Source organism: uncultured Altibacter sp. (assembly GCF_963972995.1).
Classification (GTDB): Bacteria; Bacteroidota; Bacteroidia; order Flavobacteriales; family Flavobacteriaceae; genus Altibacter.
Window position 1 is genome coordinate 1 of the sequence record NZ_CAXAXI010000009.1, and the last position, 111308, is coordinate 111308.

Here is a 111308-nt window from a genome sequence, read left to right on the forward strand (position 1 = left end):
TTTTGAATCCAGCGCGTCTACCAATTCCGCCACTTGAGCATAATTACTCACTAGATTTTGAATCCAGCGCGCCTGCCTGCGAGAGGCACTACAGGCAAGTCTACCATTCCGATAGCTATCGGATCCGCCACTCGAGCATTTGACCACAACACAGTCACCGAAAGAAACGGATGGCAAAAATAAACAATAAATTGTAATTTGTTAGTAATTCTTTCTATCATTTTTTTTGAAAGCTTTGCTATTCATTTACCTTTGCTGTTCACCAACCGCTATCTCATTCAACGCTATGCCAACGCAAACTCCGGAACCCAAGATCTTCGCCTGTAAACAAAGTCAAGTCCTCGCCCAGGCCATTGCCAATGCTTTTGGAACACCTTTGGGAAATGTAATCACTTCACATTACAGCGATGGAGAATTTCAGCCCTCCTTCGAGGAATCGGTTCGAGGAAGCCGGGTTTTTATTATTGGTTCTACACATCCTAATAGCGACCACCTCATGGAAATGTTGCTAATGCTCGATGCTGCCAAGCGTTCCTCAGCAAGACACATTACCGCCGTTCTGCCTTATTTTGGCTGGGCACGTCAGGACAGAAAGGACAAACCTAGGGTGCCTATCGCCGCCAAGTTGGTTGCGAAAATGCTGGAAGCGGCCGGTGCAACCCGAATCATTACTATGGATCTTCATGCCGATCAGATTCAGGGATTTTTTGAAAAACCGGTGGACCATTTGTTTGCCTCTACCATTTTCCTACCCTATCTTAAAAAATTGAATTTAGAAAATCTTACCATTGCTTCCCCCGATATGGGTGGATCGAAGCGAGCGTATGCCTATTCCAAGGCTTTGGAAAGTGATGTAGTGATCTGTTATAAACAACGTGAGAAGGCCAATGTGATCTCGCACATGGAGCTTATTGGTGATGTGGAAGGCAAGAACGTAGTCTTGGTAGATGATATGGTAGATACTGCCGGGACGCTCACCAAAGCGGCAGATTTGATGATGGAGCGCGGCGCATTAAGTGTTCGTGCGATCTGTACGCATCCTATTCTTTCAGGAAGTGCATACGATCGTTTAGAAAAATCGAAACTGGAAGAGCTTATTGTAACCGATTCCATTCCGCTGCGTCAGGAAAGTAAAAAGATTCGGGTACTAAGCTGTGCCAACCTTTTCGCCGATGTCATGCTGAGCGTTCACACCAATCAGTCCATCAGTTCTAAGTTCTTGATGTAACTCCTTTACAAAATAACGGTCTCCAAGCTGTAAGAATACGGCATATAGCTTTGTTAGGGTAGCTTTTATTATTTTGCGAAAACAGAGAAAAAAGGAAAATATGATCTCTTCTTTTTTTTCTCTCTTGTTTTTTCTTTCCTCTTATTTCAGAAATACCTACATTTGCACCCCTTTAAAATGGGAAAACGTATTTATAACTAATATTTTACAATGAAATCAATTACAATTAACGGATCTCAAAGAGAAAGCGTGGGCAAGGTATCGACCAAGGCCTTACGTAATGCTGGAAAGGTTCCTTGCGTAGTGTACGGAGGGGATAAGCCTATTCACTTTTCAGCAGATGAACTGGCATTTAGACACTTGGTGTACACTCCGGATGTACATACAGTTGTAATTGCCTTAGAAGATGGTATTAAAGTGAACGCCATTCTTCAAGACATTCAATTCCACCCGGTAAATGACCGAATCCTTCACATGGACTTCTATCAAATCTACGACGATAAAGAGGTGATGATGGAGATTCCTGTGCGTATCGTGGGTAATTCACGTGGTGTGCGTAACGGGGGTGTATTACGTGTGGTAACTCGTAAATTACGTATCAAAGCGTTGCCTGAAAACTTACCGGACTTTATCGAAGCCGATATTACAGAAATGAAGATTGGTGCAAAAATGTACGTTACTGCCGTACAAACAGACGATTATAAGATCTTACACCCCGACAACACGGTTATCTGTCAGATTAGAACTTCTAGAACTGCTATTGCAGATCTTGAAGAGGAAGAAGAAACCGATGAAGAAGGAGAAGAAGGAGAAACTGAAGCAGGAGATGTTCCGGCAACTGAAACAGACGATGTAGCAGCTGTTAAGGAATAACTTTCTTGTCTTGAATATAAATGAAAAGCATCTCGTGGATTCGGGATGCTTTTTTTATTTTTACTGAAGTTAAACAATTGCTATGTTTGCTTTTTTAAAGAAACTTTTTGCAACCAAAGAAGAGCATCCTTACACCGAAGGCGACCCTATGAAGAAATTTCTTATTGCAGGATTGGGAAACATTGGTCCTAAATACGAAAATACACGTCATAATATTGGTTTCAAGATGTTGGATCACCTTGCCCAACGTGAATCCCTTACATGGGAAACAGCACGTCTTGGCGATGTTACCACACACAAAAAGAAAGGTCGTACCTTTCTACTGTTAAAGCCAAATACCTATATGAACCTAAGCGGGAAAGCAGTGGCCTATTGGTTGGAAAAAGAGAAGATCCCCTTAGAAAATCTGTTGGTCATTACAGATGATCTCAACCTGCCTTTTGGCACGATTCGCATCAAAACTAAAGGAAGTGACGGAGGACATAACGGATTAAAAGACATCCAAAATACGCTACAGACAACACAATACAATCGCTTCCGTTTTGGAATTAGCGATGAGTTCTCAAAAGGAAGACAAGTAGATTATGTCTTGGGACACTGGGACGAACAAGAACTGCAGCAACTACCCGAGCGCCTGGAAAAAGGTTGCGAGGTGATAGAATCCTTTGGATTGGCGGGTATTTCAATTACTATGAACACATTTAACGGAAAATAATTTGAAAGAGTATTCTTCAGCAGCGGCATTTACCAGCGGTCGGCAAACCGTCGTGACCATTGGAACATTCGATGGTGTTCATATTGGCCATAAGGCGATCTTGCATCGGTTGGTCGCTACCGCCAAGAAAGAAGATCTGGATTCGGTGTTACTTACCTTTTTCCCGCATCCCCGAATGGTTCTGCAAACAGATACCAGCCTTCAGCTTATCAATACTATTTCAGAAAAAAAAGAATTACTTCAGCAAACGGGTCTCGACCACTTGGTGATTCATCCTTTTACACACGCATTTTCACGGCTTACCGCAGTAGAGTATGTTCGGGATATTCTCGTAAACAAATTAAGGGCCAAGAAGATCATCATTGGCTACGACCACCGTTTTGGACGTAACCGAACCGCAACCATAGAAGATCTGCGTGACTTTGGAAAAACCTATCATTTTGAAGTGGAAGAGATCAGTGCTCAAGAACTGGATGAAGTAGCGGTAAGTTCCACCAAGATCCGAAGGGCACTACTCGCCGGAGATATTACCACGGCCAATAACTTTCTTGGCTACCCCTTCATGCTTACAGGAACGGTCATAAAAGGCAAACGAATAGGAAGGACGTTAGCGTACCCTACGGCAAATCTTCATATTGCTGAAAATTATAAGCTTATCCCTAAAAATGGCGTGTATGTGGTTCGCTCGAATATCGATGGGAATACGGCGTACGGTATTACCAGCATAGGGACAAATCCTACGGTGGGCGGCACCGAAACGACCATTGAAACCTATTTTCTTGATCTTGATATGGATCTTTACAACAGATCTCTGCGAATTGAATTTTTGACGCATATTCGCGATGAAGCACATTTTAAGGATGTTGATCTGCTGAAACAGGCTATAGAAAAGGACGAGCAATTTGCACGCAGTTATTTGGACACACATGAATAAATGGTTATTCAAACATATTGACAATACGGGTCTTGTTCTCTTTCGCGTAATTTTTGGTTTTTTGATCACTGTAGAAGCCTTTGGAGCCATTGCTACCGGCTGGGTGCGGCGCACGCTTGTAGAACCTGAGTTCACATTCAATTTCATTGGGTTCGAATTTCTCCAACCCCTGCCCGGTACCGGGATGTATTACTACTTTGCCCTAATGGGGGTTTTCGGGGTATTGGTAACCCTAGGCTACAAATATCGATACAGCATGGCCGCCTATGCGCTTATGTGGACCTGCGTCTATCTTATGCAAAAAACCTCCTATAACAATCATTATTACCTCATGATGTTATTGTGCTGGATCATGGTATTCCTTCCGGCACACCGTTGGTTGTCGCTGGATGCTAAACTAAATTCCGATATAAAATCTCCGTCCATGCCCAGATGGGTATTATGGTTCCTCATTCTTCAAGTCTGGATCGTTTATACCTATGCATCGGTCGCAAAATGGTATCCGGATTGGCTGGATGCTTCGGTACCCGCTCTTTTTATGAAAGGCAAAAGTGATTATTGGCTTATAGGCGGTCTGTTACAGGAAAACTGGGTACATTGGTCGATCGCCTATGTAGGGATTTTGTTCGATCTTCTTATAGTGCCACTCATGTTATGGAAGCGTACCCGAGTGCTGGGTTTTGTCATTTCGATCTTTTTTCACCTTTTTAATTCCTTCGTTTTTCAAATAGGCATCTTCCCTTATATGTCGATTGCCTTTGCGCTTTTCTTCTTTTCTCCTGAAATCCTTCAGAAGCGATTCTTACCTAATAAAACACGGTATACGGAAGGGGAAATCATAGTTCCGAAGCATAAGCAACTCCTTGTAGGTGTTCTTTCAGTATATTTTATTGTACAGATCGCCCTGCCGTTGCGTCACTGGTTTTTTAAAGATGATGTGCTTTGGACCGAAGAAGGACACCGTCTAAGTTGGCGTATGATGTTGCGCAGTAAAAGCGGAAGTCTTTCGGTATGGGTTGTAGACAAGAATACCGGAAAACGAGTTCGCTATCCACATCACACGCTCGTGTCTAAAAAACAATTGCGAGCCGTTCAGTCCAAACCCGATCTACTTTGGCAGTTGGCGCAGCGTATTGAAGCTAAAGAAGCAGCCGCTGGCAGGGATGTTGAGGTCTATATGGATGCGCGGGTACGAGTTAACGGCGGCGCCTATTTTGCACTCATTGAGCCCACCGTTGATCTCGCTGCCGAAAAGTGGTCCCATTTTAAACATCACGACTGGATCCTCCCTTCTCCTAAAAATTATATGGAACGGGAATATAATAAAAAGTCTAGCGATAAATAAGCCTATTTCCGTAAATTTGCTGCCCTAAAAGCACCACACATGTTACAGGTACAAGAGATTCGGGAACATAAAGAAATATATATTGCAGCGCTTGCCAAACGAGGCGTTGCCGCCGAAGCCCTTTTTGAGGATGTTTTGAAAGCCGATGAAGAACGACGCAGCACACAGCTTCAATTGGATGAAACCCTTGCGCAGTCCAACACCTTCTCAAAGGAGATCGGGAAACTCTATCAAAGTGGAGAGACTCAAAAAGCAAACCTGTTAAAAGAAAAAACAACACAGCTTAAGGAAACGTCCAAAGAGCTCACCGACAAACTTACTGCGGTTTCCGACCGCCTCCAGCAGCTATTGTATACCATACCAAATATTCCTAACGAACTCGTCCCTGCAGGAACCGATGAGAACGACAATGAGGAGGTATTTCGGGAGGGTGACATTCCGTCTCTGGACAGCGAAGCGCTGCCCCACTGGGAACTGGCAAAAAAATACGACCTTATCGATTTTGAATTAGGTGTAAAGATAACGGGGGCGGGATTTCCTGTTTATAAAGGGAAGGGTGCGCGTCTGCAACGTGCTTTGATCGCCTATTTCTTAGATAAGAATACTGCTGCCGGCTATACCGAATATCAAGTGCCTCACTTAGTCAATGAAGCTTCCGGTTTTGGAACCGGACAGTTACCCGATAAAGAAGGCCAAATGTATCATGTGGGACTTGACGACCTCTATCTCATTCCTACGGCAGAAGTTCCGGTAACCAATTTGTTTCGAGGCGACCTTTTAGCACACAATGTCTTACCCATTACTTGTACGGGATATACGCCTTGTTTTCGCCGTGAGGCCGGGAGTTACGGCGCCCACGTTCGCGGCTTGAACAGGTTACATCAATTCGACAAAGTCGAGATTGTTCGTATTGAACACCCTGACGCTAGTTATGCCGCCTTGGACGGCATGGTAGAACATGTTAAGGAGATCCTGCGTGAATTGGAACTCCCCTACCGCATCCTTCGTCTATGTGGTGGTGACTTAGGGTTCACGTCTGCGCTTACGTATGATTTTGAAGTGTTTTCCACAGCACAGGATCGATGGCTGGAGATTTCCTCGGTGTCTAACTTTGAAACGTATCAAGCCAATCGTCTAAAACTAAGGTTTAAAGACACCGATGGTCAAAATAAGTTGGTTCACACACTTAACGGAAGTGCTTTGGCATTGCCACGTGTTCTGGCCGGTATTCTGGAAAATTACCAAACCCCTTCAGGAATAAAGATCCCGAAGGTACTAATTCCGTATTGTGGGTTCGATACGATCGATTAGTCTTTCTTTACGACGGGTATTGTAGGTATTCTTGCATTTTGGAAGACTACGGCTTTATTTTTGCTATACATTTCAGAAAGCAAATCGTTATATTTACCGAATGCGATATCTCATTACATGTTTTCTCTTATTCACGCTTACGGCAAGTTTTGCTCAAAATGAGCTGCTTGCCAAGAATTACTTTGAGCAAGGGGAATACGAAAAGGCTTTGTCCTTATATCAAAAACTATACGAGCAAAATCCGGGTCGTATGGACTACTTTATGGCATTGGTACAGTCGAACCAGCAATTGGAGCGTTTTTCTGAAGCGGCACAGCTCATCAATGGCCGTTTGAACCAGCGCAACGTAAACCCTGTGTTCTTTGTTGAACTTGGGTACAATTTTTCTTTACAGACTAATGAAGCACAGGCAGAGGAAAGCTATGCAAAGGCCATCCAGTATGCCAAAGAGAACTCAAATTATTCCTATACTGTTGGTGATGCTTTCTCACGTCACAGTCTTCTGGACAAGGCCGTGATTGTCTACGAAAATGCCATGGCCCAGGACCCTAACAAAGATTTCAATGCACAATTGGCGCGTATCTATGGGGAGCAGGGAAATTTAGAGCAAATGTTCTCCAAATACCTCGACCTTATGATCAGCAATCCGGCGTATAGAGCCGTTGCTCAGCGTAATTTTAGTTTGTACATCACCGAGGACCCCCTTAATGAAGCCAATGAGATACTGCGCAAGACATTGCTTCAGAAATCACAACAGCAGCCGGAAATTCTATACAATCAATTGTTGAGTTGGTTATTCATTCAGCAAAAAGAATTCAAAAAAGCCTTTACGCAGGAAAAAGCCATTTACAAACGACAGGGCGAAGAAAGTTTAAACGGTATTATTGACGTTGCGCTCATAGCAATTTCTGAAGAAGATTATGAAAATGCAAGGGCCATGGTGGATTTTGTGATAGAAAATGCAGCCACTGCCGAATCAAAATTACAAGGCCATCAATTTCTAATGAAAATCGAGCTTGCCACAGCCACCCCCAAGGACTACGATAGTGTTTCAGCCAAGTTCGAACAGTTGTTAGACACCTATGGTCGAGGATCGCAAACGTATTTGCTTCAGATAGAGTACAATCATTTTTTGGCCTTTAAGGTTGGGAAAAAAGAAGCCGCCGTTACCCATTTAAAAGAATTATTGGCGCAACGATTAACCGCCTACCAAGAGGCTCGAGTAAAAATGGAACTTGCCGATATCCTGGTTTTTGATGAAAAATTCAATGAGGCGCTTATTTACTATTCACAAATTCAGAAAAAGATAAACAGCGATGTATTGGCTCAAGAGGCCCGCTTTAAGGTAGCCCGCACCAGTTATTTTAAAGGAGATTTCGAATGGGCACAAGTCCAGTTAGATGTGTTGAAGAAATCGGCTTCACAGCTTATTGCCAATGATGCCATGCAATTAAGTTTGATGATCCGGGACAATACGCTGGAAGACTCTACCCAAACTGCCTTAAAGAAATATGCCCGCGCAGATCTATTAGCGCTTCAAAATAAGGATTTGGACGCCATCGCCGTATTGGATGACATACTTGTAAATCACAAGGGCGAGAAGATCGAGGACGAAGCCCTATTGAAGCAGGGAGAACTTTACGAACGAACCAATCAATTCTCTAAAGCTGAAACGAATTACTTAAAACTTATCGAGTTTTATAAGGATGATATTTTAGCAGACGATGCGCATTTTAAGCTTGCTAAACTATATGAAACAAAGTTGCAACTCCCGGAGAAGGCGAAAGAATTCTACGAGCAGATCATCTTCCATTTTGCCGACAGCATCTTTTTTGTGGAAGCACGTAAAAAATACCGAACATTGCGAGGGGATGCTATAAATTAAATGTACGATGCGGGGAACCAGAAAAATTGATTGGCTGAATCATTTGCTCGAATTTATCGTTGTGATTGTTGGAATATTGATTGCCTTTCAACTCAATACCTGCTCCGAAGAAAAGAAAGAACAACGCCTCATCGACCGACACGTAGAAAATGTTTTACAGGAGGCACGTTTCAACAGGCAAAATATTGAACAAACCATCAAAGCTTCGGAGCGGTTAAGCGAAAATATCGATTCTCTAATCGCTATGATCGGTTCTAAAGGCGATGTGAGGTCTATCAATGGCTTAGGACTACGCGTTTTAAGCTACAACAATTCCTATTATAAGAAAACCGCCTATAATACTATGGTCACCTCAGGCGATATTCGTTTTTTTGAAAATCTTGAGCTGCGGGACGCCATTATTAGTCTATATGAGTATTATTCTTGGGCTGAAGGAATCGACAAAGCATCGTTAGACAATTATTCTAACTATTACTATCCTTATGTTGCCGAACATTTCGATCTTATCGGAGGCACACCACAGGATCTTTCGGTGTACGAAAATAAATCGTACTTAAATATTCTGGCAACCTATAATTATATGATGAAAAATCGCATCCGCAAACAAAAAGAGATCCTTGAGAAGACCAACGTTTTTATAGAAACCTATGCGCCAAGCACCCCCGTTAAGTAAGGCACGCAAATTTTTTAAATACTTATGTATATCTATAATGTCACTGTAAATATTGATGAAAGCGTTCATAAGAAATGGCTCCATTGGATGCAAACCGAACACATTCCTGCGATGCTGAAGACGGGAAAATTCAGCAAGGCACTCATGTCGCGTGTTCAAGTAGAAGAAGAAATGGGCGGGATGACCTATTCGGTGCAATATACAACAGACAGTAAAGCAACGTTGGAAAAGTACTATGCCGAAGATGCCGAAACCCTTAGGGCGCAAAGCAAACCTTTTGAAGGTACCTTTGTAGCCTTTAGAACCGAACTGGAAATCATTAGCGAACACTAATGGAAAAAAACGTAAAGGCCAAAAAATATTTAGGACAACATTTCTTGAAAGATGAATCCATCGCCAAAAAGATAGGAAACACTCTTCATTTAAAGGGTTACACCAATGTCTTGGAAATTGGACCCGGCATGGGAGTGCTCACCAAATATCTTATTGATAGAGATATCGAAGTGATCGCCATGGACCTTGACAGTGAGTCCATAACCTATTTGGAAACACATTTTAAAGATCCCAACATCACGATCTTGGAAGCCGACTTTCTAAAAGCGGATCTTTCGTCCCTTTTTAACGGCGCACCGTTTGGGATTACGGGAAACTTTCCCTACAATATCTCAACTCAGATTGTATTCAAAACCTTGGAACACCGCCATCGAATCCCTGAATTTTCAGGAATGTTCCAAAAGGAAGTCGCCCAACGTATTTGTGCCAAAGAAGGCAATAAGGTCTACGGAATACTATCGGTTCTTACCCAAGCTTTCTACGATGCCGAATATCTTTTTACGGTTCCGCCGGGTGTCTTTCAGCCACCGCCTAAGGTTGATAGCGGGGTACTCCGCTTGGTCCGAAAGGAAAACTACACTTTAGATTGTAATGAGCAACTGTTCTTTACCGTAGTTAAAACCGCTTTTCAGCAACGAAGGAAAACCCTTCGTAATAGTTTAAAATCCTTCCAACTCTCTAATAAATTGAAAGAAGATGCTATCTTTGGACAACGCCCCGAACAACTCACGGTAGCACAATTTATTGAACTCACCCAAAAACTGGAAAAGGATGCAATTTCAAATAACAGCTGACTTTATTGCGAACATTGAGCAACTCATTGCGCAAAAGGACGGCAATGCCCTACGTGAGCTGTTACAGGAATTTCACTTTGCCGATGTTGCCGAACTATTGGAAGAATTGGGAAGTGATGATGCTACCTACATTATAAAGTTACTCGAAAGCGAGCTTACTTCCGAAGCATTGATGGAACTGGACGATGATGTTCGGGAGAAGATCTTGGATCGACTCTCCCCTTCAGAAATTGCCCAAGAACTTGAAGAGCTGGACACCGATGACGCTGCCGATATTATCGCCGAACTTGACGAAGATATCCAAAAGGAGGTCATTGGCAAGATTGAAGATGAGGAACATGCCGCCGATATTGTTGAGCTTCTTAATTACGATGAAGACACTGCCGGAGCTTTGATGGCAAAAGAGCTCGTTCAGGTGAAAGAAACATGGACAGTTGCCGGCTGTGTTCGTGAAATGCGGCGACAGGCCGAGAATGTCACCCGTGTCCATTCCATCTATGTGACCAACAAAGAAGGAAAACTTACAGGCAGGTTGTCATTAAAGGACCTGCTCACTGCCGGCGAAAAGACCAAGATCAGTGAAGTGTTCATCCCAAAGGTTGACTATGTCACGGTACATACCGATAACGAAGAAGTGGCGCGGATCATGCAAAAATACGACCTGGAAGCTATTCCTGTAGTTGATGAAGATGGCATTCTGGTGGGTAGAATTACGATTGACGATATCGTAGATTTTATCAAGGATGAAGCCGAGAAGGATTACCAGTTGGCTGCAGGTATTTCTCAGGATGTAGAAGCAGACGACAGCGTGTGGGAACTAACCCGTGCACGCCTTCCTTGGTTAGTGTTAGGCCTTTTTGGAGGCTTGGGAAGTGTCTATATCATGCAGGGTTTTGAAGAAGCATTGGAGCGCTTTCCCATCCTGTTCTTTTTTACGCCGCTCATTGCAGCGATGGCAGGGAATGTAGGCGTGCAGTCCAGTGCGATCATTGTTCAAGGATTGGCCAATGACAATGTGAAGGGAAGTCTGTTCAACAGACTTGTAAAAGAAGTGGGACTAGCACTCATTAACGGCACGGCACTAGGGCTTTTGGTCATAGGGTTTGGCTTCGTGGTTGGGCAAGATCAATTAGTAAGCATAACCATAGCTGTTTCCATGCTATCGGTGATTATAGTTGCCGCGCTTATAGGAACTTTTGTCCCCATCATCTTAGACCGAAGGGGGATCGACCCTGCCATTGCAACGGGTCCTTTTATTACAACCAGTAATGATATCTTCGGAATTTTTCTGTTCTTCTATATTTCTAAAGTAGTGCTCGGGTTTTGAAATCGGAAGTGTTTTCACATCAATTAACGGTTCCTGCTTCGGCCATCGATACTATGGAGCATGTAAACAATGTGATTTATTTACAGTGGTGTCTCGAGGCTGCCGAAGCACATTGGACCTCAAAAACTTCCGAAGCATTGCGTAAAAAATATGTATGGGTAGTCCTACATCACTTTATAGAATATAAGGCTCCTTCATTTAAAGGGGAGGAATTGGAGGTCCGAACTTGGGTCGAGAACTATGACGGTGTAAAGAGTGAACGACAGTATAAGATCGTTCGCCGAAGCGATCAACAAACGATCGTTACAGCTAAAACCCTTTGGTGTTTGCTCGATGGAAAAACACACCGCCCGACAAAAATAACCGAAGAAATTAGTACCTTGTTTGCGTAAATCTCTGCCATGAACGCCATTAATATACAGGAAAAATTTACCCGCTTCAGCGAGCATTGGCATCCCCATCAAATTGCGGTTGTTGATGATATGCAGGTATTATTAGCTAAGCTGAAGGACGATTTTGTTTGGCATAAGCACGAAGAAGAAGATGAACTCTTCTTTGTGCAAAAAGGAACGTTGGAAATGCAGTTCAGGGACCGCACCGAGATCGTTCGGAAGGGAGAGCTTATTGTAGTTCCCAAAGGAGTTGAGCACTGCCCCAAGACACAGAACGGAGAAGAAGTTCATGTTTTGCTCTTCGAAAAAAATACGACCAAACACACAGGGAATGTTACAAGTGAAAAGACCAAGACCCTGTACCCTAAACTTTAGCTTTTTGAAAATTCTCCATCTCGATACAAACCACCCCTTGCTTCTTGAAACCCTGAATTCTGAAGGCTTTGAAAATGTGGAGGATTATAGTTCTTCAGAAGAAGCAATTAAAAAGATCATTCACAACTACCAAGGTATTGTGATCCGGAGTCGGTTTAAGATCGACGCATCATTCTTAGATGCTGCCATCAATCTCAAGTTCATTGCGCGTGTAGGTGCCGGACTGGAAAATATTGATACCCCGTATGCCGAATCTAAAGGCATTCAACTTATATCGGCGCCGGAAGGAAATCGCAATGCAGTAGGTGAGCATGCCTTGGGAATGTTATTATCCCTGTTCAATAAGTTGAACAAGGCCGATAAGGAGGTAAAGGCCGGTCAATGGAACCGCGAAGCTAATCGTGGTGTTGAACTCAATGGCAAAACAGTGGGTATTATTGGGTATGGAAATATGGGAAAATCATTTGCTAAAAAATTAAAAGGGTTCGATTGTGAGGTGCTATGTAATGACATCAAACCTAACATGGGAGATGAAAATGCAAGACAGGTGCCTTTGGCGGAACTTCAAAAAAAGGCAGATGTTATAAGTTTACATACCCCTTGGACGCCGAGTACCGATAAAATGATAGACCGCACGTTCATTACGGCAGTCGAAAAACCGTTCTGGCTTTTAAATACGGCCCGAGGGAAAAGTGTAGTCACCTCCCACGTCGTTTCTGCCTTGGAAACTGGCAAGATCTTGGGAGCCGGCCTCGATGTGTTGGAATTTGAAAAGACATCTTTTGAATCGCTCTTCGATTCAGAAGCACTGCCCCAAGCTCTAAAACAGTTGCTCACCATGGATAATGTTCTTTTGAGTCCGCATGTTGCCGGATGGACCATAGAAAGTAAAGAGCAATTAGCAAAAGTGATCGCCCACAAGATCATAGTAAGTTTTAAATCATTTAATCAAAAATAATATGGAAAAAAGAGTAACAGGCTTGGGAGGATTCTTCTTTAAAACAAACGACCCAGATAGTATAAAGAACTGGTACCGTGACCATTTAGGTTTGAACACCGATGCCTATGGTTGTACCTTTTGGTGGAAGGACGAAAACGGCGAGAAATGCTCTACCCAATGGAGCCCCTTTAAAAAAGATACAACCTATTTTGCGCCTAGTACAAAAGAATTCATGATGAATTTTCGGGTTGCAGATCTCGAAGGGTTATTAGAGATTCTAAAAAAAGAAGGTGTTACTGTAGTTGGCACAATGGAGGAATATGAATATGGAAAGTTTGGATGGATCCTAGACCCGGAAGGAAACAAGATAGAACTATGGGAGCCGATAGACAGCGCTTTTTTATAAGCCGCATATCATCGTTCAAAATATAGGTTTTCAAGGATAGACAGCTTAATATTTTTTTATACATTTAACAATCAACTAAATACCAAAAACATCATGGAAGAAAACAATACCAACGAAGGTTTCGACAGTACCCAAAAACGCATGGAAGATGCCACAAACAATGCAGAGAACGAAGCAAAATCGACCACCAACGAGTTCAAGGAAGGTTGGAATCAAGCTACCAATAGTGGTGAGAACAAAAAGCTATTAGCCGGTCTTCTCGGTATTTTTGTAGGTGGATTGGGAGTTCATAAGTTTATCCTTGGATATAACAAAGAGGGTATCATTCTGTTAAGCATTTTTGTGATCTCCTTTCCATTAATGTGCATTATTGTGGGCGCCTTTACGATCTATATTCCAATTATCATCGGACTCATAGAAGGGATCATTTACTTGACTAAAAGTGACGAAGAGTTCTACCAAACATATCAGGTGGGTAAAAAACCGTGGTTCTAGAAAATTGGAAAAGCCTTTGAAAAATATCCTCAAAGGTTTTTTTATTATCATTATTCATCGTAATATTGCAATATTACTTCAATTGATATGGGTGTTACAAAAATGTCACTTCACACAACCGAACAAATAGAAATTGCTGAAATAGCAAAAGTCTTGGCGCATCCCGCCCGCGTTGCAATCTTACAATACATTAGTAAACAAGAAGGTTGTATTTGCAACGACATAGTGGATGAAGTAGGCCTCGCCCAACCCACTATTTCGCAACACCTGCAAGTCATTAGAAAAGCCGGCCTTTTAAAGGGAACATTTGAAGGTCGCAACCTATGCTATTGCTTAGACGTGGATCGTTTTAAGGAATTGCAGAAAACATTCACCTCTTTTTTTAATACAACGTCAGCTTCATGCTGTTAAACCACAGACCGATGAAAACACAAGAATTATTAGACCTCCTAACGACGCACAGTGAAAAAGCATTGCTGTTTGAATATGCACCAAAACTATGGGTAGCCGCAAATTACCATATCACCGAAGTAAAGCATATTTCCATAGACTCCGTAGATTGCGGCGCGGGAACCGATGCTTGGAACGAAACGATCATTCAGCTATGGGAAAGCCCTTCGGAAGTTGAAAAAACAAATTTTATGAGTGCGTATAAAGCACTGGGAATTTTAAAGAAAGTGGGGAGAATGAGACCATACGACCTTTCCGCTGAAGTGAAGTTCGAATACGGAAATAACTCTTTTCATACGGCTCAATTGCAGATACGCGGGTATTCCATTCAAAAAGATGAGATACATCTGCATCTATCTGTCGAACGAACCGATTGCAAGGCTAAAGAGGTGTGTGGTGTTCCCGAGCAGACCGTAACCGTGTCGCAAGAGGCGTGCTGCACTCCCGAAAGTGGTTGTTGTTAATCATGAACCACCCGTTACTTTTAAATACTTCAATAGAGCGATTGTTGAAAAGCGCATTGCATAGCACGATAGCAATAGCTTCGTACGATCCTAGGAGAAATACAAACAAAAAATTAGTACTATGAAAAATGTTTTAATACTCTGTACCGGAAACAGCTGTCGAAGTCAGATGGCTCAAGGCTATATCGAACATTATGCCGGAACTAAGGCGCGGATCTACAGCGCAGGCATAGAGACGCACGGACTTAATAAGAACGCTGTAAAATTCATGGCAGAAGACGGAATTGATATCTCCAACCACACCTCCAATCACGTAGATGAATATGAAGGAATTGCTTGGGATTACATAATCACGGTATGTGATCATGCAAACGAAAACTGTCCCTTCATCCCGGCTCCTAACGCTAAAAGGTTACACAAAAATTTTACTGATCCATCAAAAGTAGAGGGAACAGAAGCCGAAATTGCAGCCGCTTTCAGAAGCACCCGAGAAGACATAAAACAGTACAGCAAAGACTTTGTGGCTTCCTACCTCGCATAACTCGGCTATTAGGTTATGTGCCGATTAAAGATCTATTAGGTTGTTTTTATCGTAATTTTATCATGTAGGGTATTAGAGGTAACTTTACCGGGAATCAAACACACACTATGGAATCCCTTATCCAACGTATTAAAGTACTTCAAGAAACTTCGGCGTCTCTGGAACCTTCCGAACAACAACGAAATACCTACACAAATCAACTAAGCACCTTCGCCAATCGTTTTATAAACAGGCTTCCGACTACTCCTGCCTATTCTTCAGAAAAAGAAACTGAAGGTGCGTTGGCCATCTCTTCTGAACCAAGATCTTTTGAAGCACTCCTTACCTTGTACGAACAGGAGGTAGCTTCGAAGGGTATTAATGCTGCTTCAGGAGGACATCTAGGATACATTCCAGGCGGAGGTATCTTTACAGCGGCACTTGCCGATTATATGGCGGATGTGACCAACGAATACTCCGGAATGTATTATGCGTCTCCGGGTGCGGTATCCATGGAAAATGAACTTATCGATTGGATGAAATCTATTTTCGGGTTTCCCAAGGAGGCCGTAGGAAACTTAACGTCAGGCGGTTCTATTGCAAATCTAATCGCCTTGACCGCTGCCAGGGATCATCATAGAGTATGTTTAGAGCGTATCCCAACGAGTGTGATCTATGTAAGCGAACAGGTGCATCATTGTATTCAAAAAGCGCTGAGAATTATTGGTCTGGACTCCGTTATTATTCGCTATGTCCCATTGAGTACACAGCACAGAATGGAAACTGAAGCGCTTTCAGAAATGATTCGGACAGACCTTGAAACTAAACTGCATCCGTTCTTGATCATCGCCTCTGCCGGAACGACTGACACCGGAGCGATCGATCCATTGGAAGCCATCGGAAAAATTGCGCGAGAACATGATCTTTGGTATCATATAGACGGAGCGTATGGCGGCTTTTTTATCCTTACTGATTCCAAAAAGGCTATGCTAAAAGGCATTGAAATGGCCGATTCGTTGGTGATCGACCCTCATAAGAGCCTATTTCTTCCGTACGGGCTGGGCGCAGTACTCGTTAAGAATAAAGAAGCCGTCTTTCATTCACATCATTATACCGCCAATTATATGCAGGATGCAATTCAAGAACATACCCCTGTCAATCCTGCCGATGTTTCTCCGGAACTTACCAAACACTTTCGCGGACTCAGACTTTGGCTACCCCTACAATTGCACGGCATAGCACCTTTTGTTGCATGTTTGGAAGAGAAATTATTGCTCACGCAGTATTTTAGAGAACAGTTGGTAAAGCGTGGTTTTGCCGTTGGACCGGAACCGGACCTTTCGGTAAGTTATTTTTGGTTTCCGAAGGAAGCAGACCAAGAAAATCAATTTAATCAAGCGCTTCTGAAAGAACTCCATGCGAACGGACATGTTTTTTTAAGTTCTACAAGAATTGGCGAAAAATTCGTGATCCGAATGGCATTACTTTCATTCCGAACCAAACTTGCAACTGTAGACTGCGCACTTGAAATGATTGATAATGTCCTAAAAAAAGTATCTTAAAATGCTCATTAATAATTGGAAACATGACACAACACCCTACAGATTTCAGCAAACTCAAAGCCCTGTACATCAATTGTACTCTCAAAAAGTCTCCACGCTTGAGCCACACCAAAGGTTTGATGGACGTTAGTATAAACATCATGAAAAAAGAAGGTGTTTCGGTCGATTACCTTCGATTCGTGGATCATGACGTCGCTCCCGGTGTCTATTTTGATATGACAGAACACGGGGCTTCCGAGGATGCTTGGCCAGAAATCTGGAGAAAAGTGGATGCCGCAGACATTCTTATTATAGGAACTCCTATTTGGCTGGGTGAAAAATCTTCAGAAGCGACAAAATTGATAGAACGGTTGTATTCTATGAGCAGCAAACAAAATGACAAGGGCCAATATTATTTCTACGGAAAAGTAGGGGGTTGTATCATAACAGGCAACGAGGATGGTATTAAGCATTGTGCCATGGGAATTTTATATGCCTTACAGCATGTGGGGTATAGCATTCCACCGCAAGCAGATTCCGGCTGGATTGGAGAAGCCGGTCCGGGACCCAGTTATATGGACGAAGAAAGCAATGCCCAAAAAAATGACTTCACCAACAGGAATACGACCTTTATGACCTATAATCTTCTTCATTTGGCAAAAATGCTTAAAGCGTCGGGTGGTTATCCCGCCTACGGGAACTCTCGCAGTCAATGGGACGATGGAACTCGCTGGAATTTTGAAAATCCCGAGTATCGATAGCATTGTATGTTACAATGGGAGGAATGTATCTTCTTTAAAAATTAATCCGCCATAGATTCTTTACAGCTCATCTTTTTTAGTAGCTTCGTAAAAATCTCCAAGAAAAAGAAATGAGTTCCTTTATTCGAAATATCGTTATACGCTTAACCAACTTCCGATTGAGGAAAAGAAAAGGGATCTTATCGGCTGTACTCCTTGAAAAAGAACTCTCGGTAACCAAAGTGGAACTCTCCCATTTCTTCAAGGATAGTGCCATGATCCTTTTGGGGGTGATCTGTGCAAGTTTCGGTCTTAAAGGATTTTTATTACCCAATCAGTTTATTGACGGCGGCGTAACGGGGATCTCCCTTATCCTTACTGAGATTACCGGATATTCCATCTCGGTCTTTTTAATTATCGTCAATGCTCCATTCATAGTGCTGGGGTTTTCCACCATTGGGAAACAATTCGCACTGCGAAGTCTCCTTGCGATCGCTGTGCTGGCCATTTCGGTACATTTTATTGAAGCACCCACGGTTACCGATGACAAACTGTTGATCGCAGTATTTGGCGGATTCTTCCTAGGTGCCGGAATCGGTCTGGCGATACGAGGCGGCGCTGTAATAGACGGAACTGAAGTATTGGCGATTTTCATTAGCAAGAAGACCGCCCTCACTATTGGAGATGTCATCCTTCTTTTTAATGTGATTATCTTTAGTGTAGGTGCCTATATTTTTTCGGTAGAGACTGCGCTATATGCCATGCTCACCTATCTTTCGGCTTCAAAAACAGTGGATTTTGTGGTTTCGGGGATCGAAGAATATGTGGGCGTTACAATCATATCCGACTTTAGTGAAGAAATAAGACTGGCCGTAATCGAAAAAATGGGTAGAGGCTGTACTATCTATTCCGGGAAAAGAGGGTACGGAAAACGAGGAGATCGTTTACAAGAAACGGATATTATTTACACATTGATCACCCGTTTAGAGCTGGCCAAACTACAAACTGAAGTCGATAAGATAGATAAGAATGCCTTTATGGTGATGCACAGTATTAAAGACGCTAAAGGTGGCATGATCAAAAAACGTCCCATGAAATAAGGGACTGCAATACCCTTCTCACAGTAGTTTTATGATTTCTTTCTGACTCCAACACTTGATATTTTTATATCTTACTCAAGGAACCGACCAAAAAAACATGTCTAGTAAAAAACGAAACTTCGCACGCTTCGGTGTTGCCACCAAAGGGGTGGTGTACCTTCTCATAGGAAGTCTTACGGCACTTGCAGCTTTTAATCTGGGAGGTCAAAAGGCAAATAGCGGCAATGTCTTGGATTTTATTTCAAAACAAGCCTTTGGACAAATCCTTCTAGTTGCGATTGCAGCAGGTCTTGTAGGGTATGTATTTTGGCGATGGTATCAAGCTTTTACCTCCTTCGAGAAAGAAACAAGTACGTCTAAGAGTGTTGTAAAAAGGATCGCTTATTTTGGAAGTGGATTGTTTTATGGACTTTTGGCCTTTAGTGCCATAAAGCGTGTGATGGGCGCTGGTAGCGATGGCAAATCTATGGTATCTTCATTGCTTAACTCTACCTATGCTACAACCATTTTAATTGTTATTGGGGTTATTATACTCATAAAATCACTGTATGAGTTCTATCAAGCCTATTCGGGGAAATTTAGAGAACAGGTGGACGAAAGTGATCTTAAGGAAAAGGCAAAAAAATTGGTGATAAACGTAGGTAAAATAGGGCATACTGCTCGGGGTGTCGTATCGGGGATCATGGCCTATCTGTTTTTTAAAGCCGCTTACCAAGGCAGCAGGTCTGATGTAGGAAAAGTAGATGTATTCAATTTTCTTCAAGACACCTTCGGACAAACGATCATGGGTATTATTGCGGTGGGGTTAATTATCTACGGAATCTTTATGTTGATCACCTCAAAATACAGCAGTTTGAACATAAACTAATGAGTTTCTTCATCTTTTTGTCCACTAGCGAATCGTTGTTCCAACTCGGCCTGAAATTCTTCCATCACAGGCTTTACCGTACTTTCGGGCAGGTCTGCGATACGAATGTACATTAATCCGTCTACGGCATTATTAAAGAGCGGGTCTACATTAAAGGCAACTACTTTGGCGTTTTGTTTGATGTATTTTTTTATAAGCACCGGCAAACGCAAACTACCCGGTTCTACCTCGTCGATGATCTTATCGAACTTATTGAGATCGGCTTCACTTTCGTCAAAAATAAAATCCTTATCCGCATCCTTCAGCTTTACTTTAAACTCTTTCTTCGGATTGATATATTGGGCGACATACGGATCGTAATAGTTGGATTTCATAAACTCGATCATTAACGATTTTGAAAATTCAGAAAACTTATTACTTATACTCACCCCTCCAATGAGATAGCGATGTTCCGGATACCGTAACGTAGTATGCACAATGCCTTTCCAAAGCAGGAACAAAGGCATGGGGCGTTGTTGATAGTCTTTTATGATGAAGGCCCTTCCCATCTCAATGGATTTACTCATCATTGGGTACAATTCGGGTTCAAAACGAAACAGATCCTGCAAATAAAACCCGTCGATTCCAAACCGTGGAAAGATCTGCGATCCCAATCCCATACGGTAGGCACCGGCTAGCTTTCGAGCATCGTTGTCCCATAAGAACATATGGTGATAGTAGCTGTCGAACTTATCCAAATCGGTAGCGTTGTTTGTACCTTCGCCTACCTCTCTAAATGTGATCTCACGCAATCGGCCTATTTCTTGAATGATACTGGGGATACGATCGGCCTGCGCCAAAAATACCTCGTAGTTCTTACTAACCAATAATCGCTTATCATCGGTACGCAGGGCAGCGATCTCGCTTTCCATTTTCTCTACCGAGATCGCACCGGCAATCTTTTTGGGAGGTTTCGGGAATTTTAGGTTCTTCGGAAGGGTATCCAATAATTTTTTCTTCTGAAAAGGATTCGCAAGGACGTAGGTCTTTTTCCGAAGAAACTCAGTAAAAGCCTCCAACGATTCGTGCTCCTGTTGATCTTCTAACCCAATGGGGTTACCAATACGCACCTTGATGACACGTTCTTTCTGCGTGAGCAGTTCCGATGGTAATTTAGCGGTGCGCAACGTGTCGCTAAGCTTAGCCAATCTATAAAAGAATTTACTGTTCTTTGCGTGAAAGTAAATAGGTACGATTGGTACTTCTGCCTTTTTAACCAGTTTCATGGCAGCCACTTCCCAAGGACGGTCTACCACCAGTTTACCGTCACGATACGTAGAGACTTCCCCGGCAGGAAAAATTCCCAAAGGATGCCCTTCTCGAAGGTGTGTCAAGGAAGCCTTAAAACCCATCACGCTACTTTTGGCATCCTTGCGCTCTTCAAAAGGGTTTACAGGCATGACATACGGCTTTAAAGGCTCGATTCGGTGTAGTAAAAAATTAGCGATGATCTTGAAGTCCGGACGGTGTTCCAATAACAATTTTAGCAACAGAATGCCGTCGATCCCTCCCAACGGATGATTGGATATGGTAATAAAAGGCCCGGTCTTAGGCAAGCGCTTCAGGTCTTCTTCCGGGATCTCAAAATTGATCTCGAATTCATCCAACAGGGCATTGATAAATTCAAGGTCGCTCAAATGCTTATTCCTATCATAGATCTTGTTCATGGTAGAAATATTGAGAAGCTTCATCAATACCCAACCCATGGAAGTACCTAAAAAGCCGAATTTATCAACATTGATAGCTTTCGCTACTTCTTTGGCGTTCACTAATCCCATGGAGGTTGTTTTGGTTGTTACGAATCACAAATATAGCGAAACAATCTATACTATTCTTTTACGACCAACTGTACCGTTTCGCGGCTTTCTTGTTTTAAAAGGACCGTTTTATTTTCAACAAGGGATTTGATTTCTGCAGGTTGTGAGTGTCGCACCGTATACAAAGTAACTCCTTCGTTCCATTTTACTTTAAAATTCGACCGAAGCTTCGCCAGAAGCGGCTCGAGCGTATCGAATTTATTATCAACACAAACCGAAAAGCTAATGGCTGAGTTTTGAATAAGCTCTACCTTCATTTTGTATTCATGCAACCATTTAAAAACGTCTCCTATATGATTTTCCATCATAAAACTAAAGTCCAAGGACGATAGCGAAATGAGGACTTGATTCTTTTTTAATATAAAACAGGAGGTTTGAGGGTCTAAAGCAACACCTTTCCCCACACAGGTGCCCGGATCCATCGGACTTACAAATGATTTTACAAAAAGTGGTATCTCCTTGCGCTGTAAGGGTTGCAGCGTTTTTGGATGAATCACCGAGGCTCCGTAAAAGGCCAATTCGATCGCCTCTCGATAAGATATGTGGTGCAGGAGGGTCGTATTTGTAAAGAATCTTGGATCTGCATTTAAAACACCGGCCACATCCTTCCAAATGGTAACCGAAACCGCATTGAGACAGTAGGCAAAGATCGCTGCGGTATAATCACTCCCCTCTCTCCCCAGCGTGGTTGTGAAATTATTTGTGTTTTCCGCGCCAAGAAATCCTTGCGTGATGGTAATTCCTTTTTTTGCCACCTTACTGCCAATGTGTTCTTGGGTCGCTTCCCAATTCACATTCGCATCCCGATAATTGGCATCGGTCACAATACAACTTCGTACATCGAGAAGCGTGTTTTTGATCCCTGCTTCGGAAAGATACGCCGAAACGATAGCGGTAGAAATCAACTCCCCATACGAAACTACTTGATCGTAGACAAAAGCATGGTTCTTAGACTTGGTACGCTTCAGAAAACCTTTCAATTCCTTGAAAAGATCTTTTACTTCTGCAAATACTTCCGAAGCAGTCGTAGGAAATAATTCCTGTAAGATTTTAAAGTGATATTCATATACGCTTGTCACCGCAGCTTCAATCTCTGAAGGATTCGAAAAATAATGAGAAACCACTGTTTCAAGAGCGTTTGTGGTCTTCCCCATGGCCGATACCACGACAAGAAGATCCTGCTCCCCCGTAACGTTGATCACATTCACTAGATTTTTAACCCCTTCGGCATCTTTCACCGATGCCCCTCCAAATTTGAATACTTTCATCTATAATAGTTCCAGTCGCTACTGTTTATTGTGTCTTTAAAAAATGTGTAAGCCCTTGTTCATCCATGTGAACTACATGCCAGTCGCGAAGCACACTTGCACCGCTACGTTCATAGAATTTAATGGCTCCTTCGTTCCATCCCAAGACTTCCCATTGCACTCTTTTACATCCTAAGGAATGTCCATACTCGAGCACGGCCGCATAGAGCCGTTCACCAATCCCTTTTCCGCGCATGGCGTTGGTCACGATAAGGTCTTCAAGATGCAAGACCCGTCCCTTCCATGTAGAAAACCGAAAATAGACCAATGCCATTCCCACGATCTTTGTGTCAACTTCTGCCACGAAACAACGAAACATAGGTTTGGCTCCAAAACCTGCCGCTTCAAGATCACCTACTGAAACTTCTACCGCATGGGGTTCCTTTTCAAAAACGGCAAGTTCTTCAATGAGTTCAAGTACCTTTGGCATATCCTCTTTCTCGGCATTTCGAATAGTTATCTGCATATGGCTTGTTTTGAGGCACAAATATCGGTTCAATTTCTTAAAAAACCCGATATTTGCAGCAAATTCACATTCCATTAACCTTCATCATGGCAAAACAAAATCAGACCCTAGGCGAATTCATCATTGAGAACCAAAGTGAGTTTCGGTACTCTTCGGGCGAACTTTCGCGCCTCATCAATTCCATTCGGCTGGCTGCTAAAGTTGTAAACCATGAAGTGAACAAAGCCGGCTTAGTAGATATTCTTGGGGCGGCAGGAGATACTAATATTCAAGGGGAAGATCAACAAAAATTAGATGTGTACGCCAACGAGATCTTCATTAAGACCCTCACCAATCGAGAGATCGTTTGTGGGATCGCCAGCGAAGAAGAAGACGATTTTATCACCATTCAGGGGCGTAATAAAAAGAACGATAATAAATACGTAGTGCTGATAGATCCGTTGGACGGATCGTCAAATATCGACGTCAATGTTTCTGTAGGTACGATATTTTCTATTTATAGAAGGATCACCCCGGAAGGCACTCCCGTAACCTTGGAAGATTTCCTGCAAACCGGAAACAGACAGGTAGCGGCAGGTTATATTGTCTATGGTACCTCAACGATGATCGTATATACCACCGGGCACGGCGTAAACGGCTTTACGTTGAATCCCGCTATTGGAACCTACTACTTGTCTCACCCCAATATGAAATTTCCGGAAACGGGTTCTATCTACTCGGTCAATGAAGGAAATTATATCCATTTTCCACAGGGAGTGAAGGACTATATCAAGTACTGCCAAAAAGAGGAAGAAGACCGTCCGTATACCTCTCGCTATATTGGCTCTTTGGTTTCAGACTTTCACAGAAACATGATCAAAGGTGGCATTTATATCTATCCGAACACCTCCAAAAATCCTGATGGAAAATTACGCTTACTGTATGAGTGCAACCCCATGGCATATATTGCCGAGCAAGCGGGCGGCAAGGCTAGTAACGGGTATGAACGCATCTTGGATATTCAGCCTACAACCTTACACCAGCGTGTACCGTTCTTCTGCGGAAGCAAAAAAATGGTCGAAAAAGCAGAAGAATTTATGCGGCAAAGCAGCACATAGGCTTCGAAACTAAAATGTACTGGGAGGCGCTCTTATTTATTGAGCAGGTACCGGTAATCTTCAAAATCCAAACCTCCTTGATAGATCTCAATGGAACGTTTAATTAGCTTTTGTGCCAACTCGGTAGAATAGCCAAGTCCAATCGCATACCGTTCTATCAAGAAACGTTCGTGATCGTCGATCTCATGGTCTGCAAAGATCATTTGAAAAAGATCATGCATACGCTCCAATCGTTTATCGGCAGAGTTTGGAGGATTGATAGGATATTTCTGAGGGTTCTTCAATACTTCAAGATACTCAGATTCACGAATGTCCAATTTTCTGGCAAATCGCTTTAGCAATCTTTCTTCCTCAGGATTTATAGCGCCGTCAATAGCCGCAATATTTGCGATAGAAGCAAAATGACCCAAGTTTCTCGCGTGTTCTCCGCTTTCAAATAGATCTGTAAATGACATAGTAGAATTTTATAGTACAAATATAGAACTTTTGCCAGCCTAGCGAATGATTCCTGTCATATTTTGTTCATTTTTTTAAGGCAGTTTGTTACGCTAAACTTTTCTTAATTCTGAAATAAATACACCACAAAATGGTAATTTTAAGGTGCTACTGAAAGGAATCCATGACCACACCACTACTCGTTTTTAATACCAACGGAATCTATTGCCAACAAGCCGATGTTTATATCGATGCATGGCGGCCTGTAAAGAAATGTATCGTCACGCACGGGCACGCAGATCACAGCCGTTGGGGACACCAACAGTATATTACACACACCAACAACGTTCCAATTATTAAACACCGCTTGGGAGATATCACGGTCACGGGTAAGCAATGGAATGAGCGCTTTGTGATCAATGGTGTTACGTTTTCACTGCATCCTGCAGGGCACATTGTAGCATCCTCGCAAGTTCGGGTGGAATATAAGGGCGAGGTATGGGTCTTTACAGGAGATTTCAAGACTGAAGACGATGGTTTAGCGGAAGCGTTCGAACCTGTAAAATGCAACACCTTTATTACTGAATGCACTTTCGGTCTACCTGCTTTTAGCTGGGAGCCTCAAGCGCAAGTCTTCGAAGATATCAATACATGGTGGGCAGAAAATAAAGCCGAAGGAAAGACTTCTGTCTTGTTTGGCTATAGTTTGGGAAAGGCTCAGCGACTCCTCAAGCACTTGGATCCTTCCATTGGTGAGATCTATACCCATGGTGCTGTGGAAAATATGACCAACGTGCTACGGCCGCATTATGCCTTTCCTAAGACCACAAAAGTGAGCAGGGAAACAACAAAGGAAGCGCTTCGAGGGAATATCGTGATCGCACCTCCCAGCGCACATGGAAGTACATGGATTAGAAAAATGGTCCCCTACGAAACGGCTTCGGCAAGTGGTTGGATGACGTTTAGAGGAGCCCGCCGAAGACGCGCAGTAGATCGTGGTTTTGTGTTAAGTGATCATGCCGACTGGGAAGGACTACTGGAAACGATCAAGGCAACGGGCTGCGAAAAGGTGATTGCTACGCACGGTTATACCGATATTTTCGCTCGCTATCTTCGCGAAGAAATGGGGTTGGACGCCCGTACCGAAAAAACACAATATGAAGAAGAGGGTGCCGAAGTTGGAACTAAACAAGAAGCGGAGGTGGACGCGTGAAAGCATTTGCAGAGCTCATCAAAACACTGGACAGTACAAATAAGACGACCCGAAAAGTTGCGGCTTTGACCGATTACTTTCTGAAAGCGGATGATGCCGACAAGCTTTGGACTATTGCCATCCTGTCACATCGACGTCCCAAACGTCCTGTAAACACCACACTACTGCGTCAATGGGCTTCCGAAATAAGTAACATACCACTTTGGCTGTTTGAAGAGAGCTATCACATCGTCGGGGATCTTGCCGAAACGATAGCGCTGGTTGTACCTTCATCTGAAGGGCGAACTCATAAATCCTTGTCACAGTATATTTCAGAAATAAGTGCACTTAAGGATCTCCCCGAAGCGGATAAGAAAGCCTACCTTCAGGAAAACTGGCTGCAACAAACCTATTTTGAACGTTTTGTTTTCAATAAGATCATTACCGGAAGTTTTCGCATAGGTGTAAGTCAAAAACTCATGACACGCGCGTTGTCCAAAGCTACGGAGATCGATGAAGATATTTTGGCATACAAGCTCATGGGCGATTGGACCCCGCAGACCACAACCTACAAAAAATTGATCTTGGAAGAGAACGAAGACGATTACTTGTCGAAGCCTTATCCTTTCTATCTTGCCTATGCGGTTGAAGATGCGTTTCAGAAAGAATTAGAACCTGTCGAACAATGGAGTTTTGAACACAAATGGGACGGCATACGGGCGCAAGTCATCTTGCGCAATGATGAAGTGTTCGTCTGGTCCCGAGGAGAAGAACTGGTAACCGATAAATACCCCGAGTTTCAACGATTTTTAAAGGTAATTCCCAACGGAACAGTTCTGGATGGGGAGATCCTTCCTTTTTCAGAAGGCTCCATAGGCGATTTTAATGCGCTGCAAACCCGTATTGGACGCAAAAACATTTCCAAAGCACTCCTTGAAAAAACCCCGGTCATCTTAGTTGCATACGATCTGTTGGAATGGCAGGGTGAAGATATTCGTCAAAAACCGTTTTCAGAACGAAGAGCACTGCTGGACAAACTTATTGAAGACTGTGATTGTGATGCCATCGGGCTCTACCTTAGTTCCACTATGGAATTTTCTTCTTGGGAAGCTGCCGCAGAAGAAAGAGACCGTTCCCGTGAAAAGCGCAGCGAAGGTCTTATGCTGAAACGAAAAGAGAGTCCGTATCTGGTAGGACGAAAAAAGGGCGACTGGTGGAAGTGGAAGATAGATCCCTTTACCATCGATGCGGTGCTCACCTATGCCATGCGCGGACACGGAAGACGGGCCAATCTCTATACGGACTATACCTTCGCCCTTTGGGACAAAGGAGAGCTCGTTACGTTCGCGAAAGCCTATTCCGGTCTTACCGATGCCGAATTCCGGCAGGTGGATGCTTGGATCAAAAAAAACACAGTAGAGCGATTCGGGCCGGTTCGAAGCGTTACCCCGCATCATGTTTTTGAGATTGCTTTTGAAGGAATTGCAGAAAGCACGAGACATAAGAGCGGTATTGCCACACGTTTCCCGAGAATTTTACGTTGGCGGAAAGACAAACCTATTGCCGAAGCAAATACGTTGGACGATCTAAAAGCCCTCATTCCGAAGTGAACGAATTGATCCATATTGCCGAAACTTGGTTTCAACAGCAAGGTTGGAAACCGTTCCCTTTTCAGAAAAAAACGTGGAAGGCATTCTTAAAAGGCAAACACGGACTGCTAAATGCGCCTACAGGAAGCGGAAAAACGTATTCGTTGTGGATCCCTATTGTGCTGCAGTACATAAAGGACAATCCGAATTATAGAACAAAGAAAAGTCCGGGGATCAAAGCTATCTGGATCACACCACTTCGCGCACTTTCGGTTGAAATACAACAAGCGGCACAACGATTTGCAGACGAACTCGATACCGGACTTACCGTTGGAATACGCACAGGAGATACCCCTCAAAGCGAACGTGCGAAGCAAAAAAAGAACATGCCCGATCTACTAATCACAACGCCCGAAAGTCTTATGCTGCTGTTGGCAAGTAAAGGGTATGCAAAGACCTTTGCAACACTTAAAGCCATTGTGGTGGACGAATGGCATGAGTTATTGGGAAGCAAGAGAGGAGTACAAATGGAATTGGCGCTTTCCCGTTTTAAGACGGTATGTCCCCAACTTCGAATTTGGGGCATTTCAGCAACCATAGGAAATTTAGAAGAAGCACAAGATGTACTGCTGGGAATGGATCATTCTTTCAGGGAGAATGCGGTTCTTATAAAGTCGAAGAATAAACGGAAGACCATTGTCAAATCGATCATACCAAAAAAAATGGAGACGTTCCCCTGGCGGGGTCATCTGGGACTTCACTTGCTGGATGAAATCGTGCCGATACTAAAAAAAAGCAAGACCACCCTTATTTTCACCAACACACGCGGACAATGTGAAATCTGGTTTCAGAAACTCCTTGCACGTTATCCGGAATTGGCGGGAGAGATCGCTATGCACCACGGTAGTATTTCGAAAGACACACGCCTGTGGGTTGAACAAGCTATTCGAAACGAATCGTTAACGGCAGTGGTCGCAACCTCCAGCTTAGACCTGGGAGTGGATTTTGCTCCCGTGGAAACCATCATCCAAATTGGGGGACCAAAGGGCATAGCTAAATTCTTACAACGTGCCGGCAGAAGCAATCATCGACCTGGAGAAGCCAGCGTTATTTACTTTTTACCCACCCATGCGCTTGAACTTGTGGAAGCTTCGGCATTAAAACGGGCGGTTCAAGAAGATGTAGTAGAAGACCGTATTCCCTATCTCTTAAGCTTCGACGTGCTGATACAATACCTTATTACCTTGGCGGTAAGTGATGGCTTTTTTCCGAAGGAAATCTACAAAGAAATTAAAACAACATTCTGCTTTCAAGGGATTACAGACGAGCAGTGGCAATGGTGTCTTAACTTTATTACCATGGGGAGCCAAAGTCTTCAGGCCTATGACGAATACCGAAAAGTGACAGTATCGACTCATGGGCTGTATAAAGTGGAAAGCCGGCAGATCGCAATGATGCACCGTTTGTCTATTGGGACCATAGTTAGTGATGCAATGCTCCTTGTTAAATATGTTTCCGGGGGTTTCATAGGCACAATCGAAGAGTGGTTCATTGGAAAGATGAAACCCGGCGATACTTTTGTATTTGCAGGAAGAACTTTAGAATTGGTTCGGTTACGAAACATGCAGGCACAAGTACGAGGAGCAAAAAAGACCAGTACGAATGTGGTAAGTTTTATGGGGGGAAGATTGCCGCTGTCTTCCCAGATGAGCAAGATCCTGCGGGAAGAATTGAACAGCGTTTCGATAACTACCGAGAACAAAGGAGAGGATTGGTCCTTTAAAAGCCAAGAACTAAAGGCGTTACAACCAATATTTGAAAGACAACGCCGCGAATCGGTTGTTCCTGCAGCCGATCAATTTTTGATCGAAAGTTTTAAAACGCGAGAAGGGTACCATTGTATTTTTTATCCTTTTGAAGGCCGATTTGTCCATGAAGCCATGAGTGGTCTACTCGCATATCGTATTAGCTTACTGTCACCCATCACATTTTCACTGGCTTATAATGACTACGGTTTTGAATTACTGAGCGATCGACCTTTAGATATACAACAAATGATCGACAACAACCTGTTCGCTACAGACTATCTCTTTGAGGACCTTCAAAAGAGCTTGAATGCCACAGAACTGGCGCGACGGAAATTTCGGGATATTGCGGTGATTAGCGGCATGGTATTTCAAGGATATCCTAACAAAGCCATTAAGACCAAACACCTTCAAAGTAATGCTCAATTATTATTTGATGTCTTTCGAGATTACGAGCCTCACAATCTACTTTATTTACAAGCGTTTCGGGAAACGTTTGAGCATCAACTGGAAGAAGGACGCCTTCGACAGGCGCTGGAACGCATCAATGCACAAACCATCGTATGGAAACCATGCCAAAAACCAACTCCTTTTAGCTTTCCTATCATTACCGATCGATTGCGGGAAAAGTTATCTTCCGAAAAATTAGCAGACCGAATCAAACGAATGACCCTTCAATTGGAAAAATGACCGCATCGCTCTTCATACACGATCAGGAATTCAAACTACATGCCAGTGGTGCAGCCTATTGGGTCCAGCAAAGTATGCTCTTGATCGCCGATGTTCACTTCGGAAAGGTGACCCATTTCAGAAAATATGGCGCCGCCGTCCCGCTGAAAGCTTCCGAAGAAAATTTCCAAAAACTTCGAGATATTACCGAAGCTTTTAACCCGGCAACCATTTGTTTTTTAGGTGACCTGTTCCATAGTAAAAAAAATAATGAATGGAAAAACTTTGAAGCGTGGGCGCGTGACACCTCAACAACTGTCATATTGGTTAGCGGCAATCACGATGTCATTCCGCCATACCTTTACGAAGCATTGGGTCTTACAGTAGTAGACGCGTTGCACATAGACTCCTTTCTCCTTACACACCATCCTACGGAGCACGAGACACTGTTCAATATTTGCGGTCATATCCATCCGGGTATTCGCCTGCAGGGCGGAGGAAGGCAATCGGTTCGATTAGCATGTTTCTACAAGCGGGAAGGACAATTTATATTGCCTGCTTTTGGTACCTTTACAGGAAAGCATATTATGAATCCGCAACAAGAGGATATCATTTTTGCGATCGCAGAAGGACAGGTCGTATGTGTTTCAAATAACCCTTAAATTGAAAAAGATGAAAAGAGCTTTACAAATTGGAAATATCATTGCCTTTGTCGCAACCGTCTTGGTCAACTATGCCTCCAATACCGGTGCGATCAACAACACCACCATCGGGCAAGTAAGTGACTCGCTCACCTCCTTATTTACGCCGGCCGGGTACGCCTTTGCCATTTGGGGAGTGATCTATCTTCTACTTTTAGGTTTTGTTGTTTATCAAAGCAGGAGTCTCTTTACAACTGTTAGGGACGATGCCTTTGTTTTAAAAACAGGTTGGTGGTTTGTACTTTCTTGTATAGCCAATTGCCTTTGGGTGATCTTTTGGCTGTATGGCTATATCAATTTTTCCGTACTCTGCATCTTTGTCTTGTTGTATTCCTTGACTCGAATTGTTATTAACAACGACATGGAATTGTGGGATGCTCCTATTACGACGATCCTCTTTTTGTGGTGGCCTTTTGTGATCTATAGCGGCTGGGTAACTGTGGCGAGTATTGCCAATGTTTCGGCCTATCTCGTAAAAATAGGGTGGGACGGATTCGGATTTGCCGAAAGCAGTTGGGCTATTGTGATGATCTGCACTGCAGGAGTCATCAATCTATGGGTCACATGGAGCCGGAACATGCGAGAATTTGCATTGGTAGGTGTATGGGCATTGGCAGCAATCGCTGTTGCAAATTGGGATATACAGCAAAGTGTAGCGTACACCGCTATTCTCGTGGCTGTCATTCTTTTTGTAAGTAGTAGTATCCACGGTTTTAAAAATAGGGATACCAGCCCCATCATTAAATATTCTCAATACAGAAAACGCTCATGATACAACAAAAAGATCACTTTGATCTGGATCCTCATCACATTTACCTCAACGGCGCTTACATGTCGCCGCAATTGAAATCGGTCGCACGCATTGGCATAGAAAATTTGAACAGGAAGAACCGTCCTTACGAGATCTCTGAATCGGATTTCTTTTCTGAAAAGACAGTGTTGAAAAAACGGTTCGCACAACTCATCAACGCTCCCGATCCCGAAGCCATTGCCATCATTCCATCGGTTTCTTACGGTATTGCCAACGTAATTCGTAATATTACTTTTGAAAAAGGAGATGAGATCGTCCTGCTGCAAGAGCAATTTCCCAGCAACTATTACGCCTGGAAGCAACTAGAAACTTCTCATAACGTTACCGTTAGAATAGTAACTGCTCCGGCAGTGGAAACTGGCAGGGCGGAACGATGGAACGAAGCTCTTTTACAGGCCGTTACTGAAAACACCAAAGTCGTTGCAGTTCCTCATGTGCATTGGGCCGACGGGACCTTATTTGATCTTGCACTGCTTCGGAAGCGTACCAATGAAGTAAACGCTTACCTAATTGTAGACGGCACGCAAAGTGTGGGCGCCTTACCCTTTTCGGTAGAGGATATCGCCCCAGATGCACTCATTTGCGGCGGGTATAAGTGGTTATTAGGAGCATACGGTTTGGGCGTTGCTTATTTCGGGGAACGATTCTATCAAGGAACTCCCATCGAGAACAACTGGATGAATCATGAAGGAAGCGAGAACTTTGCTAATCTTGTGAACTACAACGAGCGGTTCAAGGCGAAAGCCACCCGTTTTGACGTAGGTGAATCGAGCCAATTTATTTTGGTGCCCATGCTTTCGGAAGGTATTCGTCAACTGTTGCAATGGACACCGGAAGCCATCCAAGAATATTGCAGGAATATCACAAAAGATGTTTTGAAAACACTTCCGAAGAAACACTTTTACATAGAAGATCCTAAATACAGAGCACAGCATCTCTTCGGAATTTATCCTAAAAATGATTTTTCTATCCCTAAACTGAAAGAACATATGGCAGCTCAAAACATTTCGGTTTCGTATCGCGGACAATCGATTCGCGTCTCTCCGAATGTCTACAACACCGAAGATGATATCAAGCGTCTTACAACGTGTTTGCTGGATGCGATCTCTTAAAACGTCACACCATACCTTTAATATCATTCCCCCAAGTGGGATACGCAAAAATCATAGCTTTTAAATGCTCAGGTTTCAGTTTGCCACAGAGCGCCAATACGAATAAATTGATCATTTCACCGGCATGGGGAGCGATGATATGGGCTCCCAAAATGAGGTCACGCTTAGTATCCACTATCGTCTTATAGGCATATACATTGGCATTGATCCGTTTGGCATTGTACCAATGCGGAACGCTCTTATACTCCACACGAATTTCGTACCCCTTTTCTTTGGCTTCTGCTTCGGTGAGGCCAATACTTGCCACTTGCGGAATTGTAAAAACCACCGACGGCACCGGTGGAAAATCCATTTTAGTAATGTTGCCGTTTCTTATATTCAGACTCACAACACGTGCTTCTTGGGAAGATGTCGGTGTCAGGGGTAAGGAACCGCTGGCCGAAACATCACCACAGGCATAGACGTTCGGGTTGGTTGTATTTTGTAGAAACGCATTTACAGAAATGCCCCCCTTTTCAAATGCAACATTTCCCTTTTCGAGCGCTAAAGCTGCAATCGATGGTACTCTCCCTGCCGTATTGAAGACCATTCGGGTTGTGACAGCCGCTTTCTTTCCGTTTTTCTGAAAGTGAACTCGGTAATTCTTCCGTAACTTTTCTACTGAAATTACTTCGGCATTAAAAATGAAATCGATCCCCAATGCTTCCGAAGCTTTTGTAAGATGCGCTACAATGTCACTTTCAAACGGAGTTAACGGACGTTCCTGAAATTCGATAACGGTGACCTTCACGCCACAACGTGCTGCGATGTGGGCAAATTCCATCCCAATGTAACCGGCACCCACGAATACCATACTTTCGGGGAGTTCAGGCAATTCCAGAAAGTCATCACTAAGCTGCAGGTGTTCCCTTCCGGGAATTTTTAGTTCTAAAGGCTGTTGCCCTGTAGCAATTACGATCTTTTTTGCCTTTACAGTTTTTCCCTCTACTGAAAGGGTTTGCTCGCCTATAAAGTGTGGAGATTGATGGTAAAGGGTGATTCCTGCTTTCTTCAATTTCTTTTCAGTACTGGCAGGAACCGCATCGGTGAACGTTGCTTTAAAGGCTTGTACATCTGCCCATCGAATTTCGGGTTCTTTGGTAATCCCTTTACCTTTTAAGTGCTTTGCCAGATGTAACACTTCGGTTAGTCCTACTAATACTTTCTTCGGGTCACAACCGCGAATCGCGCAGGTACCGCCAAATTCACGGTTGTCGGCTATTCCAACAGACATTCCTTCTGCCGCACAGTCGTACGCAACACTTTTCCCGGCCGTGCCTGTGCCTATAACAAATACGTCAAATTCCTGTATCCCCATTCCTTAAAAGTAAGGAATGCCTCATGAGAATAGTGTTAGTAAAATGATAAATCTGCATTTGGACTTGTAAATAAAAAACGGAACGCCCTATCTTTGCCCACCATGAGTAAAACACTCGTCTCTGCCTTATTTTCTCAGTCTTCGGCTACCCGAAAACTGGAGGATACTATTGCTCGATCTCAAGCGAGAACAGAAATTTCCGGACTCGTAGGCTCTGCTACCTCCCTTGTCATCGCCAATACTTTCAAATTGACAGAAGTCCCTTTTTTATGTATCCTGAACGATAAGGAAGAAGCTGCCTATTATCTTAACGATCTCGAGAATCTTCTTGGGGATGAAAATGTACTATTCTACCCCGGAAGTTATCGTAGGCCCTACCAAATTGAAGAAACAGACAACGCCAATGTGTTGCTTCGTTCGGAAGTGCTTAACCGCATCAATTCTCGAAAGAAACCCGCGCTTATTGTCACCTACCCCGAAGCGTTGTTCGAAAAGGTGGTTACCAGAAAGGAACTGGAAAAGAACACCCTGAAGATCGCTTTGAACGATACTTTGTCCATCGATTTTGTGAATGAAGTGCTTTTTGCCTATCATTTTAAGCGTGTCGATTTTGTTACGGAACCCGGGGAATTCTCTGTACGTGGGGGAATCTTGGATGTTTTTTCCTTTAGCAATGACGAGCCGTATCGCATTGAGTTTTTTGGCGATGAGGTGGACAGCATCCGAACGTTCGATGTCGAGACGCAACTTTCACTCGAACGTGTAAAAAAAATCTCCATCATTCCCAATGTCGAGAATAAGAGATTGGAGGACAGCGCAACTGCGTTGAGCGTTCGGGAAAGCTTTTTAGAATACATCGCCTCAAAAACCGTAGTCTTTCTAAAGAATGAGGAACTTTTAAGTAACAGTATCGACGCTCTTTTTAAGAAAGCGACCAAAGCCTATCAGGAAACAAAAGGAGAAGTAAAGCAAAGTGAGCCCCGGGAGTTATTTTGTTCATCGGCTTTACTGAATGAACAGTTAAAGGAGTTTACCAAAGTAGTCTTGACCTCCGGGAAAAATACTTCCGCAGCGGCTCCCATTGTTTTTCACACGCGACCGCAACCATCGTTTAACAAACAGTTCAACCTACTTATTGAAGATCTGAATTCCAAAGCTTCGGAAGGGTACACCAATTATATATTCTGCAGCAGTGAGCAACAAGCTCGACGCTTCCACGATATCTTTGAGGATGCCCAACAAAAAGTTGTACAGTTTGAGACCGTTGTTTTTCCATTGTACCAAGGATTTATTGACGACGATGCTAAAACAGTTTGTTACACCGACCATCAGATCTTTGAACGCTATCATAAATTTCAGCTTAAGAACGGTTATGCCAAGAAACAGGCGATCACCCTCAAGGAACTCACCAATCTTGAAGTAGGGGATTATGTCACCCATATCGACCATGGGATCGGGAAATTTGGCGGACTTCAGAAGATTGATGTAGAAGGAAAACAACAGGAAGCGATCAAACTTATCTATGGGGAACGCGATATACTCTACCTCAGCATCCATTCGCTTCATAAGATCTCGAAATACAACGGAAAGGACGGCACTGCCCCAAAAATCTATAAACTTGGTAGTGCAGCGTGGAAAAAATTGAAGCAAAAGACCAAGACACGTGTCAAGGAAATTGCTTTCAATTTGATCGAACTATACGCAAAGCGACGATTACAGAAAGGCTTTGCCTTTGACCCCGATTCCTATTTGCAACTGGAGCTGGAATCTTCCTTCCTGTATGAAGACACCCCGGATCAGGTAACCGCTACCGAAGACGTAAAGCGGGATATGGAAAACGAACGTCCCATGGACCGTTTGGTCTGCGGGGATGTTGGCTTCGGAAAGACCGAGGTTGCTATACGCGCGGCTTTTAAAGCGGTGGATAACGGAAAACAGGTAGCTGTTTTGGTGCCTACTACTATTTTAGCATTCCAGCATCATAAAACTTTTTCAGAACGTTTGTCTGAAATGCCTGTCCGGGTGGACTATCTCAATCGTTTTCGTACAGCTAAAGAACGTAGAACCGTGCTGGAAGACCTTAAAAATGGCACACTGGATATTGTAATAGGGACGCATCAACTGGTAAATAAGTCGGTTGCATTTAAAGACCTTGGACTGCTCATCATTGATGAGGAACAAAAATTTGGGGTTGCCGTTAAAGACAAACTGAAGACCATAAAAGAGAATGTAGATACCTTGACACTCACGGCAACACCTATTCCAAGAACGCTTCAGTTTAGTTTGATGGCCGCGCGGGATCTTTCGGTCATTACCACACCCCCTCCCAACCGCTATCCCGTTGAGACCCACGTGATACGCTTTTCCGAAGAAACTATTAGAGATGCTATTCGTTACGAGATCTCCCGTGGCGGACAAGTTTTCTTTGTGCACAACCGCATAGAGAATATTAAAGAAGTAGCCGGAATGATCCAACGTTTGGTCCCCGATGCAAAACTGGGTATAGGTCACGGACAAATGGAAGGTAAGAAACTTGAAAATCTCATGCTCGCCTTTATGAACAACGAATTCGATGTGTTGGTCTCGACGACCATTATTGAAAGTGGCTTAGACGTTCCAAATGCGAATACGATCTTTATTAACAACGCCAATAACTTTGGTCTTTCGGACCTCCACCAAATGCGCGGACGCGTAGGACGAAGCAACAAGAAGGCTTTTTGCTATTTTATAACGCCACCGTATTCGGCCATGACCGATGATGCCCGAAAACGAATCACCGCTCTGGAGCAATTTAGTGAATTGGGCAGCGGACTCAACATCGCCATGAAAGATCTTGAGATTCGTGGCGCCGGTGATCTTTTGGGGGGTGAGCAAAGCGGTTTTATTAATGAGATTGGTTTTGAGACCTACCAAAAAATCCTTTCCGAAGCGATCGACGAATTGAAAGAAAAAGAATTTAAAGACCTGTATGCCGGCACCGAGCATGAGAAGAAAGATTTTGTGAAAGAAGTGGTGATCGATACCGATTTCGAATTACTCTTCCCGGATGATTATGTAAATAATATTACCGAGCGCTTGAACCTTTACACCAAACTCAACGAATTAAAGACCGAAACCGAGTTGCAAAAATTCGAAGAAGAACTTGTTGACCGATTTGGACCATTGCCGGAAGAAGCTCAGGACTTGCTTGACAGTGTGCGTATAAAATGGTTTGCTATCTCCATGGGCTTAGAACGTGTGGTGATGAAAAAAGGGAAGTTGGTAGGATACTTTGTGAGCGACCAACAAAGTGCTTTTTACCAAAGTGCAAACTTTGGAAAAGTGCTACAATATGTGCAAAGTCATTCGCAAACCGTCAAGATGAAAGAAAAGGAAACCCGAAACGGATTACGGTTATTGTTGACTTTTGAACGAATCTCTTCCGTAGAAAAGGCGTTAAAGATATTTGAGTCTTTTTCAATATAAATTCCATCATATAAGGAAATGTCGGGTGAATGTCGGGTGAAATTCCCTCGAAAATATTGCAGTATATTTACTGCTATCGTACTATTGCTTCCTAATTTCTTTTACAGATGAAACAACCTGAACTTGGTCAAAAAATTTTGGAGCTTCGCAGGCAAAAAGGGCTTACCCAAGAAGAATTGGTTGAGCTATGCAACATCAATGTGCGAACCATTCAACGTATTGAAGCCGGGGAAGTAACCCCAAGAAGTTTTACTTTAAAAACCATTTTGAATGCCCTTGGTGAAAATTTGGAACATCTACAGGAGCACACTTCAAATGAAGAACTTGCTTTTACCAAAGATGCGGGTGCTTCTGGTTTTTATGTAAAATTAGCTTGGATTTGCGGCCTCATCTATTTTCTTTCAGGATTCGTGGAATTTGCCGTGGATTATGCCCGCTTCTATGAAAATGAACTTATTATTTCCAACGCAGGATATATAAGCATCAAATTTGTAGTCCTGATTACCTACATATATTTTATGTGGGGATTTGTTTCCAGCGGGAACATTTTTAATAATTATTTACTGAAAATAGGTGCCTACTTCTTAATAGGAAAAACCATATTATTCTATGGGTACGACATGGCCTCCCTGTATTTCGAACCGTTCTATATGGAATACGTGTTGGTAACACAATCTATTTTCTGCGGCATTGGAAGCGTTATCTTTGGTTTCGCACTTATCCGGCTTCCTAAGCCTCTGGGAATAGTACCACAAGTAGCCGGTGGATTGGAAATGGCAAGTGGTGTATTTTTAATACTGATTTTTACGGCCATTCTCGGACTCCTGTTTTTGATTCCTGCCGTGCTACTGCAGATCGTTCTACTCTATAAGATTGATTCGTTTATGAGAAATAGAACTTCAGGACAGTTGATGAGCTAAGCAAAAAGTGATTGTATCGTAGCGCACTCATCCATCCTACTAATTCTAAAAGTGGTAAAAGGCATTTTTAAAATGTTCAATATTTTCGATCTTTTCATTTTTTAAGACCGCAATGATATCAAAACGAACTTCCTCATCTAACTTATTGGAGATCATATATTCATTTGCGGCCTTTACCAATAGCTTTATTTTATTTTTTGTGACAAATTCCTGGGGATCTCCGAAAAAATCACTGTTTCGCGTCTTTACTTCCACCATCACAATGGTGCCTGTTTCTTTTTTGGCAATAATATCTATTTCGGCTTTGTCATAAACAAAATTTCGTTCCAAGATAGCATAGTCGTTGCGCAATAAATAGTCTACTGCCAATTGTTCTCCAATCTTCCCTAGTTCGTTATGGTATGCCATAGTGTTTCAATTTCTGCCGCCCGGCAACGATTCTTTACAAGATACAACTTATAAGAACTGCAATAAAACCTGCTTTGGGCTAACTTCGAAGGTCACCTCCCTTCCTAGAATAAGCGCTCTGTTATCCGTAATATGTCCCGCCGGAAAATTAAAACATACCGGATAATCGTATTCGGAAACCGCTTCCCGAATGATTTCCTCGGCTGTCTTTCCAAACGGCACCGAATTATCATTCATCTTGCTCATGCCTCCAACGATCAATCCGACCAGATGCTCCAGCATTCCATTTCTTTTTAAATTCTGAAGCATCCTGTCAATGTGATACAGGTATTCGTCCAGATCTTCCAGAAAAAGGATCTTTCCGCGGGTCTCCAATGCGGAAGAGCTTCCGCAGAGCGAATACAGGATCGACAAATTTCCTCCAACCAAATGCCCTTTTGATTTGCCGGGACGGGATAACGATGCTTCCGAAGCATAGCTAATACGATAGGCATCTCCAAAAAGGACCTGTCTGATGCTGTTTCGGGCCGCTTCAGATTTCGCGTCAATATCCAATGGCATTTGAGCGTGCAGTGTTTCGATTTCCAATTTGTGAATATGCGAATGCAATACGGTTACATCGCTGTACCCAATGATCCACTTTGGGTGTTTTCTAAATGCTGAAAAATCCAACCGATCCAAGATGCGTACCGTTCCGTATCCACCCCGTGCACACCAGATCGCTTTTATCGATGGATCATCCAACGCTTTTTGAAAGTCGGATGCGCGTAATTCATCACTTCCCGCAAACTGATGGTCTTCGGCCCCTATAGTATTCCCCAACACAGCTTTCAGACCCCAGCTTTTAAGAAATTCCAAGGCGGGTTTTAATTCGGTTTCGGTTATTTTTCGGGCGGTCGACACAATGGCAACGCGATCTCCGGAAGACAAATAGTGCGGTGTTTGCATGTGTTAAAATTAGGTTTCCGGGCAATGAATCGACAAACTTTTTAGTTAAAATTATGTACGGCAGGTCTTAAAAAGCTACAATTCAGTATTTTTAAAAGCCTCAAACCTGCAAAACCTATTGCCTATGGAAACAATTGCTACCTTCTCCTGCAATGTGTCAACCCTTGTTCCGTACGTCCCTAACGGTTCAAATCCGTGGAATACGAGTAAAGTAAAACATGTATTTAAACGTCTGGGTTTTGGTGCCTCACAGCTGGAGGTCGATGCTGCTTTGGCCATGAGCCCCGGAGATTTTATAGATTCTCTGGTGGATACGGCAGCCGGTCTGCCTGTAACCCCGGCGCCCGCTTGGGGGTATTATGCAGTAAGTGATTTCAGCGATTATGAAGCGCAGAACAATCAATACATTCAGGATTGGCGTGTACAAACCGGCAACGATTTTATTTCAGAAAAACTGCGCGGCCGACTCACTTTCTTCTGGGCAAATCACTTCGTTACAGAATTGGAAACCTACTTTTACGCACCCTACTTATTTCAGTATTACAACAACCTACAAACGCATTGCCTTGGAAATTTTAAGGATTTTGTACAGTCCATAGGGATCAACTCCACCATGCTCGTCTACCTCAACGGATTTGAAAATACCAATAACAATCCCAACGAGAATTACGCTCGTGAACTTTTTGAGCTATTCACCTTGGGAGAGGGCAACGGCTACACCGAAACCGATATCACAGAAACATCCCGAGCGCTAACAGGATATAATCACTGGGCCGAACCTGGGGCTGCCATCTATTTTGATGCGATCACACATGATGCGGGTAGTAAGACCATCTTTGGACAAACCGGACCTTGGGGGTATGAAGATGTGATCAACATTCTCTTTCAAGAGCGCGGGATGGAGATCGCTGAATATATTTGCCGTAAACTCTATAAATTCTTGGTAAGTCCCGATGTGGACGCTATTGTAGAACAAAATGTGATCGCTCCGCTCGCACAAACCTTTGTCGCAAATAATTTTGAATTGGTTCCTGTTTTAAAACAGTTGTGTAAAAGCGAACATTTTTTTGATGAACGTGCGCTGGGTGTCGTGATAAAAAGTCCGTTTGACGTGATGTTCACCTTCGCGAACGAGACAGGGTTTTTCTACGACGATTCCATTATGGATGCGTTTATCTATTATGCGGGTCTTATGGGTCAGGAACTCTACGATCCGCCGGATGTTTCGGGCTGGCAACGCGATGAGACCTGGATCAATACCTCCACGCTCACGGGCCGTTGGCAGCTCATGGAAGTGTATCTGGATTATCTTTTCTCTAATGGCTACGACTTTACCTTTACCGATCTTGCTAGGGATCTCACGAATGACAGCAATGATCCCGAGTTCATCACGCAGGTACTGGTGGATCATTTTATGGCAAAACCGTTACATACTGTTGGTGATTATGCCATTGCGACCACGATCTTTAAATGGGAGATCCCCCAAAATTACTATGACGATGGCATTTGGAACCTTAGCTGGTCTGAGGCGCCGTATCAGGTATTTATATTGCTGAAGCATATTGCCCGCATGCCCGAATTTCAACTTAAATAACTACTACTATGTGTGATCACGACCACCTCCCAAAAAGTCCTTCAGCTTCAAAGAAGGATAAAAAGGTTCACGAACAAGAGCATGCTACCTGGAACCGACGTTCCTTTATTCAGGCATTGGGACTCGCCGGAGCCGGAGGCATGGTGCTCGCCAATAGTGCTGTCTCGGCGTCCAAGCCCTCTCCGCTATCCGTTGCATTATCACAAAGTGAGAACGAGAACATCTTAGTTATCATACGTCTCAAAGGAGGGAATGACGGACTCAATACCATTGTCCCGGTGTACGATTATGGGACATACGCCAATCTGAGGCCTACCATAAAACACAACACGGCCGATCTGTTTAATCTCAATACCAATTTCGCCCTTCCCAACTATATGAACAGCTTGCAGTCAGTATGGGGCGACGGGAATATGAAAGTGATCCACGGTGTGGGCTATCCGCAACAGAACCTGTCTCATTTTCGTTCTTCGGAAATATGGGCCTCTACGGACGACATTAACTTTGAACCTACGGGATGGTGGGGACGCTATTTTGAAGACCTGTATCCCGATTACCTTATCAATCCACCCGAAATACCGCCCGCAGTACAAATTGGCAGCTTGGGAAACCTCATTTTTGACGGCGTTAACAGCAATTATGCCTTTTCAGTAGCGAATCCGGCACAATTGGCCAATGTCGCTCAGAACGGAAGTCTGCACGATGTCACCGACATCCCGGATTGTGTCTATGGTGACAAACTGCTTTTTATGCGCGCTACTGCCAACACTACTTTTACCTATGCAGGCGTGATAAATGACGCCTATATGGCTTCGAACAATGATGTCCCCTATGCTGACGAGCAATTAGCCAATCAATTGGCGATCGTTGCCCGGATGATCAAAGGAGGGTTAGGGACCAAAGTCTATATGGTAACATTAGGCAGTTTCGACACCCATGCCAATCAGGTGAACGACCACAGAACCCTTTTAGAGGATCTTGCCGATTCCATAAAGGATTTCTTCGATGACCTTTCCGCTACAGGAATGCAGAACAATGTATTGGCTATGACTATTTCCGAATTTGGCCGACGCCCGTACGAGAACGGCTCCAACGGGACCGATCATGGTGCTGCCTCACCGGTGATGCTATTTGGCCCCGGCTTGAACGGCAGCGGATTTGTAGGGGAACATCCGGACTTGAATGTGTGGGACAGTAACGACAACCTGCTCCCCTCCACCGATTTCCGCGATGTATATTCCACGGTTTTAACCGATTGGTTCTGTTTGGATCCTTCGGTAGTAAGTACCATTTTGCTCAATCAAACATACGAGCATCTCGATCTGGGACTGTCTTGTGAAAGTCTTTCGGTCACAGATTTTAGTGACACGACAAAACTTTCTCATGTAGCGATCTATCAAAATGACCGTACCTACATCGAACTGCAAATGCCCGTAACAGGCAATGTAGATATAAAGTTGTACGATATCACCGGAAGAGAGATTGCCACGCTGAAGAATGAGATCCTCTTCCCCGGCAGGCATCGCATTGATGTGAAAGCGGCTGTTAAAGGCAGGTTGAGTTACGGACAGTATCTGTATCGTATCGCATTGGGAGGTCAGTTTTACAGTGCGCCCCTTCTTATTAAATAGTAGTATGATGGCTTCGGAAAGACTTTCGGAACAGAAGACTTTTCTCTTTTCAGATAACCGCTTCCGAAGATAAAATCCTTATTTTTGTGCTGCCCGAATAAAACTGGGCATTCAGAAAGATTTTATGAAGCAACCGAAGCGATACACGATCACTGCAGCTCTTCCTTATACCAACGGCCCGGTACATATTGGCCATTTAGCCGGCGTCTATGTTCCCGCCGATATCTATGCGCGTTTTCAACGAATGCAAGGCAATGACGTTGCTTTTGTGTGCGGAAGTGACGAGCACGGTGTTCCTATTACTATTAAAGCGAAAAAAGAAGGTATCACCCCCCAACAGGTCGTGGATAAATACCATGCGATTATCAAAAAATCGTTCAACGACTTCGGTATCTCTTTCGATAATTATTCGCGAACTTCAGCAAAGATCCACCACGAGACTGCTTCGGCCTTCTTTAAAAAATTGTACGAAGAAGGCAAATTCATTGAAGAGATCACCGAACAACTCTACGACGAGGAAGCCGGTCAATTTTTAGCAGATCGTTTTGTCGTAGGTACCTGCCCCAAGTGTGGTTTTGAAGAAAGTTACGGCGACCAGTGTGAGAACTGCGGTACGTCGCATAATGCTACAGACCTCATTAATCCTAAGAGTATGATAAGCGGGAACAAGCCCGTTCGCAAGGAGACCAAGCATTGGTTCTTACCCCTGGATCAATACGAATCCTGGCTTAAGGAATGGATCTTGAAGGGCCATCAAAAAGACTGGAAGACCAATGTTTACGGCCAGTGCAAATCATGGATTGATGACGGCTTGCGACCCCGTGCCGTGACCCGCGACTTGGATTGGGGAATACCCGTGCCGGTGAAAGGAGCCGAAGGAAAGGTACTTTACGTTTGGTTTGATGCGCCCATAGGCTATATTTCCGCAACCAAAGAATGGGCTGCCAAAGAAGGAAAAGAGTGGGAGCCCTACTGGAAGGACAGCGAAACCAAATTGTTACATTTTATAGGGAAGGACAATATCGTGTTTCACTGTATCATCTTTCCGGCCATGCTAAAAGCCGAAGGAAGTTATATTCTTCCTGACAATGTCCCTGCCAACGAATTCTTGAACCTAGAAGGGAACAAAATCTCTACCAGCAAGAATTGGGCTGTGTGGCTGCATGAATATCTGGAAGAATTTCCGGGCCAGCAGGATGTATTACGCTACACCTTAACCGCCAATGCGCCCGAAACCAAGGATAATGACTTTACCTGGAGTGACTTTCAAGCGCGCAACAACAATGAGTTGGTGGCGATCTTCGGAAATTTTATCAATCGCGTCATGGTGCTTACCGATAAATATTATGAAGGAAACGTACCGCAACCTGCTGCCTTTTCCGAAGCAGACAACCAAACTCTGAAAGAGCTTCAAGCGTACCCGGCCGTGATTGCTAGTTCTATAGAACGCTACCGTTTTCGGGAAGCGCAGCAAGAATTGATGAATGTCGCCCGATTGGGAAACAAGTATTTGGCCGATGAAGAGCCTTGGAAGACCGTTAAAACAGACGAGGCCCGCACGCGAACCGTGATGTACGTTGCTTTACAGGTAGCTTCTGCCTTAGCGATCCTTAGCGAGCCCTTTTTGCCTTTTACTTCTGAAAAACTGAAAACCACCCTTCGCCTTTCGACAACCAATGGTACAAGCGCTTGGGATTCCGTTTCAAATAGTGATGCACTGCTCACTCCCGGGCATACCATAGGAAAAGGAGGGTTGCTTTTCAGCAAAATTGAGGACGAACAAATTCAGAAACAATTAGAAAAACTACAAGCCAGTAAAAAAATGAACGAAGCTGCCAAAAATGCTGTTATCCCTCAAAAAGAGACCATTCAGTTTGACGATTTTACTAAACTCGACATTCGGGTGGGAACCATTGTGGAAGCCGAAAAAATGCCTAAAGCGAAGAAATTATTAGTCTTAAAGGTGGATACGGGAATAGATGTGCGAACCATTGTATCGGGTATTGCCGAAAGTTTTACACCGGAAGAGATTGTAGGACGGAAAGTAACTGTTTTGGTAAATCTTGCCCCCAGAGCCCTGCGCGGGGTGGACAGTGAAGGCATGATCCTCATGACCGAAACGCCGGAAGGCAAGCTCGTGTTTTTGAATCCCGATACGGACGGAGTAGAAAATGGAGCAACGATCAATTAATGCTTAAAATAGCGTATCATCCTATTTTTAGACATAACCTTCCTCTAGGGCATCGTTTCCCGATGTCTAAATACGAATTGCTACACGACCAATTGCTTCACGAAGGCACCTGTGTGGAGGCTAATTTTTTTTCACCTTCGCAAAGTGCAGATGAAGCCGTTTTGGCCGTGCATTCAGAAAGCTACGTGAATGACCTTCGGAATCTTACCTTGGACAAACGAGCCGCCAGAAAGATTGGTTTCCCGCTTTCCGAAGCCCTTGTTACGCGTGAGTATGTCATCACACAAGGCACGATTGAAGGCTGTGACCACGCCTTGACGCATGGCATTGCCATGAACATTGCCGGCGGGACACACCATGCGTATCCGGATCATGGAGAAGCATTTTGTCTTTTTAACGATCAGGCCATAGCTGCACGTTATTTATTGCAGAATCAAAAAGCAAAAAAAATACTGCTTGTCGACTTAGATGTTCATCAAGGAAATGGTACTGCGGTGATTTTTCAGGATGATCTGTTAGTCTTTACCTTTTCCATGCATGGTGAAGGAAATTACCCCTTCCGAAAAGAAAAAAGTGATTTGGATATTCCACTGCCCGATGGCACTACAGACGAGGTCTATCTTTCTGCGCTTCAAGAAACACTTCCAAAACTCATCGAAGACCAGCAACCCGATTTTATCTTCTATTTAAGCGGGGTCGACATTTTGGAAAGCGATAAATTGGGTCGGTTGAATTGCACATTGGAAGGTTGTAAAGCACGTGATCGCTACGTACTTCAAACGTGCAAAACCTATAATATCCCGCTTCAAATAAGTATGGGCGGCGGTTATTCCCCCGACATCAAGACGATCATTGACGCCCATGCCAATACCTTTCGTTTGGCACAGGAGCTGTTCTTTTAAATAAAAAACCCCGCTGCATAGTACAGCGAGGTTTTAATGTATGTAGGTAACTTCTATTTACCTCCCAACAGCAATAACTCGTTACAGACCACTTCGGTGGTATAGCGTTTGTTACCGTCCTTATCATCCCAAGAGCGGGTGGTTAGTTTGCCTTCTACGGCTACTTCCTTGCCTTTGGTGACGTAGCTTTCTACGATCTCGGCCGTTTTTCCCCACGCTACTACATTGTGCCATTGGGTGTCGGTGACCCGCTCGCCTTTCTGATTTTTGTAGCTCTCATTGGTCGCAATACTGAATTTCGCCAATTTCTTCCCGGATTCCAATGTAAGGACTTCGGGGTCGTTTCCTAAGTTTCCAATCAACTGTACTTTGTTTCTAAGTGTGCTCATAATTTCTAAATTTTATAGATTAAACAGTTAAGATAATGCCCGGGTGTCTCCCGGATCCTTTTAGCCTGAATCATCACCAGTTGTATTACCTGTACACAATAATGTCACTCCAACGATTCAACAGTGCAAATATGAGACAGCTTCCAAAAACAAGTCGGTTGGTACGTATTTACTATCGTTTATAGTTATTTGTAAACGTTTGTAAACTTTTTAATTATTGCTTATCAGTGTTTTATGAAATTTCTTTTCAGAAAAAAATCTTTTTTAAAAAACAGTATCTTAGAGGGAATTTAAGTTTCTGAAGCTTTATGAGTAACTACCATATTAAGAATCTAGAAGAATATTTTCAAGTCTATCGCAAATCGGTACGCGATCCGGAAACCTTTTGGGAAGAAATTGCGGAAGAGAATTTCCTCTGGCGTAAACCTTGGGACCGGGTTTTGGAACACGATCTCACTCAGCCCGCCGTTCGATGGTTCCAAGGCGCCCAACTTAACATCACCGAGAACTGTATCGATCGGCACCTGTATGCACGGGGATCAAAAACGGCCCTTCTCTTTGAACCCAACGATCCTTCGGAGGAACCGCAACACATCACCTATAAACAATTGCACGAGCGGGTATGTAAATTTGCGAATGTATTAAAGGAGCAAGGGGTTAAAAAAGGAGATCGGGTATGTATCTACCTCCCCATGATCCCGGAATTGGCGATCGCCCTTCTTGCCTGCGCACGCATTGGCGCCATCCATTCGGTGGTGTTTGCGGGATTTTCTTCTACCGCTCTTGCCACACGTATTAATGACTGCGACTGTTCCATAGTTGTGACAAGCGATGGTGGGTATAGAGGTGCCAAGACCATCGATCTTAAAGGGATTGTAGACGAAGCATTGGAACATTGTAAAGGCGTAACGACCGTGTTGGTGGTTAAGCGAATCCATTCAGAAATAAACATGCACAAAGGTCGGGACATTTGGCTACAACCGCTGTTGGACGAAGCCTCCTCGGTATGTCCAGCGGAACTCATGGAAGCGGAAGATCCGTTGTTTATCCTCTATACCTCCGGCTCCACCGGAAAACCAAAAGGCATGGTGCACACCACCGCAGGCTACATGGTCTATACCGCTTATACTTTCAAGAACGTCTTTCAATACCGCGAAGACGATGTGTATTGGTGCACTGCCGATATCGGATGGATCACGGGACACAGCTATATTGTCTACGGACCTTTAGCGAACGGTGCAACAACAGTCCTCTTTGAAGGTGTTCCCTCTTACCCGGACTGGAGTCGGTTCTGGGCCGTGGTGGAAAAGCACAAAGTAAACCAATTTTACACAGCACCCACGGCTATTCGAGCCTTAGCCAAAGAGCGACTGGACTTTTCCGAAAATCATGACCTTTCCTCTCTTAAGATTCTAGGAACTGTGGGAGAGCCTATCAACGAAGAGGCCTGGCACTGGTACAATGATAATATTGGTAAAAAACAGTGCCCCATCGTAGATACATGGTGGCAAACAGAGACCGGCGGTATCATGATCTCACCTATCCCCTACGCTACACCAACAATCCCTACATTTGCCACCTTGCCTTTACCCGGGATTCAGCCTGCGCTTATGGACGAAGAGGGTAATACGCTGCACGGAAATTCGGTGAGCGGACGTTTGTGTATCGGTTTTCCCTGGCCCGCCATGGCTCGTACCATTTGGGGGGATCATCAACGGTATAAAGACACTTATTTTTCCACATTTAAAGGCTATTATTTTACCGGAGACGGCGCTTTACGAGATACTACGGGCTATTATCGTATTACAGGTCGCGTGGACGATGTGATCATTGTTTCGGGTCATAATTTGGGAACGGCCCCCATTGAAGACGCTATCAATGAACATCCGGCCGTTGCCGAAAGTGCCATTGTTGGATTTCCGCATGAGATCAAAGGGAATGCTTTGTATGGCTTTGTAATTCTGAAGGAAACCGGAGAACAGCGGGATCCCGCCAATCTTCGGAAGGAGATCAACCAGATCATCACCGAACATATCGGGCCCATTGCTAAATTGGATAAGATTCAATTCACCGAAGGTTTGCCAAAGACGCGGTCCGGAAAGATCATGCGCCGCATCCTTCGGAAGATCGCTTGTGGTGAAACAGACCAATTAGGCGACACCTCCACCTTACTCAACCCGGAAGTGGTCGATGCGATTATAAAGGATGTACTGTAAGAGTATTGGGATGACAGAAAGAATCCTTTCAGAAAAAACGTCACCTTGGAAACTCATTTCTTTTGATACACGCCAAACACAAAGTCGCTGTCATACGTCTCAAGATAGTTGTCTTCAAACTCAAACAGCTTCTGAAGCATCGCTTCCTGTTCCGGTGTTGGCGTCACAAAGTGGTGAGAAATATCCTTTAAAACGCTCATCAATATGTTGCCGCCGTATCCCTTTTCCTCGAGGGTATGGAAATGAGCGTGCAGGGCGGGCAGTATAGCTGCCGAGTCCACACATTCGCTGGGATCTGCCATGATCATTCGCCATATGCCACTGCCAAAGTAACGATTCTTTGGAAAGTTGGTCTTGAAACGTTTGCGGAAAGCAGGATTTATACGTTGTAACGCTTTGTTAATTGCCTTTATTTGATGGGTAGGATATTGCAATCGGTTAGGCCCCACATATTCGTTAATCACTACATGACCGTGAGGCTTCAGAGTCTTGCTTACCTGTGTTGTAAGCAATTTCTCTACGGCTTCAAAATGGTGGAGTGATGCATTGAACAACACGACATCAAAATAGCTTTCAGGAAAATCATAGGCATTCAAGTCGCTGGTTATAAATTTCATATTTGTAAGCTGTTGCGAAGTGGCGATCGCCTTGGCTTGTGCCAATCGATTTTCAGCAAGGTCCACACATACGATCTCCGAGAAATTGGGGTAGTGCGCTAATTCCAGCTCATGACTGCAGGTCCCCGCACCCAAGGACAGAATACGTAGGTTACTACGTCCCTTACAATACTTCGTAACAAAATGTTCTTTGTAGTTGACGTTGCTATTTCCGGTGATGAGTTTATTCCACCGTTCGCGTACCTTAGGGATAATCCACCAGTTGGAGGATTGTACAAAAGTATCGTCGAAGGCACTTTTGGTCCTCGACTTTTTGTTCAGTGTAAATTTACTCAAGAAAAAATCCCCCCCACGTTGCACTACCTTGGAATACATATCAATAAAATCGTCAAGCGTGATCCATCTCATATCAAACAAAAAGCGTTTCAGGCGGTAAAGATAGGGTTATTTCTCTTTTAAGGGTTTCTTAGAACGCATAGGTAGCCGCTACGATCAAGTTGCGCCCCGGCGCAGTGATCCCGGAACTATATGGCTGGTACCGCTGATCGGTGATATTCTCCAACGCAGCATTTAACTGAAGCGCTTCCGTAATGGCATACTGGGCTGCAAAGTTCAACGTATACCAACGAGGGGAATACGGATTGCCAAATGCGTCCTTGGCATAAAGGAAATCGTTCGCCGCCTGACTGGGCGCCAGATCCTGAAAATCGAATTGTCCGTTGTATTCAGCCGAAGCATTGAACTTCCATTTGTTCTTAGCAAAGGTGAGTCGTGTATTACCAAATTGTGGTGCTGCATGGCGAATAGGGTTTCGGCTGCCATCGTCATCCTCTTCAAACCCGTCGGTAATATTGTATTGAGAAGACAGTTTCCAATGCGGTGTGAAATTCACTTCGATTCCGGCCTCAAATCCGTAGATTTCAGCCTTCGCCGCATTTTGAATGGCCTGAACGTCACTTAGTTCTCCTTGATACTCGATTTGGGTCTGACCGTTCAAGCTAAAGTCCCGCCGCACCAGTGCGTCTTTTAGTTCGGTCATATATGTTGCCAATTCGATGATCACTATATTGTCGAAAGACAAGGTGGCTGCCAGTTCCCCGTTATATGCATATTCGGGTTTAAGATCGGGGTTGGGCACCACCACACTTCCCGGTTCACTGTCGAAGATCTTTCCAACATCGTCCACATTCGGAGCTCTAAATGCCGTAGAAAAGTTTGCCTTCCATCGCAAGATCTCGCTTGCCTGCCAAGATAATCCTGCGCTGCCGGTCAAGGCCCCGGTACTCAGGTTGGCATCGGCGAACGGGAAATCATAGAACCTTTCATCGAACATGGCATCAAGTAAAATATGGTTATAGCGCAGGCCTCCTTGAAACGAAAGTGTTTCTGCTAATTGATACTGAAGGCTGCTATATGCAGCGATACTTTGCCACGTAGCACCATCCGGGTAACGCGAAGCATCGGGCTGCGAAATTCCGGTAGTAATATCGGTTTGGCTCCCGTTGCTGTTCACTTTGTTGAATACATATTCCAGCCCGTAATGGAACTTCCCTTTCGCAAAGTCCTTTTCAAAATCCCAAGCTGCACTGTAGGCATGAACGGTCTCATCGGTTTCAAAAAGGGTCGGTTTGCCAAAATCGCGATCGTTTCGGCTTTCTTTGAATCGTTGATACGACAGCGTGATGATACTCTCGTCATAGATTCCGCCTTCATAGGCAGTATTGCGTGCCTCCAGATTTCCGGCCAGCCACTCTTGTGGGCCATAGTACCATTCCGCAGAGCGCAACATTCCGTTTCTTCTTCGTATCAATCGGTCATAACGTGAATAATCGCTGGTAGTTGTATAAAATAGGTTCAACCCGAAGTCCCATTTTTCCGAAGGCATAAAACGCACTTTTTGCATGGCATTGATCTGGTCGTATCCCGTAGGTACCTGTACCCGTGGGTCCGGGTTTGGGATCACTACATCCTCGCCATTAACCGTTTCCACATATTCGGGCCGTAGGTAGTCGTCGGGACCGTGCTCTCCCATTCTCATATCGCCGAAATCACTGTAGGTAACGCTTGTTAAAAAAGCCCATTCTTTAAGCCCTATGTTAACATCGACATGTCCTGTTTTTTCTTCGTTAGCAGTGGCATATCGTGCGGTAGTACTTCCGCTAAAGGACATGCCCTCTTCAAAAGAAAATTTGGGACGCTTGGTGTAAAAATTCATGACTCCGCCCAGCGCATCACTTCCGTAGACAACAGATCCCGGGCCTAAGACCACTTCGGTACGTTCTACGGCAAAAGGATCTATGGAGATCACGTTTTGAACGTTTCCCCCTCTAAAAATAGCGGTATTGAATCGAATCCCATCCACGGTGATCAACAACCTGTTGGTAGAGAAGCCACGTATCATGGGGCTTCCACCGCCCAGCTGACTCTTTTGCACGTAGACCTGTCCGCTATTCTCCAAAAGATCGGCAGCGGTTTGCGGATTCTGAAACTGGATATCTTCGGAAGTAACCGTTACTATTTGTTGTGGTAGTTCCTTCTTCTTTAAGCCGAATTTTGATACCGACAGTACTACTTCATCAAGACTGCTGGCATCGGTGGTCATGTACACCTTATTATTGGAAGCTATTATTTTGCTTTTAGCAAGCGAGGTTTTAAGGTGTGAAATGTGTTGAAATACAATGATCTCATCTTCTGAAAATGCTGAAATATCGACCATGCCGTCGAAGTCGGTCACCCCACTTTTGGATTTACCGGAATTATACACCGCGACCCCGGGGATAGGTTCTTGGGTTTCAATTTCCAGCACTTGGATAGTTTGTGCGCTGGCAGCGCAAAAGGAGCATAGAAAAACGGTTAAGAGTAAGATTCGATTCATAAATTCAATAGAGTTGGTTGAGGACCAAAAGCGACCGCGGTTGTTTGTAGCCTTGTATGTGAAGTTGGTAATACCGTAATACCAAATCCAGTGTATCAGCCCGTTCTTTTTTGGTTAATTTAATTTGCGGAAGTGCATCAAAATCTATGCCGAAGAAGGCTTTAAAAGTGTGTATTTGCGGGCCTTTTTCTGAATTCGGATCGAGCGGATTTTCTTGAAAAATACCTTCAGCCAGATTAAAATAGTGATATTCAATTGCTGAAGCATCCGGGTAGAACCCGAGATAGGCACTTAACTTTATTAAAAATAAAATATGGAAGTTGGCAATACTGTCATGGTGGTCCAACCAATGCAGTGATTGTTCCAGATACTGAAAAAGTTCTTTATTGGGTTCCTCTTCTTGGATACTGTTGCGCAGAATTTCAGAAAGAAACATGACCAACCCACTCTTTACCACATGGGTATGTAACGTTCGATAAGGCTGTGAAACTTTGGCTTCTTGAATACGCTCGAGGGATCCTTTGTTTCTGTGACTAACTACCAGTTCAAGCTGTGTTAAAGGTAAAAAATGGGATGCTTTAAGTTTGCCTTTCTTCGATTTTAGCACCCCCCGAAGCAAGTAACTTTTTAGGCCGCTTTGCTCGGTAAAACAACTTACGATTAAGTCGGCTTCAGAATATTTTAAAGAAGAAAGTACAATGGCGCGTGTAGTGAGAACCATTAGCGAATGATCATAATTTTCGACACTTTCGTTTCCAAGGCGTCGTCGGTTGTGATCAATACCAGGTAGACCCCCGAAGCGACCTTATATTTACCAAAAGCGGTGGTATCCCATTGAATGCTTCCTCCTTCACTGGTATCTTCATATACCAAGTTACCTTCAATATCGGTGATCTTCACATTGGCGCGTGCAGTGAGTCCGTCGATGGTAACATTGCCATTAAAGCCGGGCCGCACAGGATTTGGAAATACGTATACCTCTTCCAGAGTATCACGAGGAGCCGTAGACGTACCTTTATAGGCAACCAACCCATTGGTTGTCGCGAAATATACTGTCCCGTCCACAGGATCGATAGCGATGTCTTGTACCCCGTTGGAAGGAAGGGGAGAGTTATCTTTAGTGAAGCGCAGCAAGGTTTCTTGGCCATTCGCCGATAGATAGAATACACCGGTAGTACTGGTGGCGATCCATTTATTATTTGAGCCATCCACTTCGATATCTGTAATGGATTGCTGAAATAAAAGTTCCTGCGGAACGCCATCCTCCAAAAAGATAATGGGTTGTGCATCATTGTTTGCCTCGTCATTGAAAAAGTTCCCAACACTGAACAGAACACGAAGCCCCCGTGTGGAACCTATCCACAGTCGATTCTGATTATCGAATGCAAGGCTACGAATATCGGTGCTCACTAAGTTTCCGTTTCCTACATCATCACTAATGCTATTGAACTGTCCGTTCGCCGGATTATAGCCTATCAATCCGGTTTTTGATGCACCGAAAAACACATAGCCTTCTCTGCTTATTTTAAGGTCGCTAAAGCCTACCTCACTGTCGCCGTCGACAATGGTTGAGACATCTATAATTTGAAACTGTCCTCCCGGGGAGACTTTTATTAATGCGTCATCTGTGAAAGACTGTAGCGTCCACAGATTTCCGCTTCGGTCAAAATCGGAACCATAGATGCGTATTCCGGCGTTATCATTGTTTGGAGGGACAAACACTTCCGCTAAGGGGCTGTTATTCTGATTGTAAAGCAAAAAATCGTCGAGTCCTGTTATTTTCAACAGTCCTCTCTCGAACGATGATATCCAAGCTTCATCGGTATTAGTAGGGTTGATGGTCACTTCAACCAAGTCATTGATCTCTCCATTCACCGCAGCAGACAAGTCCTCATAGGGAATATTGGTCCATTCTTCTTCCCGTAGGTTGCTAATACCCCGTCGAGTTCTGGGAAAAGGATTGTAGCTTACATCAATATCTCCATAAACGACCCATACTTGGCCGGGTGTGACGTCCAATGCAAAAGGCCGATTTAAGAGAGGGCCATTGGGCAATATTTGTTCTGCACTATTCGTCCCAAAGGGCACTTGGAGCATCCCAATTTCCGTTGTTCCCATATAAAAGTTGTTGTCAACTGCAATTCCTGACTGTAGTTCATATTCGAATCCAGAGACAGTATTGACAAACGCCTGTTGCACAAAACCAGGTGCGTAGGTTTGAATCGTATTGGCGGTAGTGATCGTCAAAAGATTCTCTACGGTGTAGAAACCGACCACGGTTTCATTGAAGCTCCCCACATTTACAAAACCACCACCGGGAAAAAGTTCCAGTATAGCATTATCATTCCGAAGCGTATATACCTTGTCACCTAATCCTTGTACCCCGCGATGGAAACCACTAATAGCTGTTGACCATTCTTCATAATCGATAAGATCCGGATTGTCAACCAGAGCTCGTAACACGCCTCCCTGCGATGAAGAAGCATAGATAAAATCATCCACCACCGTAGTTTGATTGATATCTATCTGGGTTCCCAGCGGCCCAATGAAGTAGCTGTCTCCAAATTCCAAGGCGCTCAGGTCGAAAACCGATATGCCAAAATCGGCTGCAATGTAGAGGTTCCCTTCGTGTTCATTAAAATGATTGATCCGCTTCTTGTTAGGCGGAATGGTTTGCTTGTCGAGAATATCTACCACCGAAAGTACATTCTCTTCTCCGTCGATCACAATTTCGATAAGACCTGTTTCATACCCAACTACCAGAACGCCAAAACTCTCGCTGTAATAGATCGTTGAGATCGCTTCGGCAGAAAGTCCGTTGACGCTAGAAATGGTTTGCAGCTCCTGAGAGCCTAGATCATAGAGGAATACAGAATTTTCTGCTGCGGCATAGATCTTACCGTTTCCTTGTGAAATTCCAATCACAGAAGCATACGAAAAATATCCTTCCCACTGATCTTCAAAATTTTGCGCTGTGCATACTGCGGAAAATAGAATGAGAAAGAGAAAAGCAAAAAACTTCATAGATGGCAATGTTTTTTCAGATAGTATAACATGCTAAAATACTATTTATTGCAGGATTGGAATGAAAAAGGCTGTCTAAAAAGACAGCCTTTTTTGAGTATGTTGAAAGAGAATTAATTCTTTTTAAAAATTTTGCTGTCCCTTAAACAACGCCTTGCGCAAGCATTGCGTCGGCAACTTTCACAAACCCGGCGACGTTAGCTCCTTTTACATAGTCTACATACCCATCACCATCTTTTCCGTATTTTACACAAGCAGCGTGAATATCGTTCATGATAGCGTGTAAACGTTCGTCTACTTCTTTGGCGGTCCAATTTAATCGCAAAGAGTTCTGTGACATTTCCAATCCACTAGTGGAAACACCTCCCGCGTTTGATGCTTTTCCGGGAGAGAACAAGATTTTCGCATCCTGAAACACTGCAATAGCTTCCGGTGTACAAGGCATGTTTGCCCCTTCGCCCACACAAATACAACCATTCTTGACCAGCGTCTTCGCTTCAGCTTCGTTCAATTCGTTTTGAGTGGCACACGGCAATGCGATGTCACAAGTTACATCCCAAGGGCGTTTGCCTTCGTGGTATTTTGCTGAAGGATACTTATCTACGTATTCACTAATACGACCACGCTTCACATTCTTCAGTTCCATGACAAAGGCCAATTTTTCGGTATTGATTCCTTCTTCATCATAAATATATCCTGCAGAATCTGAAAATGTCACCACCTTTCCTCCAAATTGCATGGCTTTTTCGGCAGCATATTGTGCTACGTTTCCGGAACCGGAGATCACGACAGTCTTCCCTTTAAAGCTTTCGCCTCGTGTTTCTAGCATATTCTTAGCAAAATATACATTCCCGTATCCTGTTGCTTCAGGACGGATCAAAGAACCCCCGTATGACATCCCTTTTCCGGTAAGTACTCCGGTAAATTCATTTCGAAGGCGCTTGTATTGTCCAAACATGTACCCGATCTCTCTTGCTCCTACGCCAATATCTCCTGCAGGAACATCGGTATTCGGACCAATATGACGGGCCAATTCGGTCATAAAGCTTTGGCAAAAACGCATTACTTCATTGTCGCTTTTCCCTTTTGGATTAAAGTCCGATCCCCCTTTTCCACCACCCATGGGAAGTGTGGTAAGGCTGTTCTTGAAGGTTTGCTCGAAGCCAAGGAATTTTAGTATACTTAGATTCACCGACGGGTGAAAGCGCAACCCTCCTTTGTACGGTCCAATAGCCGAGTTGAACTCGACACGATACCCGCGGTTTACTTGAATATCACCGTTGTCATCGGTCCATGGTACGCGGAAGATAATAGTACGCTCCGGCTCTACCATGCGTTCCAGCAACATCTTATTTTGGTATTGTTCGTTCTCTTCAATGAACGGAATAACAGTTTCGGCTACTTCGGTAACGGCCTGCATAAATTCAGGCTCGTTGGGATTGGACTTTTCTACGTAGGAAATGAAGTCTTTAATGCTTTGTTTCATCTGCTTGTATTTGTTACTATTTATAAAATATCGTTTAAAATAAGGAGCCTCGTTATTCCTTGAATATCACGTTCTTTCCACTCAATATACTTAATCTTCGAGATTTCCGTTATTTAGGGAACAAATATAATGTATATAGCAAAAAAGCGAACGCTTTTTTTGCGAATACACTAAAAAACAATAGAATATTTCTCTGTTACAGATGTTTTTATATATTTGTTACGTCTCAATCTAAACCGAAAACATAATGAATACCAGAATATTGCTGTTGGTATTTTTCTTCTTGATGCTTTGTAAGCAGGAAGTTTACAGCCAATTTGGCTTCTCCCACGAGGTTGGGATCATTACAGGCCCCGTGGCCTTCTACTCCGACTTTGGAGAACGTAACGACTTCGAAACCAATTCTGGGAATATAGGTTTTGGTGTTGGTTTGATACACTACCTAAACTTTTCATACCGGGCAGATTGTAATTGTTATACCCGAGACACCTATTTCAATGACCATTTTAAGTTACGAAATGAAATTGATTATCACAAAACCAATCTTGAACACCTGGGAAAATGGGTAGATCCGGACAAAACAAGTATCACTGCCGATCAGCTTCGGGCTATGAAAGGTTCTACCACTGTTTTTGATATTGGGTCTCAATTAGAGTACTTCCCATTGAGTATTCGTGATTTTGCGGCCGGAGGTTATAAGATTGCACCCTTTGCCAGTTTTGGAGTGCATTGGGTAAACTACGACCCCGAAGTGTACAGTGAACTGGGGCCCCTTAATACACCCATTACTACTCCAAGAAAATATTTTAACTCTTTTCAGCAAGAAAGTGACTCAACGTGGTCTGTAGTTATGAGCGTGGGGATTCGATATAAATTAACCCCTTTGAGCGATCTAATGCTCGACAGCCGTTGGCAATACTATTTTTCCAACTGGGTAGATGGCTTGAACCCTTCTTTCGAGAATAACCAAGTGGTAGAGGTTCCGGAAAACAAAGCGAACGATTGGATCTACTGGCTCAATATTGGCTATATCTATTACTTAGATTAATAAAAAAATAATTAAAAAGCCCCGAAGTTTCGGGGCTTTTTTAAATAAGGGTGTTTCTTGACCTTATCCTATAGCTTGTTTTAAATCATCAATAAGATCATCGGCATCCTCAATCCCTACGCTCAACCGAATGAGTGAATCGACAACACCGGTTTTTTCGCGTTCCTCCTTAGGAATACTGGCATGGGTCATACTCGCCGGATGTCCGCATAAGCTTTCCACACCGCCCAAACTTTCGGCCAGTGTAAAGATTTTTAAATTCTCCACAATGCGTATCGCCTCGTCATAATTATTCCCTTTGGTCACAAAAGAGATCATTCCGCCAAAATCGTCCATCTGTTCTTTTGCAATCTTGTGATTGGGGTGACTCTCAAATCCGGGCCAATATACTTTTTCGATCTTTGGATGGTTCTTTAGGTATTCGGCTACTTTTTTACCGTTCTCACAGTGGCGCTGCATACGTACATGCAAAGTTTTTATTCCGCGCAACATCAAGAAACTATCTTGAGGGCCGCAAATGGCACCGCTGGCATTTTGAATAAAGTACAATCGATCTGCCAAATCTTGATCACGCACTACCAAAGCACCCATCACCACATCACTATGTCCTCCAAGATACTTTGTGGCACTGTGCATCACGATATCGGCTCCAAGGTCCAAAGGACGCTGTAGGTAGGGCGTGGCAAAGGTATTGTCTACCGCTAATAAAAGGTTATTCTTTTTTGCGATCGAAGCTGCCGCTTGAATGTCGATAATGTTCATCATGGGATTGGTCGGTGTTTCGACCCATATGAGTTTGGTGTTCTCATTCACATAATCTGCAATATGCTCGGCATTCTCCATTCCTATAAAATGAAACTTGATGCCAAAATTCTCGTATACTTTTTTGAACAAGCGATAACTCCCTCCATACAAATCGTTGGTTGAGATCACCTCGTCACCGGGCTGTAACAATTTCATCACTGCATCGATGGCTGCCAAACCACTTCCAAAAGCAAGTCCGTGATTGCCATTCTCCAAACTGGCGAACGCTCGCTCCAAAGCCGAACGCGTTGGGTTGTGAGTTCTTGAATACTCGAACCCCTTATGTCCTCCCGGGGTAGACTGTGCGTATGTGGTTGTTTGATAAATGGGGGGCATGACCGCTCCGTACGCCTTGTCGTGCTCCTGCCCTCCGTGAATTGTTTTGGTATTAAACTTCATAAATTTCAATTTTGAAAAACAAAAGTACATGATTCCGTTATGATAAATAAATCTATAGTATTTTTAACGAATGAATAACAAATCTTTGGTCATCTTACTGCTTTTTCTTATCGGTATTAGTTGTGCCGAAGAGGTCGTGCTTACTGTTAGTTCGAAAAATCTCACTGAAGCCGATGTGGCCGTATGTACCGATGCCTTTTGCCCGGAAGTGACCGTCAATTACGTGGTCATTTCGGGAAACGAGGAAGTTTCAGAAAAAATCAATTATAAAATAGCATCGTTTGTGATCAATGCGTTGCATCTGGGTGATCCCGAAGAAGCTCCCACGGCCGGGACCATTTCCGAAGCCATTACTCAATTTATTAAAATGTACCGCATTCACAGCGCCGAATTTCCTGATATGGGAGCCGCCTATTTTGCGAATGTTTCGGTGACAGAAACCTTCCGGTCTTCTCATCTGCTCTCTTTCGAATTGAAACACTATTTGTTCACCGGAGGCGCCCATGGGTATGGAAGCACGATTTATATGCACATCGACCCATTGACCGGAGCAGAAATTCATACCGAAGCACTCTTCGCAGATCTCGACGGGTTTACGACCTTCGCCGAAAAGAAGTTTCGTGAAGCGAACGACATCCCAACGTCAGAAAATATAAACGCAACCGGCTTTTGGTTTAAAGAAGATACCTTTGCGCTACCAGAACATATTGGGGTAAGCGAACAATACATAATCCTGCGCTACAACCAATATGACATTGCGAGCTATGCTGCCGGTCCTATTGAATTATTAATTCCAAGAAAAGAAGTCGAAACTTATTTACAAATCAAGTCATGAAAAAGATCTATTACCTCTCTTCCTGTGACACCTGCAAACGCATTCTCGATGAATTGGAACTCCCGCAGTCGTTCATTAAACAGGATATCAAAACACAAGGCATCACCGAAGAAGAATTAGAAGAACTGTACAATCTTGCGGGCAGCTATGAAGACCTTTTTAGTAAACGGGCGCGACTTTACAAAGAGCGAAACCTAAAAGAGGAACGTTTGCTTGAAGAGGATTTTAAGAACCTGTTGCTCGAACACTACACCTTCTTAAAACGGCCTATTTTGGTCAACAACGATCAAATTTTTATCGGGAACAGTAAAAAGACCGTAGCGGCAGCAAAAAAATCGGTACATACACATTGATGAACAAACGCGTACTTGCTTTACTTGCGGCAACAGCTGCCAGTGCCATCTATGGTGCCAACCATACCATCGCCAAAGGGTTAATGCCCGATGTAATAGCGCCCTTTGGGTTTATTCTGCTTCGTGTTTTGGGTGCAGCCTTGGTATTTTGGGCACTTAGTCTTTTTGTTCCTTCTGAAAAGGTCGATCGCCGGGATTGGTTTCGCATCGTGGCCTGTGCTTTTTTTGGGATGGTGCTTAACATGCTCATGTTCTTTAAAGGATTAAGCCTGTCTACGCCTATAAACAGTTCCGTGGTGATCACCCTGGCTCCGGTGTTGTTGTTGGTGCTTTCGGCTATCTTTCTTAAAGAACGTATTACTTGGCTTAAATCTGTTGGGATAGGTCTGGGGCTGGGCGGTGCCCTGTTGCTGATACTCTTCGGACTCAAAACGCAGCCCAATGCTCCCAACATTCCGTTAGGAAATATGTTGTTTATAGTCAATGCCGCCTCCTATTCGGTATATCTTATCTTGGTAAAACCTTTGGTGGCCAAGTATAGCTCCATCACCCTTATGAAGTTGTTCTTTTTGTTCGCAGTAATTATGAATCTCCCCATTGGCATCCATGAATTCACAAATGTAGCCTGGGGAGAACTAGGCTGGAGTTCGATCTGGCGATTGGCCTTTGTGGTAATTGGTACCACGGTGCTTACCTATCTCTTCAACATCTATGCGTTGAAACAATTGAGTCCGTCCACCATTGGGGCCTTTATCTATTTACAACCGTTATTGGCGGCATTTATCGCCGTACTTGCGGGATCTGATACACTAACGCCCTTACGCGGACTTGCCGCCGTTTTGATCTTTATTGGAGTGTTCCTGTCTACTCGGAAGCCTCGGACCGTATAATGCCGATTATTTATCTTGCAACGCTAAATCTACAGGAGTTTGCCCATATTTTCTTGTGTCCTCTTTAGTGAGAATCCTAAAATCGTGCGTGTGATCCAACCCTTCCAAAAAATGGAAGAGATCTTCAGGCAATTGCGTTAGTTTTCGAGTAGAAAGATCGATCCAGGCTCCTAACATTTCACATCGTGCCAAATTTCTTCCGTCTGTATCATAGAAATTATGCAGGAACTCGAAAAACATTCCGTCTTCAGAAATTCCTTTCAGCTGCAATGATACGCGCACAGGTTTCCCGGGAAATACTTCTTTAAAATAATACATGTGTTCATGCAACGCCACAGGACCCAGGTTCATTTTTGCCAATTGGACCTGCCCGAAGCCTTTTTCTAAAAAGAAACTCATTCGGGTATGACTCATAAAATCAATATAGGCACTGTTACGTAAATGTCTGTTCGCATCTACATCGCTCCATCGCACTTCAAACTCTTTTGTATACATCATTCTTTTTTTTGCAAATTTAACCTACTTTCGCCTTCTAGACTGCTCTCTTTTGTTTAGATTCTGTTAAAATTAGTGCTTTCCATGCCATTAGTAAAGAGTTCGTACATTGCTCCTCGTCTATTCAGAAATGGTCATTTTTCTACCATCTATTCGGCAAAGCTTCGCCCATCTCCAAAGCTGGCTCAGGAACGAGAGCGCATCGGGCTTCCGGATGGGGATTTTTTGGATATTGATTGGTCTTACGCCAAAGAAACCTCAGCTAAGGTTGCCGTATTATTACACGGTCTGGAGGGAAATGCCCAGCGTACGTATATGAAAGGGCAGGCCCAAATGCTCGTTGAGAATGAATGGGATGTGGCCGCCATGAACTATCGAGGATGCAGCGGCGCTCCCAATCTCTTGTATCCTTCCTACAATGCTGGCACCACTCAAGACCTTCATACAGTTCTACAGCATATATTGGAATTAGACCGCTACCATGAGATCACTCTTATCGGTTTCAGTTTGGGAGGAAATCTCTTGCTGAAATATTTGGGGGAACGCGAAATCCTTCCGAAGCAAGTAAGAAAAGGCGTGGCCATTTCCACGCCCTTAAGCCTAGAAGGATCTCTGGAATCCCTTAGCCGATTCTACAACTGGGTCTACCGAACTTCCTTTCTCTATAATCTGAAAAAAAAGTACAAAGCTAAAATGCTTCAATTCCCGGAAAAGATGACCGTTTCAGAACTTAAGAAGATCCGTTCGTTACTCGATTTTGACAACCTATACACCGCTCCCGCTCACGGTTTTGAAGATGCCCAAGATTACTACCGGCAGAATAGCAGCCTGCAATTCCTTCCGAAGATATCGCTTCCTGTTCTGATACTCAACGCTAAAAACGACACCTTCCTTTCTCCGGACTGCTACCCAAAAGCAATTGCTTCCAACAGCAGTAACATCTATCTGGAAACCCCCGAACATGGCGGACATGTGGGGTTTCACCAAACCAATGACACGTATTACAGTGAAAAGAGAGCCTTACAATTTCTTGCGGGGAATTGAATCGCTGTGCTCATTAAGTGCTGGAAGTCCTATACCGCCCACCTAAAATTATTACCTTTGCAGCTTTAAACACACTTTATGATCCAGTCCATGACCGGCTACGGCAAATCTGTAATCCAGTTGCCTTCAAAAAAAATTACGGTTGAAATAAAATCGTTGAACAGCAAAAACCTCGACCTCAATGTACGGGTTCCTTCATCCTATCGAGAAAAGGAGTTAGATATGCGTAACACGTTATCGAGTGCCCTCACACGGGGCAAGGTAGATTTTAATCTATTCATTGAAATTACGGGAGAGGCTACCAATACCGAAGTGAACGAGACCGTGGTAAAACAGTACATCAAGCAATTGGCTCATATAGTAGACGGTGATCCGGTGGAACTATTGAAAATGGCCATTCGCATGCCCGATGCCCTTAAAACCGAGCGGGATGAGATCGACGAAGAAGAATATAAGTCGATCCTTCAAGCTATCGATGAAGCGTTGGTTGGAATTAACGCATACCGAAGTGACGAAGGACGTGCGTTGGAAAAAGATTTTATCCAACGTATCGAGAATATTTCGGTCTTGTTGGAGGCGATCATCGCCATGGATGGAGAGCGTATTGAAAACGTACGGGAACGACTTCGGAAGGCGGTAAGCGAGCTGAAAGAAGGTGTGGACGAAAATCGTTTTGAGCAGGAACTTATCTATTATTTGGAGAAGTACGATATCACCGAAGAAAAAGTGCGATTGAAGAATCATCTGGATTACTTTACCGAAACCATTCGTTCGCACGATTCCAACGGAAAGAAACTGGGCTTTATCTCGCAGGAAATAGGGCGCGAGATCAATACCATAGGCTCTAAGGCGAATTACGCTCCTATGCAGCAATTGGTCGTGCAAATGAAGGATGAACTGGAGAAAATAAAGGAACAAGCCCTCAACGTATTGTAATGAAAAAAGGAGGTAAATTAATTGTCTTTTCGGCGCCTTCGGGGAGTGGAAAGACAACCATCGTGCAATACTTGCTGAAACAAGAGGACCTTAATTTGGATTTTTCGGTGTCGGCGACATCGCGGGACCCACGAGGAGACGAGGTGCACGGCGAGGATTATTATTTTATAAGTCTGAAGGATTTCAAACAACACATTAAGAACGGAGATTTCTTGGAATGGGAAGAAGTGTATCGTGATAATTTCTACGGAACACTGAAAAGTGAGGTAGAACGTATCTGGGCACAAGGAAAGAATGTGATCTTTGATATTGATGTAGTAGGTGGTTTGCGTATTAAAAAGAAGTTTCCGGAGCAGACCTTGGCTGTCTTTGTAAAGCCACCAAGTATCGACGAGCTGAAGATCCGTTTGAAAAAACGAAAGACCGAAAGCGACGAGCGCATCAATATGCGCATTGCAAAAGCTTCGGTAGAATTGGCTACCGCACCCCAATTCGACTATATCATTGAAAACAACAATTTGAAGAAGGCACTGAAGGAATCGCACGATCTGGTCGCCGATTTCCTTCAGAAAACACCTTCTTCCGAAGGAAACGAATGACCGCAGAAAAACGCATCGGCTTGTATTTTGGCACGTTCAACCCTATTCACGTGGGGCACCTTATTTTGGCCAATCACATGGTGGAATTTAGCGATCTTGACGAGGTATGGCTGGTGGTAACGCCGCACAATCCGCATAAAAAAAAGAAGACGCTTCTGGATGATATCCACCGACTCGCCATGGTGCGCATCGCTGTTGAGGACTACCCGAAATTAAAAGCCAGTAACATCGAATTCGACCTGCCGCAACCCAATTACACCGTGGATACGCTGGTCTATCTGGAAGAAAAATTTCCAGGGACTCAATTTTGTCTCATCATGGGAGAAGACAACCTAAAAGGATTCCACAAATGGAAGAACTACGAGGTTATCTTAGAGCGGCATAAGATGTATGTGTATCCTAGGATTTCGGAAGGAACCGTTGCAACAGCATTTGAAGACCACCCTCGCATTACAAAGGTTGCAGCGCCCATCATCGAGCTTTCCTCCACCTTTATTCGCAAAGGCATCAAGGCCGGCAAGAACATTCGTCCCATGCTACCGCACAGTGTTTGGACCTATTTGGATGAGATGAATTTTTATAAATAAAACCGCCCCACCGTACTTATCGGTGGAGCGGTTTTTATTAATCATGGCAAATATTACGTTTCAATTTCACAGGGTTGGTTTTGGCCGTGCAGGCTGCGTGCGATCTGCCTCGCAGCCTGTGGCCTCAACTAAATAACCAACCAAAAAATTGTTTAATCCGTAGCGGAATAATGTGCTTTTAGAACTTGCTGATCTTCTTCATTTGTTTGGCAATGGTCGCCTTCGATTCTCGCAATTTCCCATCTTTATTTTTATACTGAATATACCCTCGGCCTCTAAAGCGATACAGCGTTCCCGAAGCCTCGTGGAACAGTTCTATGGTATTGTCATCTATAACGTTCAGATCGAAGTATTCATTGCCTAAATAATCATAATCCAATGTTAAATATTTCAAGTAACGGTCATTGGGCACATCGTCTACATTATAGATACCGGTATAATCCCAGTAAATGTTGTTTATATCCGTTCCGCTGGGGTCCTGCGAACTTCTAAAGTTTCCGTCACCGCCGCCGGGCAGGAACTGTACAAAGTTCTCATTGTCGAACTCGTTAAGCTGTCCGTACTCACTGGTGAAGGTCTTCTCCCACGTCACGTATTCTTGCAGAAAATAATGAATGTTATCATAGAATAATGCATTATAGTCGAAGTTACTGCGTTGATACCCTACCAATACATACGATACATTCTGTTGCGGAAAATAGAGTTCGATCTCGTTGTTGCTCAATTGAGTAACATCAAACGAATAGAACCCGTCCAAGTCGTGGTCTATATCCAAAATAAAATCGAAGGTATTGTAATCCCCCACAGGAATCCCAAATCCGTTTCCTTGATCGCCAATACCCACTAAGTTATTGTTGGCCATGAGCGTTCCGTTTCGAAAGGATACTGTGAATGCTTTCTGTAAAAAAGGAATATAGCTGCCCCCTGTAGCTCTATCGATATCTACATACCATAACTCATAAGAGGAAACAAGTTGGCCCAACGTTATGGAAGGTACTTCGTCCACATAAGGATCTTCTACGATCACTTCGGTGTAGCACGATGTAAAGAGGATGGTCAGCATCATAAATCCGAGTACAATCTTAAGTTTTTTCATAACGTTGTATTTAAATATTCGTTAAAGCGAATTCCAAAAGCTGTGCCAAAATTCTATTTGCTTGTTTTTCAGGCATATACAATCCATTATTATTGCTTATTTTTGAATTACTGAAAATCCCTCTATGTCGAATACACCAAAATTTGCCGTTTTTGGCGGCGGAAGCTGGGCCACGGCCATCGTGAAAATGCTCTGTGAGAACCTTACGGAAGTTGGCTGGTACATGCGAAGTGTCTATGCGCTGGAACACATTAAAAAGCAACAGCACAATCCCAATTATCTCAGTTCTGTAGAGTTCAATTTGAAGCAGCTTCGGTTGAGCAATGATATCAATGAGATGGTTGCCTATGCCGACTACCTTATTTTTGTGATCCCTTCGGCCTTTTTACACAGCGAACTGGAAAAACTAACGGTTTCTCTGGAAGACAAGGTGGTTTTTTCAGCCATAAAAGGGATCGTCCCCGAGACCAGTTTGATCGTAGGCGATCATTTCAACACCCACCTCAACGTACCGTTCCATAACATTGGCGTGATCACGGGGCCCTGCCACGCCGAAGAGGTTGCGTTGGAACGACTTTCGTATTTGACCATCGCTTCGGCCGATGAGGAGAAGGCAAAGATTGTGGCGCAATATCTAAGCAGTGATTATATAAAATGTGCTACCAGCGACGATGTGATCGGTACCGAATATGCGGCAATGCTCAAGAATATCTATGCGATCGCCGCCGGGATCGCCCACGGTTTGGGTTATGGCGATAATTTTCAAAGTGTACTGATGAGCAATGCCATACGGGAGATGAAGCGGTATGTAAAGAAGGTGCATAAAATGAAACGTGACATCAATGATTCGGCGTACTTAGGGGATCTTTTGGTGACGGGCTATTCGGTCTTTAGCCGCAACCGAATGTTCGGAAATATGATTGGAAAAGGATACACGGTGAAGAGCGCTCAAATGGAAATGAGCATGGTAGCCGAAGGCTATTACGCCACAAAAAGTGCGTACAACCTCAACCAACTCAAAGGGAAGAAAAAAGCGAAGACCCCAATTATCAATGCCGTATACGGTATTCTTTATGAGCATAAGAATCCTAAAAATGTGTTTCAGAAACTCACCGAAAAACTAACCTAAGAAGCAATAACCCCATCTTCGTCAAGCAACGGGATCTTGGTCGTGTTTGCTTCGGAAATGGTATTGGGTTGAAATGTAAAGGAGCGTTCAAACAACTTGCCTTCTGCAAAGAAGGTGACCAGGTATTCGTTGGTAAAGCCAAGGACCTCATCGGTAATCAATTCTACTTTCGATGCCGTGTTTCCCGTCATGTCTCCAAGACCGTGTCGCAGGGTTGAGGTCTTTCTATCGCTGCTATTCCCTCGAGACAGTACGAGAACCGTCTCTATGGTATCCTCGCGTAGATTTAGCAGATAGACGTTCCAGTTCTGTGCCAAGAAATCCTTGTCCCATTCTTTAACGGCAACGATTTGTACCTTTTGTGCGACGTGAAAATCGATATCCTTTTTCATTGACGATACGTTGTGAAGGTGTTAGTCGGCACTTTTAAATTGGTCTAGAAAACGAATATCGTTCTCGCTGAACATACGAATATCAGGAATTTGGTGAAGCAGCAATGCAATGCGGTCGATCCCCATTCCAAAGGCAAAACCGGAATACTCCTTCGAATTGATCCCACAGTTTTCAAGCACGTTCGGGTCTACCATGCCACAGCCCATGATCTCCAACCAACCGGTTCCTTTGGTCATCTTATAATCGGTTTCGGTCTCCAATCCCCAGTAGACGTCTACTTCGGCACTGGGTTCGGTAAACGGAAAATAGGAAGGTCGCAAACGTATCTTCGATTTGCCAAACATTTCCGTAGTGAAATACTGTAAGGTCTGTTTTAAATCGGCGAAACTAACACCTTTATCCACATACAATCCTTCCACTTGGTGAAAGAAACAGTGTGAGCGTGCCGAAATGGCTTCATTGCGATACACACGACCCGGAGAGATGGTTCGAATGGGTGGTTTGTTGTTCTCCATATAGCGTACCTGTACCGAAGAAGTATGCGTTCGCAACAACACATCGGGGTTTGTTTGGATAAAAAAAGTGTCCTGCATATCGCGGGCGGGATGGTACTCAGGAAGATTTAAGGCCGTGAAATTATGCCAGTCGTCCTCGATCTCGGGTCCTTCAGAAACATTAAAACCAATGCGCGAGAAAATATCGATGATCTTGTTCTTAACAATGGAAATGGGATGACGTGATCCCAAGGCAATTGGCTCTCCCGGACGTGAAAGGTCGCCGTACGCGCCAACGGTCTCTTCCGAAGCTTCCAAAGTCGCCTTGAGTGCGTTCACTTTATCTTGAGCTGCCGTTTTCAAGGTGTTGATCACCTGCCCGAATTCCTTTTTCTGGTCGTTGGGGACATTCTTGAACTCAGCAAAGAATTCGTTGAGCAATCCTTTCTTTCCTAAGTATTTAATTCGGAACGTCTCTATTTCTTCCTTTTTGGCCGCCGAAAATTTTTCTACTTCGGCAATGTGTTTTTTTATCGTTTCAATCATGATCGTGCGTATACTTCAACAGCGCAAAACTACTTATTTTCTATTCAATGACTTCCTTTTCTAAAAAATACTGAACGATGGCTTCCTTCATCAACACACTTTGTTCTCCCGCTTTAAGAGGTGGTAATTGTTCCACGATCTTGTAATGCGGCCACCCTTGCTCGTCGAAATAGTCGAATTCATAATATCCGAAAGGTTCCAAAAGCCTGCAGATAGCGATGTGCATAAGGTTGAGCTTTTCGTCCTTTTTGAATTTTCGGTGCAGTTGACCTAATTCCTGGACTCCTACCAAATAAATAACGGCGTCCAGATCCAGCGGTTGTCCATCGGCAAAGCGGTTGCTAAGCAGTGAGACGACTCCTTCCCAACGTTCCTTTAATTTTTCATCTCGCGCCATATACTATTTTTCATGGATGCTGTTGCTACCATTCCTTTGCAGCTGCAAAGATACATTTCTTGCGAAACAGTTTTTGTATCTTTAACCGAAATACTTTATATGAATGTAGTTGACATCATTTTAGGAATCATTTTAATAATGGGATTCTACTCCGGATTTAAAAAAGGGCTGTTTGTGGCGTTGGCATCGCTGGTTGGTATTGTAGCAGGGGTGTATGGTGCTTTGTATTTTTCAGACTATGCTGCGGCGCATATCGCACGATGGTTTGATTGGGGGGCGCAAACAACACAATTGGCTGCATTCGCCGTAACATTTCTTTTAATCGTTTTTGTGATCTCCCTTGCCGGCAAGTTCCTTACTAGAATAGCCGATTTTGCCATGCTGGGAATCATCAATAAACTGTTGGGAGGCGTGTTTAGCACGATAGCCTATGCTTTTATTTTAAGCGTTGTCTTTATGTTTGTAAATGCATCATCCGGTCTAAGCGGATATGTGATCTCTGAAGAACGCAAAGCAGAATCGGTTTTATATGAACCCATCGCATCCTTGGCGCCTATGGTGCTTCCGCATATTTTAAGGGAAGTAGACCGGTATGAGACCGAGCAAGAAGAAGCATCGCTTCCTGAAGCCTAAACTTAGAGTTCCTTCAATTCGGAAGCGGGAATCCATCCATCTTTACCGTCGGCTAATGAGATTCGGTACCATTCACCTTCCCGGTCCCGGATCATTACTTTTGTTCCTTCATGAAGCAAGAAAGCCGTTTCACTTCCCATGGTAGGTTCACTTCGCACCTCGGTTTCTTCAGCAAAAATAATGGCAGGGCGGTATCGCTGTGCATCATCGTACGTCTTGAAGGCCAATACCATAGTTGCAAGTGCCACACAAATACTTATAATAGCGGCAGTGAAGAGAATGCGTTTTCTCCGCTCGGAAACCGAAAAATAATACCCAAGGAATAACAGCACAAAGAGTGTAGAAAAAACGGTAGCGGTTACGGCCCACCCGTCAAAGGTCATAATTCCTGCAATACGCTGGTACCAGCGCTTAAAAAGCGTTTGAGGCAATGGCTCTATGACATCGATCCTTGCATTTTCGGCAAAGGCGAGGTTGTTCTTAATATCACTGTCATTGGGGTCTAACTGAAGTGCTTTCTCGTAATAATAGACACTGGGACCTATGTTGTTAAGCTTGTAATGTGCATTCGCAATGTTAAAGTAAAGTGCCGCCGAATGTTGCTCGCTCTCAAGTATCTTCATCCAGGCATCCACAGCGTCTTGATACTTCTCTGCCTTATACAGTTCTTTCCCTTGTTCAAACAAAGCATCGTTTTGAGTCAAGCCCGAGATTGAGAGTAGTGCCGTAAAAATTATTAGAATCTTTTTCATGGGTGCGCTCCTTACTGAATTTGTTTATCAATTTCTGAAAGTGTTTCCACCGCCTTATTGTAGTCTTGCTTTATTGTGCCACTGGAAGCGGGAGTATAGCGTGCAAACTCACAACTTGTAAGTAATTCCCTGAAGCTGGAAATGGTTGCTCCTGAAACATTTCGTTCCTCTAGCAATTCTGCGATCCTGTCTTTGGACATCTCGGCAGTCTCAATGTTCAGTTTTGCTTTTAAGTAATTATGGAGTGCACGTTCCATAGCTTCATAAAAGACAGCTTTATCCTGCATGTGTCTTTTTGCTTCAGCCAGGTATTTTTTAGCCAGACGATCTGCTTTGCGCAGACGATTCCCCTCTACATCCTGCAAACGTGCACTGCGCCGTTTGCCTATTAGTATAAAAATGGGTATCAGCAACAAGGGACCTCCCAGCAGCAGCCAGAATAACAACGATTTAAAATAGGGAGGCTCGCTCATGGGTTGCAAATTCGTAGACAGCTGTATGTACTTAAACTGTTCTTTGGAAAGCACCACGGGTTTTTTTCCATTGTTCACCTCAGAAGGTGTGTCACCACCGGCAGTGAGCGGTCCATTTTCTACATTCAGAACGATCTCTTCGGAAGAAAGCGTGGTATACCGCTGCGTCTTCGGATCGAAATATGAAAAAGAAATAGGACGAATGGGATAATTGCCTTTAAATTGCGGAACGACCGTATAGATCTCACTAATACTACCACTCATGCCCGAAGCGGTGGTCCGTACGTTTTCCGAACGTTCCGGCTCGTAAACTTCTAAGGCAGATGGAAGTTTCACGCCCGGAAAATCGAACAACTTGATATTTCCTTCTCCCGAAACTTTTACAGTAAGTTCCAAAGATTCGGTAGCATCTAAAGTCGTTTTGTTAGTGCTCACGTCAAAGCTATAGGAACCCACGGCACCGGTAAAGGTATCTGGGCGTCCCTCAAGAGGCAACGGCTTCACGTTAATCGTTCGGTTTCCGGCAGAGATGGTCTTATTAACACGTGTCATCAACCGACGTCCAAAAAGGTCACGCCTGTTACTTTGTACGTCTATTGGTACGTCTAATGTTAGCGGTTCGATATCGAGTTTCCCAGTTTTTTGAGGATATAGGACGGTTGTTCGCAAAATAACATAGCGATAATCCTTTCCTTCGTACTTCCCTTCATAAATCTTGAAATTCCCTTGATTATCGATATTCTGACTCCAAAAATCGGCGTACTTAGGCGTGTCGATCTCCCGCCAACTGCTAGTGATGCTTACGTCGTGAGAGACATACATCTTATATGTTACCGTGATCGCTTCATTGAGATAGGGATTGGAATTACTCACCTCCGCGACCAAATGGACATTTTCACTGGCTACGTATTCGGCGTTATTACCGTCCTTCGGTACTTCTACCGCGCTTGTTACTTCTACCCGCACCGGGGTCGTTTTATAGGTCGCTCCTTCTATTTCTATCGTGGCTTGCCCTATGGTAAAGGTTCCTTTGGATTGCGGTGACAAGAAATACGAGTAGGTCTTAGAGTAGCTTCTTTTTCCATTAATATAGGAATTGCTAATCGCCTGATTAGGACCTCCTACTACTCGGAACCCTTGAAAATCGGGCGGGTTGAAATTATCCCCATCCTGATTCATCTCAAAATCCACACGAAGACGTTCATTGATTCCAAGGCGTGTCTTACTTACCTTGGTCTCAAATTGGACCTGCGCCTGAAGCATTCCGCAGCCCAATAGTAAAAAGAATATGTATACACACTTCTTGCTCATGACCACTACCAATCTTTATTCGATTTTACTTTAGCTCCCTTTTGTTTCGTTGCATTGATCTTGTCCTGAACCTTTTTCTCCTCGTTGTTCATTGCTTCTAACAAATTCTTAATTTGCTGAGGAGATAGTTGACCGGGCACCGGTTGTTGTTGTTTTGGCTGTTCCTTTTCTCCTTCGCCATCCTTAGGTTGTTCAGGTTTTCCTTTGTCCTCCTTATCCTCTCCTTCCATGTTCTCGTCTTCTTGGTCCCCTTTGTCCTGCTCCTTCTTATCGTCGCTGTCGTCTCCTTCTTGATCCTTCCCTTGATCATCCTTATTTTCGTTATTCTCTTGGTCCTGCTCTTCCTTATTCTCTTCTTTGTTATCGTCATCCCCGCCTCCGTTCTTTTGTTCTTCCTCAAGCATCTTTTTTGCCAATGCCAAATTATAGCGTGTCTCATCATCGGTAGGATTATTACGCAGCGCATTTTTATACGCTTCCACCGCTTCCTTGTATTGTTTGGCGTTCATAAAAGTATTCCCCAAATTATGGAACGCTTTGTGTTTTTCGGGTTTGGTCGTTGCTGCCGATGCCGCTTGCTTGAAGCGGTTCATAGCCTCGGCATTGAGGGTTTTGTTGTAATAGGCATTGCCCAAGTTGTATTTCCCTGTCTCGTCCACCGGATTTAGAGCGATCGCTTTGCGATAATCTGCTTCGGCCATTGGGAAATTATCGTTATTCATATTTTCTGAAGCTTCGCTTAGGTATTCCTGTGACTTTCGAATCAGCTTTTGCTGCTCTTTATCTTCTTGCGCTACACCGTACGCTGTGATGAAAAACATTCCGAAGAAAAAGAACAGGCTACGCGCAGCTGCTTTTTCAGAAAAAAACATAGTTCTTGTTATTTTAGGACTTCTTTTCATTGAATAAATTCAGTTTTCGAACCCATGCTGTTTTACGCTCTAGGAATAGTATGTCCAATACAAGCAAAAATAATGCCCCTCCCAAAAACCACTGAAATTGGTCTCTGAAATCAGTGAACTGCTTGGCTTCAAATTCTTTTTTGTCCATTCCGTTGAGAATAGCTGTCACTGTGTCAACCACTTCTTTCGTGTTGCTGCCGTCAATATATGCTCCGTCTGCCTCAGCAGCAATCTCCTTTAGGGTTGCTTCGCCTAATCTGGTAATCACCTGTTCGTTATTCTCATCCCGTTTATAATACTGTAAGGTTCCGTTTCTTTTGATTGGGATGGGACCGCCTTCCACGGTTCCCACGCCAATAGTATAGATTCGAATCCCCATGGCTGCGGCTTCTTCCGCGATTCCGGTCACATTGCCTTCGTGATCTTCGCCATCGCTAATTATAAAGAGCACTCGATTGGTCTGTTCCTCATCATTATAGTAGGTCTGCGCCATTTGGATCGCTTCGTTGATGGCAGTTCCCAGTGAAGAGACCATATCGGTATTCATGGAGGATAAGAAAAGTTTTGCCGATGAGAAATCGGTTGTGATGGGCACTTGTGGAAAAGCGCTTCCGGCGTAACCGATGATCCCGATGCGATCGCCTGCTAAACTATTGATGATCTGCGTGACCAATTGTTTTGATTTTTCCAATCGGTTGGGCGCAATGTCCTCCGCCAACATACTTTTGGAAACGTCCAATGCAAAGACCACATCTACCCCTTCTCGTTTTACTGTTTCCAGTTTGGTGCCTATCTTAGGGTTTACCAAAGCAAAGCTAAGGCAAACAAGGGCTAAACAAACCATAAGTACTTTCAACACCGATTTGAATACTGATTTGTTCGGACTCAATTTTTGCAGCAATTCCGGATCTGCAAATTTTCGCTGTGTGTTTCGCTTCCATAAAAGCACCAACAAAAATAGCAGGACCACCACCGGAATGGCGGCTAGCAAATAAAAGTATGCGGATGCGTCTAATTGATACACTATCTTTTCATTTAAATAAAACTTCGGAATAGGGTGTAACGCAATAACTGCTCAAAAAACAGCAGTCCAAAGGCTAAGAGGGCCAAGGGTCTAAATTTTTCGTCGTAATTGCGGTACTTAAATTCTTCAATATCGGTCTTTTCTAATTTATTGATCTCTTCATAGATCTCTTCCAGTTTGGATGTGCTTGTTGCTCTAAAATACTGCCCTCCCGTAGTTGCTGCTATCTCCTTTAAAAGTTCTTCATCGATCTCCACCTGTACACTCCCGTACTGGAAGCTCCCATCCGGTCGAATCCCTATAGGTGACTGAGCCATCCCGTTGGTTCCCAATCCAATGGTATACACCTTAATGCCAAATTCAACAGCCAACTCGCTAGCGATCTTAGGGTCGATCACACCGCTGTTGTTCACGCCATCGGTAAGTAAAATAATGACCTTACTTTTCGCGCGGCTGTCCTTTAAGCGGTTCACCGCGGTTCCCAGTCCCATTCCAATAGCCGTACCGCCTTCTATTATGGTATTGTACTTTATGCTGCCTAAAGACGAAAGAACAATACTCTTGTCACTGGTTAACGGAGTTTTTGTAAAGCTTTCACCCGCATACTCCACCAAACCTATACGATCATTAGGACGGTCATTGATAAATCGAGCTGCTACTGTTTTCAACGCTTCCAACCGATTGGGACGCAGATCCCTTGCCAACATACTTGCTGAAACATCGATCGCTATGACAATGTCAATCCCCTTGGTGGTCTTAATTCGGGTAGATTCGTCAACCGTTCTCGGGCGGGCCATAGCAACAATGATAGCAGCCAGTGCGATCATCCTAAGAATAAAAAGCAGCGGTCGTAGTCTTGCAAACCAATTCTTCTTTGTTTTGAATCCTTTAATACTTGAAATATGCAAGGCTGCATTTTGCTGTCTCCGTTTCCACAGGTACCATCCTGTCAATAAAGGCAGTAGTAATAAAAGCCAAAAGAACTGCGGATTTACAAACTCAAAATTACTTCCCATCATGACGCTCCCTCCAATATTTCTAGTTCTACCGATCGTATAATGCGTTCTTTCATCTCCTCCGCATAGGTAAGGTCTTTCTCATAAATGATTGTAATGATCTGCAGGCCATTGTTCTGTTTGAACAAGAGCATCTCATATTCTATTTTCTTATTCTTATTGTCGGACAACTCAAATTCTCCATACGCTTTGAGACCCGAGATACCCTTATCTGTAGAGAATTCTTCAGTCTTAGTGACAATGTTGATCCCACCTAAGGCTTCAATTCCTTTTAAGCCGCCTTCTAAGGCTACATCCAGGTCCATATCCTCATCCTGCATCATCTTTGAGTTATAGGTGTTTGTGTTAACCGACACGTAGAACGTGTCTTTAGAACCAAACTCAAAATACTGAGAAGAAAGTACCACTTCTTTTACTTCCTCCGGGATGGGAATTTCCTTTCTAATGAGCACATCCGGGGTTTCTATGATCACCGTCGGATTACCATATTCACTTTTTATCCAACGACCGTTTGCGAGTTCGCTCATCTCGGAACCAAACAGGTTTTCCCACATAGTTCCCCATCCTTGGGTAACTCCATTGACCGTTATGGTAACTAAAGCAACCATGATAACAATTCCAATGAGTCGCTTTCTCTTTCTGGATCTCGCTGCTTTTCGAGCGGCCTCTGCATAGGCTTCATTGCGCAGTAGTTCTTCTTCAGAAGGTTCGGGGATCACCTCATGGGTCTCGGTAATGATGGATTCTATCGTCTTCCTGTCGGTCTCCGCTTGTTCGGTGGCTTGCTGCATCTTCGCAAACTTTACAAGATCGGCGCGTTTTAATACATCGTCCAGATGTTGGATAGTTTCGGTGTCGAAATCAAAATGTCCTGCGTCCTTGTGTAGCTGAAGTCGCGCAATTAATTCGTCACTTGTGCTTTCAAGGGCCGCATCGTCCACTTCCCTGTCGAGATACCGTTTAACGATCTCGGTAAGTTGGGAATAGTATTCCTTAGATCTGTTTTGTTTCAGCAGGTCTGAATGGTCCAATGCTTTTAAAGCTACAATAGCCTCTTCGTACGGAGGAAGTTGCTTCTCTTCGGCTTCCCTTTTTTGTTTTCTTCGGAATAACACATAACCCAAAACGGCTAATAGCAGTAATAATGGAAGGAGCCAATACAACATTTTCAGGAAATCGTACGGCGGATCTGCTACGTCCATGGCCGGTTTGATGTCAAACATCTTTTGCAAGGTAGTATCAACGGCCACATCGCGCACCTCAACCCGAAGTGAATCGGTTGCTGCTATCTGCTCATTGATGACCACTCGCTGAGGGGGTATGGTATACGACCCCGAATCGAACTGAGTGAGTCCGTACTTTTTGATGAGTCTGTATTTTGCCTGTTCATAAGTGGTGTCGATCTTGTACGATTCGATCACCTCCAAGGGAAGGAAGGTTTGTCCTTCGGGAAATACGACCAGATCGGTTGTATCTGTGACCACTTCTATAGTGTACTGGATCTCTTCTCCTATTTTAATAGCGGTGCTGTCTATAGAAGATCGAACTTGAGCTGAAGCATGTTGTGCCGGGATCCATAAAAGGGAACATAAGAGTAGCCAAAAAATGCTTTGGAGTAATGTATGCTTTATATGAAACACGCTTCTTCTCATTTAACGTCGCTTAAAATAGCCTAATAATTTCTTTACATAACTTTCATCTACCCTACAACTCAAAGCACCTGCGCCGCTTTTCAGAAAGGCATCTTCGAAATAGGCGACCCGATCCCTGTAAAAAGCGTAATACGAGTTTCGAACGGCTTTAGAAGCCGTATTCACCATAAGATATTCTCCGGTCTCTTCGTCTCGCATATTTACCATTCCTAAATTAGGGATGGACTCCTCATGTTTATCGTAGATACGTATTCCCGTAACATCGTGTTTGCCTGCAACAATTTTTAAGGTGTCCTTGTAATCGTCTGTAATGAAGTCTGAGAGGACAAAAACAATGGCCTTTTTTTTCATCACATTGGTTAGGTATTTAAGTGCTTGAGCGAGGTCGGTTTTTTTGCTTTGAGGTTTGTACTCCAATAGTTCCCTGATAATGCGCAGTACATGCGATTTTCCCTTTTTGGGAGGGATGAATAACTCTATAGTATCTGAAAACAGAATAAGTCCTATCTTGTCATTGTTCTGCATGGCCGAAAAAGCAAGCGTAGCAGCGATTTCGGTAACGATCTCATTCTTAAACTGAGTGTCCGTTCCGAAGAATTCAGAACCGCTTATATCTGCCAATAGCATCATGGTGAGTTCACGCTCCTCTTCAAACACTTTTACAAAGGGTTCGTTGTAACGCGCCGTTACATTCCAGTCGATGTTACGCACATCATCTCCAAATTGGTACTGCCGCACTTCACTAAAGGTCATCCCGCGCCCTTTAAAGGTACTGTGATACTCGCCACCAAAAACGTGATCGCTTAGGCGACGCGTTTTGATCTCGATCTTTCGTACTTTCTTAAGAAGTTCTTTCGTATCCATTTTCTTTCGTAAGCGGTTGGAGCTGCTGATTGGTAGTGCTATGATCCATCACAGAATAGCAATTGGTAAAACTGCCTGCGGAAGTTCGATGCTAAAACCTGTTAGGGTACTTCGATCTCGTTAACGATCTTATTGATAATATCTTCCGAAGTGATATTCTCTGCTTCTGCCTCATAGGTAATTCCTATACGGTGACGCAATACATCGTGCACAACGGCACGAACATCTTCCGGGATGACATATCCTCGTCTCTTGATAAACGCATAACATTTGGCAGCCATGGCCAAATTAATACTACCCCGAGGTGAAGCGCCAAAACTGATGAGCGGTTTTAGATCGGACAAACGATATTGCTCCGGAGTTCGGGTAGCAAAGATGATATCCAAGATATATTTTTCAATCTTTTCATCCATATATACCTCACGAACGGCCGCTTGAGCTCTTTTAATCTGGTCGAGCGTTACCACCGGGTTAATAGTTTCGTATCCCTCTTGCAGGTTTTGTCGAATGATACGTTGTTCCTCACCAATTTGAGGGTATTTTATGACCGTTTTCAACATGAATCTGTCTACTTGTGCTTCGGGTAAGGGATAGGTTCCTTCCTGCTCAATGGGGTTTTGCGTCGCCATGACCAAAAATGGACGGTCTAATGTGAAAGTGGTCTCGCCTATGGTCACCTGTTTTTCTTGCATGGCTTCCAATAAAGCCGATTGCACTTTGGCCGGAGCTCGGTTGATCTCATCGGCAAGTACAAAATTGGCAAAAATGGGCCCCTTTTTTATACTGAAGTCGTTAAGCTTCATATTGTAGATCAAGGTTCCAACCACATCGGCAGGAAGAAGATCGGGAGTGAATTGAATTCTACTGAAGGTTCCGTGGACAGCTTTGGACAAGGTGTTAATAGCCAGTGTTTTTGCCAAACCGGGTACTCCTTCCAACAAGATATGACCTTGGCCCAATAAGCCAATGAGCAAACGCTCCACCATGTGTTTTTGACCTATAATAACTTTGTTGATCTCTAAGGACAGGATATCGACAAAAGCACTTTCTTTCTCAATCTTTTCATTCAACGCGCCAATATCCATGGCAGTATTTGTTTGTTCCATACTCAAAAATCTATCGGTATATATCTGGTTTCTAACAACCACGCAAATTGGAGATTTCTCTAGAAAAATCCTGTTAATAATTGGTTAAAATAAAAAAAGGGGAAATATCTTATTTCCCCTTCTCCTTATTAGGTTTCTGTTATTATTCTAGGGTTACGGTGCCGAGCGCTGTAACTTCTCCCGTACGAATTTCAACATCTTCAAAGGTATAGGTCTTTACATCGTCTTTTGAGAGGGCTTTTATTATGATATCGTAGATACCCGCGTCAAATCCGTTAATAAAGAATTCCCCGTTGGAATCGGCCATTCCAATAATTTTCTCTTCTCCGTTAGAACCCTTTATAACCACCTGAGCGTTAGGTGCAATAATACTTCCCAAGATGGCGCCGTCTGTAGGAGCGTCTGCTTCATTTATGATATCCCGCTCCTTTTTAATTTCTTCTTCTGAAGAAAATTCACTTTTTGCAAAATCGAATACATTTACTGCAACAACAATAAATGTGAGTGCTATTAAATTGAATATAAATTTCATGGCTTATTTTTTAGGTTCTAAATGGTGTCGAATCATTTTAAAAATTGTTTTAATGACAACACTATTATAAAATTAATCACAGTCTGTCTTTATAGAATGATAGTTAACAATGATTAACTACGCATTTAACTGTCAATTAACTTTATAAAATGTTAAAGAACCTTTACATTTAGGGAAAAATTGAACATGCAACAGAGAACAGCACTTATCACGGGAGCCACTTCCGGAATTGGTCTTGCGACCGCTCAGCTTTTCGCTCAACACAACATTAAGCTTATTCTTTGTGGCCGACGCCAAGAACGTTTGCAGAAGATCGCCGCCGAGTTGAATGAGTATACACAGATCCATACCCTGTCCTTTGATGTACGGGACAAAAAGACGGTCTTCGACCTTTTAGGATCGCTTCCCGATGCTTTTTCAGAAATAGATATTCTTATTAATAATGCAGGAAATGCACATGGTTTGGATCCAATTCAAGAGGGTTCGACTTCCGATTGGGATGCTATGTTGGATATCAATGTAAAAGGGTTGTTATATGTAAGCAAGGCGGTACTTCCAAAGATGTTGGAACGCAAGCAAGGACACATTATAAATATTGGATCAACGGCCGGGAAGGAGGTGTATCCCAAAGGAAATGTGTATTGTGCAAGTAAACATGCCGTGGATGCTATCAATCAAGGGATGCGGCTGGACCTTAATGGCACAGGAATAAAGGTAGGAGTTGTCAATCCGGGTTTGGTTGCAACCGAATTCAGCGAAGTACGGTTTAAAGGAGATACGTCCCGTGCTGAAAACGTGTACAAAGGATTTACACCTTTACAAGCCAAAGACATTGCAGAGGTAATCTGGTTTGCCGTCACCCGCCCTCCTCACGTTAACATTGCAGACCTTACTGTAATGTGTTTAGACCAAGCAAGCAGTACGATCGTTAATAAAAGGTGAAGATTGAATCATAGCTCCCGTTATCACAAATCGAACTCCAAATGATCAACAAGCGCCTCTTGATTAAAAATTTACTTGCTCACAACGATGAGAGCAGTTTTTATGACAAGAAGCGTAGCATTGATCTGGGAAGCAAAGAAGGAAAAGCGAAATTCTTAAAACACATTTGTGCATTGAGCAACAGCAACCCCAAGAATAATTCATACATCGTAATCGGGGTGGAGGACGAGACGAACGAGATACGTGGGGTGGATTTTTTTGATGACAGTAAGATCCAAAATTTGGTAAATGCATACCTAACGCATGCTCCTCTAATTGTCTACGAAAATGTTGCGTTCCCACATCTCCCGGATGGCAAAGTGGTTGGATTGGTCACGATACGCCCCAATGGGAAAATTACTTCACTTCGCAAGAATATTTGGAAGTATTGGGGCGGATCTATTTTTTTACGTGATGGTAGTATCTCGATGCCCAAAAATTTTGACATCGTGATCGAAGACGTGAATTCGGAGATTGTCGCATCCATCGAGACCAATGCACAAAACAACATCCAACTTACACTGGATGGGGTAATAGATTTCATTAACCATCGGCATGCCGACTTGGAGTCGCATTACAAAGTATTTAAAGAGCTCTTTGTGGTGTGTTGGGCAGGATATACCAAACAAGTAAAAGAAAATACCTACTATTCGAGAGTAGACATTGAACTTATCAACGAGCAAGTTCGGCTGTTCTATTCAGCGTTGGATGAAGTGAGTATCGCCTATTCCGAAAGTGAGTTCAAAATTACAGAGTATGTTCACTTAGGTTTGAACAATCAGTTTAAATACTATCCTTTGGAGGAAGTGACCATAACGTTTAAGGAAAACGGCTCTCACCAAATCGATTCCAAGCTCATTTTTGAACCTCCTCGATTTAACAAAAAGACCTTGTTTCATATCTATAATGCGAATAATGCCTTGCTTCGGAAGCTTCAGAAAAAGGTACCTTTATCCCCTTCCGAAGAAAAAGATCTACAGAATCTTCCGGCCACTTATCTCATTTGTTATCTCAACGATTTTTCAGAAGCAAAAGAAAAATTATACGAAGCCAAAGATTATTTGAAACAAATTAAAGGAAATGTATACCAATCGTTTAAGGAAACAGTTCGAATCCTTCGGAAGGTAAAGTACAGTTAACTTTTGTTGTATTGAAATTTCCTATCTTTAATCACCAACTTTAAAAGCGACACTCTCATGGGCATTTTTGACAAGATCAAAGAAAAACTAAGTCACGAATTCATTGATATCATCGAGTGGCTGGATTATAGCGATGACACCATTTGCCATCGGTTTGAACGCTACCAGAACGAAATAAAGAACAACGCCAAGCTTATAGTACGCGAGGGACAAACCGCCGTATTTGTGAACGAAGGGCAACTTGCCGATGTTTTTAAACCCGGCACCTACACATTGAATACGCAAAACCTCCCTATCCTTACCACCCTTAAAGGCTGGAAATACGGTTTTGACAGCCCGTTCAAGGCAGAAGTCTATTTTGTGAATACTCACCTTTTCACCGACGAGAAATGGGGTACTAAGAACCCTATCACACTTCAAGACGAACGCTTCGGACTGGTGGAGATCCGTGCGTTTGGAACCTATGCTTTCCGTATCGATGATGCCGGTAAATTTATTGTGGATATTGTGGGTACCGACAATAACTTCACCAATTTTGAGATCAATGAACATTTAAAAAGTTTGATCGCGACTCGTTTTACCGACACAGTGGGTCAGGCCAATCTGCCCATTGAGCTGTATGCGGCAAATACAACAGAACTGTCCGAAACATGTAAGGAAGTGATGCAACCGGAGTTTATGAGTGTAGGGATTTCTTTAGAAAAATTCTACATCGAGAATGTCTCCATGCCCGAAGATCTCAAAAAAGAGATCTTTGAATACAGCCGTATTGACAAACTGGATCTTGATAAATTGACCAAATTTAAAACGGCTAAAGCAATCGAAGCTGCTGCCAGTAATGAAGGTGGAACCGCCGGAGCAGGAATGGGAATGGGCATGGGCTTCGTTCTTGCACAGCAAATGGGAGGCATGATGAACCCGCAAATGGGCGGACAGCAACAAGCCCCCATGCAACAAGGGGGCGCTATGCCGCCACCGATGCCGGCCGCCGTACAATATTTTTATGCTCATAATGGTCAACAGGCAGGCCCGGTAAGTTTTGAACAACTCAAAACATTGTTCGCCAATCGAACCGTCAATAAGGATACCCTTGTTTGGAAACAAGGCATGCAAAACTGGGCTGCATTAAATGAAATAGAAGAATTAAAAGCCTTCTTAGGAGGAAATACCCCGCCGCCACTTCCGGGACAATAATGATCATCTTTGTTCTCGCAGCCTTAGGTTGCGAAGGCATTGTTTGAAAAGCAAATGCAAGACACTCCTTTACAAAAATCGGAACTTAAGAAATCCTGCATCAATTGTGGAGCAGAATTGGTGTATGCCCCCGGCACCACCGAATTAAAATGTGAATATTGTGGTCATATACAAGAGATCCTACCTGCTGAAAGTGGTTTTGAAGAGTTAGAACTCAAACCATACTTGGATCAATTGGGGGCAGCCTCACATACAGAGCGCATTACCATGCTCCATTGCAAGAATTGCGGGGCCAACCAGCATGTAGAAGAAAACTACAAATCGCTCCATTGCGTCTATTGCAGCATGCCCTTGATCGTTGAAGATATGTATTCGGAAGACTGGATTTTGCCCGGCGCGGTTCTACCTTTTCAGATCAATCAAAACAAAGCGCACCAGATTTTTAAAAAGTGGGTAGATGGCTTGTGGTTTGCTCCCAACAATTTAAAAAAAGCGGCTATAGACCCTCAAAACACCAAAGGCTTGTACGCGCCTTATTGGACCTTCGATGCGCAGTTACACGCCACCTATACCGGCCAACGGGGAGACTATTATTATGTAAGTGTCCCGTATACCACCACCGTCAATGGTAAATCGGTTACACGTATGCGACAAGAACGGCGAACCCGATGGACACCGGTTTCGGGGAGTGTGAATGGCTTTGTGGATGATACGCTCATCAAAGCATCAAAACAACGTGATGGCGTGATCCCTGCCAAGGTCGCCCGCTGGGACCTTACAAAATTACAACCTTTTGACAGCAGTTATTTGTCCGGTTTTGTGACCGAAAAATATACGGTACCCCTATTAGACGGTCATTTAGAATCGAATAAGGAAGCCAATAAGATTGCAGACAAGTGGGTGAGACGTGATATTGGTGGTGATACGCAAACGGTATCCTCCATGCACGTAACTTTGAGCGAAGAAACCTTTAAGCACATTCTGCTGCCTGTGTATATTAGCGCCTACCGTTACAATGGAAAACGCTATAATTTCTTTGTAAACGGCCAATCAGGAATCCTATCCGGTCAACGACCTTATTCCTTCTGGAAAATATTCTTCTTTGTGCTTGCCATTCTTGTTATTCTAGTGGTCATTGTATTATTTTTACAATAATGAGAACATTAGTGGTTGGCGACATACACGGCGGATTTCGTGCTTTGGAACAGGTCCTTAGGCGAGTTAAGCTCACTTCGGAAGATGAGCTAGTTTTCGTAGGCGATTATGTAGATGGTTGGAGTGAGTCTTCGGAAACAGTTTCGTACTTGATCGATCTTGCTAAAAAGTATACCTGCCTTTTTATTCGCGGGAATCACGATGAATTGCTTTATAATTTTCTGAAGCACGATGACAACAATCCAACGTGGTTGCTACACGGAGGGGAATCTAGTAAAAAAAGTTACGCAAATCTTTCCGAAGCAGAAATTGCACAACATATCGCCTTCCTTGAAAACTTAAGGAACTATTATGTGGATTCAAAGAATAGACTTTTCCTGCATGCCGGGTTTACGAACCTTCACGGTCCGGAACATGAATATTATCCAAATACGGTGTATTGGGATCGAACGCTCTGGGAAATGGTTGTTTCAATGAATCCCAACATTAACACGACCTCTGATCGTTACCCAAAACGGCTTCAATTATTCTCCGAAATTTACATAGGACACACACCGACGACACGCTTAGGGTCCATGGAACCTTTAAATTTTGCCAATGTATGGAACGTGGATACCGGTGCCGCATTTAAAGGGCCGTTATCGGTGATGGATGTCAACACAAAAGAAGTATGGCAAAGCGATCCGGTTTGGACGCTGTATCCAGAAGAAAAAGGAAGAAATTAATTGGGCTGAACGCGTACTTCAATGGCTTGAGGTATCACATGGCATTCGTCCTCGGTAAGGACAATGGTAATTGGATCACTTACCAACGTTTCATAATTAGCCCCTGCCACGGTTAGTATGTAGGTGCCGGGACGTTCGCCCGCTCCTAAGAAAACTACTGAACTGAACGCCAACATTTCACTATAATCATTGTCTTGAGCTAGTACCGTAACCTCGTCATTGGTAAGAAGCACATCGGTATTTGCATCCCGTACGGTGACATTTAAACCGTATACGAACTCCTCGGTACATGTAATAGCATCGTCGGTAGTGCTTTTTGAGCACGCCATCAATGTGCAGAGCAATAGTATGAAGTATGACCGTTTCATATTTTTCAATATAGAACGCTTATTCAGAAAAAAACGTATAAAAAAAACCGCTCTTTTAAAAGCGGCCTTTTTGTACTTAACCATGGCTCTTATTAAAGATCGAATTTGATTCCCTGCGCCAAGGGCAATTCTGTTGTGTAGTTAATAGTATTCGTTTGACGTCTCATATAGATCTTCCAAGCATCACTTCCGCTTTCGCGACCCCCACCGGTCTCCTTCTCTCCTCCAAAGGCTCCTCCAATCTCGGCACCAGAAGTTCCGATGTTCACATTGGCGATTCCACAATCACTCCCCGCATGCGAAAGGAAGCGCTCAGCTTCTCTCAAATTGTTGGTCATGATGGCAGAGGACAATCCTTGATTTACCCCGTTTTGTATTTCAAGAGCATTCTCGACATCGCCGCTGTATTTCAGTAAATACAAGACAGGAGCAAATGTTTCATGCTGTACAATACTGTAACTGTTCTTTGCTTCTGCGATCGCAGGCTTTACGTAACAACCGCTTTCGTAGCCTTCCCCCTGAAGCACGCCACCTTCTACAATTATCTTTCCACCTTCTTCTACTACGCTTTCCAATGCTTTTTGATACATCTTCACCGCATCGGTATCAATTAACGGCCCAACGTGGTTGTTCTCATCCAGCGGATTCCCTATTCGCAATTGTCCATAGGCTGCAACAAGGGCATCCTTCACTTTATCGTAGATGCTTTCGTGTATGATCAAGCGACGGGTAGAAGTACATCGCTGACCTGCAGTTCCTACTGCACCAAAGACAGCTCCAATGACCGTCATCTTGATATCGGCATCCGGGGTCACGATGATAGCATTATTCCCTCCTAGTTCCAATAAGGATTTCCCCAAACGCTCTCCAACCGTTCTTCCTACTATTTTTCCCATTCGGGTGGAACCTGTGGCAGAAATAAGCGGAATTCTTTTATCGGTGGTCATAAATTCTCCAACGCGATAGTCACCATTGATCAAGCAGGAAATACCTTCCGGCAGGTTGTTCCTTTTAAAAACACTTGCAGCGATCTTCTGACAAGCAACACCGCATAACGGTGCCTTTTCAGAAGGTTTCCAAACACAAACATCTCCGCAGATCCATGCCAGAGCCGTGTTCCAAGCCCATACCGCTACCGGAAAATTGAACGCAGAAATAATCCCTACAACGCCTAACGGATGATACTGTTCGTACATACGGTGCCCGGGACGTTCCGAATGCATCGTTAATCCGTGCAATTGACGAGAGAGACCCACTGCAAAATCACAGATATCGATCATCTCCTGTACTTCTCCGAGACCTTCTTGATAGCTCTTTCCCATTTCATAGGAAACTAATTTACCAAGAGGTTCTTTAAGTCTTCTTAGCTCTTCTCCAAACTGTCGTACGACCTCACCTCGTTGAGGCGCAGGCATAACGCGCCACGTTTTAAAAGCCGAAGTCGCCGCTTGCATTACCTTTTCGTAATCTTCTTTTGATGTGGTGGTGACCTTTCCTATTAAATTTCCATCTACCGGAGAGTATGAAGCGATTTCTTCTCCGCTGGAAAACCAATCGTTCCCGGTGGAGGTCCCTTTATTTACTTCTTTAATTCCTAATTGTTCCAGGGCTTCTTCAATCCCGAAAGAGGTTGCTACAGTTGACATAAATTGTATGTTTTTTATTCGCTAATTTGTGAGCTGCGAAGGTACACAATATGCAGTAGATTGTAAAATGAAACCGAAGGTCTTTAAACGGTTTAGGTGTCTTGAGTGAAGCGAGGGTCTGCCTCCATCACTTCGCCGCAATTATTGCAGGTACGAAGTTCTTTACTGCCGTAGAATTTCTTGAAGTGTTTTAGGAAGTCCTTCTCAATATCATCCAAAGGGAAGTACACTTCGTATAGCTTGTTATTGCAGTTATCGCAAAACCAAAGCAGTCCGTCCTTTGCATCAGTTCCTGCGCGTTTTACCTCGACTACCAAGCCAATGGAATTCGCTTTTCGAACCGGAGAATGCGGCACTTTTGCCGGATGAAGATACATATCCCCGGGGCCAAGCTTCATGGTGCGTTTATTCCCTTCATCTTGCACATGCACTTCTATCTCACCTTCCAGCTGATAGAAAAGTTCTTCTGTTTCGTTGTAATGATAATCCTTGCGTGCGTTGGGACCGGCCACGACCATTACAATATAGTCACCTGCATCTTTGTAGAGATTTTTATTGCCAACAGGTGGTTTGAGCAGGTCTCGGTTTTCTTCTACCCAAGCATTTAAATTGAAAGGTCCTTTAATAGCCATAGCCGTATGTTTATGAGTTGCATAAAAATACGGCAAATGGTTTAAAAGAAAAAGAAAAGATTTCTTTTACTTTCTATAGAAAAGTTGTGTGAAGTAATAGCGCCCTTTATCTGATTGCATGACGCCAAAACCTGAATGTGTATAATTTCCTTCTATAATAGTACGGTGGCTTTCACTGTTGAGCCAAGCGCTTACTACACTGGCAGCTGTTTCATATCCATAAGCGACATTCTCCCCTACTACTTGGGCTCCCCTTTGCTTCAAAGCTTGAGAACGAATACCAAAATTATCGTGATTGATTTGCTCGATGTCGATCATGTATTGGGTATGATCCACAGCATAAGCCGAAGCGTATTGCTGGTCTTTCTTTATATCTGAAAGACCAATTGATCTTCGGTGTGCGTTAATAAGATCTAAGATCTCTTCTGCCATGACCCAGTCTGTTTCCTGAGCGAGGTTAAGATCGATAGAATAGTTGATCTCTTCGGGAGCAACGCCCTCATCTTTCTGACAAGAGGTAACAAGGCATATAAATGCCATAGCCAAAAGGCCGGTTTTAAGTAGGTTCATAATACGGGGGGCATCAAATTTGGGGCATGATGCTGATCCAAATATAGAAAATTTTCTTACATAAAATGCATTTAATCGAATTTATTGTGTCGTTAATCGATTTTTTACAGTTAAATTTTAAAAATTCCTACAACAATTCATCCTTTCAGCTGCGGAAAACAAAGGAATTTACGTTATCTTAGGTCTCTAAATCCATAATATGAAGAATCTCAAAACTTTAACACTTCTCATCAGTATTTTAACGCTTTTCAGTTGCAAAAGCGAAGTGAAAGATTCAGAAATTGACAGTAAAAATGAAGAAGTTGCCAAAACCCCTGCCGAAAATTTCGGTATCGTCATTCATGGCGGTGCCGGCACCATTTTAAAGGAAAATATGAGCGATTCTTTGGAAAGAGCTTATAAAATAAAACTGGAAGAGGCGATTCGGGTTGGACATGAAATCTTGAAGCAAGGAGGTACCGCCATGGAGGCCGTGACAAAGACGATTAATGTTATGGAAGATTCGCCTCTTTTTAATGCAGGGAAAGGAGCGGTATTTACTCATGAAGGAGCCAACGAGCTGGATGCTTCCGTCATGGACGGCGCGACCCTCAATGCCGGTGCGGTTGCCGGAGTAACACGAATAAAGAATCCCATTGATCTGGCATTGGCGGTCATGAACGATTCTCCACATGTAATGCTAAGTGGAAAAGGCGCAGAAATGTTCGCACAAGAACGTGGTTTCGAGCTTGTAGACCCTGCTTACTTTTATACGGAGAACCGCTACCAATCTCTGCAACGCATTAAGGAAAAAGAGAAAACCGAGTTGGACCACGATGGAAAGACGGCCTTTGCAGATCCCTTTAGTAAAGATTCAAAATTTGGAACCGTGGGTTGTGTCGCTTTGGACAAGAAGGGCAACTTAGCCGCCGGTACTTCTACCGGGGGAATGACTAACAAACGCTGGAACCGTATAGGGGATGCGCCTATCATTGGTGCTGGCACTTACGCAAATAATGCCACTTGTGCTGTTTCATCTACCGGTTGGGGCGAATATTTCATTCGTGCGATGGTAGCACACGATATCTCTGCTTTGATGGAATATAAAGGATGGTCTCTTCAACAAGCCGCCGAAGAGGTCATTCAAAAAAAGGTACCTGCGCTTGGAGGGGACGGCGGAATTATTTCCATCGATAAAAACGGAAATGTAGCCATGGAGTTTAATACTGCCGGAATGTACCGTGCTCATATGAATGCAACAGGTGAACTTAGTATAGGCATCTATAAGAACGAGTAGATGAAGCCTCCTTATTACGCGGTTATTTTCACCAATACTCAAACCAGCGATCTTACCGGATATGCAGAAATGGCGGAAACCATGGAAGCACTGGCTGCGAAACAGCCCGGTTATTTGGGCATGGATCATGCACGCGATGGGATTGGGATTACCATTAGCTATTGGGAAGACCTCAACGCCATTCTACACTGGAAGTCGCATTTGGAACATTTAAAAGCTCAACACCTCGGAAGGTCAACTTGGTATCAATCGTATACCGTACGCATTTGCAAAGTAGAGCGGGAATACGAATTCCATCGTGAAGAAAACATGAATGGGTAAAGACCGGCTGTTAAACTCTTCCTAAATTTGGTCACATTGTATACGAAGAGCTGCGCTCGTTACGTTGAAGAAAACACCACCTCCCTAAACTGTTTTATTGTAACGAGCCGAAGCATCTTGCCTTTCGGTCTGTTTTAAGAATCTGAGAAATCAACTTCTTGGATCGCAATTAAACATCCCTTTTTGTAACTTTAAGTACCTTTTAAACCATCGTGTATGAATGCTTTGCGTCGTCTTTTCTCTGTACTCGCCCTTCTCTTGATTTTTTCTTGCGGCGATAAAAATGAATCTTCAGAAACCGATAATCTCTTTAAGTTTAGGGACTATATTGCATATAATACCTACGGAATTCAATCCATCACTACGCCCATACGTATAGAACTGTCGCAACCGCTTCAGCAATATGAGCTCACACAGGAGATTCCTTCAGACTATCTAAAGATCACTCCAAAGACCAAAGGAGTCCTTACCATAGAGAAGGACAGAACCCTTATTTTTCAACCTTCAGAATTTCTCCAACCCGATACCGAATATACGGTTACAGTAAAACTTCACAAGCTCTATGAGGATGTCGAGAAAGCGTTTCGAGAGTACACCTTCAGCTTTAAGACCATTACGCCCAATTTTAAGATCGATGTTTTAGGACTTCAATCGTATAGCAAAGAATGGCAGTATTTGGAAGGTACACTGGAAGTGTCCGACCTGATTTCTTCAGAAAAAGCCCATCAATTGATACAGGCAAGACAAGGGAAGAAAAAGCTTGCCTTCAAATGGGGAAACGACACCGGACATGCAAAATTCTTCAACTTCACCATAGACAGCATTCAACGAAGCATGGAGGATACCAATATTAAGATTACATGGGATGGCGACCCCGTTGAGAATGATACGAAGGGGAGCACCACTTTCCCCATTCCGGGTCAAAACAACTTTAAAGTGGTGGATGTAAAGAGTACGGTGGCTCCCCAGGCTTCGCTGTCGATCAATTTTTCGGATCCGTTAAAGGCCAATCAGGATTTTTCAGGATTGGTCACCATTGAGAACGCCAACGAACTCCGTTTTGAGGTAGACGGCAATGTATTACACATCTATCCTCCCAACAGGTTGACCGGCGAGGTACGGGCCACGGTATTTAGCGGCATAAAAAATTCCGAAGGATTTTCACTAAAGAAAGATTTTTCTGAATTAATTTCGTTCGAACAGCTGAAACCCGCAGTGCGACTGCTGTCCAGCGGAAGTATCTTACCAAATGCTGCCGCCACTCCTATATATTTTGAAGCTGTAAACCTAATGGCTGTGGATGTAAGGGTTGTGAAGATTTTTGAAAACAATATGCTTCAGTTCCTGCAGGGCTCAGACCTCAATAATCCAAACTATTACGACATCCGTCGTGTGGGAAGAAAAGTTGCTAAGAAGACCATCAACCTTCAGGAGAACAGCATTGGCGCTAACGGTCTGTGGAAGGCATATGCTATTAATCTATCTGATTTCTTTGCTGCAGACCCTGGCGCGTTGTACCGAGTGGAATTCAGTTTTACAAAAGAATATAGTTTATACGATTGTGTGGAGGGTGAAGTTACTTTAAACGAAGGAGAGGAAGATTACTACTACGAAGAAGAGTATGCAGAAACATTCACGGGTGACGAGGACGAACGCGAGGAGCGTTATTGGGACAACGAAATCTATCGTTGGAGAAATTACACCTACAATTGGCAGGAACGGGACAATCCCTGCCATGCCGCCTATTATAATGAAGAACGCATTGTGAGCGCCAATATTTTAGGGAGCGACCTTGGGCTTATCGTTAAGAAAGGAAACAATCGGTCTTATCAATTTGCGACCAATAATATACTTAGCACAGCACCCGAAAGTGGTGTAAAAATAAAATTGTACAATTTTCAGCAACAATTAGTAGAAACTGTTACCACCGACAATGACGGCCTTACGCTTTACGACAGTGACAAGACAATTGCTTTTGCGGTGGCCCAAAAAGGAGATCATTACGCCTATGCGAAATTGGAAGATGGCAATGCGCTATCTTTAAGCAATTTCGATGTCTCTGGTCAGCAATTGCAACGAGGGCTAAAAGGTTTTATCTATACCGAAAGAGGCGTCTATCGTCCCGGCGACAGTATCCATTTAACTTTTGTTCTTAACGATGAAGATAATCCGTTACCTAAAGAACATCCTGTTACCTTGGAAGTTACGGATGCCCGCGGAAAATTGGTTCATCGCGATATTGCTGCTAATTCTGTGAACGGGTTCTATTATTTCCCTATCAAGACCGAAGCTGCTGCGCCTTCGGGAAACTGGAATGCACTCATTACCGTTGGAGGTGCTACATTTAATAAAACATTAAAAGTAGCTACCATTAAACCCAATAGGCTTAAGATCAAACTAGATTTTGACGATACCATTTTGGATGCCGGCAAACCCATTACTGGTAAGGTCCAAGGGTCATGGCTGCATGGGGCACCGGCACGAAATCTGAAGGTCGAAATGACTGCCACCTTACGCAGTACCAATACAGCCTTTGAAAAATTTAAGAATTACACCTTTAAGGACCCCGTTCGTGAATTTGAAGAGGTAGAGATTTCTATGTTAGATGCCAAACTTTCTTCGGAAGGCAATATTGATTTTTCAAAAAGTATTGAACTAAGCAATAAGGCACCCGGAATGCTGCAAGCCACCTTTCTCACAAAAATTTTTGAAGGTGGGGGTGATTTTTCAATCGATGTGTTCTCAAAGGAGCTTGCACCTTACAGTCATTTTGTAGGTTTACGTTCTCCCGTAGCACAACGCTACGGTTCTTATGATACAGACACAAATACTGTGTTCGATCTGGTATCGGTCGATGCACAAGGGAATCCCGGTGGAAGCCGTGAGATTGAAGTCAAAGTATTTCGCATTGAATGGCGATGGTGGTGGAACCGTGGCGACGGTAACCTTTCGCGATATGAAAACGCTACGGTGCATCGCCCCGTTAAAGCGATGACCGTAACCACCGGAAACGACAGTAAAGGAAAATTTACCCTCAATATTCCTGAAGATAGCGGCGGTCGTTACCTTATTCGTGTGATCGATAAAGCTTCGGGTCATGCCACAGGAAGGATCGCTTATTTTTATAAGAATTGGTGGAATGCCCCTATGGAGGGCGATGCCGAAAGTGCCAAAATGTTGGTCTTCTCAGCGAATAAAGAAAAATATTCCGTAGGCGATGAAGCTATTATTTCATTCCCCTCGGGAAGTGAAGGACGTGCGCTCTTGAGCATAGAGAATGGCACCGAGGTCCTGTCTACACAATGGATTAAAACCAAAAAAGGGGAGACCAAAGCGGCTGTGGAGATCACGAAGGAGATGGCTCCCAACGTCTATGTGAATATATCGTTGCTTCAGCCGCACGAACAGACAAAAAATGATCTTCCTATAAGGCTGTACGGGGTCATTCCATTGTTAGTTGAAGACCCGTCCACACTACTAAACCCAAAACTGATCGTCCCAAAGGTTCTCAAGCCCGAAGAAAAGTTTACTGTAACTGTTTCCGAAGAAGAAAACAAGGCCATGATCTATACCCTTGCCATGGTCGATGAAGGACTTTTAGACCTCACACGTTTCGAAACACCAAAGATTCACGACGCCTTTTATACTAGAGAAGCCTTGGGGGTAAAAACATTTGATATCTACGATTATGTTATTGGAGCCTATTCAGGAAGTGTGAATTCTATATATGCCATTGGCGGCGGTGATGCAGCGGCGGGTGCCAAGAACAGAAAGGCAGATCGCTTTAAGCCGGTGGTTACCTACTTGGGGCCTTTCGAGCTCAAGGCCGGCCAAAAGGCAAAACATGAGCTTACTATGCCCAATTATGTAGGCTCTGTACGTACTATGATCATTGCGGGGAATAACAAAACCGGTGCCTATGGAAAAACCGATGTCACTACGCCTGTTCGGAAACCACTTATGGTACTTGCCTCCCTTCCGCGTAAATTATCCCCGGGAGAAAAAGTGACCCTGCCGGTAACGGTTTTTGCAATGGAGCCTAAAGTTAAGAATGCTTCGGTTCGGGTGAAAGTTGGAGACGGGCTACGACCTATAAACGGAACAGAGCAACGTATTTCTTTCAATGAACCGGGCGAACAGATCGTGGCTTTTGAATTTGAAGTACTTCCCACCAATACGGTTCAGGTCATTGACGTGATTGCTTCGGGCAATGGAGAGACGGCACGTTATAAGGTGGAGATAGATATTGAAAATCCCAATCCTGTCTCTCAAAAAGCCGTGTCGTATACCCTTTCGGAAAACGGAGCAAAAGCTATTGCGTTCGAAACCTTTGGAGTGGCAGGGAGCAACGAAGCGATAGTGGAGTTTTCCACACTCCCTCCCATGGATTTTGGAAAACGTATGGAATACCTTATTAGGTATCCTCATGGATGTGTCGAGCAAACTACTTCGGCTGCATTTCCGCAGTTATTCCTCGATGATGTGTTTGATATTACATTCGATAAAAAACAGGAGATTCAAAAAAATGTAGCGGCTGCAATTAGAAAATTAGGCACCTATCAAAATACCGGCGGCGGACTGAGCTATTGGCCCGGAGAACGTGAAAGTGATGCATGGAGCACGAATTACGTAGGTCATTTTATGTTGGAAGCGAAGCAAAAAGGCTATGCATTGCCCATAAGTTTCATGAGCAATTGGCTTCGTTTTCAGCAAAAAGAAGCAAGACAGTGGCGCAACAGCGAAACGCACTATAATTCGAGCTTGACACAGGCGTACCGACTTTATACCCTTGCCTTAGCCGGTAAGCCCGAGCTCGCTGCCATGAACCGATTACGGGAGTCAAAACGTTTGAGTAATGATGCTAAGTGGCGTTTGGCAGCTGCGTATGCCCTTGCCGGAAAAACACAGGCAGCGAAAGAGATCGCCGGGACGGCAACTATTGATTTTAAACCCAGCCGCAACGATTATTATACGTTTGGATCTCCATTTAGAAATAGAGCAATGGCGTTGGAGACCATGGTTCTTTTAAAAGATCCTTCCCAACGTAATCTGGCAGTATCACTTGCCAAATCGTTATCATCACAGCAATGGTACAGTACTCAGGAGACAGCCTACGGATTGTTGGCCATGGCGAAAATGGTTCAAGAAAACGGAGGAAAAGCTCTGGAGCTAACGTACACCCAAAACGGAACCTCGGTTACAATAAAAACCGATAAAGCCGTTGCTCAACGAGCACTGGGGATTACTATGGGAAGCAATTCGGTAAGAGTCTCCAACAAAAAAGACAATGTGGTTTACGTAACTCTTATTCAAAAAGGGAAATTACCTCTTGGAGAAGAGTTGGCCGAAAAACGAAATTTGAGCATACAATCCGGTTATTTGGACGGAGAAGGGAATCCCCTTGACATCACAAATCTAAGACAAGGCACTGAAATCACGGCACAAGTAGTTATTACCAATACCTCAAATGACCCTATTCACCATGTAGCGCTCACGAAGATTTTCCCCAGCGGTTGGGAAGTTGTAAATACCAGTTTTACCCAATTGGGAGGTGGTGCCCAAGGCAGTGCCCGCTATATCGATATTAGGGACGATCGCGTGAATTTCTATTTTGATCTGGACGCAAAGAAATCGAAAACCTTTACCGTGAAATTAAATGCGTCGTATCTAGGCACCTATTATTTGCCGGGCACTCAGGTGGAAGCCATGTACGACAATACCTATTTTGCGCGAAATAAGGGAATGTGGGTAACGGTCTCACAATAAAACGTTGAATTGTGAAAAGCGATCGCTCACATAAGAAGAGTTTCTTTAAAGACCACAAGCTCAAAATAGCTTTGTTTCTTAGTTTGTTCTTAGTGTGGCTCTTTTGTTTGCCAAAACCTTTATTCCAGGATCCTACCGCTACGGTGCTAGAAAGTAGGGAGGGTATCCTATTGGGAGCGAGGATCGCAGAGGATGGCCAGTGGCGATTTCCAAAAATGGATTCCGTTCCCTACCGTTTTGAGCAGGCCATACTGCACTTTGAAGACGAGTACTTCTATCAGCATCCTGGTTTCAACCCTATTTCTATGGGGAAGGCTTTTTGGCAAAATATCACCTCCCACAAACGCAGGGGAGGAAGTACGATCACCCAGCAGGTCATTAGACTTTCTCGTAAGAATTCGCACAGAAGTTACACCGAAAAGTTCATCGAGATTTTCCAATCTACTCGTTTAGAGGCAGGATTTTCGAAGTCCGAAATATTAAATCTCTATGCCTCACATGCGCCCTTTGGCGGAAATGTTGTAGGATTGGAAACCGCTTCTTGGCGTTATTTTGGCATTCCTTCTCATTCGTTAAGCTGGGGACAAGCTTCGGCCTTAGCTGTGTTGCCTAATGCTCCATCGCTTATTTTCCCGGGAAAGAATGAAGCGTTGTTGCGGCAGAAAAGGAATCGTTTATTGCTGAAATTATTTCAGAAAAAAGTAATAGATAAAACCACCTACGAGTTAGCTTTGGAAGAATCCCTTCCAGGAAAACCGTACCCTCTTCCGGAAGTGGCACCACATTTTACTGAACGTCTTCGGAAAGAGCATCCCGGAGAACGCATTACGACCACCCTTTTATATTCCCTTCAGCACAAAGTGAATCGCATTGCACAAGAACATCATTATACACTATCGCAAAATCAGATCCACAACCTCGCCATTCTTATTCTGGATGTGAATACAAAAGAGGTGTTGGCCTACGTAGGGAACGCGCCCACTTCGTTGGAGCATGATAATTATGTAGATATCATCAATAAAAATCGAAGCACGGGAAGTATATTAAAGCCCTTCCTGTATGCTGCCTTGCTCGATGCCGGAGAAATGCTTCCAAATACGTTGGTTGTGGATATTCCCACTACGATCAATGGATATAGTCCCGAGAATTTCGATAAGAAATTTCACGGCGCCATTCCTGCCTCTGAAGCTTTATCGCGTTCCTTAAACGTCCCGGCAGTGAGGATGCTCCGCGAGTTTGGGTTGGAGCGTTTCCACAGACAACTCAAGGATTTTCAATTAAGCGGTATCGATCGTACTACCGATTTCTATGGCTTGTCCCTTATCTTGGGTGGAGCCGAAAGCTCTTTGTGGGAGATCACCAATGCCTATGCAGGAATGGCCTCGACCCTTACGTATTTTAACGAAAGTTCCAGTGAGTACAGAGTAGGAGAATTCTCTCAACCTATCTATATAAAAGGCGATGTGGTTTCCTTCGGAAAAAAGCAAGCTCATCCTCCTGTTTTTGACGCCGGCTCCATTTATCATACCCTCAAAACACTTCAAGGTGTCAATCGCCCGGAAGGGGAGATCAATTGGAATTTCTTTAGTAATTCGCAGCCTATCGCATGGAAGACCGGAACGAGTTTTGGTTTTAAAGATGCATGGGCCGTTGGCGTGACACCCCGTTACGCAATTGGTATATGGGTAGGGAATGCAGACGGCGAAGGGCGTCCCGGGCTCACCGGTATTCAAGCGGCGGCACCGGTTCTGTTTGATGTATTAAATGTACTTCCACCCGCCTCTGACTTTGGGATGCCATACGACGCGCTTACAGAAGTTTCGGTTTGTGAAAAAAGCGGTCATTTGGCAGGGGTTTATTGTGACTTGGTGAAAAAAGAATGGATCCCACAGGCGGGACTGCGCACTAAAAGCTGCCAATACCATCAGCAGGTTTTTTTAAATGCTTCTGAAAGTCTACAAGTGAATACCTCGTGTTATCCGTTAGAAGAGATGGTTCAGAAGAACTGGTTTGTGCTGCCCCCGCTTATGGAATACTACTACGCTCCGCTACATCCCGAATACCGTCCACTGCCATCTTTTGCTGAAGGTTGTCTCAAAGAAGGAGAACGAACTATGGATTTTATCTTTCCGAAGAAAAATGAAGCTGTACTACTGCCCAAAGGATTTAACGAAAAAGTGAACGAAGTGATCTTTAAGTTGGCACATCGCATCCCCGATTCTGTTGTCTATTGGTATCTTGACAATGTCTATATAGGTGCCACAACGACCTTCCACGAATTGGCAGTAGCTCCCAAGCCCGGTACCTATCTGCTCACTGCGACCGATCAAGATGGAAATGCCGTTAGACAACAAATTGAAATTCATAGTGCCCCGCTTTAACGTAGCGGAAATCCTTTGGCCGCCCACCATGGACGTACCTCAATGACGAGTCTCCCCGCTTTTACCATTGGGTCCATATTTGCAAGGCTATCGGCCAACTTGAGTGTAGGAACATTATAAATGGTAATGCCACGTACATCCCCATCATCCCCGAAAGGCCCGGAAATATCGGCATACCCTTCTTGATACATTCGTCCCAAATGAGCTAGGTGTAAAGTTTGCAGGCTGTCGGTTTCTGATTTGTTCTGTGAGCGGTTGGGCCCGCGTTTTAGGAAAGCGATAAAATACTGCTGCATTAATGTAGTGTCACCTGTTTTCGAATCTACATAATCAAATACCTCATATCCTTGGGTCGTTAATTCCTTTTTGAGTTGAGCAATTGACTTTTGGTTCTTAGCTGCCGTATTAGCGGCAGAGACGTCGTCCAGACTTGTCGTTCTACAAGCTATAAATAAAAGCATCAGCGGGCAGAGTATAAGTATAAAGAATTGTTTCACTTTTTCCAGAATTTAAACGGATTACTACTTAGTTGTGAATTGTAATATTGTGTTTTACCGGTTACTTCTACCCCCAACCATTCGGGTCTTGTAAAAGTTTCGTCTTCGGTTGTCAACTCGATCTCGGCTATGGATAATCCTTCGTTAGCTCCCAAGAATTCGTCTACTTCAAAGATATGAGGTCCTATCTTCACTTCAAAACGGATCTTCTCAATAATTGACGGCTCGCACAAGGTAAGCAGCTGTTCAGCATCGGGTATTGGGATCTGTGTTTCCCATTCAGATCTTATTGTCCCGGCGTCGTTCGATCTCCCCTTCACAGTGAGAAAGGCATGTGTTCCTTTAATGCGCACTCGAACTGTTCGATCCGGGTGTGTGTTCAAAAATCCTTGAACTATTCGCTCTTTACGAAAGGCTTCTTTTTTATAAGCTTCAGAAGTAACCAAAAATTTACGTTCGATCTCAAGCATTGGCAATTTCCTTGATCCTATCGGAAGTGATACGCGTTTCGGCAGCTTCGGTCTTGGATAGTCGTTGCATGGCCTTTGCGATAGTTTCGGGTTGTATGATCTTGTATTTCTTCGGAATTAAAAAACCGAACGTCCCCATGAAAAATTGAGCCATTCGTTCTCCCGTACGTTTTTCATCACGGTCCCCGCCAATAAGCGACGGCTGTAAAATGTATGTGTTTGGAATGCCCTGCTGAAGCACATCCCGTTCCATTTCTCCTTTTGTTCTATTGTAGAATATACTGCTTTTTACATCGGCGCCCATAGCAGAGATCACTACAAATATGTCTATGCCGTTCTGTTTAGCAAGGGTAGCCGCTGTGACAGGAATGCCATAGTCAATCTTTCGGTAGGTTTCTTTATCGGGTGTATTGGCTTGAGTGGTGCCTATACAACAAAAAACCACATCGCCGGTAAAGCTATCACTTTGTTCCTCTAGGTTGAACATATCGATAAGATGTTCTTCAATTTTTGGATCCTTATGTACAACGGGACTTCTTGAAAACAGCTTCACTTGATGAAATGTGTTGTCCTTTAGAAGAAAATCCAATAAAATACCTCCCGTTAATCCGGTAGCGCCTAGGAGTATGGCTGTTTTTGACATTAACTAATCGTTTGAGAATTGTATCTCACTAAGATATTATAATTTTATGGGATGGAGATGTTGCTTCCCATTCGAAAAATCATTCATGTAGATATGGATGCGTTCTACGCCAGTGTAGAGCAGTTGGATCGTCCCGAACTGCGCGGAAAACCAATTGCTGTTGGTGGCAGCTCGAAGCGCGGCGTGGTGAGTGCTGCCAGTTATGAAGCGCGAAAATATGGTGTTCGAAGTGCAATGAGCAGTGTGCTGGCTCAAAAATTATGTCCGGAGCTTATCTTTGTACGATCTAATTTTGAACGTTACCACGAGATCTCCAAGATCATTAGAAAGATCTTTTTTGAGTATACCGATCTGGTAGAACCGTTATCGCTCGATGAAGCCTATCTCGATGTAACCGAAAACAAAAAAGGCAATCCCAGTGCAACACTCATTGCTCAGGAGATCAGGGCAAAGATCAAGGAAAAAACCGGGTTGAATGCATCGGCAGGAATATCGATCAATAAATTTATCGCTAAAGTTGCGAGTGACATCAATAAACCCAACGGACAAAAAACGATCCCTCCGGAAGAGGTCATTTCCTTCCTGGAAGAATTGGATGTGAAAAAATTTTACGGTGTGGGGAAAGTAACCAAAGAGAAGATGTACCGCTTGGGTATCTTTACAGGTAAGGATCTAAAAGCAAAGTCGCTTGAGTTTTTGGAAGAACATTTTGGGAAGAGCGGTCATTACTATTACAATGTGTCGAGAGGCATTCACAAAAGCAAGGTAAAGCCCGAACACACCCGAAAATCGTTGGCTGCAGAACGTACCTTTAATGAGAATATCGCTTCGGAAGTTTTTATGCTGGAACGTTTGGAGGAGATCGCCGCAGAGGTGGAGCGACGATTGCAAAAAAGCAAGGTGGCAGGAAAGACGATCACCTTAAAAATAAAGTACAGTGATTTTACATTACAAACACGAAGTAAAACACTTCCACTTTATATTTCGAGTCAATCCCTTATCATGGAGACTGTTAAAGATTTGTTATTCCAAGAAAAAATGAAAGAATCGGTACGTTTGTTGGGTATTTCATTATCGAACCTCAACAACGACACTAAGAAGTCTTTGAAGGTCACTTCGGAAGAATCCATAGATGTACAATTAAAACTAGCATTCTAGATGAGATAAAAACTACTTGAAATTGAATAGTAACGAAACCCACACAATTATGAAAAAAGTAGCATTTCCCATCGTTGCGTTGGCACTTGCCTTCGCTCTTTTCGCTTGCAAGAACGAAACAAAGACCGAAACTGAAGCCCTTCCTGAAGATCTTGCTGTCGCTGAAGCTTCAGAAGAAACCAGCCCCGAACATCTCTATGTTACCGCCTCCAGCGGACTTACCCTTAGGCAACACGATAATTTGAATAGTGAGAAACTCGCCGTTATGCCTTATGGTACCAAGGTAAAGGTAATTTCCGAAGAAAAAGAAACCACCATGACCGTGGGAGGCATCAAAGGCGGTATGCATCAAGTAGAATACAATCAGCACACCGGTTATGCGTTTAACGGTTACTTATCCCGATTTTTTCCTCCTGAGGAAGACATGAGACCCAATGCGTATGCCGAAGCCTTAAAGGCACAATTTCCAAACGTGTCTTTTTCTGAAACAACCGGAGGTACCGCCAGCAATCCTTCAAATACTGCTACCTTGCTCCTTCCCACCACCCAGTGGCACGAAGGTTTCTATATTGCAAAACAGTTGTTCGATATCCCAACAGAGTTCGCTTTCCCGAACCCGAAAGGCAGCAATGAAGAAGTGGTGAAGCAGACCAAACCCAAAAGCGGCGCATGGGCAAGTGAACTTCAAGTGAATAGACAAAACGACCGCTTGGAAAAGATCACCTACAGCTATCGCGCCGAAGGATTCGGGTATACCGTAACCATTACGCAAGAAGGAGATACTATGAAGTTAGCGCGGACAGATGTAGCGGATTGATCTACTTCACCTGACTCACCCTAAGCGTATTCACCATTCCTTTTTCTACGATGGGCATGGCTGCCAAATTGATCAAATAATCGCCTTTGGAAACAAAACCGCTTTCAAAGGCGATCCTGTTTACATCGTCGACCGTCTCATCGGTGCTTACAAACTTATCGTAATAAAAAGCCTTGACGCCCCATAAGAGGTTGAGTCGCGAAAGAATGCGTCGGTTGGACGTATACACCAAAATGTGCGCCGTAGGTCGCCAAGCAGAGATCTGAAAGGCCGTATATCCACTGTTGGTCAAGGTACAAATGGCCCTTGCTTCTATTTCGTTGGCCATCAATGCCGCATGGTAACAAATAGATTTTGTGATGTATCTGTTGGTACGTACATGCGGTGGTTCTTGCGGAACCCGTATCAACGGTGAATTCTCTACATTCTTTAATATATTGGACATAGTCTTGATCACTTCCACCGGATACCGTCCTATGGAAGTTTCGCCACTAAGCATTACCGCATCGGCACCGTCCATTACCGAGTTGGCGACATCATTTACCTCGGCGCGGGTAGGTGTTAAAGAGGTGATCATGGTCTCCATCATTTGGGTCGCAATAATCACGGGGATACGTGCTCTTTTCGCTGTAAGTACCAGCTCTTTTTGAATAAGCGGGACTTCTTCGGCGGGAACCTCCACACCTAAATCGCCTCGCGCCACCATAATGCCGTCACAATAGGCGACGATCTTGTCAATATTGGCCACTGCTTCAGGTTTTTCGATCTTCGCAATGATGGGGATTTTATATTCGCTGTGCGCTTCTATAAGCGCTTGTAACTCTTTAAGGTCGTCTGCACTTCGCACGAACGACAAAGCCAGCCAATCTACCTTTTGAGAGATGGCAAATATTGCATCTTTTTTGTCTTTCGCTGTCAGGGCAGGCAAGGATAATTTGGTGTTTGGCAGGTTTACTCCCTTTTTTGACTGGAGAGGCCCTCCTTGTATCACCACCGCTTTTACCTCATCCTTCTTATTTGTTTCAAGGATCTCGAAGATAAGTTTTCCATCGTCCAACAAGACACGTTCTCCCGGATTGACATCTTTCGGGAATTCGTCATAGTTCATATATACCTTGGAACGTGTTCCTTCAAATTCTTTGCCTGTGCAAAAAAAGAGTTCATCACCCGGTTCTACCACGACTTCCTCCTTCATGGTTCCAATGCGAAGTTTCGGCCCCTGAAGATCGGCTAGTATAGCCGGTGAGATCTTTAATTCCTTTCCCAGTTCACGTATGGTCTTAATGGTGTTCTTTACGTTGTCGTAATCGGCGTGGGAAAAGTTCACCCGGAACACGTTGGTACCGGCCAAGATCATGTTCCTTAACACCTCTTTACTACTTGATGCAGGACCAAGGGTAGCGACAATCTTTGTTTTCTTTTCAGTTGGCATTAGTCGAATATTAAGTTTCGTTTGGATTTCACCGTATCCACATCCACGGGATAGGCTGATATCACTTGTTTTATTTCGTTGATATCTGAAATGAGTTTCCGAAGCGGAATTAATTCAAAATCGGAAATGATCTTCAGAAAATAATCTACTTTCTTGTATTCAGGAATTAAATGGGTTAGTACTGTTTCCGAAGCATTTTCGGTAAACAACCCACCCGAGCTTTGCACATTGGCAACCACAGAACGGCACGTATTGGCAACGAGGTCGTAGGTGGTATACTGCGCTTCATTGTCATAAATGAATCGCGGGAAGGAAACTTCCAAACCGTTATTTGAAAATTCAAGATCGCGATCGTTCCTTCGTAGCTTAAGACCCACGAACTGGTTGATCAAATAGGCTACTTTATAGGCTTCTTCACTACAATGAATGGCCAATAAGGAATAGGTTTCCTTAAAATCATCTTCCAGAACCAGTTTGTGATGTACCATAGCTGCGTATGCTATAAAAGTACGGTATCTGCAGCGTATTCAAAAAGATTATTCCCGCCGGCGATCAATTTTTTTCTGAAGCTTAAAATAGGCGCGTTTTGCCGCACGCTCTTCGGCCTTCTTCTTGGAAGTTGCCCTGGCTTTTGAAACGACCTCATCCTCCAACAGCAGTTTTACCGCAAAATGTTTTAATGCATCTTTACCGGTATCCTCGTAGATTGAAAATTTAAAGCGCTTCTTGTTTTTTTGGCACCATTCGATAAACAAACTTTTATAGCTTATCACTTTCCCTTCCAACTTTTCGATATCCACATACGGTTTGATCACCCGTTTATGGATGAACTTCTCACAGTAAGGAAATCCTCTGTCAAGGTAAATAGCTCCAATGAGTGCTTCAAAAACATTTCCGTGGATGTTCCCGCCAAATTGCTGGGTAGGAATGGTGGTCTTTACAAATTTTATTAGGTTAAGGTCACGGCCCAGTTCATTTAAATGTTCGCGGCTTACGACCTTAGAGCGCATTTTGGTTAAATACCCTTCGTTACCGCCCGGAACTTTTTTGAACAGATGAGAAGCGATCACAGCGCCAAGCATGGCATCCCCTAAAAATTCAAGTCGTTCGTAATTTTGCGAATGGCCATCACTGTTCTTTTCATTGGTAGAACGGTGCGTAAAGGCTTCCTTGTAGATATTGATATCCCGTGGTTTAAATCCTAGAATCTTTTTTATCGCATAAAAAAAATCCCCGTGCTTTTCGACACGAGAATTAAATATGTTCTTTATTGAAGCCATGAGGGGAAATTAGGCATCCATTTTCTTAAAGAGGACGCAAGCATTATGGCCTCCAAATCCGAAGGTATTACTCATGGCCACTTTAATTTCTCTTTTTTGAGCTGTGTTCAGCGTTAGATTCAAAGAAGGGTCAATAGATTCGTCTACGGTAGTGTGATTAATGGTAGGAGGAACCAAACTGTGTTCCATTGCCAAGATTGAAGCGATCGCTTCAATAGCCCCTGCAGCTCCTAACAAATGTCCTGTCATGGACTTTGTAGAATTGATATTAATATTCTTTGCGTGATCTCCAAACACCTTACTAATGGCTATCAATTCGGCTACATCACCTAAAGGTGTAGAAGTTCCGTGCGTGTTGATGGTATCGACATCTTCCGGCTTCATTCCGGCGTCATTGAGACAGTTAAGCATCACGCGCTCGACCCCAATCCCGTCGGGATGTGGTGCGGTCATGTGGTACGCATCACTGGACATTCCGCCGCCAACTACTTCGGCATAGATTTTTGCCCCACGCTTTTTTGCGTGTTCGTATTCTTCAAGGATAAGCGCCCCTGCACCTTCCCCTAGTACAAATCCGTCGCGGGTAGCGTCGAAGGGTCTTGAGGCCGTTTCGGGACTTTCATTTCTAGTAGATAGTGCGTGCATGGCATTGAAACCACCCATACCCGCCGGAGTTACCGCTGCTTCGCTTCCACCGGTGACAATAATATCGCAATGCCCTAACCTAATATAGTTAAGAGCATCGATCATCGCGTTGGCAGAAGAAGCACAGGCCGAGACCGTGGTATAGTTAGGTCCCATAAAACCGTGTTTGATCGAGATATTACCGGGGGCAATATCGGCGATCATTTTGGGTATGAAAAAGGGGTTGAAACGCGGCGTTCCATCCCCTTCTGCAAAATTTATTACTTCATCTTGAAAGGTTTTCAAACCTCCAATTCCCGCTCCCCAGATCACTCCTACACGAAATTTATCTACCATATCGAGGTTAATTCCTGCGTCTAAGATAGCTTCATCGGATGAGATGAGTGCATACTGAGCGAAGCGGTCTAGTTTTCGGGCTTCCTTCCTGTCAAAATGATCCTCTGGATTGTAATCTTTGATTTCACAAGCGAATTTTGTTTTGAATTTTTCAACATCAAAATACGTTATAGGCGCACAGCCGCTCTTCCCATTTTTCAATCCGTCCCAATATTCAGAAATATTGTTTCCAATAGGGGTAAGGGCTCCAAGACCAGTAACTACAACTCGCTTTAATTCCATAGAAGAAGTTTTTTATTTCGCTTCCTCAATATATGAAATTGCTTGACCTACTGTGGCAATATTTTCAGCTTGATCGTCTGGGATTTGAATATCGAATTCTTTTTCAAATTCCATGATAAGCTCTACCGTGTCTAAAGAGTCGGCTCCTAAGTCGTTTGTAAAGCTTGCTTCATTAACAACTTCGTTTTCGTCAACACCTAATTTGTCCACGATAATCGCTTTTACTCTTGATGCAATGTCTGACATAATTCTTGTTTTTTAAATTTAATTATAAGTGGCAAAAATAAAATTTTTTAATTTAAAACACTATTTAATACCTAAAATGTATCACCAAATTAAACAATTTTGGGCGAAGTAAAACCCTATTACCGTACTTTTGTTATTTATTAGATTAATTACTTCTTTAAACGCCCAAAGAAACTTTAAATGAAGAAGCGCATTGTAATTTTTGCTTCAGGCAGTGGTACCAATACTCAAAACTTAATTCAATACTTTCAGCAGGGAGAAGTTGCCGAGGTTGTTCTCGTGCTTTCCAACAAGAAGGATGCCAAGGTCTTGGAGCGTGCTAAAAATTTGAATGTCAAATCCTTACATTTTGTAAAGGACGCTCTATTTTCTGAAAATGGCGTGCTGAAAATCCTACAGGAAGTTCAACCGAACCTTATTGTGCTCGCGGGATTTCTTCTGAAGTTTCCGGAGGTCATTCTGAAGGAATTTCCGCACAAAGTGATCAATATCCACCCGGCGCTCCTTCCGAAGTACGGCGGAAAAGGGATGTATGGCCGACACGTGCACGAAGCCGTTGTAGCGAACATGGAGCGAGAGACCGGAATTACCGTCCATTATGTGAACGAGCACTACGACGAAGGCGCTGTGATCTTTCAGAAAAGTGTATCCCTTTCCGAAGAAGATACCCCACAAACCGTCGCCCAAAAAGTGCAGCAACTGGAATATGTACACTTTCCGAAGGTGATCGAAGAACTGTTGCTGAATCCAAAGACCCATTCAGCCACCCATTCACCTCCAAAACATGGCTAAAAAAACGCAAAAATACTATGTAGTATGGTATGGGAACCCTGCCGGGATCTACGACAGCTGGGAAGCCTGTAAGCGCGTCATTGAAGGTGTGAAGGGAGCCCAGTACAAGTCTTTCCCAACGCTGGCTGAAGCAAAGGTCGCTTTCAATAAAGAGTACGCCGACTATAAAGGAAAAACAACACGAAAGAAAACCCTTACCTCTGCAGAGCGCGCGAAGATAGGCGAACCCAATCTCTTCTCCATTTCGGTAGATGCAGCCTCTAGCGGAAATCCCGGGAAAATGGAATATCGGGGCGTAGATACACAAACCCATAAACAATTATTTCACCAAGGTCCGTTTCAGCAGGGCACCAATAACATTGGAGAATTTTTGGCGATCGTGCATGGACTCGCTTTTCTGAAACAGAAGAAGAGCGACCGGATGATTTACACAGATTCGCGTATTGCCATGGGGTGGGTGAAACGTAAAAAATGCAATACAAAGCTGAAGCAAACGGCAAAGAACGCCTATTTGTTTGAGCTTATCTCTCGCGCCGAACAGTGGTTAAAGCACAATTCATACAACACAAGGATCGTGAAATGGGAAACCAAAGCCTGGGGTGAAATCCCGGCCGATTTTGGGAGGAAATAATTTTTTATTCATATATTTGAGTTAGACTCCCCCTAATTTAACCACTAAATTATTAGTTATGAAAGTATTTTACAGTTTCATAGCAATCTTATGTGTTGGAAACGTAATTGCCCAAGATCCCGATCCACAACTGTTTGAAAACGATTGGTATTTGTATTCTGTACAAATTAACGATCTGGATCCTTTATATACTGTTTCGGAAATAAAACCCCCAATTGACCCTTATCTTAGAATAGAAGAAAATTTGGTGTTTAGCGGTGAGGGAGCCTGTAATTCCTTTGGCGGTCAATATGAGATTTTACCGGATAATGAATTAAACGCTATAGATTTTTCAGAGACAGGTGAAGACTGCGGGGAACAGCTCCATAATTCATTCGAAGACAGTTACTTTGGAATGATTACACATGAACTTCTTTATTATTCTATTACACAGGACGGTACAGGCTCTGTTCTTACTATGGAGCATCCCCTTTTTGGGCATGCCATTTTTAAAAGCTATCCTCTTTCTATTCTTGAATTTAATGATGCTTCTTTTGAGGTGTTCCCCAATCCTGTAACGGATCGTATTTTTATCAAGTTAAACAATGACTTAGTTGTTAAAAAAGTATTTATTTACAATTTACAAGGCGCTTTGGTCTATCATGAAACAGACCCCCCAGCCAAACTTTTTGAAATAGCAATGGAAAATTTCAATTCCGGATTTTACTTTGTTAAAATAGTGGGAGAAACAGGTAATGAAAATGTACAAAAAATAATTAAAAAATAAAAGTTACTTAGCTGCACCCGTCAAGAGTTAAATAAAATTTTAGTATAAAAAAACGGGCCGATTTTGGAAGAAAGTAATCCGTTCTAAGCGTTAGTTTTTCTGTAGACAAAACTGTATCTTTGCACCTTCTTTTAAAAGCAGCGTATGAGTAGTCTTGTTATCGTTGGAACCGTAGCGTTCGACGCCATTGAAACCCCTTTTGGAAAAACAGATAAAATTTTAGGCGGTGCCGCAACCTACATTGGGTTAGCTGCTTCTCAATTTGGGGTAGACGGAGCTATTGTTTCTATTGTAGGCGGCGACTTTCCTAAGGAGTATATCGATCTGCTTTCCAACCACGGCATGGATGTCTCGGGGCTTGAGGTAGTAGAAGAGGGAAAAACCTTCTTCTGGAGTGGGAAATACCGCAACGATATGAACTCTCGGGATACCTTGGTGACAGAATTGAACGTATTGGCCGATTTCAATCCCAATGTTCCTTCAGACTACAGAGATGCCGAAGTCGTGATGTTAGGAAACCTGCATCCGTTAGTTCAGTTGAGTGTTATCGACCAAATGCACAATCCGAAGCTCGTGGTATTGGACACCATGAACTTTTGGATGGATAACACCTTGGAAGAGCTAATGCAGGTAATTGCCAAAGTAGATGTGATTACCATTAACGATGAAGAGGCACGACAACTTACAGGCGAATATTCGCTTGTTGTTGCTGCACAAAAGATCATGGCTATGGGACCAAAATATGTAGTGATCAAGAAAGGGGAACACGGTGCATTACTGTTCCATAAGGACGATGTATTCTTTGCTCCGGCCTTACCTTTGGAAGAAGTTTTTGACCCTACGGGCGCAGGGGATACTTTCGCAGGAGGTTTTGCAGGCTATTTAGCAAAAACCGGTGATTACAGTTACGAAAACATGAAAACGGCCATTATTTACGGTTCGGCTTTGGCTTCATTTTGTGTAGAGAAATTTGGTGCAGAGCGTATGATCAACCTTCCGAAGAAAGAAGTACACCAACGCATACAACAGTTTAAAAGTTTAACACAATTCGATATACAACTCACTTAATAACCTGCCCTGAAAATACAGGGCTTTTTTTGTAGTTTTAACTACTAATTCTGGGAACACACTATGAGCGACGCTTTAAAACATGAATGTGGAATTGCACTGGTTCGACTCCTTAAGCCGTTAGAATTCTATAAGGAAAAGTACGGAACGGCCTTCTATGGTGTCAACAAAATGTACTTGATGATGGAGAAGCAGCACAACCGCGGACAAGATGGCGCCGGTTTTGCGAGCATCAAATTGGATGTCAATCCGGGAGAGCGCTATATTAGCAGAGTGCGTTCCAATGCAGCACAACCCATTCAGGATATTTTTGCACAGATCAACGAGCGTATCAACTTAGAGTTTAAGATACATCCTGAATTTAAAGATGATGTCGCTGCGCAGAAAAAACACATTCCGTACATTGGTGAACTTTTCTTAGGCCATGTGCGGTATGGCACCTTCGGAATAAACAGTGTTGAGAACGTTCATCCTTTTTTAAGACAGAACAACTGGATGCACCGAAATCTTATTATTGCCGGAAACTTCAACATGACGAACACCACCGAGTTGTTCGACAACCTCATCAAGTTGGGGATGCACCCTAAAGAAAAGGCCGATACGGTAACGGTGATGGAGAAAATAGGTCATTTCTTGGACGATGCAGTTCGCAAATTGTACAAAAAGGCCAAGGCAAAGGGAATGACGAAGATCGAAGCCTCTCCTTATATTGCCGAGCATTTAAATCTTACGAAGATCCTTCGGAAATCGGCCAAAAACTGGGACGGTGGGTATGCCATGGCAGGATTATTGGGTCATGGGGATTCATTCGTGCTTCGGGATCCAGCCGGAATAAGACCCGCCTATTATTACAAGGACGATGAGGTGATCGTGGTAGCTTCAGAAAGACCCGCCATTCAAACCGTGTTCAATGTTCCGTTCGAGACCATTCACGAAATTGACCCCGGGAATGCCCTTATCATTAAGAAGGATGGCAGCTTTACTACTTCAGAAATATTAACCCCCTTGGAACGTAAATCCTGTTCTTTTGAGCGTATTTATTTTTCTCGTGGAAGTGATGCCGAGATCTATCAAGAACGGAAGGAATTAGGACGCTTGGTCATGCCAAAAGTGTTACAGGCTATTAATTATGATACTGAAAATTCTGTGTTTTCCTTTATCCCGAATACGGCTGAAACATCGTTCTACGGTATGTTGGATGCGGCACAGAATGAATTGAACAAACAAAAGAACGAAGCTATTCTTCGCGAGGAAGGTCATTTATCGACCGAACGACTGGAACAAATCCAAGCGCATAAGATCCGCACCGAAAAAATTGCGATCAAGGATGTGAAGCTACGCACCTTTATTACCGATGACAGCAGCAGAGACGATCTGGTCGCTCACGTATACGATGTTACATACGGGGTTGTAAAACCAACAGATAATTTGGTCATCATTGACGACAGTATCGTTCGAGGGACTACATTAAAAAAGAGTATTCTTAAAATGTTGGACCGCTTAAACCCGAAACAGATCGTTGTGGTGTCATCGGCGCCACAGATTCGTTACCCGGATTGCTATGGTATCGATATGGCGCGGCTAGAGCATCTTGTAGCCTTTAATGCTGCACTCGAGTTGCACAGGGACCGCGGCACCTTTCAAATTGTAGAAGAAATCTATCATAAGTGTAAAAAACAATTGGAATTGCATGATACCGAGGTAATTAATCACGTAAAAGAGCTGTATGCCCCATTTAGTGATGAGGAGATCTCCGATAAGATTGCAGAGATCATTAGCGATGAGACCATAAATGCAAAGGTGAAACTGATCTTTCAATCGGTAAGCGACCTTCATGAAGCTTGTCCCAAAAACCTTGGTGATTGGTATTTCACGGGAGATTATCCAACGCCCGGAGGCAATAGGGTAGTCAATAAGGCCTATATACATTTCTATGAAGGCAATCCTGAGCGCGCCTATTAGAATAAAATTTTCGGAAAAACCTCACAAAAGTTACCGTTAATCGAATATAAAATTCACTTTATCCAAAAGTAGGAAAAATCTGTATTTAGTAGTTTTATTTGTCCTATATTTGACCCATACCATAGCATAAGTAGGTTAAGTTCATGGTAAGATTTGGGGCAAAAAGGTAAACTTCGGTTTACCTTTTTATTTTGCCCAAATCTTAAAGGGGTGGCGAGCTACAGACCTCGACTTTGTACAAATAGTTATTTTTAAGCGAGCCGCTTCCCTTTTCACAAAACTTCGGTTTACCTTTTTATTTTGCCCAAATCGCAACGGGGTGGCGAGCTACAGATCTGAGCTTTGGAGAGATAAATAGTTTTAAGCGAGCCGCTTCCCTATTCACACAGCTTCGGTTTACCTTTTTATTTTGCCCAAATCTCAAAGGGGTGGCGAGCTACAGATCTGAGCTTTGGAGAGATAAATAGTTTTAAGCGAGCCGCTTCCCTATTCACACAGCTTCGGTTTATCTTTTTATTTTGCCCAAATCGCAGCGGAGGGGCGAGCTATAACCCTCGACCATGAACAGATAAATACTTTGAGCGAATCGCTTTTTTTTCACCAATAACATCGTACGATAACTCATACTATCCTAGTGACTTTATAGGTTTTATTTCTGTATATGTGTTGTTCAACGAAAATATTTGCCCTTAATCTAAAAGTTGATTTTGTCAAACAAATTATCCTATATATTTGATGCATACCATAGCATAAGTAGGTTAAGTTCATGGTAGATTTGGGGCAAAAAAAGGTAAACGCTTGTTTACCTTTTTTTATGGCCCAAACTCAACCACCGGGGTAGCGAACCTTGGCTTTTTTGTAACTTTTTGTAGTACAAAAAAGAAAGGTGAGCTGCTTTAAAATCCTCTAAACATTGTTTCTCTTGCTAACGCAACTCAAGCTCCGCCTTTTCCAATCTGGCATTCACCGTATATAAATTTCATTTAAAAAAACGGGGTAGCGAACCTTGGCTTTTTTGTAACTTTTTGTAGTACAAAAAAGAAAGGT

Annotated in this window: 103 protein-coding genes; 63 read left to right on the top strand and 40 right to left on the bottom strand. The window is 43.5% G+C overall.

The window, feature by feature from the left end; genetic code table 11:
- Positions 1 to 286: 286 nt before the first annotated feature.
- The 23 genes from AACZ11_RS05330 (at position 287) to AACZ11_RS05440 (ending at position 19709) form a co-directional block, all read left to right on the top strand.
- The gene (locus AACZ11_RS05330; RefSeq protein ID WP_290628931.1) at positions 287 to 1228 is read left to right on the top strand and encodes a ribose-phosphate pyrophosphokinase; all 942 of its coding nucleotides are present in this window, start codon (positions 287 to 289) and stop codon (positions 1226 to 1228) included.
- Positions 1229 to 1438: 210 nt separating this feature from the next.
- Positions 1439 to 2101 (top strand): 50S ribosomal protein L25/general stress protein Ctc, encoded by a 663-nt coding sequence (locus tag AACZ11_RS05335; RefSeq protein ID WP_290628929.1) that lies wholly within the window; start codon positions 1439 to 1441, stop codon positions 2099 to 2101.
- Positions 2102 to 2183: 82 nt separating this feature from the next.
- Positions 2184 to 2816: an aminoacyl-tRNA hydrolase gene (gene pth / locus AACZ11_RS05340; protein WP_290628927.1), complete on the top strand. Its 633-nt coding sequence runs from the start codon at positions 2184 to 2186 to the stop codon at positions 2814 to 2816.
- Position 2817: 1 nt separating this feature from the next.
- Positions 2818 to 3750, top strand: coding sequence for a bifunctional riboflavin kinase/FAD synthetase (locus AACZ11_RS05345; protein WP_290628925.1), 933 nt, complete (start codon positions 2818 to 2820; stop codon positions 3748 to 3750).
- Positions 3743 to 5095, top strand: coding sequence for an HTTM domain-containing protein (locus AACZ11_RS05350; RefSeq protein WP_290628923.1), 1353 nt, complete (start codon positions 3743 to 3745; stop codon positions 5093 to 5095). The genes AACZ11_RS05345 and AACZ11_RS05350 overlap by 8 nt, the downstream gene beginning before the upstream one ends.
- Positions 5096 to 5134: 39 nt before the next feature.
- Positions 5135 to 6406, top strand: a complete 1272-nt coding sequence (gene serS, locus AACZ11_RS05355; RefSeq protein WP_290628921.1) for a serine--tRNA ligase — start codon at positions 5135 to 5137, stop codon at positions 6404 to 6406.
- Positions 6407 to 6506: 100 nt separating this feature from the next.
- Positions 6507 to 8291: a tetratricopeptide repeat protein gene (locus tag AACZ11_RS05360; RefSeq protein ID WP_290628920.1), complete on the top strand. Its 1785-nt coding sequence runs from the start codon at positions 6507 to 6509 to the stop codon at positions 8289 to 8291.
- Between the two features lie 7 nt (positions 8292 to 8298).
- Positions 8299 to 8964: a DUF6090 family protein gene (locus AACZ11_RS05365; protein WP_290628918.1), complete on the top strand. Its 666-nt coding sequence runs from the start codon at positions 8299 to 8301 to the stop codon at positions 8962 to 8964.
- Positions 8965 to 8988: 24 nt separating this feature from the next.
- A complete protein-coding gene (locus AACZ11_RS05370; protein ID WP_290628916.1) occupies positions 8989 to 9297 on the top strand; it encodes a DUF4286 family protein in 309 nt (102 codons plus the stop codon).
- Positions 9297 to 10091, top strand: coding sequence for a 16S rRNA (adenine(1518)-N(6)/adenine(1519)-N(6))-dimethyltransferase RsmA (gene rsmA, locus AACZ11_RS05375; protein WP_290628914.1), 795 nt, complete (start codon positions 9297 to 9299; stop codon positions 10089 to 10091). Before AACZ11_RS05370 ends, rsmA begins: the two co-directional genes overlap by 1 nt.
- The gene (gene mgtE / locus AACZ11_RS05380) at positions 10069 to 11418 is read left to right on the top strand and encodes a magnesium transporter (protein WP_290628912.1); all 1350 of its coding nucleotides are present in this window, start codon (positions 10069 to 10071) and stop codon (positions 11416 to 11418) included. Before rsmA ends, mgtE begins: the two co-directional genes overlap by 23 nt.
- Positions 11415 to 11810 (top strand): thioesterase family protein, encoded by a 396-nt coding sequence (locus AACZ11_RS05385; RefSeq protein ID WP_290628910.1) that lies wholly within the window; start codon positions 11415 to 11417, stop codon positions 11808 to 11810. The genes mgtE and AACZ11_RS05385 overlap by 4 nt, the downstream gene beginning before the upstream one ends.
- Positions 11811 to 11819: 9 nt before the next feature.
- Entirely contained in the window at positions 11820 to 12185 is a 366-nt protein-coding gene (locus tag AACZ11_RS05390; protein WP_290628909.1) for a cupin domain-containing protein, read from the top strand.
- A gap of 4 nt (positions 12186 to 12189) precedes the next feature.
- Complete coding sequence (locus AACZ11_RS05395; protein ID WP_290628908.1) at positions 12190 to 13143, top strand: 2-hydroxyacid dehydrogenase; 954 nt, start codon at positions 12190 to 12192, stop codon at positions 13141 to 13143.
- Between the two features lies 1 nt (position 13144).
- A complete protein-coding gene (locus tag AACZ11_RS05400; protein ID WP_290628907.1) occupies positions 13145 to 13531 on the top strand; it encodes a VOC family protein in 387 nt (128 codons plus the stop codon).
- Positions 13532 to 13624: 93 nt separating this feature from the next.
- Positions 13625 to 14026, top strand: a complete 402-nt coding sequence (locus tag AACZ11_RS05405; RefSeq protein ID WP_290628906.1) for a TM2 domain-containing protein — start codon at positions 13625 to 13627, stop codon at positions 14024 to 14026.
- Between the two features lie 87 nt (positions 14027 to 14113).
- Positions 14114 to 14437 (top strand): metalloregulator ArsR/SmtB family transcription factor, encoded by a 324-nt coding sequence (locus AACZ11_RS05410; protein ID WP_290628905.1) that lies wholly within the window; start codon positions 14114 to 14116, stop codon positions 14435 to 14437.
- 11 nt (positions 14438 to 14448) lie between these two features.
- Positions 14449 to 14940 (top strand): DUF6428 family protein, encoded by a 492-nt coding sequence (locus AACZ11_RS05415; protein WP_290628904.1) that lies wholly within the window; start codon positions 14449 to 14451, stop codon positions 14938 to 14940.
- Positions 14941 to 15061: 121 nt separating this feature from the next.
- Entirely contained in the window at positions 15062 to 15481 is a 420-nt protein-coding gene (locus tag AACZ11_RS05420; RefSeq protein WP_290628903.1) for an arsenate reductase ArsC, read from the top strand.
- Between the two features lie 107 nt (positions 15482 to 15588).
- The gene (locus AACZ11_RS05425) at positions 15589 to 17022 is read left to right on the top strand and encodes an aminotransferase class I/II-fold pyridoxal phosphate-dependent enzyme (RefSeq protein ID WP_290628902.1); all 1434 of its coding nucleotides are present in this window, start codon (positions 15589 to 15591) and stop codon (positions 17020 to 17022) included.
- A gap of 23 nt (positions 17023 to 17045) precedes the next feature.
- Positions 17046 to 17762 (top strand): flavodoxin family protein, encoded by a 717-nt coding sequence (locus tag AACZ11_RS05430; protein WP_290628901.1) that lies wholly within the window; start codon positions 17046 to 17048, stop codon positions 17760 to 17762.
- Between the two features lie 158 nt (positions 17763 to 17920).
- On the top strand, positions 17921 to 18841 hold the full coding sequence (locus AACZ11_RS05435) for a YitT family protein (RefSeq protein WP_339831721.1): 921 nt from the start codon (positions 17921 to 17923) through the stop codon (positions 18839 to 18841).
- Between the two features lie 97 nt (positions 18842 to 18938).
- Positions 18939 to 19709 carry a DUF1206 domain-containing protein gene (locus tag AACZ11_RS05440; RefSeq protein ID WP_290628899.1) on the top strand — a complete coding sequence of 257 codons (771 nt, stop codon included), beginning with the start codon at positions 18939 to 18941 and terminating at the stop codon, positions 19707 to 19709.
- Here the strand turns inward: AACZ11_RS05440 and AACZ11_RS05445 are convergent.
- The 3 genes from AACZ11_RS05445 to AACZ11_RS05455 are packed head-to-tail and all read right to left on the bottom strand — an operon-like array spanning position 19706 to position 23338.
- Entirely contained in the window at positions 19706 to 21526 is a 1821-nt protein-coding gene (locus tag AACZ11_RS05445; RefSeq protein WP_290628898.1) for a lysophospholipid acyltransferase family protein, read from the bottom strand. The genes AACZ11_RS05440 and AACZ11_RS05445 overlap by 4 nt on opposite strands.
- A 50-nt stretch (positions 21527 to 21576) precedes the next feature.
- A complete protein-coding gene (locus tag AACZ11_RS05450; RefSeq protein WP_290628897.1) occupies positions 21577 to 22833 on the bottom strand; it encodes an aspartate kinase in 1257 nt (418 codons plus the stop codon).
- Between the two features lie 25 nt (positions 22834 to 22858).
- On the bottom strand, positions 22859 to 23338 hold the full coding sequence (locus AACZ11_RS05455; RefSeq protein WP_290628896.1) for a GNAT family N-acetyltransferase: 480 nt from the start codon (positions 23336 to 23338) through the stop codon (positions 22859 to 22861).
- A gap of 86 nt (positions 23339 to 23424) precedes the next feature.
- Here AACZ11_RS05455 and fbp point away from each other — a divergent pair, with 86 nt between their 5' ends.
- The gene (gene fbp / locus AACZ11_RS05460; protein ID WP_290628895.1) at positions 23425 to 24435 is read left to right on the top strand and encodes a class 1 fructose-bisphosphatase; all 1011 of its coding nucleotides are present in this window, start codon (positions 23425 to 23427) and stop codon (positions 24433 to 24435) included.
- 32 nt (positions 24436 to 24467) lie between these two features.
- On the opposite strand, the gene AACZ11_RS05465 is transcribed toward fbp, so the two are convergent.
- Positions 24468 to 24890 carry a TerB family tellurite resistance protein gene (locus AACZ11_RS05465; RefSeq protein WP_290628894.1) on the bottom strand — a complete coding sequence of 141 codons (423 nt, stop codon included), beginning with the start codon at positions 24888 to 24890 and terminating at the stop codon, positions 24468 to 24470.
- A 164-nt stretch (positions 24891 to 25054) separates the two neighbouring features.
- Here AACZ11_RS05465 and AACZ11_RS05470 point away from each other — a divergent pair, with 164 nt between their 5' ends.
- The 6 genes from AACZ11_RS05470 to AACZ11_RS05495 are packed head-to-tail and all read left to right on the top strand — an operon-like array spanning position 25055 to position 32749.
- Positions 25055 to 26083: a ligase-associated DNA damage response exonuclease gene (locus AACZ11_RS05470; protein ID WP_290628893.1), complete on the top strand. Its 1029-nt coding sequence runs from the start codon at positions 25055 to 25057 to the stop codon at positions 26081 to 26083.
- Entirely contained in the window at positions 26080 to 27672 is a 1593-nt protein-coding gene (locus AACZ11_RS05475) for an ATP-dependent DNA ligase (RefSeq protein ID WP_290628892.1), read from the top strand. Before AACZ11_RS05470 ends, AACZ11_RS05475 begins: the two co-directional genes overlap by 4 nt.
- A complete protein-coding gene (locus tag AACZ11_RS05480) occupies positions 27669 to 30146 on the top strand; it encodes a ligase-associated DNA damage response DEXH box helicase (RefSeq protein ID WP_290629001.1) in 2478 nt (825 codons plus the stop codon). The genes AACZ11_RS05475 and AACZ11_RS05480 overlap by 4 nt, the downstream gene beginning before the upstream one ends.
- The gene (gene pdeM, locus AACZ11_RS05485; RefSeq protein ID WP_290628891.1) at positions 30143 to 30787 is read left to right on the top strand and encodes a ligase-associated DNA damage response endonuclease PdeM; all 645 of its coding nucleotides are present in this window, start codon (positions 30143 to 30145) and stop codon (positions 30785 to 30787) included. Before AACZ11_RS05480 ends, pdeM begins: the two co-directional genes overlap by 4 nt.
- A 10-nt stretch (positions 30788 to 30797) precedes the next feature.
- Positions 30798 to 31598, top strand: a complete 801-nt coding sequence (locus tag AACZ11_RS05490; protein ID WP_290628890.1) for a tryptophan-rich sensory protein — start codon at positions 30798 to 30800, stop codon at positions 31596 to 31598.
- Positions 31595 to 32749 carry an aminotransferase class V-fold PLP-dependent enzyme gene (locus tag AACZ11_RS05495; protein WP_290628889.1) on the top strand — a complete coding sequence of 385 codons (1155 nt, stop codon included), beginning with the start codon at positions 31595 to 31597 and terminating at the stop codon, positions 32747 to 32749. The genes AACZ11_RS05490 and AACZ11_RS05495 overlap by 4 nt, the downstream gene beginning before the upstream one ends.
- A gap of 4 nt (positions 32750 to 32753) precedes the next feature.
- Here the strand turns inward: AACZ11_RS05495 and AACZ11_RS05500 are convergent, their stop codons facing one another.
- A complete protein-coding gene (locus AACZ11_RS05500) occupies positions 32754 to 34106 on the bottom strand; it encodes an NAD(P)/FAD-dependent oxidoreductase (protein WP_290628888.1) in 1353 nt (450 codons plus the stop codon).
- 102 nt (positions 34107 to 34208) lie between these two features.
- Between AACZ11_RS05500 and mfd the strand changes: the two genes are divergently transcribed.
- The gene (gene mfd / locus AACZ11_RS05505) at positions 34209 to 37571 is read left to right on the top strand and encodes a transcription-repair coupling factor (RefSeq protein ID WP_290628887.1); all 3363 of its coding nucleotides are present in this window, start codon (positions 34209 to 34211) and stop codon (positions 37569 to 37571) included.
- Between the two features lie 107 nt (positions 37572 to 37678).
- A complete protein-coding gene (locus AACZ11_RS05510) occupies positions 37679 to 38491 on the top strand; it encodes a helix-turn-helix transcriptional regulator (RefSeq protein ID WP_290628886.1) in 813 nt (270 codons plus the stop codon).
- 45 nt (positions 38492 to 38536) lie between these two features.
- On the opposite strand, the gene AACZ11_RS05515 is transcribed toward AACZ11_RS05510, so the two are convergent.
- Together AACZ11_RS05515 and AACZ11_RS05520 are read right to left on the bottom strand one after the other, a co-directional pair.
- Complete coding sequence (locus AACZ11_RS05515; protein ID WP_290628885.1) at positions 38537 to 38899, bottom strand: YraN family protein; 363 nt, start codon at positions 38897 to 38899, stop codon at positions 38537 to 38539.
- 48 nt (positions 38900 to 38947) lie between these two features.
- A complete protein-coding gene (locus tag AACZ11_RS05520; RefSeq protein ID WP_290628884.1) occupies positions 38948 to 39847 on the bottom strand; it encodes an LD-carboxypeptidase in 900 nt (299 codons plus the stop codon).
- A 124-nt stretch (positions 39848 to 39971) separates the two neighbouring features.
- On the opposite strand from AACZ11_RS05520, the gene AACZ11_RS05525 reads away from it, so the two are divergent.
- The 4 genes from AACZ11_RS05525 to AACZ11_RS05540 all read left to right on the top strand — a co-directional run bounded on the left by AACZ11_RS05525 (position 39972) and on the right by AACZ11_RS05540 (position 46165).
- Positions 39972 to 41441 carry a DUF1800 family protein gene (locus tag AACZ11_RS05525; protein ID WP_290628883.1) on the top strand — a complete coding sequence of 490 codons (1470 nt, stop codon included), beginning with the start codon at positions 39972 to 39974 and terminating at the stop codon, positions 41439 to 41441.
- A gap of 8 nt (positions 41442 to 41449) precedes the next feature.
- Positions 41450 to 43072, top strand: a complete 1623-nt coding sequence (locus AACZ11_RS05530; RefSeq protein ID WP_290628882.1) for a DUF1501 domain-containing protein — start codon at positions 41450 to 41452, stop codon at positions 43070 to 43072.
- A 124-nt stretch (positions 43073 to 43196) separates the two neighbouring features.
- Positions 43197 to 45263 carry a methionine--tRNA ligase gene (metG, locus tag AACZ11_RS05535; RefSeq protein WP_290628881.1) on the top strand — a complete coding sequence of 689 codons (2067 nt, stop codon included), beginning with the start codon at positions 43197 to 43199 and terminating at the stop codon, positions 45261 to 45263.
- A complete protein-coding gene (locus tag AACZ11_RS05540; protein ID WP_290628880.1) occupies positions 45263 to 46165 on the top strand; it encodes a histone deacetylase in 903 nt (300 codons plus the stop codon). Before metG ends, AACZ11_RS05540 begins: the two co-directional genes overlap by 1 nt.
- A 53-nt stretch (positions 46166 to 46218) precedes the next feature.
- On the opposite strand, the gene ssb is transcribed toward AACZ11_RS05540, so the two are convergent.
- A complete protein-coding gene (gene ssb / locus AACZ11_RS05545) occupies positions 46219 to 46554 on the bottom strand; it encodes a single-stranded DNA-binding protein (RefSeq protein ID WP_290628879.1) in 336 nt (111 codons plus the stop codon).
- Between the two features lie 308 nt (positions 46555 to 46862).
- On the opposite strand from ssb, the gene acs reads away from it, so the two are divergent.
- Positions 46863 to 48770: an acetate--CoA ligase gene (gene acs, locus AACZ11_RS05550; RefSeq protein ID WP_290628878.1), complete on the top strand. Its 1908-nt coding sequence runs from the start codon at positions 46863 to 46865 to the stop codon at positions 48768 to 48770.
- A gap of 53 nt (positions 48771 to 48823) precedes the next feature.
- Here the strand turns inward: acs and AACZ11_RS05555 are convergent, their stop codons facing one another.
- The 5 genes from AACZ11_RS05555 to gdhA all read right to left on the bottom strand — a co-directional run bounded on the left by AACZ11_RS05555 (position 48824) and on the right by gdhA (position 56772).
- A complete protein-coding gene (locus AACZ11_RS05555; RefSeq protein WP_290628877.1) occupies positions 48824 to 49795 on the bottom strand; it encodes a class I SAM-dependent methyltransferase in 972 nt (323 codons plus the stop codon).
- 58 nt (positions 49796 to 49853) lie between these two features.
- On the bottom strand, positions 49854 to 52262 hold the full coding sequence (locus AACZ11_RS05560) for a TonB-dependent receptor (protein WP_290628876.1): 2409 nt from the start codon (positions 52260 to 52262) through the stop codon (positions 49854 to 49856).
- A 4-nt stretch (positions 52263 to 52266) separates the two neighbouring features.
- On the bottom strand, positions 52267 to 52983 hold the full coding sequence (gene recO / locus AACZ11_RS05565; RefSeq protein ID WP_290628875.1) for a DNA repair protein RecO: 717 nt from the start codon (positions 52981 to 52983) through the stop codon (positions 52267 to 52269).
- Positions 52983 to 55286 carry a T9SS type A sorting domain-containing protein gene (locus AACZ11_RS05570; RefSeq protein ID WP_290628874.1) on the bottom strand — a complete coding sequence of 768 codons (2304 nt, stop codon included), beginning with the start codon at positions 55284 to 55286 and terminating at the stop codon, positions 52983 to 52985. The genes recO and AACZ11_RS05570 overlap by 1 nt, the downstream gene beginning before the upstream one ends.
- A gap of 142 nt (positions 55287 to 55428) precedes the next feature.
- Entirely contained in the window at positions 55429 to 56772 is a 1344-nt protein-coding gene (gene gdhA / locus AACZ11_RS05575; RefSeq protein WP_290628873.1) for an NADP-specific glutamate dehydrogenase, read from the bottom strand.
- Positions 56773 to 57019: 247 nt separating this feature from the next.
- On the opposite strand from gdhA, the gene AACZ11_RS05580 reads away from it, so the two are divergent.
- Complete coding sequence (locus AACZ11_RS05580; RefSeq protein ID WP_290628872.1) at positions 57020 to 57820, top strand: DUF6089 family protein; 801 nt, start codon at positions 57020 to 57022, stop codon at positions 57818 to 57820.
- Positions 57821 to 57883: 63 nt separating this feature from the next.
- On the opposite strand, the gene AACZ11_RS05585 is transcribed toward AACZ11_RS05580, so the two are convergent.
- Positions 57884 to 59023: a cystathionine gamma-synthase gene (locus AACZ11_RS05585; RefSeq protein WP_290628871.1), complete on the bottom strand. Its 1140-nt coding sequence runs from the start codon at positions 59021 to 59023 to the stop codon at positions 57884 to 57886.
- Positions 59024 to 59093: 70 nt separating this feature from the next.
- Here AACZ11_RS05585 and AACZ11_RS05590 point away from each other — a divergent pair, with 70 nt between their 5' ends.
- Genes AACZ11_RS05590 through AACZ11_RS05600 form a run of 3 tightly spaced genes read left to right on the top strand, consistent with a single transcriptional unit; the run spans position 59094 to position 61101 of the window.
- The gene (locus AACZ11_RS05590) at positions 59094 to 59858 is read left to right on the top strand and encodes a DUF3298 and DUF4163 domain-containing protein (RefSeq protein ID WP_290628870.1); all 765 of its coding nucleotides are present in this window, start codon (positions 59094 to 59096) and stop codon (positions 59856 to 59858) included.
- Positions 59855 to 60211, top strand: a complete 357-nt coding sequence (locus AACZ11_RS05595) for an ArsC/Spx/MgsR family protein (protein ID WP_290628869.1) — start codon at positions 59855 to 59857, stop codon at positions 60209 to 60211. Before AACZ11_RS05590 ends, AACZ11_RS05595 begins: the two co-directional genes overlap by 4 nt.
- Positions 60211 to 61101 carry a DMT family transporter gene (locus tag AACZ11_RS05600; protein ID WP_290628868.1) on the top strand — a complete coding sequence of 297 codons (891 nt, stop codon included), beginning with the start codon at positions 60211 to 60213 and terminating at the stop codon, positions 61099 to 61101. The genes AACZ11_RS05595 and AACZ11_RS05600 overlap by 1 nt, the downstream gene beginning before the upstream one ends.
- Before the next feature lie 6 nt (positions 61102 to 61107).
- Here AACZ11_RS05600 and AACZ11_RS05605 read toward each other — a convergent pair whose 3' ends face one another.
- Entirely contained in the window at positions 61108 to 61596 is a 489-nt protein-coding gene (locus AACZ11_RS05605; protein ID WP_290628999.1) for a thioesterase family protein, read from the bottom strand.
- A gap of 84 nt (positions 61597 to 61680) precedes the next feature.
- On the opposite strand from AACZ11_RS05605, the gene AACZ11_RS05610 reads away from it, so the two are divergent.
- The 4 genes from AACZ11_RS05610 (at position 61681) to nadD (ending at position 64762) form a co-directional block, all read left to right on the top strand.
- Positions 61681 to 62640 (top strand): alpha/beta fold hydrolase, encoded by a 960-nt coding sequence (locus tag AACZ11_RS05610; protein WP_290628867.1) that lies wholly within the window; start codon positions 61681 to 61683, stop codon positions 62638 to 62640.
- A 78-nt stretch (positions 62641 to 62718) separates the two neighbouring features.
- The gene (locus AACZ11_RS05615) at positions 62719 to 63576 is read left to right on the top strand and encodes a YicC/YloC family endoribonuclease (protein WP_290628866.1); all 858 of its coding nucleotides are present in this window, start codon (positions 62719 to 62721) and stop codon (positions 63574 to 63576) included.
- Positions 63576 to 64175: a guanylate kinase gene (gmk, locus tag AACZ11_RS05620; RefSeq protein WP_290628865.1), complete on the top strand. Its 600-nt coding sequence runs from the start codon at positions 63576 to 63578 to the stop codon at positions 64173 to 64175. The genes AACZ11_RS05615 and gmk overlap by 1 nt, the downstream gene beginning before the upstream one ends.
- On the top strand, positions 64172 to 64762 hold the full coding sequence (nadD, locus tag AACZ11_RS05625) for a nicotinate (nicotinamide) nucleotide adenylyltransferase (RefSeq protein ID WP_290628864.1): 591 nt from the start codon (positions 64172 to 64174) through the stop codon (positions 64760 to 64762). Before gmk ends, nadD begins: the two co-directional genes overlap by 4 nt.
- Positions 64763 to 64940: 178 nt before the next feature.
- On the opposite strand, the gene AACZ11_RS05630 is transcribed toward nadD, so the two are convergent.
- Entirely contained in the window at positions 64941 to 65858 is a 918-nt protein-coding gene (locus AACZ11_RS05630; protein ID WP_290628863.1) for a nicotinic acid mononucleotide adenyltransferase, read from the bottom strand.
- Between the two features lie 124 nt (positions 65859 to 65982).
- On the opposite strand from AACZ11_RS05630, the gene AACZ11_RS05635 reads away from it, so the two are divergent.
- The gene (locus AACZ11_RS05635) at positions 65983 to 66987 is read left to right on the top strand and encodes an NAD(P)H-dependent glycerol-3-phosphate dehydrogenase (RefSeq protein WP_290628862.1); all 1005 of its coding nucleotides are present in this window, start codon (positions 65983 to 65985) and stop codon (positions 66985 to 66987) included.
- On the opposite strand, the gene AACZ11_RS05640 is transcribed toward AACZ11_RS05635, so the two are convergent.
- Genes AACZ11_RS05640 through AACZ11_RS05650 form a run of 3 tightly spaced genes read right to left on the bottom strand, consistent with a single transcriptional unit; the run spans position 66984 to position 68817 of the window.
- Complete coding sequence (locus AACZ11_RS05640; RefSeq protein WP_290628861.1) at positions 66984 to 67379, bottom strand: hypothetical protein; 396 nt, start codon at positions 67377 to 67379, stop codon at positions 66984 to 66986. The two genes, AACZ11_RS05635 and AACZ11_RS05640, sit on opposite strands and share 4 nt — an antisense overlap.
- A 21-nt stretch (positions 67380 to 67400) precedes the next feature.
- A complete protein-coding gene (gene pheS / locus AACZ11_RS05645) occupies positions 67401 to 68420 on the bottom strand; it encodes a phenylalanine--tRNA ligase subunit alpha (RefSeq protein ID WP_290628860.1) in 1020 nt (339 codons plus the stop codon).
- A 40-nt stretch (positions 68421 to 68460) separates the two neighbouring features.
- Positions 68461 to 68817, bottom strand: coding sequence for a hypothetical protein (locus AACZ11_RS05650; RefSeq protein WP_290628859.1), 357 nt, complete (start codon positions 68815 to 68817; stop codon positions 68461 to 68463).
- 99 nt (positions 68818 to 68916) lie between these two features.
- Between AACZ11_RS05650 and AACZ11_RS05655 the strand changes: the two genes are divergently transcribed.
- Entirely contained in the window at positions 68917 to 69450 is a 534-nt protein-coding gene (locus tag AACZ11_RS05655) for a CvpA family protein (protein ID WP_290628858.1), read from the top strand.
- Positions 69451 to 69452: 2 nt separating this feature from the next.
- Here AACZ11_RS05655 and AACZ11_RS05660 read toward each other — a convergent pair whose 3' ends face one another.
- From AACZ11_RS05660 to AACZ11_RS05700, 9 genes are all read right to left on the bottom strand, one after another.
- Positions 69453 to 70202: a tetratricopeptide repeat protein gene (locus tag AACZ11_RS05660; RefSeq protein WP_290628857.1), complete on the bottom strand. Its 750-nt coding sequence runs from the start codon at positions 70200 to 70202 to the stop codon at positions 69453 to 69455.
- 11 nt (positions 70203 to 70213) lie between these two features.
- Positions 70214 to 71986 carry a BatD family protein gene (locus tag AACZ11_RS05665; RefSeq protein ID WP_290628856.1) on the bottom strand — a complete coding sequence of 591 codons (1773 nt, stop codon included), beginning with the start codon at positions 71984 to 71986 and terminating at the stop codon, positions 70214 to 70216.
- Positions 71987 to 71991: 5 nt separating this feature from the next.
- Positions 71992 to 72858 carry a tetratricopeptide repeat protein gene (locus tag AACZ11_RS05670; protein ID WP_290628855.1) on the bottom strand — a complete coding sequence of 289 codons (867 nt, stop codon included), beginning with the start codon at positions 72856 to 72858 and terminating at the stop codon, positions 71992 to 71994.
- A 13-nt stretch (positions 72859 to 72871) separates the two neighbouring features.
- A complete protein-coding gene (locus AACZ11_RS05675) occupies positions 72872 to 73912 on the bottom strand; it encodes a VWA domain-containing protein (protein ID WP_290628854.1) in 1041 nt (346 codons plus the stop codon).
- Between the two features lie 11 nt (positions 73913 to 73923).
- Entirely contained in the window at positions 73924 to 74928 is a 1005-nt protein-coding gene (locus tag AACZ11_RS05680; RefSeq protein ID WP_290628997.1) for a VWA domain-containing protein, read from the bottom strand.
- A complete protein-coding gene (locus AACZ11_RS05685) occupies positions 74928 to 76580 on the bottom strand; it encodes a BatD family protein (protein ID WP_290628853.1) in 1653 nt (550 codons plus the stop codon). The genes AACZ11_RS05680 and AACZ11_RS05685 overlap by 1 nt, the downstream gene beginning before the upstream one ends.
- Entirely contained in the window at positions 76581 to 77444 is an 864-nt protein-coding gene (locus tag AACZ11_RS05690) for a DUF58 domain-containing protein (protein ID WP_290628852.1), read from the bottom strand.
- Positions 77445 to 77545: 101 nt separating this feature from the next.
- A complete protein-coding gene (locus tag AACZ11_RS05695; RefSeq protein ID WP_290628851.1) occupies positions 77546 to 78550 on the bottom strand; it encodes a MoxR family ATPase in 1005 nt (334 codons plus the stop codon).
- Positions 78551 to 78692: 142 nt separating this feature from the next.
- On the bottom strand, positions 78693 to 79082 hold the full coding sequence (locus AACZ11_RS05700; RefSeq protein ID WP_290628850.1) for a carboxypeptidase-like regulatory domain-containing protein: 390 nt from the start codon (positions 79080 to 79082) through the stop codon (positions 78693 to 78695).
- A gap of 186 nt (positions 79083 to 79268) precedes the next feature.
- Between AACZ11_RS05700 and AACZ11_RS05705 the strand changes: the two genes are divergently transcribed.
- From AACZ11_RS05705 to AACZ11_RS05725, 5 genes are read left to right on the top strand one after another with little or no spacing between them, the layout of a single operon-like run.
- Positions 79269 to 80024, top strand: a complete 756-nt coding sequence (locus AACZ11_RS05705; protein ID WP_290628849.1) for an SDR family NAD(P)-dependent oxidoreductase — start codon at positions 79269 to 79271, stop codon at positions 80022 to 80024.
- Between the two features lie 41 nt (positions 80025 to 80065).
- Positions 80066 to 81202, top strand: a complete 1137-nt coding sequence (locus tag AACZ11_RS05710) for an ATP-binding protein (protein WP_290628848.1) — start codon at positions 80066 to 80068, stop codon at positions 81200 to 81202.
- Between the two features lie 57 nt (positions 81203 to 81259).
- Positions 81260 to 82396 (top strand): SPFH domain-containing protein, encoded by a 1137-nt coding sequence (locus AACZ11_RS05715; protein WP_290628847.1) that lies wholly within the window; start codon positions 81260 to 81262, stop codon positions 82394 to 82396.
- Positions 82397 to 82450: 54 nt separating this feature from the next.
- Positions 82451 to 83551 carry a DNA helicase PriA gene (locus AACZ11_RS05720; RefSeq protein ID WP_290628846.1) on the top strand — a complete coding sequence of 367 codons (1101 nt, stop codon included), beginning with the start codon at positions 82451 to 82453 and terminating at the stop codon, positions 83549 to 83551.
- A complete protein-coding gene (locus tag AACZ11_RS05725; RefSeq protein WP_290628845.1) occupies positions 83551 to 84276 on the top strand; it encodes a metallophosphoesterase family protein in 726 nt (241 codons plus the stop codon). Before AACZ11_RS05720 ends, AACZ11_RS05725 begins: the two co-directional genes overlap by 1 nt.
- Here AACZ11_RS05725 and AACZ11_RS05730 read toward each other — a convergent pair.
- From AACZ11_RS05730 to AACZ11_RS05745, 4 genes are all read right to left on the bottom strand, one after another.
- Positions 84273 to 84644 carry a hypothetical protein gene (locus tag AACZ11_RS05730; protein ID WP_290628844.1) on the bottom strand — a complete coding sequence of 124 codons (372 nt, stop codon included), beginning with the start codon at positions 84642 to 84644 and terminating at the stop codon, positions 84273 to 84275. The two genes, AACZ11_RS05725 and AACZ11_RS05730, sit on opposite strands and share 4 nt — an antisense overlap.
- A 92-nt stretch (positions 84645 to 84736) precedes the next feature.
- Positions 84737 to 86290 carry an aldehyde dehydrogenase family protein gene (locus AACZ11_RS05735; protein WP_290628843.1) on the bottom strand — a complete coding sequence of 518 codons (1554 nt, stop codon included), beginning with the start codon at positions 86288 to 86290 and terminating at the stop codon, positions 84737 to 84739.
- A 92-nt stretch (positions 86291 to 86382) separates the two neighbouring features.
- Positions 86383 to 86922, bottom strand: a complete 540-nt coding sequence (locus AACZ11_RS05740) for a 3-hydroxyanthranilate 3,4-dioxygenase (RefSeq protein ID WP_290628842.1) — start codon at positions 86920 to 86922, stop codon at positions 86383 to 86385.
- A gap of 66 nt (positions 86923 to 86988) precedes the next feature.
- On the bottom strand, positions 86989 to 87492 hold the full coding sequence (locus tag AACZ11_RS05745; protein ID WP_290628841.1) for a CAP domain-containing protein: 504 nt from the start codon (positions 87490 to 87492) through the stop codon (positions 86989 to 86991).
- Between the two features lie 199 nt (positions 87493 to 87691).
- Between AACZ11_RS05745 and AACZ11_RS05750 the strand changes: the two genes are divergently transcribed.
- The 4 genes from AACZ11_RS05750 to pbpC all read left to right on the top strand — a co-directional run bounded on the left by AACZ11_RS05750 (position 87692) and on the right by pbpC (position 97236).
- Entirely contained in the window at positions 87692 to 88768 is a 1077-nt protein-coding gene (locus AACZ11_RS05750; protein ID WP_290628840.1) for an isoaspartyl peptidase/L-asparaginase, read from the top strand.
- Positions 88769 to 89089 (top strand): antibiotic biosynthesis monooxygenase, encoded by a 321-nt coding sequence (locus AACZ11_RS05755; RefSeq protein WP_290628839.1) that lies wholly within the window; start codon positions 88769 to 88771, stop codon positions 89087 to 89089.
- 216 nt (positions 89090 to 89305) lie between these two features.
- Positions 89306 to 94855 (top strand): MG2 domain-containing protein, encoded by a 5550-nt coding sequence (locus AACZ11_RS05760; protein ID WP_290628838.1) that lies wholly within the window; start codon positions 89306 to 89308, stop codon positions 94853 to 94855.
- An 11-nt stretch (positions 94856 to 94866) separates the two neighbouring features.
- Positions 94867 to 97236 (top strand): penicillin-binding protein 1C, encoded by a 2370-nt coding sequence (pbpC, locus tag AACZ11_RS05765; protein WP_290628837.1) that lies wholly within the window; start codon positions 94867 to 94869, stop codon positions 97234 to 97236.
- Here the strand turns inward: pbpC and AACZ11_RS05770 are convergent.
- From AACZ11_RS05770 to AACZ11_RS05780, 3 genes are read right to left on the bottom strand one after another with little or no spacing between them, the layout of a single operon-like run.
- The gene (locus tag AACZ11_RS05770; protein ID WP_290628836.1) at positions 97233 to 97697 is read right to left on the bottom strand and encodes a hypothetical protein; all 465 of its coding nucleotides are present in this window, start codon (positions 97695 to 97697) and stop codon (positions 97233 to 97235) included. The two genes, pbpC and AACZ11_RS05770, sit on opposite strands and share 4 nt — an antisense overlap.
- A 32-nt stretch (positions 97698 to 97729) precedes the next feature.
- Complete coding sequence (locus tag AACZ11_RS05775; protein WP_290628835.1) at positions 97730 to 98203, bottom strand: CYTH domain-containing protein; 474 nt, start codon at positions 98201 to 98203, stop codon at positions 97730 to 97732.
- On the bottom strand, positions 98196 to 98846 hold the full coding sequence (locus AACZ11_RS05780; protein WP_290628834.1) for an NAD(P)H-binding protein: 651 nt from the start codon (positions 98844 to 98846) through the stop codon (positions 98196 to 98198). Before AACZ11_RS05780 ends, AACZ11_RS05775 begins: the two co-directional genes overlap by 8 nt.
- A gap of 51 nt (positions 98847 to 98897) precedes the next feature.
- On the opposite strand from AACZ11_RS05780, the gene dinB reads away from it, so the two are divergent.
- Positions 98898 to 100004, top strand: a complete 1107-nt coding sequence (dinB, locus tag AACZ11_RS05785; RefSeq protein WP_290628833.1) for a DNA polymerase IV — start codon at positions 98898 to 98900, stop codon at positions 100002 to 100004.
- Positions 100005 to 100053: 49 nt separating this feature from the next.
- A complete protein-coding gene (locus tag AACZ11_RS05790) occupies positions 100054 to 100821 on the top strand; it encodes an SH3 domain-containing protein (protein WP_290628832.1) in 768 nt (255 codons plus the stop codon).
- Between the two features lies 1 nt (position 100822).
- Here the strand turns inward: AACZ11_RS05790 and pyk are convergent, their stop codons facing one another.
- From pyk to AACZ11_RS05815, 5 genes are read right to left on the bottom strand one after another with little or no spacing between them, the layout of a single operon-like run.
- Positions 100823 to 102253, bottom strand: a complete 1431-nt coding sequence (gene pyk / locus AACZ11_RS05795; RefSeq protein ID WP_290628831.1) for a pyruvate kinase — start codon at positions 102251 to 102253, stop codon at positions 100823 to 100825.
- The gene (locus AACZ11_RS05800) at positions 102253 to 102741 is read right to left on the bottom strand and encodes an IPExxxVDY family protein (RefSeq protein ID WP_290628830.1); all 489 of its coding nucleotides are present in this window, start codon (positions 102739 to 102741) and stop codon (positions 102253 to 102255) included. The genes pyk and AACZ11_RS05800 overlap by 1 nt, the downstream gene beginning before the upstream one ends.
- Positions 102742 to 102789: 48 nt before the next feature.
- Positions 102790 to 103533, bottom strand: coding sequence for a ribonuclease III (rnc, locus tag AACZ11_RS05805; protein ID WP_290628829.1), 744 nt, complete (start codon positions 103531 to 103533; stop codon positions 102790 to 102792).
- Between the two features lie 9 nt (positions 103534 to 103542).
- Positions 103543 to 104796, bottom strand: a complete 1254-nt coding sequence (fabF, locus tag AACZ11_RS05810) for a beta-ketoacyl-ACP synthase II (RefSeq protein ID WP_290628828.1) — start codon at positions 104794 to 104796, stop codon at positions 103543 to 103545.
- A 12-nt stretch (positions 104797 to 104808) separates the two neighbouring features.
- Positions 104809 to 105042 carry an acyl carrier protein gene (locus tag AACZ11_RS05815; RefSeq protein WP_034259990.1) on the bottom strand — a complete coding sequence of 78 codons (234 nt, stop codon included), beginning with the start codon at positions 105040 to 105042 and terminating at the stop codon, positions 104809 to 104811.
- 180 nt (positions 105043 to 105222) lie between these two features.
- On the opposite strand from AACZ11_RS05815, the gene purN reads away from it, so the two are divergent.
- From purN to AACZ11_RS05840, 5 genes are all read left to right on the top strand, one after another.
- Positions 105223 to 105834, top strand: a complete 612-nt coding sequence (gene purN / locus AACZ11_RS05820) for a phosphoribosylglycinamide formyltransferase (RefSeq protein WP_290628827.1) — start codon at positions 105223 to 105225, stop codon at positions 105832 to 105834.
- Positions 105827 to 106465, top strand: a complete 639-nt coding sequence (locus AACZ11_RS05825; protein WP_290628826.1) for a ribonuclease H family protein — start codon at positions 105827 to 105829, stop codon at positions 106463 to 106465. Before purN ends, AACZ11_RS05825 begins: the two co-directional genes overlap by 8 nt.
- 58 nt (positions 106466 to 106523) lie before the next feature.
- Positions 106524 to 107231, top strand: coding sequence for a T9SS type A sorting domain-containing protein (locus tag AACZ11_RS05830; protein WP_290628825.1), 708 nt, complete (start codon positions 106524 to 106526; stop codon positions 107229 to 107231).
- A 144-nt stretch (positions 107232 to 107375) separates the two neighbouring features.
- Positions 107376 to 108299 (top strand): PfkB family carbohydrate kinase, encoded by a 924-nt coding sequence (locus tag AACZ11_RS05835; protein WP_290628824.1) that lies wholly within the window; start codon positions 107376 to 107378, stop codon positions 108297 to 108299.
- Between the two features lie 63 nt (positions 108300 to 108362).
- Positions 108363 to 110261 carry an amidophosphoribosyltransferase gene (locus AACZ11_RS05840; RefSeq protein WP_290628823.1) on the top strand — a complete coding sequence of 633 codons (1899 nt, stop codon included), beginning with the start codon at positions 108363 to 108365 and terminating at the stop codon, positions 110259 to 110261.
- Positions 110262 to 111308: the final 1047 nt, after the last annotated feature.

Coding starts and splice junctions, on each gene's coding strand:
- AACZ11_RS05440 (WP_290628899.1), top strand. CDS start 18,939: ATGTCTAGTAAAAAACGAAACTTCGCACGCTTCGGTGTTGCCACCAAA.
- acs (WP_290628878.1), top strand. CDS start 46,863: ATGAGTAACTACCATATTAAGAATCTAGAAGAATATTTTCAAGTCTAT.
- AACZ11_RS05840 (WP_290628823.1), top strand. CDS start 108,363: ATGAGCGACGCTTTAAAACATGAATGTGGAATTGCACTGGTTCGACTC.
- AACZ11_RS05425 (WP_290628902.1), top strand. CDS start 15,589: ATGGAATCCCTTATCCAACGTATTAAAGTACTTCAAGAAACTTCGGCG.
- AACZ11_RS05665 (WP_290628856.1), bottom strand. CDS start 71,986: ATGAGCAAGAAGTGTGTATACATATTCTTTTTACTATTGGGCTGCGGA.
- AACZ11_RS05725 (WP_290628845.1), top strand. CDS start 83,551: ATGAGAACATTAGTGGTTGGCGACATACACGGCGGATTTCGTGCTTTG.
- AACZ11_RS05570 (WP_290628874.1), bottom strand. CDS start 55,286: ATGAAGTTTTTTGCTTTTCTCTTTCTCATTCTATTTTCCGCAGTATGC.
- AACZ11_RS05445 (WP_290628898.1), bottom strand. CDS start 21,526: ATGGGATTAGTGAACGCCAAAGAAGTAGCGAAAGCTATCAATGTTGAT.
- AACZ11_RS05710 (WP_290628848.1), top strand. CDS start 80,066: ATGATCAACAAGCGCCTCTTGATTAAAAATTTACTTGCTCACAACGAT.
- AACZ11_RS05730 (WP_290628844.1), bottom strand. CDS start 84,644: ATGAAACGGTCATACTTCATACTATTGCTCTGCACATTGATGGCGTGC.
- AACZ11_RS05635 (WP_290628862.1), top strand. CDS start 65,983: ATGTCGAATACACCAAAATTTGCCGTTTTTGGCGGCGGAAGCTGGGCC.
- AACZ11_RS05790 (WP_290628832.1), top strand. CDS start 100,054: ATGAAAAAAGTAGCATTTCCCATCGTTGCGTTGGCACTTGCCTTCGCT.
- AACZ11_RS05780 (WP_290628834.1), bottom strand. CDS start 98,846: ATGTCAAAAACAGCCATACTCCTAGGCGCTACCGGATTAACGGGAGGT.
- AACZ11_RS05490 (WP_290628890.1), top strand. CDS start 30,798: ATGAAAAGAGCTTTACAAATTGGAAATATCATTGCCTTTGTCGCAACC.
- AACZ11_RS05610 (WP_290628867.1), top strand. CDS start 61,681: ATGCCATTAGTAAAGAGTTCGTACATTGCTCCTCGTCTATTCAGAAAT.
- AACZ11_RS05360 (WP_290628920.1), top strand. CDS start 6,507: ATGCGATATCTCATTACATGTTTTCTCTTATTCACGCTTACGGCAAGT.
- AACZ11_RS05640 (WP_290628861.1), bottom strand. CDS start 67,379: ATGAAAAAGGATATCGATTTTCACGTCGCACAAAAGGTACAAATCGTT.
- AACZ11_RS05650 (WP_290628859.1), bottom strand. CDS start 68,817: ATGGCGCGAGATGAAAAATTAAAGGAACGTTGGGAAGGAGTCGTCTCA.
- rsmA (WP_290628914.1), top strand. CDS start 9,297: ATGGAAAAAAACGTAAAGGCCAAAAAATATTTAGGACAACATTTCTTG.
- AACZ11_RS05415 (WP_290628904.1), top strand. CDS start 14,449: ATGAAAACACAAGAATTATTAGACCTCCTAACGACGCACAGTGAAAAA.
- AACZ11_RS05720 (WP_290628846.1), top strand. CDS start 82,451: ATGCAAGACACTCCTTTACAAAAATCGGAACTTAAGAAATCCTGCATC.
- AACZ11_RS05370 (WP_290628916.1), top strand. CDS start 8,989: ATGTATATCTATAATGTCACTGTAAATATTGATGAAAGCGTTCATAAG.
- AACZ11_RS05410 (WP_290628905.1), top strand. CDS start 14,114: ATGGGTGTTACAAAAATGTCACTTCACACAACCGAACAAATAGAAATT.
- AACZ11_RS05400 (WP_290628907.1), top strand. CDS start 13,145: ATGGAAAAAAGAGTAACAGGCTTGGGAGGATTCTTCTTTAAAACAAAC.
- AACZ11_RS05595 (WP_290628869.1), top strand. CDS start 59,855: ATGAAAAAGATCTATTACCTCTCTTCCTGTGACACCTGCAAACGCATT.
- serS (WP_290628921.1), top strand. CDS start 5,135: ATGTTACAGGTACAAGAGATTCGGGAACATAAAGAAATATATATTGCA.
- ssb (WP_290628879.1), bottom strand. CDS start 46,554: ATGAGCACACTTAGAAACAAAGTACAGTTGATTGGAAACTTAGGAAAC.
- AACZ11_RS05690 (WP_290628852.1), bottom strand. CDS start 77,444: ATGGATACGAAAGAACTTCTTAAGAAAGTACGAAAGATCGAGATCAAA.
- AACZ11_RS05495 (WP_290628889.1), top strand. CDS start 31,595: ATGATACAACAAAAAGATCACTTTGATCTGGATCCTCATCACATTTAC.
- AACZ11_RS05715 (WP_290628847.1), top strand. CDS start 81,260: ATGGGCATTTTTGACAAGATCAAAGAAAAACTAAGTCACGAATTCATT.
- AACZ11_RS05630 (WP_290628863.1), bottom strand. CDS start 65,858: ATGAAAAAACTTAAGATTGTACTCGGATTTATGATGCTGACCATCCTC.
- AACZ11_RS05775 (WP_290628835.1), bottom strand. CDS start 98,203: ATGCTTGAGATCGAACGTAAATTTTTGGTTACTTCTGAAGCTTATAAA.
- AACZ11_RS05510 (WP_290628886.1), top strand. CDS start 37,679: ATGAAACAACCTGAACTTGGTCAAAAAATTTTGGAGCTTCGCAGGCAA.
- gdhA (WP_290628873.1), bottom strand. CDS start 56,772: ATGAAACAAAGCATTAAAGACTTCATTTCCTACGTAGAAAAGTCCAAT.
- AACZ11_RS05735 (WP_290628843.1), bottom strand. CDS start 86,290: ATGTCAACTGTAGCAACCTCTTTCGGGATTGAAGAAGCCCTGGAACAA.
- AACZ11_RS05660 (WP_290628857.1), bottom strand. CDS start 70,202: ATGAAAAAGATTCTAATAATTTTTACGGCACTACTCTCAATCTCGGGC.
- gmk (WP_290628865.1), top strand. CDS start 63,576: ATGAAAAAAGGAGGTAAATTAATTGTCTTTTCGGCGCCTTCGGGGAGT.
- AACZ11_RS05525 (WP_290628883.1), top strand. CDS start 39,972: ATGGAAACAATTGCTACCTTCTCCTGCAATGTGTCAACCCTTGTTCCG.
- mgtE (WP_290628912.1), top strand. CDS start 10,069: ATGCAATTTCAAATAACAGCTGACTTTATTGCGAACATTGAGCAACTC.
- AACZ11_RS05330 (WP_290628931.1), top strand. CDS start 287: ATGCCAACGCAAACTCCGGAACCCAAGATCTTCGCCTGTAAACAAAGT.
- AACZ11_RS05520 (WP_290628884.1), bottom strand. CDS start 39,847: ATGCAAACACCGCACTATTTGTCTTCCGGAGATCGCGTTGCCATTGTG.
- AACZ11_RS05365 (WP_290628918.1), top strand. CDS start 8,299: ATGCGGGGAACCAGAAAAATTGATTGGCTGAATCATTTGCTCGAATTT.
- pdeM (WP_290628891.1), top strand. CDS start 30,143: ATGACCGCATCGCTCTTCATACACGATCAGGAATTCAAACTACATGCC.
- metG (WP_290628881.1), top strand. CDS start 43,197: ATGAAGCAACCGAAGCGATACACGATCACTGCAGCTCTTCCTTATACC.
- fabF (WP_290628828.1), bottom strand. CDS start 104,796: ATGGAATTAAAGCGAGTTGTAGTTACTGGTCTTGGAGCCCTTACCCCT.
- AACZ11_RS05420 (WP_290628903.1), top strand. CDS start 15,062: ATGAAAAATGTTTTAATACTCTGTACCGGAAACAGCTGTCGAAGTCAG.
- AACZ11_RS05470 (WP_290628893.1), top strand. CDS start 25,055: ATGACCACACCACTACTCGTTTTTAATACCAACGGAATCTATTGCCAA.
- AACZ11_RS05530 (WP_290628882.1), top strand. CDS start 41,450: ATGTGTGATCACGACCACCTCCCAAAAAGTCCTTCAGCTTCAAAGAAG.
- AACZ11_RS05405 (WP_290628906.1), top strand. CDS start 13,625: ATGGAAGAAAACAATACCAACGAAGGTTTCGACAGTACCCAAAAACGC.
- AACZ11_RS05745 (WP_290628841.1), bottom strand. CDS start 87,492: ATGAACCTACTTAAAACCGGCCTTTTGGCTATGGCATTTATATGCCTT.
- AACZ11_RS05585 (WP_290628871.1), bottom strand. CDS start 59,023: ATGAAGTTTAATACCAAAACAATTCACGGAGGGCAGGAGCACGACAAG.
- dinB (WP_290628833.1), top strand. CDS start 98,898: ATGGAGATGTTGCTTCCCATTCGAAAAATCATTCATGTAGATATGGAT.
- purN (WP_290628827.1), top strand. CDS start 105,223: ATGAAGAAGCGCATTGTAATTTTTGCTTCAGGCAGTGGTACCAATACT.
- AACZ11_RS05450 (WP_290628897.1), bottom strand. CDS start 22,833: ATGAAAGTATTCAAATTTGGAGGGGCATCGGTGAAAGATGCCGAAGGG.
- AACZ11_RS05430 (WP_290628901.1), top strand. CDS start 17,046: ATGACACAACACCCTACAGATTTCAGCAAACTCAAAGCCCTGTACATC.
- rnc (WP_290628829.1), bottom strand. CDS start 103,533: ATGGCTTCAATAAAGAACATATTTAATTCTCGTGTCGAAAAGCACGGG.
- fbp (WP_290628895.1), top strand. CDS start 23,425: ATGGCAAAACAAAATCAGACCCTAGGCGAATTCATCATTGAGAACCAA.
- AACZ11_RS05800 (WP_290628830.1), bottom strand. CDS start 102,741: ATGGTACATCACAAACTGGTTCTGGAAGATGATTTTAAGGAAACCTAT.
- AACZ11_RS05655 (WP_290628858.1), top strand. CDS start 68,917: ATGAATGTAGTTGACATCATTTTAGGAATCATTTTAATAATGGGATTC.
- AACZ11_RS05580 (WP_290628872.1), top strand. CDS start 57,020: ATGAATACCAGAATATTGCTGTTGGTATTTTTCTTCTTGATGCTTTGT.
- recO (WP_290628875.1), bottom strand. CDS start 52,983: ATGGTTCTCACTACACGCGCCATTGTACTTTCTTCTTTAAAATATTCT.
- AACZ11_RS05615 (WP_290628866.1), top strand. CDS start 62,719: ATGATCCAGTCCATGACCGGCTACGGCAAATCTGTAATCCAGTTGCCT.
- AACZ11_RS05825 (WP_290628826.1), top strand. CDS start 105,827: ATGGCTAAAAAAACGCAAAAATACTATGTAGTATGGTATGGGAACCCT.
- pheS (WP_290628860.1), bottom strand. CDS start 68,420: ATGATTGAAACGATAAAAAAACACATTGCCGAAGTAGAAAAATTTTCG.
- AACZ11_RS05830 (WP_290628825.1), top strand. CDS start 106,524: ATGAAAGTATTTTACAGTTTCATAGCAATCTTATGTGTTGGAAACGTA.
- AACZ11_RS05335 (WP_290628929.1), top strand. CDS start 1,439: ATGAAATCAATTACAATTAACGGATCTCAAAGAGAAAGCGTGGGCAAG.
- AACZ11_RS05390 (WP_290628909.1), top strand. CDS start 11,820: ATGAACGCCATTAATATACAGGAAAAATTTACCCGCTTCAGCGAGCAT.
- AACZ11_RS05760 (WP_290628838.1), top strand. CDS start 89,306: ATGAATGCTTTGCGTCGTCTTTTCTCTGTACTCGCCCTTCTCTTGATT.
- AACZ11_RS05605 (WP_290628999.1), bottom strand. CDS start 61,596: ATGTATACAAAAGAGTTTGAAGTGCGATGGAGCGATGTAGATGCGAAC.
- AACZ11_RS05740 (WP_290628842.1), bottom strand. CDS start 86,922: ATGGCTATTAAAGGACCTTTCAATTTAAATGCTTGGGTAGAAGAAAAC.
- AACZ11_RS05685 (WP_290628853.1), bottom strand. CDS start 76,580: ATGAGAAGAAGCGTGTTTCATATAAAGCATACATTACTCCAAAGCATT.
- nadD (WP_290628864.1), top strand. CDS start 64,172: ATGACCGCAGAAAAACGCATCGGCTTGTATTTTGGCACGTTCAACCCT.
- AACZ11_RS05350 (WP_290628923.1), top strand. CDS start 3,743: ATGAATAAATGGTTATTCAAACATATTGACAATACGGGTCTTGTTCTC.
- AACZ11_RS05695 (WP_290628851.1), bottom strand. CDS start 78,550: ATGGAACAAACAAATACTGCCATGGATATTGGCGCGTTGAATGAAAAG.
- AACZ11_RS05815 (WP_034259990.1), bottom strand. CDS start 105,042: ATGTCAGACATTGCATCAAGAGTAAAAGCGATTATCGTGGACAAATTA.
- AACZ11_RS05560 (WP_290628876.1), bottom strand. CDS start 52,262: ATGAATCGAATCTTACTCTTAACCGTTTTTCTATGCTCCTTTTGCGCT.
- AACZ11_RS05540 (WP_290628880.1), top strand. CDS start 45,263: ATGCTTAAAATAGCGTATCATCCTATTTTTAGACATAACCTTCCTCTA.
- AACZ11_RS05515 (WP_290628885.1), bottom strand. CDS start 38,899: ATGGCATACCATAACGAACTAGGGAAGATTGGAGAACAATTGGCAGTA.
- AACZ11_RS05680 (WP_290628997.1), bottom strand. CDS start 74,928: ATGGGAAGTAATTTTGAGTTTGTAAATCCGCAGTTCTTTTGGCTTTTA.
- AACZ11_RS05770 (WP_290628836.1), bottom strand. CDS start 97,697: ATGCTTTTATTTATAGCTTGTAGAACGACAAGTCTGGACGACGTCTCT.
- AACZ11_RS05500 (WP_290628888.1), bottom strand. CDS start 34,106: ATGGGGATACAGGAATTTGACGTATTTGTTATAGGCACAGGCACGGCC.
- AACZ11_RS05555 (WP_290628877.1), bottom strand. CDS start 49,795: ATGAGATGGATCACGCTTGACGATTTTATTGATATGTATTCCAAGGTA.
- AACZ11_RS05455 (WP_290628896.1), bottom strand. CDS start 23,338: ATGCAGATAACTATTCGAAATGCCGAGAAAGAGGATATGCCAAAGGTA.
- AACZ11_RS05465 (WP_290628894.1), bottom strand. CDS start 24,890: ATGTCATTTACAGATCTATTTGAAAGCGGAGAACACGCGAGAAACTTG.
- AACZ11_RS05590 (WP_290628870.1), top strand. CDS start 59,094: ATGAATAACAAATCTTTGGTCATCTTACTGCTTTTTCTTATCGGTATT.
- pth (WP_290628927.1), top strand. CDS start 2,184: ATGTTTGCTTTTTTAAAGAAACTTTTTGCAACCAAAGAAGAGCATCCT.
- AACZ11_RS05700 (WP_290628850.1), bottom strand. CDS start 79,082: ATGAAATTTATATTCAATTTAATAGCACTCACATTTATTGTTGTTGCA.
- mfd (WP_290628887.1), top strand. CDS start 34,209: ATGAGTAAAACACTCGTCTCTGCCTTATTTTCTCAGTCTTCGGCTACC.
- AACZ11_RS05670 (WP_290628855.1), bottom strand. CDS start 72,858: ATGTTTTTTTCTGAAAAAGCAGCTGCGCGTAGCCTGTTCTTTTTCTTC.
- AACZ11_RS05835 (WP_290628824.1), top strand. CDS start 107,376: ATGAGTAGTCTTGTTATCGTTGGAACCGTAGCGTTCGACGCCATTGAA.
- AACZ11_RS05755 (WP_290628839.1), top strand. CDS start 88,769: ATGAAGCCTCCTTATTACGCGGTTATTTTCACCAATACTCAAACCAGC.
- AACZ11_RS05705 (WP_290628849.1), top strand. CDS start 79,269: ATGCAACAGAGAACAGCACTTATCACGGGAGCCACTTCCGGAATTGGT.
- AACZ11_RS05600 (WP_290628868.1), top strand. CDS start 60,211: ATGAACAAACGCGTACTTGCTTTACTTGCGGCAACAGCTGCCAGTGCC.
- AACZ11_RS05750 (WP_290628840.1), top strand. CDS start 87,692: ATGAAGAATCTCAAAACTTTAACACTTCTCATCAGTATTTTAACGCTT.
- pyk (WP_290628831.1), bottom strand. CDS start 102,253: ATGCCAACTGAAAAGAAAACAAAGATTGTCGCTACCCTTGGTCCTGCA.